Origin of the sequence: Stenotrophomonas sp. YAU14A_MKIMI4_1, assembly GCF_003086855.1 — a bacterium.
In the GTDB taxonomy this organism is placed as follows: Bacteria; Pseudomonadota; Gammaproteobacteria; order Xanthomonadales; family Xanthomonadaceae; genus Stenotrophomonas.
The window spans coordinates 516,997-627,977 of sequence record NZ_CP025998.1 but is presented as its reverse complement, the minus strand read 5'-3'; the positions used below and the strand labels follow the sequence as shown (position 1 = coordinate 627,977).

General features: G+C 67.5%; 107 protein-coding genes and 1 riboswitch (2 of these 108 only partly in view). Of the genes, 42 read left to right on the top strand and 65 right to left on the bottom strand.

All coding sequences use genetic code 11. From position 1 onward, the window contains the following. The 3 genes from C1931_RS02770 to C1931_RS02760 all read left to right on the top strand — a co-directional run. On the top strand, positions 1-611 hold the 3' portion of the coding sequence (locus tag C1931_RS02770; protein WP_108748415.1) for a PilT/PilU family type 4a pilus ATPase. It extends 520 nt beyond the left edge of the window; the window shows 611 of its 1,131 coding nt (coding positions 521-1,131); its start codon lies beyond the left edge, outside the window; it ends in the stop codon at positions 609-611. A 110-nt stretch (positions 612-721) separates the two neighbouring features. Further along, positions 722-2,011 carry a putative DNA modification/repair radical SAM protein gene (locus C1931_RS02765; RefSeq protein ID WP_108755333.1) on the top strand — a complete coding sequence of 430 codons (1,290 nt, stop codon included), beginning with the start codon at positions 722-724 and terminating at the stop codon, positions 2,009-2,011. 1 nt (position 2,012) lies between these two features. Beyond that, positions 2,013-3,458, top strand: a complete 1,446-nt coding sequence (locus tag C1931_RS02760; RefSeq protein WP_234412727.1) for a UdgX family uracil-DNA binding protein — start codon at positions 2,013-2,015, stop codon at positions 3,456-3,458. 348 nt (positions 3,459-3,806) lie between these two features. On the opposite strand, the gene C1931_RS02755 is transcribed toward C1931_RS02760, so the two are convergent. From C1931_RS02755 to C1931_RS02735, 5 genes are all read right to left on the bottom strand, one after another. After that, complete coding sequence (locus C1931_RS02755) at positions 3,807-4,634, bottom strand: Fic family protein (protein ID WP_108755331.1); 828 nt, start codon at positions 4,632-4,634, stop codon at positions 3,807-3,809. A gap of 9 nt (positions 4,635-4,643) precedes the next feature. Continuing rightward, positions 4,644-5,474, bottom strand: a complete 831-nt coding sequence (locus C1931_RS02750; protein WP_159093531.1) for a hypothetical protein — start codon at positions 5,472-5,474, stop codon at positions 4,644-4,646. Further along, the gene (locus C1931_RS20225; RefSeq protein WP_159093529.1) at positions 5,474-5,905 is read right to left on the bottom strand and encodes a hypothetical protein; all 432 of its coding nucleotides are present in this window, start codon (positions 5,903-5,905) and stop codon (positions 5,474-5,476) included. The genes C1931_RS02750 and C1931_RS20225 overlap by 1 nt, the downstream gene beginning before the upstream one ends. Before the next feature lie 563 nt (positions 5,906-6,468). Continuing rightward, positions 6,469-7,155 carry a maleylacetoacetate isomerase gene (gene maiA / locus C1931_RS02740; protein ID WP_108757629.1) on the bottom strand — a complete coding sequence of 229 codons (687 nt, stop codon included), beginning with the start codon at positions 7,153-7,155 and terminating at the stop codon, positions 6,469-6,471. Between the two features lie 14 nt (positions 7,156-7,169). After that, the gene (locus tag C1931_RS02735; RefSeq protein ID WP_108755329.1) at positions 7,170-8,159 is read right to left on the bottom strand and encodes a fumarylacetoacetate hydrolase family protein; all 990 of its coding nucleotides are present in this window, start codon (positions 8,157-8,159) and stop codon (positions 7,170-7,172) included. 919 nt (positions 8,160-9,078) lie between these two features. Between C1931_RS02735 and C1931_RS02725 the strand changes: the two genes are divergently transcribed. After that, positions 9,079-10,500: a DEAD/DEAH box helicase gene (locus C1931_RS02725; protein ID WP_108755328.1), complete on the top strand. Its 1,422-nt coding sequence runs from the start codon at positions 9,079-9,081 to the stop codon at positions 10,498-10,500. A gap of 541 nt (positions 10,501-11,041) precedes the next feature. Here C1931_RS02725 and C1931_RS02720 read toward each other — a convergent pair. Both C1931_RS02720 and C1931_RS02715 read right to left on the bottom strand, forming a co-directional pair. Further along, on the bottom strand, positions 11,042-13,636 hold the full coding sequence (locus C1931_RS02720; protein WP_108755327.1) for a M14 family zinc carboxypeptidase: 2,595 nt from the start codon (positions 13,634-13,636) through the stop codon (positions 11,042-11,044). A 62-nt stretch (positions 13,637-13,698) separates the two neighbouring features. Then, positions 13,699-16,338, bottom strand: coding sequence for a TonB-dependent receptor (locus C1931_RS02715; protein WP_108755326.1), 2,640 nt, complete (start codon positions 16,336-16,338; stop codon positions 13,699-13,701). 188 nt (positions 16,339-16,526) lie between these two features. Between C1931_RS02715 and queD the strand changes: the two genes are divergently transcribed. Both queD and C1931_RS02705 read left to right on the top strand, forming a co-directional pair. Continuing rightward, complete coding sequence (gene queD, locus C1931_RS02710) at positions 16,527-16,889, top strand: 6-carboxytetrahydropterin synthase QueD (protein WP_108748405.1); 363 nt, start codon at positions 16,527-16,529, stop codon at positions 16,887-16,889. 114 nt (positions 16,890-17,003) lie between these two features. Further along, positions 17,004-17,357 (top strand): phasin family protein, encoded by a 354-nt coding sequence (locus C1931_RS02705; protein WP_108751458.1) that lies wholly within the window; start codon positions 17,004-17,006, stop codon positions 17,355-17,357. 193 nt (positions 17,358-17,550) lie between these two features. Here the strand turns inward: C1931_RS02705 and C1931_RS02700 are convergent, their stop codons facing one another. After that, entirely contained in the window at positions 17,551-19,023 is a 1,473-nt protein-coding gene (locus C1931_RS02700; protein ID WP_108755325.1) for a HAMP domain-containing sensor histidine kinase, read from the bottom strand. Then, positions 19,020-19,739 (bottom strand): response regulator transcription factor, encoded by a 720-nt coding sequence (locus C1931_RS02695; RefSeq protein ID WP_108748403.1) that lies wholly within the window; start codon positions 19,737-19,739, stop codon positions 19,020-19,022. The genes C1931_RS02700 and C1931_RS02695 overlap by 4 nt, the downstream gene beginning before the upstream one ends. 144 nt (positions 19,740-19,883) lie before the next feature. Here C1931_RS02695 and msrB (C1931_RS02690) point away from each other — a divergent pair, with 144 nt between their 5' ends. The 4 genes from msrB (C1931_RS02690) (at position 19,884) to C1931_RS02675 (ending at position 24,698) form a co-directional block, all read left to right on the top strand. Beyond that, entirely contained in the window at positions 19,884-20,462 is a 579-nt protein-coding gene (msrB, locus tag C1931_RS02690) for a peptide-methionine (R)-S-oxide reductase MsrB (RefSeq protein WP_108748402.1), read from the top strand. Positions 20,463-20,464: 2 nt separating this feature from the next. Next, the gene (locus tag C1931_RS02685; RefSeq protein WP_108755324.1) at positions 20,465-22,231 is read left to right on the top strand and encodes a redoxin family protein; all 1,767 of its coding nucleotides are present in this window, start codon (positions 20,465-20,467) and stop codon (positions 22,229-22,231) included. Positions 22,232-22,245: 14 nt separating this feature from the next. After that, positions 22,246-22,980, top strand: a complete 735-nt coding sequence (gene msrA / locus C1931_RS02680) for a peptide-methionine (S)-S-oxide reductase MsrA (protein WP_108755323.1) — start codon at positions 22,246-22,248, stop codon at positions 22,978-22,980. Between the two features lie 275 nt (positions 22,981-23,255). Continuing rightward, on the top strand, positions 23,256-24,698 hold the full coding sequence (locus C1931_RS02675) for a PLP-dependent aminotransferase family protein (RefSeq protein ID WP_108757628.1): 1,443 nt from the start codon (positions 23,256-23,258) through the stop codon (positions 24,696-24,698). Between the two features lie 33 nt (positions 24,699-24,731). Here C1931_RS02675 and bioD read toward each other — a convergent pair whose 3' ends face one another. Then, positions 24,732-25,418 carry a dethiobiotin synthase gene (bioD, locus tag C1931_RS02670; RefSeq protein ID WP_108755322.1) on the bottom strand — a complete coding sequence of 229 codons (687 nt, stop codon included), beginning with the start codon at positions 25,416-25,418 and terminating at the stop codon, positions 24,732-24,734. Between the two features lie 69 nt (positions 25,419-25,487). Here bioD and C1931_RS02665 point away from each other — a divergent pair, with 69 nt between their 5' ends. Together C1931_RS02665 and C1931_RS02660 are read left to right on the top strand one after the other, a co-directional pair. Further along, a complete protein-coding gene (locus C1931_RS02665) occupies positions 25,488-25,970 on the top strand; it encodes a GAF domain-containing protein (RefSeq protein ID WP_108755321.1) in 483 nt (160 codons plus the stop codon). After that, positions 25,967-26,323 (top strand): TfoX/Sxy family protein, encoded by a 357-nt coding sequence (locus C1931_RS02660; RefSeq protein WP_108755320.1) that lies wholly within the window; start codon positions 25,967-25,969, stop codon positions 26,321-26,323. The genes C1931_RS02665 and C1931_RS02660 overlap by 4 nt, the downstream gene beginning before the upstream one ends. Positions 26,324-26,430: 107 nt before the next feature. Here the strand turns inward: C1931_RS02660 and C1931_RS02655 are convergent, their stop codons facing one another. Beyond that, positions 26,431-27,009, bottom strand: coding sequence for a histidine phosphatase family protein (locus C1931_RS02655; protein ID WP_108755319.1), 579 nt, complete (start codon positions 27,007-27,009; stop codon positions 26,431-26,433). Between the two features lie 130 nt (positions 27,010-27,139). Then, a riboswitch (cobalamin riboswitch) is annotated at positions 27,140-27,363 on the top strand. Between the two features lie 116 nt (positions 27,364-27,479). Here C1931_RS02655 and btuB point away from each other — a divergent pair. After that, positions 27,480-29,321: a TonB-dependent vitamin B12 receptor gene (gene btuB / locus C1931_RS02650; protein WP_108755318.1), complete on the top strand. Its 1,842-nt coding sequence runs from the start codon at positions 27,480-27,482 to the stop codon at positions 29,319-29,321. 52 nt (positions 29,322-29,373) lie between these two features. On the opposite strand, the gene gph is transcribed toward btuB, so the two are convergent. Genes gph through C1931_RS02635 form a run of 3 tightly spaced genes read right to left on the bottom strand, consistent with a single transcriptional unit; the run spans position 29,374 to position 31,825 of the window. After that, positions 29,374-30,045: a phosphoglycolate phosphatase gene (gph, locus tag C1931_RS02645; protein ID WP_108755317.1), complete on the bottom strand. Its 672-nt coding sequence runs from the start codon at positions 30,043-30,045 to the stop codon at positions 29,374-29,376. A gap of 59 nt (positions 30,046-30,104) precedes the next feature. Beyond that, positions 30,105-30,896: a methyltransferase domain-containing protein gene (locus tag C1931_RS02640; protein WP_108755316.1), complete on the bottom strand. Its 792-nt coding sequence runs from the start codon at positions 30,894-30,896 to the stop codon at positions 30,105-30,107. Then, positions 30,893-31,825, bottom strand: a complete 933-nt coding sequence (locus tag C1931_RS02635; RefSeq protein ID WP_108755315.1) for a LysR family transcriptional regulator — start codon at positions 31,823-31,825, stop codon at positions 30,893-30,895. The genes C1931_RS02640 and C1931_RS02635 overlap by 4 nt, the downstream gene beginning before the upstream one ends. 107 nt (positions 31,826-31,932) lie before the next feature. Here C1931_RS02635 and C1931_RS02630 point away from each other — a divergent pair, with 107 nt between their 5' ends. Then, positions 31,933-32,571, top strand: a complete 639-nt coding sequence (locus C1931_RS02630) for an NAD(P)H-binding protein (protein WP_108755314.1) — start codon at positions 31,933-31,935, stop codon at positions 32,569-32,571. A gap of 151 nt (positions 32,572-32,722) precedes the next feature. Beyond that, complete coding sequence (locus C1931_RS02625; protein ID WP_108755313.1) at positions 32,723-33,622, top strand: MBL fold metallo-hydrolase; 900 nt, start codon at positions 32,723-32,725, stop codon at positions 33,620-33,622. Positions 33,623-33,891: 269 nt separating this feature from the next. Here the strand turns inward: C1931_RS02625 and dinB are convergent, their stop codons facing one another. Beyond that, entirely contained in the window at positions 33,892-34,986 is a 1,095-nt protein-coding gene (dinB, locus tag C1931_RS02620; protein ID WP_108752062.1) for a DNA polymerase IV, read from the bottom strand. Positions 34,987-35,177: 191 nt separating this feature from the next. On the opposite strand from dinB, the gene fabA reads away from it, so the two are divergent. Together fabA and fabB are read left to right on the top strand one after the other, a co-directional pair. Continuing rightward, a complete protein-coding gene (gene fabA, locus C1931_RS02615) occupies positions 35,178-35,693 on the top strand; it encodes a 3-hydroxyacyl-[acyl-carrier-protein] dehydratase FabA (protein WP_079220498.1) in 516 nt (171 codons plus the stop codon). Then, a complete protein-coding gene (gene fabB, locus C1931_RS02610) occupies positions 35,693-36,901 on the top strand; it encodes a beta-ketoacyl-ACP synthase I (RefSeq protein ID WP_108752061.1) in 1,209 nt (402 codons plus the stop codon). The genes fabA and fabB overlap by 1 nt, the downstream gene beginning before the upstream one ends. Positions 36,902-37,084: 183 nt before the next feature. On the opposite strand, the gene C1931_RS02605 is transcribed toward fabB, so the two are convergent. From C1931_RS02605 to C1931_RS02595, 3 genes are read right to left on the bottom strand one after another with little or no spacing between them, the layout of a single operon-like run. Then, positions 37,085-37,765, bottom strand: coding sequence for an HAD family phosphatase (locus C1931_RS02605; RefSeq protein ID WP_108755312.1), 681 nt, complete (start codon positions 37,763-37,765; stop codon positions 37,085-37,087). Beyond that, entirely contained in the window at positions 37,762-38,463 is a 702-nt protein-coding gene (locus C1931_RS02600) for a pseudouridine synthase (RefSeq protein WP_108755311.1), read from the bottom strand. The genes C1931_RS02605 and C1931_RS02600 overlap by 4 nt, the downstream gene beginning before the upstream one ends. Continuing rightward, on the bottom strand, positions 38,460-39,521 hold the full coding sequence (locus tag C1931_RS02595; RefSeq protein ID WP_108752058.1) for a class I SAM-dependent methyltransferase: 1,062 nt from the start codon (positions 39,519-39,521) through the stop codon (positions 38,460-38,462). The genes C1931_RS02600 and C1931_RS02595 overlap by 4 nt, the downstream gene beginning before the upstream one ends. A gap of 157 nt (positions 39,522-39,678) precedes the next feature. Here C1931_RS02595 and C1931_RS02590 point away from each other — a divergent pair, with 157 nt between their 5' ends. After that, complete coding sequence (locus C1931_RS02590; RefSeq protein WP_108748382.1) at positions 39,679-39,942, top strand: hypothetical protein; 264 nt, start codon at positions 39,679-39,681, stop codon at positions 39,940-39,942. A 60-nt stretch (positions 39,943-40,002) separates the two neighbouring features. Here C1931_RS02590 and C1931_RS02585 read toward each other — a convergent pair whose 3' ends face one another. Together C1931_RS02585 and C1931_RS02580 are read right to left on the bottom strand one after the other, a co-directional pair. Next, positions 40,003-40,293, bottom strand: a complete 291-nt coding sequence (locus tag C1931_RS02585; protein WP_108755310.1) for a DUF3247 family protein — start codon at positions 40,291-40,293, stop codon at positions 40,003-40,005. Positions 40,294-40,337: 44 nt separating this feature from the next. Then, positions 40,338-42,398: an ATP-binding protein gene (locus C1931_RS02580; protein ID WP_234412867.1), complete on the bottom strand. Its 2,061-nt coding sequence runs from the start codon at positions 42,396-42,398 to the stop codon at positions 40,338-40,340. Positions 42,399-42,571: 173 nt separating this feature from the next. On the opposite strand from C1931_RS02580, the gene C1931_RS02575 reads away from it, so the two are divergent. After that, positions 42,572-43,144 (top strand): DUF3016 domain-containing protein, encoded by a 573-nt coding sequence (locus C1931_RS02575; protein ID WP_108752056.1) that lies wholly within the window; start codon positions 42,572-42,574, stop codon positions 43,142-43,144. Positions 43,145-43,227: 83 nt separating this feature from the next. On the opposite strand, the gene alr is transcribed toward C1931_RS02575, so the two are convergent. Then, positions 43,228-44,298 carry an alanine racemase gene (alr, locus tag C1931_RS02570; protein WP_108755309.1) on the bottom strand — a complete coding sequence of 357 codons (1,071 nt, stop codon included), beginning with the start codon at positions 44,296-44,298 and terminating at the stop codon, positions 43,228-43,230. After that, on the bottom strand, positions 44,277-45,581 hold the full coding sequence (locus C1931_RS02565) for a D-amino acid dehydrogenase (RefSeq protein ID WP_108755308.1): 1,305 nt from the start codon (positions 45,579-45,581) through the stop codon (positions 44,277-44,279). Before C1931_RS02565 ends, alr begins: the two co-directional genes overlap by 22 nt. Before the next feature lie 149 nt (positions 45,582-45,730). Here C1931_RS02565 and C1931_RS02560 point away from each other — a divergent pair, with 149 nt between their 5' ends. After that, positions 45,731-46,210, top strand: coding sequence for a winged helix-turn-helix transcriptional regulator (locus C1931_RS02560; RefSeq protein ID WP_108748377.1), 480 nt, complete (start codon positions 45,731-45,733; stop codon positions 46,208-46,210). A gap of 144 nt (positions 46,211-46,354) precedes the next feature. Here C1931_RS02560 and C1931_RS02555 read toward each other — a convergent pair whose 3' ends face one another. Next, positions 46,355-46,540 (bottom strand): lana protein, encoded by a 186-nt coding sequence (locus tag C1931_RS02555; protein ID WP_108755307.1) that lies wholly within the window; start codon positions 46,538-46,540, stop codon positions 46,355-46,357. Positions 46,541-46,661: 121 nt separating this feature from the next. Next, positions 46,662-47,036: a classical arabinogalactan protein 4 gene (locus C1931_RS02550; RefSeq protein ID WP_108755306.1), complete on the bottom strand. Its 375-nt coding sequence runs from the start codon at positions 47,034-47,036 to the stop codon at positions 46,662-46,664. 130 nt (positions 47,037-47,166) lie between these two features. Between C1931_RS02550 and msrB (C1931_RS02545) the strand changes: the two genes are divergently transcribed. The 5 genes from msrB (C1931_RS02545) to C1931_RS02525 all read left to right on the top strand — a co-directional run bounded on the left by msrB (C1931_RS02545) (position 47,167) and on the right by C1931_RS02525 (position 50,483). Further along, a complete protein-coding gene (gene msrB, locus C1931_RS02545; protein ID WP_108748374.1) occupies positions 47,167-47,634 on the top strand; it encodes a peptide-methionine (R)-S-oxide reductase MsrB in 468 nt (155 codons plus the stop codon). A 91-nt stretch (positions 47,635-47,725) separates the two neighbouring features. After that, a complete protein-coding gene (gene motA, locus C1931_RS02540; RefSeq protein ID WP_108752051.1) occupies positions 47,726-48,580 on the top strand; it encodes a flagellar motor stator protein MotA in 855 nt (284 codons plus the stop codon). A gap of 3 nt (positions 48,581-48,583) precedes the next feature. Continuing rightward, a complete protein-coding gene (motB, locus tag C1931_RS02535; protein WP_108755305.1) occupies positions 48,584-49,564 on the top strand; it encodes a flagellar motor protein MotB in 981 nt (326 codons plus the stop codon). Positions 49,565-49,696: 132 nt separating this feature from the next. Further along, positions 49,697-50,194, top strand: a complete 498-nt coding sequence (locus tag C1931_RS02530) for a hypothetical protein (protein ID WP_108755304.1) — start codon at positions 49,697-49,699, stop codon at positions 50,192-50,194. 13 nt (positions 50,195-50,207) lie between these two features. After that, positions 50,208-50,483: a DUF4031 domain-containing protein gene (locus C1931_RS02525; protein ID WP_108755303.1), complete on the top strand. Its 276-nt coding sequence runs from the start codon at positions 50,208-50,210 to the stop codon at positions 50,481-50,483. Between the two features lie 81 nt (positions 50,484-50,564). Here the strand turns inward: C1931_RS02525 and C1931_RS02520 are convergent, their stop codons facing one another. Next, positions 50,565-51,107 (bottom strand): hypothetical protein, encoded by a 543-nt coding sequence (locus C1931_RS02520; RefSeq protein WP_108748369.1) that lies wholly within the window; start codon positions 51,105-51,107, stop codon positions 50,565-50,567. 90 nt (positions 51,108-51,197) lie between these two features. Between C1931_RS02520 and C1931_RS02515 the strand changes: the two genes are divergently transcribed. After that, positions 51,198-51,446, top strand: coding sequence for a DUF3297 family protein (locus C1931_RS02515; protein WP_108751456.1), 249 nt, complete (start codon positions 51,198-51,200; stop codon positions 51,444-51,446). Between the two features lie 157 nt (positions 51,447-51,603). Here the strand turns inward: C1931_RS02515 and C1931_RS02510 are convergent, their stop codons facing one another. From C1931_RS02510 to C1931_RS02495, 4 genes are all read right to left on the bottom strand, one after another. Next, entirely contained in the window at positions 51,604-53,253 is a 1,650-nt protein-coding gene (locus C1931_RS02510; RefSeq protein WP_108755302.1) for a Na+/H+ antiporter, read from the bottom strand. Positions 53,254-53,362: 109 nt separating this feature from the next. After that, positions 53,363-54,019, bottom strand: a complete 657-nt coding sequence (locus tag C1931_RS02505; RefSeq protein WP_108755301.1) for an alpha/beta fold hydrolase — start codon at positions 54,017-54,019, stop codon at positions 53,363-53,365. Continuing rightward, positions 54,016-54,825 carry a class III extradiol ring-cleavage dioxygenase gene (locus C1931_RS02500; RefSeq protein ID WP_108755300.1) on the bottom strand — a complete coding sequence of 270 codons (810 nt, stop codon included), beginning with the start codon at positions 54,823-54,825 and terminating at the stop codon, positions 54,016-54,018. The genes C1931_RS02505 and C1931_RS02500 overlap by 4 nt, the downstream gene beginning before the upstream one ends. 31 nt (positions 54,826-54,856) lie before the next feature. After that, the gene (locus C1931_RS02495; RefSeq protein WP_108752044.1) at positions 54,857-55,267 is read right to left on the bottom strand and encodes a DoxX family protein; all 411 of its coding nucleotides are present in this window, start codon (positions 55,265-55,267) and stop codon (positions 54,857-54,859) included. A 96-nt stretch (positions 55,268-55,363) separates the two neighbouring features. Here C1931_RS02495 and C1931_RS02490 point away from each other — a divergent pair, with 96 nt between their 5' ends. Next, complete coding sequence (locus C1931_RS02490; RefSeq protein WP_108755299.1) at positions 55,364-56,245, top strand: LysR family transcriptional regulator; 882 nt, start codon at positions 55,364-55,366, stop codon at positions 56,243-56,245. 83 nt (positions 56,246-56,328) lie between these two features. Here the strand turns inward: C1931_RS02490 and C1931_RS02485 are convergent, their stop codons facing one another. Further along, entirely contained in the window at positions 56,329-59,280 is a 2,952-nt protein-coding gene (locus C1931_RS02485) for an EAL domain-containing protein (protein ID WP_234412866.1), read from the bottom strand. A 279-nt stretch (positions 59,281-59,559) separates the two neighbouring features. Between C1931_RS02485 and C1931_RS02480 the strand changes: the two genes are divergently transcribed. Further along, entirely contained in the window at positions 59,560-61,671 is a 2,112-nt protein-coding gene (locus tag C1931_RS02480; RefSeq protein ID WP_108755297.1) for a M13 family metallopeptidase, read from the top strand. A 291-nt stretch (positions 61,672-61,962) separates the two neighbouring features. Here C1931_RS02480 and C1931_RS02475 read toward each other — a convergent pair whose 3' ends face one another. Continuing rightward, a complete protein-coding gene (locus C1931_RS02475) occupies positions 61,963-62,889 on the bottom strand; it encodes an oxygenase MpaB family protein (RefSeq protein ID WP_108755296.1) in 927 nt (308 codons plus the stop codon). A 309-nt stretch (positions 62,890-63,198) separates the two neighbouring features. Here C1931_RS02475 and C1931_RS02470 point away from each other — a divergent pair, with 309 nt between their 5' ends. Beyond that, the gene (locus tag C1931_RS02470) at positions 63,199-63,813 is read left to right on the top strand and encodes a hypothetical protein (protein ID WP_108748360.1); all 615 of its coding nucleotides are present in this window, start codon (positions 63,199-63,201) and stop codon (positions 63,811-63,813) included. Between the two features lie 72 nt (positions 63,814-63,885). On the opposite strand, the gene C1931_RS02465 is transcribed toward C1931_RS02470, so the two are convergent. From C1931_RS02465 to C1931_RS02415, 11 genes are all read right to left on the bottom strand, one after another. Then, positions 63,886-64,656 (bottom strand): LytTR family DNA-binding domain-containing protein, encoded by a 771-nt coding sequence (locus C1931_RS02465; protein WP_108755295.1) that lies wholly within the window; start codon positions 64,654-64,656, stop codon positions 63,886-63,888. Beyond that, entirely contained in the window at positions 64,646-65,905 is a 1,260-nt protein-coding gene (locus C1931_RS02460) for a histidine kinase (protein WP_108755294.1), read from the bottom strand. Before C1931_RS02460 ends, C1931_RS02465 begins: the two co-directional genes overlap by 11 nt. A gap of 163 nt (positions 65,906-66,068) precedes the next feature. After that, entirely contained in the window at positions 66,069-67,718 is a 1,650-nt protein-coding gene (locus C1931_RS02455) for a M28 family metallopeptidase (protein ID WP_108755293.1), read from the bottom strand. 329 nt (positions 67,719-68,047) lie between these two features. Next, the gene (locus C1931_RS02450) at positions 68,048-69,715 is read right to left on the bottom strand and encodes a CsgG/HfaB family protein (protein WP_108757626.1); all 1,668 of its coding nucleotides are present in this window, start codon (positions 69,713-69,715) and stop codon (positions 68,048-68,050) included. Between the two features lie 16 nt (positions 69,716-69,731). After that, complete coding sequence (locus C1931_RS02445) at positions 69,732-70,406, bottom strand: hypothetical protein (protein WP_108752036.1); 675 nt, start codon at positions 70,404-70,406, stop codon at positions 69,732-69,734. An 89-nt stretch (positions 70,407-70,495) separates the two neighbouring features. Next, entirely contained in the window at positions 70,496-71,596 is a 1,101-nt protein-coding gene (locus C1931_RS02440) for a hypothetical protein (protein WP_108755292.1), read from the bottom strand. Continuing rightward, complete coding sequence (locus C1931_RS02435; RefSeq protein WP_108755291.1) at positions 71,587-72,783, bottom strand: hypothetical protein; 1,197 nt, start codon at positions 72,781-72,783, stop codon at positions 71,587-71,589. The genes C1931_RS02440 and C1931_RS02435 overlap by 10 nt, the downstream gene beginning before the upstream one ends. A 105-nt stretch (positions 72,784-72,888) precedes the next feature. Then, positions 72,889-74,151 carry a sigma-70 family RNA polymerase sigma factor gene (locus C1931_RS02430; protein WP_108755290.1) on the bottom strand — a complete coding sequence of 421 codons (1,263 nt, stop codon included), beginning with the start codon at positions 74,149-74,151 and terminating at the stop codon, positions 72,889-72,891. Positions 74,152-74,195: 44 nt separating this feature from the next. Next, complete coding sequence (locus C1931_RS02425) at positions 74,196-74,606, bottom strand: VOC family protein (protein ID WP_108755289.1); 411 nt, start codon at positions 74,604-74,606, stop codon at positions 74,196-74,198. Between the two features lie 33 nt (positions 74,607-74,639). Further along, complete coding sequence (locus tag C1931_RS02420) at positions 74,640-75,059, bottom strand: VOC family protein (protein ID WP_108748350.1); 420 nt, start codon at positions 75,057-75,059, stop codon at positions 74,640-74,642. Between the two features lie 69 nt (positions 75,060-75,128). Further along, entirely contained in the window at positions 75,129-75,542 is a 414-nt protein-coding gene (locus tag C1931_RS02415) for a YciI family protein (protein WP_108755288.1), read from the bottom strand. Positions 75,543-76,244: 702 nt separating this feature from the next. Here C1931_RS02415 and C1931_RS02410 point away from each other — a divergent pair. Beyond that, complete coding sequence (locus tag C1931_RS02410; RefSeq protein WP_108755287.1) at positions 76,245-76,649, top strand: YciI family protein; 405 nt, start codon at positions 76,245-76,247, stop codon at positions 76,647-76,649. Here the strand turns inward: C1931_RS02410 and C1931_RS02405 are convergent. Then, a complete protein-coding gene (locus tag C1931_RS02405; protein ID WP_108755286.1) occupies positions 76,627-78,708 on the bottom strand; it encodes an NHL repeat-containing protein in 2,082 nt (693 codons plus the stop codon). The genes C1931_RS02410 and C1931_RS02405 overlap by 23 nt on opposite strands. A 151-nt stretch (positions 78,709-78,859) precedes the next feature. Between C1931_RS02405 and C1931_RS02400 the strand changes: the two genes are divergently transcribed. Continuing rightward, positions 78,860-80,353, top strand: coding sequence for a hypothetical protein (locus C1931_RS02400; protein ID WP_108755285.1), 1,494 nt, complete (start codon positions 78,860-78,862; stop codon positions 80,351-80,353). Positions 80,354-80,359: 6 nt separating this feature from the next. Here C1931_RS02400 and C1931_RS02395 read toward each other — a convergent pair whose 3' ends face one another. Continuing rightward, positions 80,360-81,136, bottom strand: a complete 777-nt coding sequence (locus C1931_RS02395) for a lytic transglycosylase domain-containing protein (RefSeq protein ID WP_108755284.1) — start codon at positions 81,134-81,136, stop codon at positions 80,360-80,362. Between the two features lie 87 nt (positions 81,137-81,223). Further along, entirely contained in the window at positions 81,224-82,597 is a 1,374-nt protein-coding gene (cycA, locus tag C1931_RS02390; RefSeq protein WP_108755283.1) for a D-serine/D-alanine/glycine transporter, read from the bottom strand. Between the two features lie 231 nt (positions 82,598-82,828). On the opposite strand from cycA, the gene C1931_RS02385 reads away from it, so the two are divergent. Further along, positions 82,829-84,448: an EAL domain-containing protein gene (locus tag C1931_RS02385; RefSeq protein ID WP_108755282.1), complete on the top strand. Its 1,620-nt coding sequence runs from the start codon at positions 82,829-82,831 to the stop codon at positions 84,446-84,448. A gap of 3 nt (positions 84,449-84,451) precedes the next feature. Here C1931_RS02385 and C1931_RS02380 read toward each other — a convergent pair whose 3' ends face one another. Then, positions 84,452-85,465: an MFS transporter gene (locus tag C1931_RS02380; protein ID WP_108755281.1), complete on the bottom strand. Its 1,014-nt coding sequence runs from the start codon at positions 85,463-85,465 to the stop codon at positions 84,452-84,454. Next, the gene (locus C1931_RS02375) at positions 85,462-86,640 is read right to left on the bottom strand and encodes a serine hydrolase domain-containing protein (RefSeq protein WP_108755280.1); all 1,179 of its coding nucleotides are present in this window, start codon (positions 86,638-86,640) and stop codon (positions 85,462-85,464) included. Before C1931_RS02375 ends, C1931_RS02380 begins: the two co-directional genes overlap by 4 nt. A gap of 151 nt (positions 86,641-86,791) precedes the next feature. Here C1931_RS02375 and C1931_RS02370 point away from each other — a divergent pair, with 151 nt between their 5' ends. Together C1931_RS02370 and C1931_RS02365 are read left to right on the top strand one after the other, a co-directional pair. Further along, a complete protein-coding gene (locus C1931_RS02370; RefSeq protein ID WP_108755279.1) occupies positions 86,792-87,691 on the top strand; it encodes a LysR family transcriptional regulator in 900 nt (299 codons plus the stop codon). A gap of 361 nt (positions 87,692-88,052) precedes the next feature. Next, positions 88,053-89,669, top strand: coding sequence for an ATP-binding cassette domain-containing protein (locus C1931_RS02365; RefSeq protein ID WP_108755278.1), 1,617 nt, complete (start codon positions 88,053-88,055; stop codon positions 89,667-89,669). A 252-nt stretch (positions 89,670-89,921) separates the two neighbouring features. On the opposite strand, the gene C1931_RS02360 is transcribed toward C1931_RS02365, so the two are convergent. Then, positions 89,922-91,247 carry a GTP-binding protein gene (locus C1931_RS02360; protein WP_108755277.1) on the bottom strand — a complete coding sequence of 442 codons (1,326 nt, stop codon included), beginning with the start codon at positions 91,245-91,247 and terminating at the stop codon, positions 89,922-89,924. Positions 91,248-91,332: 85 nt separating this feature from the next. Continuing rightward, positions 91,333-91,617: a metal-sensing transcriptional repressor gene (locus C1931_RS02355; protein ID WP_108748337.1), complete on the bottom strand. Its 285-nt coding sequence runs from the start codon at positions 91,615-91,617 to the stop codon at positions 91,333-91,335. Positions 91,618-91,665: 48 nt separating this feature from the next. Between C1931_RS02355 and dmeF the strand changes: the two genes are divergently transcribed. Continuing rightward, on the top strand, positions 91,666-92,649 hold the full coding sequence (dmeF, locus tag C1931_RS02350; protein ID WP_108757625.1) for a CDF family Co(II)/Ni(II) efflux transporter DmeF: 984 nt from the start codon (positions 91,666-91,668) through the stop codon (positions 92,647-92,649). Between the two features lie 72 nt (positions 92,650-92,721). Here the strand turns inward: dmeF and C1931_RS02345 are convergent, their stop codons facing one another. Further along, a complete protein-coding gene (locus C1931_RS02345) occupies positions 92,722-92,997 on the bottom strand; it encodes a hypothetical protein (protein ID WP_108755276.1) in 276 nt (91 codons plus the stop codon). Between the two features lie 88 nt (positions 92,998-93,085). On the opposite strand from C1931_RS02345, the gene C1931_RS02340 reads away from it, so the two are divergent. The 3 genes from C1931_RS02340 (at position 93,086) to C1931_RS02330 (ending at position 94,842) form a co-directional block, all read left to right on the top strand. Beyond that, positions 93,086-93,499, top strand: coding sequence for a hypothetical protein (locus C1931_RS02340; protein ID WP_108755275.1), 414 nt, complete (start codon positions 93,086-93,088; stop codon positions 93,497-93,499). 67 nt (positions 93,500-93,566) lie between these two features. Beyond that, entirely contained in the window at positions 93,567-93,914 is a 348-nt protein-coding gene (locus tag C1931_RS02335; RefSeq protein WP_108755274.1) for a hypothetical protein, read from the top strand. An 85-nt stretch (positions 93,915-93,999) separates the two neighbouring features. Next, positions 94,000-94,842, top strand: a complete 843-nt coding sequence (locus tag C1931_RS02330; RefSeq protein WP_108755273.1) for an MnmC family methyltransferase — start codon at positions 94,000-94,002, stop codon at positions 94,840-94,842. A gap of 3 nt (positions 94,843-94,845) precedes the next feature. On the opposite strand, the gene C1931_RS02325 is transcribed toward C1931_RS02330, so the two are convergent. Genes C1931_RS02325 through C1931_RS02310 form a run of 4 tightly spaced genes read right to left on the bottom strand, consistent with a single transcriptional unit; the run spans position 94,846 to position 97,698 of the window. Then, complete coding sequence (locus C1931_RS02325) at positions 94,846-95,814, bottom strand: polysaccharide deacetylase family protein (protein ID WP_108755272.1); 969 nt, start codon at positions 95,812-95,814, stop codon at positions 94,846-94,848. A 33-nt stretch (positions 95,815-95,847) separates the two neighbouring features. After that, positions 95,848-96,465 (bottom strand): hypothetical protein, encoded by a 618-nt coding sequence (locus tag C1931_RS02320; RefSeq protein ID WP_108755271.1) that lies wholly within the window; start codon positions 96,463-96,465, stop codon positions 95,848-95,850. Continuing rightward, the gene (locus tag C1931_RS02315) at positions 96,462-97,007 is read right to left on the bottom strand and encodes an RNA 2'-phosphotransferase (RefSeq protein WP_234412865.1); all 546 of its coding nucleotides are present in this window, start codon (positions 97,005-97,007) and stop codon (positions 96,462-96,464) included. The genes C1931_RS02320 and C1931_RS02315 overlap by 4 nt, the downstream gene beginning before the upstream one ends. Before the next feature lie 55 nt (positions 97,008-97,062). Next, a complete protein-coding gene (locus C1931_RS02310) occupies positions 97,063-97,698 on the bottom strand; it encodes a hypothetical protein (protein WP_108755269.1) in 636 nt (211 codons plus the stop codon). Positions 97,699-97,824: 126 nt separating this feature from the next. Between C1931_RS02310 and C1931_RS02305 the strand changes: the two genes are divergently transcribed. Further along, positions 97,825-98,514, top strand: a complete 690-nt coding sequence (locus C1931_RS02305) for a hypothetical protein (RefSeq protein ID WP_159095441.1) — start codon at positions 97,825-97,827, stop codon at positions 98,512-98,514. Positions 98,515-98,563: 49 nt separating this feature from the next. On the opposite strand, the gene C1931_RS20400 is transcribed toward C1931_RS02305, so the two are convergent. The 4 genes from C1931_RS20400 to C1931_RS02290 form a co-directional block, all read right to left on the bottom strand. After that, the gene (locus C1931_RS20400; RefSeq protein WP_199912398.1) at positions 98,564-98,734 is read right to left on the bottom strand and encodes a hypothetical protein; all 171 of its coding nucleotides are present in this window, start codon (positions 98,732-98,734) and stop codon (positions 98,564-98,566) included. 23 nt (positions 98,735-98,757) lie between these two features. Further along, the gene (locus C1931_RS02300; protein ID WP_108755267.1) at positions 98,758-99,570 is read right to left on the bottom strand and encodes an alpha/beta hydrolase; all 813 of its coding nucleotides are present in this window, start codon (positions 99,568-99,570) and stop codon (positions 98,758-98,760) included. A 110-nt stretch (positions 99,571-99,680) separates the two neighbouring features. Then, positions 99,681-100,637, bottom strand: coding sequence for a hypothetical protein (locus C1931_RS02295; protein ID WP_108755266.1), 957 nt, complete (start codon positions 100,635-100,637; stop codon positions 99,681-99,683). Positions 100,638-100,753: 116 nt separating this feature from the next. Beyond that, a complete protein-coding gene (locus C1931_RS02290; RefSeq protein WP_108755265.1) occupies positions 100,754-101,200 on the bottom strand; it encodes a hypothetical protein in 447 nt (148 codons plus the stop codon). Between the two features lie 151 nt (positions 101,201-101,351). Here C1931_RS02290 and C1931_RS02285 point away from each other — a divergent pair, with 151 nt between their 5' ends. Continuing rightward, entirely contained in the window at positions 101,352-101,759 is a 408-nt protein-coding gene (locus C1931_RS02285; protein ID WP_108748322.1) for an XVIPCD domain-containing protein, read from the top strand. Between the two features lie 98 nt (positions 101,760-101,857). On the opposite strand, the gene C1931_RS02280 is transcribed toward C1931_RS02285, so the two are convergent. From C1931_RS02280 to C1931_RS02255, 6 genes are all read right to left on the bottom strand, one after another. Then, the gene (locus C1931_RS02280) at positions 101,858-102,871 is read right to left on the bottom strand and encodes an XVIPCD domain-containing protein (protein ID WP_108755263.1); all 1,014 of its coding nucleotides are present in this window, start codon (positions 102,869-102,871) and stop codon (positions 101,858-101,860) included. Beyond that, complete coding sequence (locus C1931_RS02275; protein WP_159095439.1) at positions 102,871-103,638, bottom strand: hypothetical protein; 768 nt, start codon at positions 103,636-103,638, stop codon at positions 102,871-102,873. Before C1931_RS02275 ends, C1931_RS02280 begins: the two co-directional genes overlap by 1 nt. A 229-nt stretch (positions 103,639-103,867) precedes the next feature. Further along, on the bottom strand, positions 103,868-105,004 hold the full coding sequence (locus C1931_RS02270) for a YncE family protein (RefSeq protein ID WP_108755261.1): 1,137 nt from the start codon (positions 105,002-105,004) through the stop codon (positions 103,868-103,870). 161 nt (positions 105,005-105,165) lie between these two features. Further along, entirely contained in the window at positions 105,166-106,182 is a 1,017-nt protein-coding gene (locus C1931_RS02265; RefSeq protein ID WP_108755260.1) for an XVIPCD domain-containing protein, read from the bottom strand. A 2-nt stretch (positions 106,183-106,184) separates the two neighbouring features. Beyond that, entirely contained in the window at positions 106,185-106,811 is a 627-nt protein-coding gene (locus tag C1931_RS02260) for a hypothetical protein (RefSeq protein WP_108755259.1), read from the bottom strand. Beyond that, positions 106,811-107,737 (bottom strand): XVIPCD domain-containing protein, encoded by a 927-nt coding sequence (locus C1931_RS02255; protein ID WP_108751999.1) that lies wholly within the window; start codon positions 107,735-107,737, stop codon positions 106,811-106,813. The genes C1931_RS02260 and C1931_RS02255 overlap by 1 nt, the downstream gene beginning before the upstream one ends. A 298-nt stretch (positions 107,738-108,035) precedes the next feature. Here C1931_RS02255 and C1931_RS02250 point away from each other — a divergent pair, with 298 nt between their 5' ends. Both C1931_RS02250 and C1931_RS02245 read left to right on the top strand, forming a co-directional pair. Further along, entirely contained in the window at positions 108,036-109,700 is a 1,665-nt protein-coding gene (locus tag C1931_RS02250; RefSeq protein WP_159095438.1) for a hypothetical protein, read from the top strand. Positions 109,701-109,795: 95 nt separating this feature from the next. Continuing rightward, entirely contained in the window at positions 109,796-110,209 is a 414-nt protein-coding gene (locus tag C1931_RS02245) for a TonB family protein (protein ID WP_108755257.1), read from the top strand. A gap of 47 nt (positions 110,210-110,256) precedes the next feature. On the opposite strand, the gene C1931_RS02240 is transcribed toward C1931_RS02245, so the two are convergent. Next, on the bottom strand, positions 110,257-110,981 hold the 3' end of the coding sequence (locus C1931_RS02240; protein WP_108755256.1) for an XVIPCD domain-containing protein. Its footprint extends 2,734 nt past the window's final position; the window shows 725 of its 3,459 coding nt (coding positions 2,735-3,459); the start codon falls outside the window, past its right edge; the stop codon is at positions 110,257-110,259.

Sequence of the window (110,981 nt, the reverse complement as noted above, 5' to 3'; positions counted from 1 at the left end):
ACCAGCGCGAGGTCGGGCTGGACACCCATGCCTTCCACAACGCGCTGAAGAACGCGATGCGTGAAGCGCCGGACGTGATCCTGATCGGCGAAATCCTGGATGCGGAAACGATGGAGGCGGCGATCGCCTTCGCCGAAACCGGCCACCTGTGCCTGGCCACCCTGCATTCCAACAACGCCGACCAGACCATCGAGCGCATCCTGAACTTCTTCCCGGAAAGCGCGCACAAGAACGTGCTGATGAACCTGGCGCTGAACCTGCGTGCGGTAATCAGCCAGCGCCTGGTGAAGAACAAGGCCGGGCGCCGCCTGCCGGCCACCGAGGTGCTGATCAACACGCCGATGATCCGCGACCTGCTGCGCCGCGGCCAGGTGCACGAGATCAAGGCGGCGATGGAATCGTCGCTGGAAGAAGGCATGGAAAGCTTCGACCAGTGCCTGTTCCGGCTGGCCAAGAGCGGCGTGATCGAGCAGGAAGAGGCGCTGCGTGCGGCCGATTCGCGCGATGGTCTGGCGCTGAAGTTCCGCCTGTCCGAAGGCGGCAGTGGCGAACACGATCCCTACGCCGATTTCTCGTCGGCCACCCAGCCCAGCATCACCCACGGGTTCTGAGCCCATCCGCCGGGCATGGTACGGGTAGCGCCGGGCCATGCCCGGCGGCAATCCTGAAGGGTTAAGGGGCTGTCTCACCGAATGAGACAGCCCCTGCGTAGGTTTCCGCCATGGAAACCCTTCGCAAGCTGGCCATCCTGGCCGATGCCGCCAAATACGATGCCTCCTGCGCCTCCAGTGGCGCCGGCAAACGCGATTCGCGCACGTCTGGCGGCATTGGCAGCACCGAGGGCATGGGCATCTGCCACAGCTACACGCCCGATGGCCGCTGCGTGTCCCTGCTGAAGATCCTGCTGACCAACTTCTGCGTGTACGACTGCGCGTACTGCGTGAACCGCGTCTCCAGCAACGTGCCGCGCGCGCGCTTCAGCGTGGAGGAAGTGGTTTCGCTCACCCTGGATTTCTACAAGCGCAACTACATCGAAGGGCTGTTCCTTTCCAGCGGCATCATCCGCAACGCCGACTACACCATGGAACGCATGGTGGAAGTGGCCCGGCAGCTGCGCGAGGAGCATCGCTTCGCCGGTTACATCCACCTGAAGACCATTCCCGAGGCGTCCCCGGAACTGCTGGCCAGTGCAGGCCGCCATGCCGATCGCCTTTCGATCAACGTGGAACTGCCGACCGATGCCGGGCTGGCCGCGCTGGCCCCGGAAAAGACCAGCCATACCATCCGCGGTGCGATGGGTGAACTGCGCTGGCGCATCGACGAGGCCAAGGAAGCCCGCCGCGCGCCGCCTGCCGTGCCGGCCACGGCCACGCCCACGCGCAGCGCGCGCCCGCGGCCGCCTCGCTTCGCCCCGGCCGGGCAGAGCACGCAGATGATCGTCGGTGCCGACGGCGCCAGCGACCAGCAGATCCTGCTCAGCGCCGATCGGCTGTACGGCAACTACCACATGCGGCGGGTGTACTACTCGGCCTTCAGCCCCATTCCCGATGCCAGCCGCGAGTTGCCGGTGCAGCCACCGCCACTGCAGCGCGAACACCGCCTGTACCAGGCCGACTGGCTGCTGCGCTTCTATGGCTACGGCGTGGATGAGATCACCGACAACAGCGGCGACGGCATGCTGGATCTGGATATCGACCCGAAGATGGCCTGGGCGATCCGGCACCCGGAGCGTTTTCCGGTGGACCTGAACCGCGCGCCGAAGGAACTGCTGCTGCGCGTACCGGGCCTGGGCGTGCGCAACGTGAAGCGGGTGCTGATGGCGCGCCGGCACGGACGACTGCGGGTGGCCGACGTGGCGCGCCTGAAGGCGCCCATGAACAAGCTGCTGCCGTTCGTGCAGCTGGCCGACCACCACCCGCGCAGCGCGCTGGACGACCCGGCCGCGCTGCGTGCGCGGCTGGCGCCGCCGCCGCGCCAGGGGTCGCTGTTCGACGCGCCACCGGCGGCCTGACGTGCAACGCTGGTCGCTACGCGTGGACCCGCCGTGGTCGCTGCAGGCCTGGCGCGATGGCGCGCGCGGGGCGCTGCTGGCTGCGGTGCCGCCATCGCAGCTGGACTGGTTGCCGGGCCATGAGGCCTCGCTGCTGGATGCCCCTGCCCTGCCCGACGCGACGGCCAACCCGGCGCAGGGCGCGCAACCCGGCGTGCCGCGTGATTTCCTGGAACTGGCCGCGACCGTGCTGTGCCACCGCGAACCACAACGCATGGCCCTGCTGTACCGGCTGCTGTGGCGGATCACCCATGGCGAACGCGCGGTGCTGTCCAACCCGACCGACGCCGACGTACTGCGGGCGATGGCGATGGCCCAAGCGGTGCGCCGCGACACGCACAAGATGAAGGCCTTCGTACGCTTCCGCGAAGTGCCCGGCGAACAGGACGCGTTCATTGCCTGGTTCGAACCGGAACACCACATCGTGGATCGCGTGGCACCGTTCTTCGCGCGCCGCTTCGCCGGCATGCGCTGGGCGATCCTGACCCCCGGTCGCAGCGTGCAGTGGGACGGCCAGGCCTTGAGCTTCGGGCCGGGTGGCCGGCGCGAAGATGCGCCGGCCGAGGACGCGCGCGAGGCGTTGTGGCAGACCTACTACGCCAGCATCTTCAACCCGGCGCGGCTGAACACCCGGATGATGCAGCAGGAAATGCCGGCCAAGTACTGGCGGCACCTGCCCGAGGCGCAGCTGCTGCCGGGCCTGGTGCGCGAGGCGGCAGGCCGGGTGCAGGACATGCACGACCGTCCCGCCCAGGCACCGCAACGGCGGGTGCCGGCACGGGTGCTGTCGGCCCCTGCCGTGGATGGAAGCCTGGCGGCGCTGCGCGCGCAGGCCAGCACCTGCCAGCAGTGCCCGCTGTGGGAGCCGGCCACCCAGACCGTGTTCGGCCAGGGCCCGGCCGATGCGCGGGTGATGGTGGTGGGCGAGCAGCCCGGTGACGTGGAGGACCTGAGCGGCCGCCCGTTCGCCGGGCCCGCCGGGCAACTGCTGGACCGTGCGCTGGCCGAGCTGGGCATCGACCGCGCCACGCTGTACCTGACCAACGCGGTGAAGCATTTCCACCATGAGCGACGCGGCAAGGTGCGGCTGCACAAGCGGCCGGAAAGCCGCCACGTGCATGCCTGCCGGCCCTGGCTGCTGGGCGAGATCGCGCGGGTGCGGCCGCAGCTGATCGTGTGCCTGGGGGCGACCGCCGCCATGGCCGTGTTCGGGCGGGACTTCAGCCTGGCCCGTGATCGCGGGCGCTGGCACACGCTGGACGATGGCACCCGCGGCTATGCCACGGTGCACCCGGCGTGGGTGCTGCGGCAGGGCGATGAGGCACGCCGCGAGGCCGGCTATCGGCTGTTCCGCGAGGACCTGCGGCAGATGCTGGTGAATGCGCAGGCCGGCCACGCGCGCGGGTAACTCCAGGGTCCCACGCTTGGCCAAGTATCGCGGCTTGCCCTAGTCGTTGCCGCGTGGCAGCGCTGTGCGGTACGCCGGCCTCGTCATGGATTGGACCTGCAATTCCGTAGATCAGTGAGATCGATCCCGATCTGCTACGACCAGAAGTTCTATTCCGGTGCACGGGAAGGGAAGCGACCTCTGGCTGACAGGCCTGCCCCTCATAGCATGGCGACAGACCAGGCGAAAAATCGCGATTTCCTTACGCTCGAGGCGAAAGGGACCAGCGAGGAGCAATAGACTGAAAGCCTCACGCAGGGCAACAGGTCCCAGATTCCGGAAACAGGGACGCAAGGATCCCTGGTTGCGCTACCCTCTTACGCAGACGCTAATTAACCGATGCAGATCCCTCGAAACTGCATCTACCTGCTGCGCATCACCTTCCGTCAATGCCCGCTCAAGCGAGGCAATCGCACTTCCTGCCAGATCAACAGCAAAACTAGCAGCCTCCTTGCCACACGCGGACAACATCGAGAGATCTCCTTCCCGTGCGCAGCGAGCCGCAATATGAAACGCCTGCCCACGGTCCCGGTGCAGGCATACAAGCGTCAGTATCTCTATCGGATCGGCCAAAGCTTGCAGACTATCTGCAGCAAACAACAATCGCGCCAATCGTCCGTTTCCATCACGCAACATGTGAATGGTAAGCAGTACCAAATAGCTCGCCAAGCGAACGTCGCGGGACGCAAGGTTCATGGTCGGCGACGAGCGCAGTTGGAACCAAGACTTCAGGGCCACTTGCGCGCGATCCTTCTGCGGAGGAAGGAATCTCGAACTGAACATATTCTCAGTCCTGACAACCACGTCCCCCGTCCTTACCGATCCGCGGTGTCCAGATATCGGACTGCCACGCTTGCACAGAGCTTCAATCGAAGTTGCGCTACTGATTGAACTCAGCTTGATCGCCAGCGCGCTGTCGTCATACCGTTGCTGAAGCGAATCTACTGATCGGTAGTAGCTGTCATAAGACTGCAGAGAATCATGCAGAATGAGACCCAGGAGCCAATGCGACAGGACCGAAGGACTGCCTAGCTGGACTACTGCCGCAGGCCTCGCAATCGTTGCTGATTGCGAGGCCTGCTCAAAAAACGACGCTACCCAAACCGGACTTGCAGAAAACCGGATGTCAGGGTTCATCTCTTGAAATCACCTGCGACTATAGACGTCGATCTGTTCGTCAGCTGAGTCTGAATTCCCCAGCTTTGTGACATCACTCCACAGATCCGCATTGGGTCGGGGATCTGGACCGGCCGCACTCACGCCCATGAGCTGTGCATTCATACCCAGCTGCCGCAGAAACTCAGTCGTGTACTGCTGCACGGCAGCAGGATTGGCGACCGATCCGGTTGGCAAGTTCCTACCAAGGAGATACTCCGCCCGGTGATCTCCCAGAATTTTGGCGACTTCGACCTTCGCTCGCAGCATGTCCTGCACCGTCTGAGCATCCATTCCCCTCTTAGTAAGCATTGCGTACTCGGCTGCGGCAGCCTCCTCGTATGCATAGAAGGCTCCCTGCGTGGCGGCATTTTTCAAGGCCGGCATCGCTCCTGGCACTTGACCTCGCCGGATGAGAGCAATGCCGTACAGCATCTTCGATTTCGGATCAGCTGATCGCTCAAGTTCCTTCAGGTCAATCCTATCCAAAGCATCCAGTTCCGCCTGAGTGGGATAGTAATGCTTCTCGAGCCAAGCCAGCTCTGCCTTGGACAGTGCAACCAGCCGCGGGTCACTGGCCGCAAGCTGCGACGCGGGTACTTGGACAGAATCAATCCGCCCTTCAGCAAGGGAGCTTGCTCCAATGCTCTCCATTGTCCGCCCCCCTGCTTTGACTAAGCCGGATAACGAATCGGAGCCCGCATCGGCGCCCGAAATTGGCTCAGCCGATCCCGTTCGAAACCACACAGCCGCCCCTATCGCCACCCCGGCAGCGACAACCACAGCACCTATGTCCGCAGATTTTCTATTAAATAAGGACATTACCAGCAAATCTCCTGATACTCCGCAGACCACTTTCGGCACCAAGCCTCATCCTGGGCAGCATTGAATGCCGGACCAGAAGTCCAAGGCTGTATGTACTCCCACTGAAGGAACTTGGAATACGCCCATGCTTGCCCCTGTACATAGGGCATGAAAAATCCCTTGTTGGGCTCAGGGATATTGGCCAAGCCGACGGCGACCATATCCTCGTTCAACTGCGCATCACACGCCGCCTTGTCTTTTCCGACGGTCCCATAGCAGACATCGTGGGCATTACAGGCGTCAGTAAATATACCGCCATAGCCCGCAGCCACCCCAGCAGAAACCGGGCTGACAAGAAAATCAGGCACCGGCATTCCCCCTACGGCCCCACAACCGTTGACCAACAGGACAGGAGGATTATAAACATTACACCCATAGTCCGAATCCATGATGGACGGAAAATCAGTACACCACATGGTGATCCGCTCGCGCTCCGGATCGCCCGAGTTACCGTCATTTCCCCAACCACCTCCGCCCCCCGCCGAAACCGGGAAGGAAGAAAACAGGGGGCCTTACCTCACATCCATTGGTAGTACAGAAACTACCGGAGGCGAGGGCTGCGTCTACGACTAGGCCACCTCCTGTAGCAATCAGGCACGAAATCAATCCCTTAAGAGCCTTGGAACCTTCCATAACTACTCCTTGTCAAAAATTCCCATACTCCCGGCATGGACACCCTTGCTTCACCGAAGCATTGGTCCACTCCACCTCTAGGAGACACGCAGACGACAGCCTTCCTCGACCACCAACGAACTGCACCTGGCGGACACAACAATATTCTCGGGTAACGCAGAATCGAGAAATCCAACTCCGATCACACTTTTTCATTTAGCGCAGGTTGGAGACTTCCACTCTAGCCGAATGGACACGACAGACTGATTGTTCCCGACAACGAACACTATTAGCGACAAAGCGCAGACTGTCCAACTCCTGATCAATGCCAGGGAATAACTCACCTCACCGCATCAACCTGGTTTTCCGGGCGGGCGCGATCGAAGGCGTCCACGGCCTGGCAGGCGGCCTCCATGCGGCGCAGCGTCGGGAACGGCGCCAGGTCCAGTCCAAACCGGTGCGCGTTGTACAGCTGCGGCATCAGGCACAGATCGGCCAAGGTGGGACGATCGCCGTGGCAGAAGCGACCAGTGTCGCCGCTGCTGGCCAGCATCGTTTCCATGGCCGCCAGCCCTTCGGCCATCCAGTGCAGGGTCCACTGCGTGCGCGCGTCGGCCGGCACCTGCAGATCGCGCTCCAGGTACTGCATCACCCTCAGGTTGTTGATCGGGTGGATATCGCAGGCCACCAGCTGTGCCAGGCCACGCACGCGTGCACGGCCGGCGGCGTCGGCCGGCAGCAGCGGCACCTGCGGGAAGCGCTCGTCCAGGTATTCCAGGATCGCCAGCGACTGGTTCAGCGTGTGGCCGTCATGCAGCAGGGTTGGCACCAGCTGCTGCGGGTTGAGCGCGGCATAGGCACCGGCATGCTGCTCGCCACCGTCGCGCACCAGGTGCACCGGCCGGCCTTCCCAGGCCAGGCCTTTCAGTTCCAGGCCGATGCGCACGCGGTAGGCGGCGCTGGATCGCCAGTAGGTGTACAGCACGATGCCGTCGTCGACCGGGCCGTCATCAACCAGGATGTCCATCGCCGCCTCCATGCTCAGGGCTTGGCCGCCTGTTCGATGCGCTGCTCGATGGCACCGAAGATGCTGTTGCCGGCGGCATCAAGCATTTCAATGCGCACCACATCGCCGAAGGACATGAACGGCGTGCTCGGCTTGCCGTCGCGCAGGGTTTCCACGGTGCGCTGTTCGGCGAAGCAGGAGGCACCCTTGCTGGTGTCTTCATTGGCGATGGTGCCCGAGCCGACGATGGCGCCGGCGCCCAGCGGGCGGGTCTTGGCGGCATGCGCGACCAGCTGGGCGAAATTGAACTGCATGTCCACGCCGGCTTCCGGAGCACCGAACCAGGCGCCGTTGATGTGGGTCAGCAGCGGCAGGTGCACCTTGCTGTCCTGCCAGGCATCACCCAGCTCATCGGGGGTGACGAACACCGGCGACAGCGCCGAGCGCGGCTTGGACTGCAGGAAGCCGAAGCCCTTGGCCAGTTCGCCGGGAATCAGGTTGCGCAGCGAGACATCGTTGACCAGGCCGATCAGCTGGATATGGCCGGCGGCCTGTTCGGCGCTGACCGCCATCGGCACGTCGTCGGTGATCACCACCAGTTCGGCTTCCAGATCGATGCCGTAGTCCTCGCTGACCACCTTTACGGCATCGCGCGGGCCGTAGAAGGCGGCGCTGGTGGCCTGGTACATCAGCGGGTCGGTGTAGAAGCTTTCCGGCACTTCGGCGCCACGGGCGCGGCGCACGCGCTCGACGTGCGGCAGGTAGGCGCTGCCATCGACGAATTCATAGGCACGCGGCAGCGGCGCGGCCAGGGCCTGCGGGTCCAGGTCGAACACGCCATCGGCATCGCCGGCGTTCAGCGATTCGTACAGGGCGTTCAAGCGCGGTGCGATGTGGCTCCAGTCTTCCAGCGCCTGCTGCAGGGTGGCGGCGATGCCGGTGGCGCGTACGCCGTGGCGCAGGTCACGCGAGACGACGATGAGGGTGCCGTCGCGGCCGCCTTCCTTCAAAGAACCAAGCTTCATGGGTGGGTGTCCGGAGTCGTGGGCAAACAAGTTTCAAGTGTAATCAAATGCACGGCGTAGCCAAGCTGCAGCGCGGCATCGGCCCACCCTACCGTAGGAGGGGGTTCGGCAGGGCTTGCAGCCCTGCACCTGCTTGGAGCAACGGCAACGGCCGGAGCAACGTCAAAAGCGGGCATTCCGTGGGATGGCGGGGCGGTGTCGGATTGCGGGGACGCCGCAAGTACGTCCCTGTAGGCTTGGCCGCGGCATCCATGCCGCGGACACCCCGCAATCCGACACCGCCCCGCCTTCGACAGGTTCACGCGGCTGTTGGTAGGTGTCGACCTTGGTCGACACATCTGTCGGATATCGAATGAATTCATCCACGCATGGCGTGGATCTACTGTGTCGACCAAGGTCGACACCTCCCGAGGCAGAGCGCCGTTCTGGCAGATCGCGGCCAACTGTCGAAGGCGGGGTGGGTCCGGTCGAGGGGGCGTGAGCCGCATGGATGCGGCGACCGAGCTTACATGGACGTACTTGCAGCGTCCCCCTCGACCGGACCCACCCCGCCATCCCACGGATAGCCCGCTTTTGACGTTGACGTTGACGTTGACGGTAGCGGGTGCAGGGCGCAGCCCTGCCAGCCCCCTCCCCTTCCCTGAACAGGGGTTTTTGCGTGAGGTCTCAGGCTTCGGTTAGACTATGCGGGTCTGCAGCGGCCGTCCGTTTCCCTTCGGGATCGCCGGCGACCGGGGTCCGCCCCTTCGCCCGCCCCCACTCCGACACCGTTCGTCACGCATTCCAGCCTGTGCTCCGCGCCGGCTGCACCCAACTTCTCGCAGCGCGGTTCACGGGAACGCTCCGAGTCAGCCGATCAGTTTGATCTGCCCCCGCCTGTCCGATCGGTCAGGCGTTTCTTGTACTTGGAGCAAACTCAATGTCTTTTGAATCGCTGGGCCTGGCGCCCTTCCTGCTGCGTGCGCTTGCCGAGCAGGGCTACGAAAACCCGACCCCGATCCAGCAGCAGGCAATTCCGCTGGCGCTGGCCGGTCGCGACCTGCTGGCCGGCGCACAGACCGGTACCGGCAAGACCGCCGCCTTCGGCCTGCCGCTGCTGCAGCACCTGGGCACCGCATCGCAGGAAGTGCGCAGCGGCCCGCGCAAGCCGCGCGCGCTGATCCTGGCCCCGACCCGCGAACTGGCCACCCAGGTGCACGACAGCCTGCGCGGCTACAGCAAGTACCTGCGCATTCCCAGCGCCTGCATCTACGGTGGCGTGGGCATGGGCAACCAGCTGGACATCCTGCGCCGTGGCGTGGATCTGCTGGTGGCCTGCCCGGGCCGTCTGATCGACCACCTGGAGCGCCGCAGCATCGACCTGTCGGGCATTGAACTGCTGGTGCTGGACGAAGCCGACCGCATGCTGGACATGGGCTTCCTGCCGTCCATCAAGCGCATCCTGGCCAAGCTGCCGAAGCAGAACCGGCAGACCCTGCTGTTCTCGGCCACCTTCGAGGACAACATCCGCCAGCTGGCGCTGGAGTTCATGCGCAACCCGGAACAGATCCAGGTGACGCCGAAGAACACCGTGGCCGAAACCATCACCCACCGCGTGCACCCGGTCGACGGCGGCCGCAAACGCGACCTGCTGCTGCACCTGCTGGCGCAGGACAGCCGCGAGCAGACCCTGGTGTTCGCCCGTACCAAGCACGGCAGCGACAAGCTGGCTGCGTTCCTGGAAAAGTCCGGCATCAAGACTGCGGCGATCCACGGCAACAAGAGCCAGGGCCAGCGACTGCGTGCACTGGGTGATTTCAAGGCCGGCCGGGTGACCGTGCTGGTGGCCACCGATATCGCCGCGCGCGGCATCGACATCAACGAACTGCCGAAGGTGATCAACTTCGATCTGCCGATGGTGGCCGAAGACTACGTGCACCGCATCGGCCGTACCGGCCGCAACGGTGCCACCGGCCAGGCGATTTCGCTGGTCGCACAGGATGAAGTGAAGCTGCTGCGCGCGATCACGCGTCTGCTGGGCCGCGACATGGATATCCGCGATGTGCCGGGCTTCGAGCTGCAGGTGCCGATCCGCTGGGGCAACAGTGCGCCGGGCAAGGCCGAGCACCAAACCGGCGAACGCGCCCCGCGCAAGAGCCACGCCCGTCGTCCGCACGGCGATACGCCGCGCCACGCGCATGCCGGCCCGAAGAAGTCGGGCGGCGGCCGTCGCGAAGGCGGTGGTAATGGCCAGCAGCGTGCAGGTGCTGGCGCCGGCCAGGGCCAGCGTCGTGGCGGCGGCGGCAATGGCGGCGGCCGCGGTCGTGGCCAGGGCGGCAACGGCGGCGGTCGCGCTGGCTGATCCTGGCTGACGGTTGATGCGCTTCCCGCTGCGCGGGGGGCTATCGAGGGACGGCGCTGACGCGCCGTCCTTTTTTTTGGCTGGCTACCGGGATGGCTTGAGAGCCTGCGGTTGGTTCTGCTTGGGGCGGATCGGGGCGGGGGGAGCGCGAAACACGCCGTAAACCCATCCATGGGGGCTCGTAGGCGCCATCCATGGCGCCTGCGGTTTCGCGCTCCCCCCGCCCCGATCCACTTCAGACATTTCCAGCGCCTTCTTGTCCCGCCGGGTAGCCGGGAGAAGAAAGATCAAGTTCAAATTCAAGTTCAAAAACAAAAGCCGAAGCAGGAGCTTCGGCTTTTGCTTTTGCTTTTGCCCTTGCTCCCGCCTTGGGGTTTGATGCGTCCGCGCCCGCAGGAAACTGTCTGGGGAGGACGGAGGGGTTGCGCAGGACCGCAGGCGCCAGGGATGGCGCCTACGAGCCTACAGGGACGTACTTGCGGCGTGTCCTGCGCAGCCCCTCCGTCCTCCCCATCCCAGCATCAACAAGGCGCCCAACACCTCAACCCCGCGCTTTACTAGGATTCACCAGATTCCCGAAGAAGATCGCGTTGATCAGCAGGCGATCGGTGCCGTGCCAGTACTTGCGGTGCGCCGGATCATCGGCAAACAACACCACGTTGCCCTGCCCCTGCGCCGATACCAGCAGCCAGGCACTGCCCGCCACGCGGCTGCGGTTGCGCTCGGACAGATAACCGTTCACCCGCGGCGGGCTGTCGATGCGCACCACCGTGGAGAACGGATTGGCACTGGGCTGCAGCACCACGGCATTTTCCTTGTTCACCGCCAGCGGCCGGCGCGGTACGCCGAAGGCCAACGGGTGCGAGGTATCGGCGTCGGCACTGAGGATGTTGCCGCTGACCCGTTCGATCGCAGCGATATCGCGCTGGTCACCGAACGCGCGACGGCTCTCGTCGGCGGCGTCCTCATCCTTGCCCAGCGTTTCGCCCTCGGCCAGTTTCTGTTCGATCGCCCACTTCGAGGCGCTGCCGTAGGTCACCAGCGAACCGCCGGCCTGCACCCAGCGCTTCAGTGCGGCCACCGCTGTGGCATCCACGCCGGCGTAGTTGCCGCCAGAGAGGACCAGGGTGGTGTAGCGATCCAGCGACACCTTGCCCAGCTGCTGCGGGTCCAGCTTGCTGGCCGGCAGATGCAGTTGCTGATCCAGCAGGAACCACGCCGAGCCGATCTCGGTGGCGGTCACGCCCTCGCCCATCACCAGCGCGACCGCCGGCTTGCGCAGTGCCTTGACGCTGTCGCTGCCCAGATCGATGCCATCGCGGCTGCGGCCGCTGGCCAGGGCGTGGGCCTGTACGCCGGCACTGCGCGTGGCCGCGTTCACTGCATCCAGCAGTGCCGCGCCCTGCAGCGACTGCCCTGCCACGGGAATCACGATGCTGCCTGCAGCGAAGGCCACATCACCCTGCGCCGTGCCCGCGGTGAACGGCTTGAACGCGGCACGCGCCAGCACGCCCTTGCCCTGCAGTTCGGCCAGGGCACGGCCGGCGTTGTAGTCGCGCCAGTCGATGACATAGGCGAACGTCGCCTGGCCACCGACCACGCCACCGCCGGCCGCCGGCAGTTCGGTCACCGCGGCACCACCGTCGATGCGGCTGCGGCTGCCGGCGAAGGCCACGCCATAGGCCGGCGCGATCGCATAGCTGGTGCTGCCGTAGAACACATCGCCCTTGATCGGCGGGGTTTCGGCGAAGATCGAATGGACCAGGCGGAACTGCGCCTGCTGCACCGGCACCACGTAGGCGCTGCCAGCGCTGAAGGTCTGGCCATCGACGGTGACATCGCGCGGCAGCGCATGCACATCGATCCGGTGCAGCAGCAACAGCTCAAGCAAACGACGGGTCAGCGCCGGATCATGTGCATCGCCGAACACGAAGCTCTTCACCGGCTGCTGGCCGGCCTGCTTCAGTGCGCTCTGGAAGAAGCTCTTCTGCAGGTCGAACAGGCCACTGCGTTCGGTGACCGCGCCGCGCACGGTGCCCAGCCCGGTGGCCACCTGGTTGCGGATGGTGAACGGGAAGGTCAGCAGACCGTTCACCGATTCCTGCACGCGCCCACGCGAGCTGGCCTGTTCCACCGTCACCCCCACCGCACCGTGGAAGTCGGGATAGGTGGAGCCGTAGACCGGCGAGAAGTTGTCGTAGTTTTCGCCGGTGTAGTACAGCGATCCCAACGCATCCAGCGACTGCGCGTGGTACTTGGCCAGGGTCTTGTTGAATTCATACGAGGCCGCCGGAATCAGCGGGCTGTGCATGCTCTTCGGCGACGGCTCGAAATAGTAGGTGTTGTCCTTGCCCATCTCGTGGAAGTCGATCTGCACGTTCGGGTACCACTGGTGGAACACCTCCACCTTGGGCCGCGAATCGCGCTGGGTCAGGGCCAGCCAGTCGCGGTTGAGATCGGTGAAGTAGTGGTTGGTGCGGCCCTGCGGGAAGGGCTCGACATGTTCCTTGTCGGCCGGGTCGGCCGAGGCCGGGTCCGAGGCCCAGGCGTTGTGCCAGTTGGCGGCGCGATCGCGGCCATCGGGGTTCTGCGCCGGGTCGAACAGCACCACCGCCTGCTGCAGCCACTGCTGGGTTTCGGCGCTGCGGTTGGCCACCAGGTAGTAGGCGGTCAGCATGGCCGCTTCACCGCTGGAGGTTTCGTTGCCGTGCACGCTGTAGCCCAGCCACACCACCACCGGGCTGTCACCGGCGGCGCTGCGCGGCTGCGCCGGATCGACCAGGGTCGCGTGCTGCTGGCGAATCTGCTCCAGCCGGCCCTGGTTGCTGGCGGCGGTGACGGTGGCGATCAGCAGCGGGCGGCCTTCGTAGCTGCGACCGATCTCGCGCACGCTGATCTTGTCCGAATGGCGTGCCAGTTCCTGGAAATAGGCCACCAGCTGGTCATGCCGGGTGAAGCGGCTGCCGATCGGATAGCCCAGGAACTGTTCCGGGGTGGGAATGCTGGCGTCGAAGGCCGAGGCCTCGCTGGCCTCCGGGAAGAAGTAGGCGCTCTGCGCATGGGCCACGCTGGGCGCGGCGAAGACGGTGGCGGCGGCGATCAGCAGCGGCAGTACGGTACGGCGATGCAAGGACACGGTGTTTTCCCGGAATGCAGGGCAGCGCGACCGGCCAGTGCTGGCCGGTCGCGGCCGGTGGTTCAGAAGCGGTAATCGAAACCGACGGTGAAGTAGCGCCCACGCAGGTCGTACTGGCTGAAGTCGTACGGCGCGCGGATACCGGGGAACGAGGCGTCGTACGGCGGCTCCTTGTCGGCCAGGTTCTGCACCTTGGCGTACAGGGTCAGCTGTTCGAAGCCGGTGTAGGCCAGGTACAGGTCCAGCTGGTTGTAGGCATCCACGCGATCCTGCACGGCCGCGGCCGCAGTACTGGCCTTCTGGTCGTACCCGCTGGTGTAGTACCAGGTCAGCGCGGCCTTTACGTCGGCATAGCGCCAATCCAGCGTGGTGGTGGCCTTGTTCTTGGGCAGGGTGGCGCCCAGGTTGCTGCCGGCGTAGTCCACCAGCGGGCCGCCGACCACGGTCGGGCGACGGTAGTCACGCACGTGGGTGAAGGCAGAGGACACGGTGAAGTCGCCGAACGATTCGGTGGGAATGCGCTGGCGCAGTTCCACATCGATGCCCGAGGTCTTCAGGCTGCTCAGGTTCTGGTAGCGGTTGTAGACCGCCAGCAGCTTGCCGCGGTCGTCGCGCAGCACCGCACCGGGCACGTTGTCGGTCACCAGGGTCTGGCTGTTGTTGGTGCCGACCAGGTTGTCCAGCTCGATCTTGTAGTAGTCCACGCTCAGGTTGGTGTTCGACCACGGCGACAGCACGAAGCCCAGGTTGTAGCTGCGGGTACGCTCGGGCTTCAGATCGTTGTTGCCGACAGTGAAGAACGTGGGGTTCTGCCGCGAGCCCGGCACGTCCGGATCACGCGGATCGATCACGCTGCCGTAGGAAATGCTGGTGCTGTTCGAGTTTTCCGACAGCGACGGCGCGCGGAAGCCCTTCGAGGCCGAGGCGCGCACCAGCAGGATGTCCAGCGGCTGCCAGCGCAGGCCCAGCTTCGGCGAGAACGCATCGCCGAAATCGCTGTAGTGGTCGGCGCGCGCGGCGGCGGAAAGTTCGAGCGTGGAGGCCAGCGGTACGTTCACTTCGGCGTAGGCTGCGGTCACCTTGCGCTCGCCATGCACTTCGGCGATGGCCGGGCGGATCTGCAGGCCGGCGTCGATCTGCCAGGGGTTCTCCGAATCCAGCTTCTCGCGGCGCCATTCGGCACCGGCGGCGAAGCCGATATCACCGGCCCAGGTGCGGCCCAGCGTGCCCGACACCTTGGCATCGATGCCCTGCAGCACCGATTCGGCCGGGCGCAGCGTGCTGATGTTGATCGCGTTGATGACCTCGGCCGGGGTGGCCGACGGGTTCAACAGGTTGTAGCTGCCCGTGGCCAGCGCGTCGGCCAGCGCCCAGCGGTTGGCGAAGCCGCCGGACACGGTCTCGCGCTCGCTGCTGCGTGCACCGAAGGCGCCCACTTCCCAATCCCAATTGTCGGTGCTGCCGCGCAGGCCGACCAGGCCGCGGTAGGCCTGCGAACGGTTGGTCTTGATGGTGCCGCCCAGGTCGAAGAAGGTGTATTCGATGGGAATGGCGCGGCCATACGGGTTGTACGGGCTGCTGGCCGGCAGGTTGGAGGACACCGGTTCGGCCAGCCCGGTATCGGCGTTCAGCGCGAAGCGGCCACTTTCCAGGGTGAAGTAAGGGCTGCTGCCAAACCAGGACACGCCCTTGATATCGCTGTACAGCACTTCGCCGAAGGCTTCTACGTTGTCGCTGACGCGGAAGGTGCCGTTGACGTAGGCCTGCCAGCGCTTGGTGGACGGAATGAGGGTGGTGTACGGCGCCTGGTTGAAGCCGCAGGTGTTGCCGGCCAGGCCGTCGATCGGCGCGCTGGCCACCAGGGTGGTGCCGGTGGGGCAGTTGCCGTTGGCGTCCAGCATCGGCACCGAAGTGCCATTCACCAGATAGCGGGCGCCTTTGGCCGACCAGCCGTTCCAGCGGCCGCCGGGCTGGTCGCTGTAGATGCCGCTCTTGGTCAGGTCGCGCTGGTCCTGGTCCAGGCGATCGCGGTTGTAGCCTTCCAGGCTGACCAGGATGTTGTAGCCGTCCTTGTCCAGATCGCCGATTCCGCCGACGAAATGCAGCTTCTGTTCGTCCAGCCCGCCCTGGTCGGCGGTGCCGGTGCTGCCGCCGACTTCGGCGCCCTGGAAGTTCTGCCGGGTGATGATGTTGACCACGCCGGCCACCGCGTCGGAGCCATACACGGCCGAGGCGCCGTCCTTGAGCACTTCGATGCGTTCAACGGCCACCAGCGGCAGCGCGTTGAGGTTGACGAAGGTGTCCGAGAGGCCGCCGGCCGGGAAGCCGTAGTTGGCCAGGCGACGGCCGTTCAGCAGCACCAGCGTGTTCTTCTGCGAAAGGCCGCGCAGGCCGATGCCGGCCGAACCCGATGCCCAGCCGTTGTTGGTGGTTTCGTTGGCGGCGTTGCCAGTGTTGGCCGAGATCGAGCGCAGCACGTCGGCCACGGTGGCCTTGCCGCTGGCCTGCAGCTGCTCGTGGCCGATCACCTGCACGGGGTTGGAGGCTTCGGTGTCCGAGCGCTTGATGTTGGAACCGGTAACGCGCACGGCGGCCAGGGTGCTGGCCTCGCCGCTGGCGTCGGTGGATGTGTCGGCCGCCGCGGACAACGGCGTGGCCAGGGCAGCCGCAAGGGCCGCTGCAAGGAGGGTGTTCTGGGGCATGACGTTCGTGGGGTGGTGGTGACGACAAGTTCCGCAGTAGTCCATGCCTGGCCCGGTCCGGACCAATAACATCTCTTCATACGGATATAAGAGAAGCTAACATCTCTTTATCAAGATGGAAATGAAATGTTTACATCAGCAACCGATGCAGGCGGGTAAGCGACCGGCCGGCGGCGTACAATCGCGGCATGGAAATCTTCAAAGTCTTCATGCTCGAGGCGGCGCATCGCCTCCCCAACGTGCCGCCGGGGCACAAGTGCGCGCGCCTGCACGGCCACTCCTTCCGGGTGGAACTGAAGGTGGAAGGCGAGCCCGGCGCGCAGACCGGCTGGATCATGGATTTCGGCGACGTGAAAGCGGCCTTCCAGCCGATCTACGAGCGCCTGGACCACCACTATCTGAACGACATTCCCGGTCTGGAAAACCCCACCAGCGAGAACCTGGCCGTGTGGATCTGGAACGAGCTGAAGCCGGTACTGCCCGCGCTGAGCGAGATCACCGTGCACGAAACCTGCACCTCCGGCTGCCGTTACCGGGGCCCGGGCGGCTGATCAAGCCATTGATCCTGAAAGAATTTTGAAGGCGCCTCGGGCGCCTTCGTTATTTTTGTTGCAATGCCGCATGATCGGCGTATGCTGCATTGCATCAACTTCTTCGACGCAGCCATGGCCAACGCCTTCGCCGATCGTTTCAGTGATGCCACCCGCCAGCTGGCGGCGGCCGCCACCCGTGCAAACCGGATGGCGCTGGAGAACGCGGAAAGCATGTTCGGCGTGCAGTTGAAGGTGATGGAACGCAACCTGACCGCGACCGGCGGCTGGCTGGGCGAACTGGCCCGCAGCGAGGACCCGGCGGGTTTGCTGCCCAAGGGCGCGCAGCTGTGGCAGGACAACCTGCAGCGGCTGGGCCAGGCCCAGCAGGACATGGTCGATCTGGGCCTGCAGGCCGGAAAGGCCTGGTCTGAACTGGTTCAGGGCCACAACGAATCCCCGGCGGACGCCACGGCCAACAGCCACTGACGTTACGCCCACGCTCATTGCATGGGTCCCTCCCCCCATGCAATCCGGACCCGGCAGATCCCTCCCTCTGCCGGGTCTTTTTTTGCCTGCGATTCGGCCAAACGCATCCACGCATGGCGTGGATCTACCGACGATGGGTCCGGTCGCGTGCATCACGGTAGCGCCGGGCCATGCCCGGCGGGGTGGCGGCGCGTCAGGCCGCCGCGCTGTCCGCGCGCGGCAGGCTGAACACGAACAGCGCACCCTGCGCGCTGTCGCGCAGTTCGATGCGGCGGCCATGCAGCTGCACGATGCGCTGCACGATCAGCAAGCCCAGCCCGCCGTTGTCGCCACGCCGCGCGCCCAGCGCTGCCGGTGCCTGGAACAGGCCCTCGCGCAGCGCCGGTGCCACGCCGGGACCATCGTCGGCCACGCTCACCTGCACGCTGTCTTCTGTGGCGCGCAGGGTCAGCGTGACCTGCCCACCTTCCGGGGCGTGGCGCAGCGCATTGTCCAGCAGGTTGGTCAGCACACGCTCCACCAGGCCCAGATCGGCACGCACCAGCGGCAGGCCCTGCGGCACGTCGGCGTGCAGCCGCTGCCCACGTGCCTGTGCCGCCAGTTCGAACTTCTGCAGCACGTCCTGCACCAGCTCGGGCAGCGCGAACACCTCCCATTCCAGGCGCACTTCGCCGTGTTCCAGCCGCGCCAGTTCGAACAGCGCGCGTGCCAGCCGGCCCACCTTCGCGCTCTGCGCCAGGGCGATGCCCAGATAGCGGCGGCGTTCGTCCCGCGCCAACGTGGCCTCCTTCAGCGCCATGGTTTCCAGATAGCCATGCAGCGACGACAGCGGCGTGCGCAGATCATGCGAGATGTTGGCCACCAGTTCGCGCCGCTGCAGATCCTGCTGGCGCAGCTGCTGCCACTGCTCGCCCAGGCGCTGCGCCATCTGCGCATGGGCATGTTCGAGGATCTTCAGTTCATCGCGCTCGCCGGGGCGCAGCGGTGCCAACGGCGGCAACACCGAGGGCGCGTCGATGTCGAACGCCTGGATGCGCCGGGTCAGCCGCCGCAGCGGCCGGGTGACCCAGTAGAACGCCAGAAGGCCGGCCAGCACGCCCAGGCTGCCGACCAGCACGATCGACCACAGCGTGGTGTTCCACTGGCTGCTGGCGGCCAGATCGTCGGCCAGCATCTGCCGGTGCTCGCCCACCAGTACCACGTACACATAGCCGGCCGGGCGCCCCTGCACCACCAGCGGCGCCACGCTGAACACCTTGCGGCCGCGCTCGCTGCGCGGATCGTCGCCCAGGATCGGCAGCGGCGCGCCTGCAAGCAGCCGGCGCAGCGGCGCCACGTCCACGCGGTCGCGCCGCAGGTGGCCGCTGGGCGCATCGTGGCCGAGGATGCGGCCCTGTTCGTCCAGCAGGTACACCTCCACGCTGGGGTTGACCGCCATCAGCTGGCCGAACAGCGCGCGCACGGCGGCATCGCGCATGCCGCTGGTGTCCATCAGTTCGCTGCGCTGGGCGATGTGCTCGGCCAGGCCCAGTGACAGCCGCTGCACCACTTCCTGTTCGTGCCGGGTATTGGCGCGCATCTGCAGCGCCAGCAAGGCCATGCAGCACACCAGCATCAGCGCAGCGATCACCGCGGCCAGCTTCTGCCAGAGATTGGGCGTGATCATGCGCCCGCCCCGGCCGGGTCCACCAGCTTGTAGCCGCGCCCCCACACCGTCAGCAGCCGGCGCGGGTTGGCCGGGTCGGTTTCAATCTTGCTGCGCAGGCGGTTGATATGGGTGTTCACCGTGTGCTCGTAGCCATCGTGCTGGTAGCCCCACACCTGGTTCAGCAGTTCCATGCGGGCGAACACCTGGTCGGGGTGGCGGGCGAAGAACAGCAGCAGGTCGAACTCACGCGGGGTCAGTTCCAGCGCGTTGCCTTCCACCGAGGCGGTGCGTGCCACCGGGTCCAGCCGCAGCCCACCCAGATCGATCGCGCCGGCATCGATGCGTGCGCTCTGTGCCATGGCTTCGGCACGGCGCAGCAGCGCGCGCACCCGCGCCACCAGCTCGGGCATGGAAAAGGGTTTGGCCAGGTAGTCATCGGCGCCCAGCTCCAGGCCGACGATGCGCTGGGTCTCGCTGCCGCGCGCACTGATGATGATGATCGGCACGTAGCGCGCCATCGAGCGCGCACGCTGGCAGACCTGCAGCCCATCCACGCCCGGCAGCATCACATCCAGCACCAGCGCGTCCCACGGGCCATCCTGTTCCAGCAGGTGCAGGCCGGCATCGCCGGTGGCCGCGTGCATCACCTCATAGCCTTCGTCGGCCAGGTGCATGCGCAGCAGATCAGCGATATGGGCATCGTCTTCGACGATCAGGACGCGTTTTGCGGACATCGGCAGCTCGGGGCCAGTGGGGAGGCTGCCCGCATTGTGGCGCGGGAAGGCGGCCGATACCTCACGAAAAATTGAATCCTGCGTGAGGATTCGTTGACCCGGGCGGGCGCAGCATGGCCCCGTCGCCCCTTCCCGGAGTCCGCCATGCCCCTCACCCGACGCCACCTGCTGGGTCTGGGCGGTGCCGCCACCGCCGCTGGCCTGCTGGGCCTGGCCGCCTGCAGCCGGGCCACGCCGGCAGCCGCTGAAGCGCGCCCGCAACGCCAGTTCGAAGTGATGCGCAGCGATGCCGAATGGCGCCGCCTGCTGACCCCGGCGCAGTACGCGGTGCTGCGCCAGCAGGCCACCGAACGTGCCGGCAGCAGTCCGCTGGACCGCGAGCACCGCAGCGGCACCTTCGTCTGCGCTGGCTGCGGCCTGCCGTTGTTCTCCTCGTCCACCAAGTTCGACAGCGGCACCGGCTGGCCCAGCTTCTGGGCGCCGCTGCACAACGCCGTGGGCGAGGACCGCGATACCACCTTCGGTATGTTGCGGGTGGAAGCACATTGCCGGCGCTGCGGCGGCCACCTGGGCCACGTCTTCAACGACGGCCCGCGCCCCACCGGGCTGCGTTATTGCATGAACGGGGTGGCGCTGCTGTTCCAGCCCGGCCCGGCACGGCAGGACGCCGCCGGCGGCTGGCGCGTGCCCGTGGGTGCCTCTTCTTCTGCTGCAGGAGCCTGACCATGCTGTTGCTGTTGCTGTCTTACCTGGGCGGTGCCCTGACCCTGCTCAGCCCGTGCATCCTGCCGGTGCTGCCGTTCGTGTTCGCGCGCGCCGACCGGCCGTTCCTGCGCAGCACCCTGCCGCTGCTGCTGGGCATGGCGCTGACCTTCACCGTGGTGGCCAGCCTGGCCGCCGTCGGCAGCCAATGGGTGGCGCAGGCCAACCAGATCGGGCGCTGGGTGGCGCTGGTGCTGATGGCGCAGTTCGCGTTGGCGCTGCTGTGGCCGCGACTGGCCGACCACCTGCTGGCGCCGTTCCAGCGCGTGGGTGCGCGCTTGAGCGCGCGTGCTGACGCCGCCGATGCTGCCGGCCGCGGTGGTGCCGGTACCTCGCTGCTGATCGGCATTGCCACCGGCCTGCTGTGGGCGCCCTGCGCCGGCCCGATCCTGGGGTTGGTGCTGACCGGCGCCGCCCTGCATGGCGCCAGCGTGGGCACCAGTGCCCTGCTGCTGGCCTATGCACTGGGTGCGATCACCGCGCTGGCGCTGGCCGTATGGGTGGGCGGGCGCGTGTTCCGTGCGTTGCAGGCGCGCCTGGGCCTGGGCGACGCCGTGCGCAAGGTGCTGGGCGTTGCCGCGCTGCTGGCCGTGGTGGCCATCGGCCTGGGCTGGGATACCGGCCTGCTGACCCGCCTGTCCACGGTCAGCACCGCGCGCATCGAACAGGGTCTGCTCGATGCCGTGCCCGGCGCGCAACCTTCGCCGCCGTCGATGATGATGTCGGCCAGCGCTGCTGCGGCCGATGCACCGTTGCCCATGGAAGGCACCCTGCCCGCACTGACCGGCGCCACCGGCTGGTTGAACAGCCCGCCGCTGGACCGCGAGCAGCTGCGCGGCAAAGTCGTGCTGATCGATTTCTGGACCTACTCGTGCATCAACTGCCTGCGCGCCATGCCCTACGTGCACGAGTGGGAACGCCGCTACCGCGACCACGGCCTGGTGGTGATCGGCGTGCACACGCCGGAATTCGCCTTCGAACGCGACCCGCGCAACGTGATGAAGGCCGTGCAGCAGCTGAAGGTTGACTACCCGGTGGCGCTGGACAACCAGTACGCCATCTGGCGCGCGTTCAACAACAATTACTGGCCAGCGCACTACTTCGTGGATGCGCAGGGCAACATCCGTGCGCACCAGTTCGGCGAGGGCAACTATGCGCATTCCGAACAGGTGATCCGTCGCCTGCTGACCGAGGCCGGGCAGATCGATCTGCCGGCACCGGCCGACCCTGCCGCCGCTGACCTGCAGGGCGTGGCCGCGCAGGCCGACATGGGCAACCTGCGTTCACCGGAAACCTACCTGGGCCATGCGCGTGCCGAACAGTTCGCCTCGCCCGGCGGCCAGCGCGACGACACCTCGTTCGACTACACCCTGCCTGCTGCGCTGCAGTTGAACCAGTGGGGCCTGGCCGGGCGCTGGACGGTAATCGATGAGGCCGCGCAACTGCAGCAGAGCGGCGGTCGCATCGGCTTCCAGTTCCATGCACGCGACCTGCATCTGGTGCTGGCCCCCGGCGCGGATGGTCGCCCGGTGCGCTTCCGCGTGCTGCTGGATGGCAAACCGTTGCCTGCCGCGGACGCCGGCGCGGATGTGCGCGCCGATGGCAGCGGCGTGGTCGACGAACACCGGCTGTACCAATTGGTGCGCCAGCGCGGTGCGGTAGCGCCGCACCGTTTCGAGATCGAGTTCCTTGATGCGGGCGTGCAGGCCTACGCCTTTACCTTCGGTTGAACCGGGAGGATGCGATGAAGCTGTCCTTTGAACAGGGAATTGCCGCCGGCGTGGCCGGCCTGGTCGCCAGCGCACTGGTGGCAGGCGTGCTGTTGCTGGACCGGGGTGCCGTGGCCGCCCCGGTTGACGCGCCTGCGCCCATGGCCTTGCCGGCGCCGACCGGTGCGGCCGCCTTCGCCGACGATGCCACACACGCCAGCGTGGTGTTCGCCGGTGGCTGCTTCTGGGGCGTGCAGGGCGTGTTCCAGCACGTGAAGGGCGTGAGCAATGCCGTGTCCGGCTATGCCGGTGGCAGCGCCGCCAACGCGCGCTACGAACGGGTCAGCCGCGGTGATACCGGCCATGCCGAAGCGGTGAAGGTGGACTACGATCCGCGCCAGGTCAGCTACGGCCAGCTGCTACAGGTGTTCTTCGCCGTGGCACACGACCCGACCCAGTTGAACCGCCAGGGCCCGGACCATGGCAGCCAGTACCGCTCGGCGATCTTCAGCGACGATGCCCGCCAGCTGGCAGCCAGCCGCGCCTACGTCGGCCAGCTGCAGCAGGCCGGTGTCTACCGCGCGCCGATCGTCACCCAGATCGCCAGCGGCCAGCGCTTCTACCCGGCCGAGGCCTACCACCAGAACTACATGGCCAACTATCCGCAGGCGGCCTACATCCGTTACTACGACGCACCGAAGCTGGCCGCGCTGGGCCGGCAGTTCCCGGCGCTGTACCGCCGCCAGCCCGCGCTGGTACCGATGCGCTGATGGCACCCCGCTTTTGTAGAGTCGAGCTTGCTCGACTTGGCCCCTCGTAGAGTCGAGCTTGCTCGACTGCTTTGCCGATCAGTCGAGCAAGCTCGACTCTACCTGGGCCAATCGGTCCAGCAAGCTCGACGCCACGAACCCGCCGCAAAAAAAAGCGCACGGCCACCAGGGCCGTGCGCTGTGAAAGTTCGGCCCTGCCCCGATCAGGCCGGGCCGACAGCAACATGCTAGGCTCGCGGGCATGACGGGTACAGAGCCAGACCATGGCCAGAATGATGGATACAGATGAGCAGGCCAGCGTGGCCGCGCCCCGCTACCAGCGCCTGTCCGACGAGCTGGCCGAAGCCATCCATGGCGGGCGGCTACCGGTCGGCAGCCGCCTGCCCTCGCTGCGGCAGATGGCCTCGCAGCGCCAGCTGAGCCTGAACACCGTGATCGCCGCCTACCGGCAACTGGAAGATGCCGGCCTGGTGATCCCGCGCCCCAAGGCCGGCTTCGAAGTAGCACCACGACTGTCTGCGCCGCAGCGCTCGCTGCGTGACGCGCCGTCGGCCCCCACCGCGCCGCAGCAACACGCGTTGATGGCGCGGGTGCTGGCCGCGCAGCAGCGCCCCGGCGTGGTCGATCTGGCCTTCGCCGGCCCGCGCGGCCGCCAGTTCTACCCCGGCGCGCAGCTGGCCCGGCACACGGCGCAGGTGCTGCGCCACGGCCAGCACACGCTGGAAACCTACGCACGCACCAACGGCTCACCGCGGCTGCTGGCGCAGATCGTGCGCCGCGGCCCGCGCATGGGCCTGCACACCCATGCCGACCGGCTGCTGCTGACCCACGGTGCGATGGAGGCACTGCAGCTGGCGCTGCGCGCGGTGGCCGAGCCCGGCGATGCGGTAGGCATCGAGGCGCCGTCCTACTTCAATCTGTACCCGCTGCTGGCCAACCTGGGCCTGCGTGCCATCGAAATTCCCACCCACCCGCAACACGGGCTGGACGTGGACGCACTGGATGCCCTGCTGGACCACACCGCGCTGGCGGCCGTGGTGGTGATGCCCACCGTGCACAACCCGCTGGGCTGCAGCATGCCGGTGGCCGAAAAGCAGCGCCTGGCCGAGCTGGTCAACGCCCGCCAGCTGCCCCTGATCGAAGATGCGGTGTACGCCGAACTGCAGTTCAGCGAGCCACCGGCGCCGCTGCTGAAGGCCTTTGATCGCGACGGCTGGGTGATGGTGGTGGGCGGCTTTTCCAAGACGCTGGCGCCGGACTACCGCATCGGCTGGCTCGATGGCGGGCGCTTCGCCGAACGCATCGCACTGCTGAAATTCCAGAGCACCGGCGGCGAGCCGCAGTTCCTGGCCGATGCCGTGGCCGCGTACCTGGAAGGCGGTGGCTACGAGCACCACCTGCATCGCATGCGCCGGCTGTACCGCGAACAGGTGGGCCGCCTGCGGCAACTGGTGGCCGAGCACTTCCCGGCCGGCACGCGCGCCACCGAGCCGTCAGGCGGCTTCCTGCTGTGGCTGGAAGTGCCCGGCGTGGACACCGGAGACCTGTTCGAACGCGCGTTGCAGCAGGACATCGTGTTCATGCCTGGGCACGTCTACTCGCGCGGCGCCCGCTACCGCCACTGCCTGCGGCTGTCGTGCTGCCAGAGCCTGGATGCACGGTTCGTCGGCGCAGTGGAACGGTTGGGCGCGATCGCGCGGGCGTTGGCAGCGCGTTGATGCGCGATCGCCGGGCATGGCCCGGCGCTACCGTCATGCGTCGCGCAAATGGGTGCCCAGCTGTGCGCCATCGGCACCGGGCAGATGGGGCAGCCGGCCCCAGCAGGGCATCGGCAGGCGCTGCACCAGCGTGGCCATGTTTTCGTCCTGGCGCTGCATGGCCGGGTCGATGTGGTTGCCGATCCAGCCCAGGCACTCCACCCCGGCCGCCTGCAGCGATTGCGCAGTCAGCCGCGCATGGTTCACGCAGCCCAGGCGCAGGCCGACCACCAGCAGCACCGGCAGCCGCAGTGCGCGCACCAGGTCCAGCTGGTCCAGCCCTGCCGACAGCGGCGCCATCCAGCCGCCCACGCCTTCCACCACCACGGTATCGGCGGTGGCGCGCAGGCGCTCGAAGGCCGCCACGATCGGCGCCAGCTGTAACTGCACGCCGTCTTCGGCGGCGGCCAGCTCCGGCGCCAGCGGCTGCCGCAGCGCATACGGGTTCAGATCGGCATAGGCCGGCACCGGGTCACTGGCCGCCTGCAGCGCCAGCGCATCGTCGTTGCGCAGCCCTTCGCCCAGATCGTGGCTGCCACTGGCCACCGGCTTCATGCCCACCGCGCGCAGGCCGCGGCGGCGCAGCGCGTGCAACAGCGCGGTACTGGCCGCGGTCTTGCCGATCTCGGTATCGGTGCCGGTGACGAACAGCGCCGGTGGCAACACGGTGGGCAACGGCATGGCAAGGGCTCCAGCAGGGCAACAGAGCGTTCATTATCGCTGGCGGGGCGCGCTTGCTAGACTGCGACCATGTTCGCCAACGCCTCGCTTACCGGCAGCAAGCCGGAACAATACGCCCAGCTGCTGGAACAGGCCCGTGGCCTGGTCTACGGCGAGACCGACCGCATCGCCAATGCGGCCAACCTCTCTGCGCTGGTCTACCACGCCCTGCCCGACCTGAACTGGGTGGGCTTCTACCTGTACGACGGCAAGGAGCTGGTCGTCGGCCCGTTCCAGGGCCTGCCCGCCTGCGTGCGCATTCCGCTGGACAAGGGCGTGTGCGGTGCCGCCGCCAGCCAGCGCGTGACCCAGCGCGTGGAGGACGTGGATGCCTTCCCCGGCCACATTGCGTGCGATTCGGCCTCGCGCTCGGAACTGGTGATGCCGCTGCTGCGCGGCGATGAACTGATCGGCGTGTTCGACATCGACAGCCCGAAGGTCGCCCGCTTCGATGGTGACGACCAGGCCGGCCTGGAAGCCATCGCCCGCGTGTTCGTGGAGGCGTTGGGATGAGCGCGGCCAAGCTGCGCAACATCGGCCCGAAGAGTGCGGCCTGGCTGCGCCAGGTCGGTCTGCGCAGCCGCGAAGACCTGGCCGCGCTGGGCGCGGTCGGGGCTTTCGTGAAGGTCAAGCGGGCCGGCTTCAAGCCCAGCCTGAACCTGCTTTATTCGCTGGAAGGCGCACTGCTGGACTGCCACTGGCAGGAGCTGAGCGAGCCGCAGCGCGAAGCGCTGGTACAGGACTACGAAGCGCGCATTGCCGCACACCCGTTGAAGGCCGCCGGCCCGGCCTCGGGCCCGGTGCACGAGCAGCGCTTCGATGACGGCGACAACGACAACGAAACAGACAGCGCCGACGAAGATTGAGGGCGCCGCGTCGCCGGGCATGGCCCGGCGCTACCGGTGTACGCGCGTCTCCGCCGGGCATGGCCCGGTATTCGTCGGGTAGCGCCGGGCCATGCCCGGCGACGCACTCAGGGCTGCTGCAGCTCCAGCAGTTCGCCCACCAACCCCACTTCACCACGCTCCACCCACACCCGCAGGCGCGTGCCGTGGTCGATGCGCAGCGCCCAGCACAGCGACAGCGGCAGGCCACAGACCAGCGACAGCACCATGCGCAGCGGTCCGCCATGGCTGACCACCACGGTCGGCGCGGCGTCCTCCTCGTCCAGCAGACGGTCCAGTGCGCGCGCGATGCGGCGCTCGAAATGCCCCCAGCTTTCGCCGTGCGGCGGCGGGAACGCATGCGGATCGGCATGGAACGCGGCCAGCGCATCTTCCGGCAGATCGAACAGGCTCTGCCCGTCCCAGTCACCGAAATCCAGTTCCTCCCATTCCTCGTCGGCTTCCACGTCCAGCCCGCGCGGGGTGGCCAGCGCCATGGCGGTGTGCAGCGAACGCAGGCGCGGTGAGCTGATCACCCGCTGCCATTCCTGCGCGGCGTAGGCATCGACCAGTTCCTGCGGCAGGCGGGCCAGCTGCGGTGGGTCGGTGCGGCCGTCCAGGAATTCATCACGACCATTGGCGGCGTGGCGGACCAGATCGAGGATCATGCGCAGGTCCTGTGCGGGCAGCGCGGAAACAGCGGGAAACAGCGGGACATCGGCAACGGCACCACGGGAGCGAGGCCGTATTCTACGGGCAGTCGAGCAAGCTCGACTCTACTTCGGGGCGTGATGGCGTAGACTGCGCGCACTTCCAGGTGACCTGCGGCCTTGGCTGGCAGGTTGAAACGGGAAGCCGGTGACGCGTAGCAACACGCCAGGCCGGCGCTGCCCCCGCAACGGTAAGCACGTCAGTTCCAGGCAATACGCCACTGTGCCGCGCGCACGGGAAGGCGCCTGGACGATGGCCCAGGTGCCATCAGGCGGCAAGCCCGGAGACCGGCCCGGAAGCCACAGGTCGCGATGCGGTGGGCATGGCGCTGGATGACCGCGGCGCCTGCTGCGGCATCGGCGCGTGCCTGCCCTCGTGGCTCCTCCCCTTCGCCGCGCGGGCGTGCGCGGCACCCGGAGTTCCCCCGATGAAGCCGCAGTCCCGATTGCTGTCCCTGGCCGTGCTGGCCACCCTGCCCGCGTTGGCGATGGCCGATGAAGCCGCCGAGGCGCTCGACCCCATCCTGGTCACCGCCACCCGCACCCCGATCGCCCTGCAGGACAGCATCGCGCCGGCGCAGGTGATCGACCGCGAACAGATCGACGCCAGCCAGGCCACCTCGCTGCAGGAACTGCTGGCCGGCCGCGCTGGCATCAACCTGACCAATGCCGGCGGCCTGGGCAAGCAGACCTCGCTGTTCCTGCGCGGTACCAATTCCTCGCACACGGTGGTGCTGGTCGATGGCGTGCGCATCAACAGCGCCGACCTGAACCTGGCCATGTTCCAGGACCTGCCGCTGGCGCAGATCGAGCGCATCGAGATCGTGCGCGGCCCGCAGTCCAGCCTGTACGGTGCCGATGCGATCGGTGGCGTCATCCAGATCTTCACCCGCCGCAATGCCGGCAACTTCGCGCCGCACTTCCAGCTGGGCGGTGGCAGCAATGGCCTGCGCCAGGCCAGCGGCGGCATCGGCGGCAGCGGCAGCAATGGCTGGTTCGGCGCCGACATCGCCTACCAGCACAGCGATGGCATCGATGCCTGCCGGGGTTCGGCCACCTTGTTCACCGGCTGCTTCGCCGATGAGCCCGATCGCGATGGCTACCGCAATCTGTCCAAGAGTCTGCGCGGTGGCTACAGCTTCAACGAACAGTGGACGGTGGAAGGCAGCGCACTGCGCGCCGATGGTGAAAACCACTACGACGGCTACTACAACTACTCGGAAACCCGCCAGCAGGTACTGGCCGGCAAGGTGCGTTACACGCCCTCCGAGCGTCTGGCGCTGACCGCCAACGTCGGCCGCAGCGACAACGAGTCGGACAACTTCGGCGACTTCGGTGTGCGTGGCAGCGCGCAGACCCACCGCGACAGCGCGTCGCTGCAGGCCGACATCGGCGTGGCCGACGGCCAGCTGTTGAGCACCGGCGTGGACTGGAGCCAGGACAACCTGGATGGCAGCAGCGCCGGCTACCTGGTCGACAGCCGCCGCAACACCGGCGTGTTCGTGCAGTACCAGGCGCGATTCGGCCGCCACCAGCTGCAGGCCAGCGCACGCAACGACGACAACCAGCAGTTCGGCAACCATGCCACCGGCAGCCTGGGCTGGGCGATGGAGCTGGGCCACGGCCTGCGCGTGAACGCCAGCTACGGCAACGCGTTCAAGGCACCGACCTTCAGCGATCTGTACGACCCGTGGAGCGGCGTGCCGACGCTGGATCCGGAGAAATCCAAGAGCGCCAACATCGGCGTTTCCCAGCACGGCCAGGGCTGGCACTGGGGCCTGGATGTGTATGAAACCCGCATCGACGATCTGATCACCTACGACGCGGCCACCTTCATGATGCAGCAGGTGGAAAAGGCGCGTATCCGCGGCGCGGAACTGACCGCTGGCGCAGTGCTGGCCGGCTTCGACATCAACGCGCAGCTCAGCTTCACCGACCCGCGCAATCGCACCGCCGGCAGCGACCAGTTCGACAACTGGCTGGCGCGCCGCGCACAGCAGACCGCGCGCCTGGACGTGGACCGCCGCTTCGGCGACTTCCGTGCCGGCCTGACCGTGCAGGGCGCCGGCAAGCGCTTCGACGATGCCGACAACGCGGTGAAGCTGGGCGGCTATGGCCTGCTGGACCTGCGTGCCGAGTACGCGCTTACCCCGGCGTGGTCGGTGCTGGCGCGCGTGGCCAATGTGTTCGATCGCCAGTACGAGACCATTGCCTGGTACAACCAGCCGGGCCGCGAGTACCAGCTGAGCGTGCGCTACCAGCCGAAGTGATCGGTTGACGCGCACACGGTAACGCCGGGCCACGCCCGGCGTTATCGATGCATCACGCCGTCGGCAGGTCGGCGGCCAGGCCCGGCAGTTCGCGCAGATCGTCGATGACCGCCACGGCCTGCGCGGTGTGCAGGTCCAGGCCGCGCGGGTAGCCGTAACGCACCAGGGCGATCGGCATGCCGGCGTCCTGCGCGGCGCGGTAGTCGGTGAGCGAATCGCCCACCATCAGGCACTGCGCGACCGGCAGGCCGAAGTGCGCGGCGATATGCCGCAGCGGTTCACCGCTGGGCTTGCGCTGCGGCAGTGAATCACCGCCCAGCACCAGTGCAAACGCATCGCCGATGCCCAGGTGCTGCAGCAGCGGCGGCACCAGTGCGGCCGGCTTGTTGGTGCAGATCGCCAGCGGCACCTGCCGCGCACGCAGCTGCTCCAGCGCTTCGGGCACACCGTCGAACAGACGCGGGCTGCGCAGCAGGCAGTCGCGGTAGTGCACCATGAACACCGGCATCACCTGTGCCAGGTCCACTTCGCGACCGGCCGCCTGCACCGCCTGTTCGACCAGCCGCCGCACGCCATCACCGATCCAGCCCAGCACGGTCGCCTCGGCCACGCGTGCCAGCCCGATGTCTTCCAGCGTGCGGTTCAGCGCCTCGGCGATATCGGCGGCGCTGTCCACCAGCGTGCCGTCCAGGTCGAACACCACCAACGGATAGGGATAGGACAAGAGACGGTACCTGCACGACGTGGGCCGCCCAGTGTACTCCTGCGGGTCTGCCGATCCGCTCAGCCGATCCGCCGCGCGCGGGTGGCCAGGAATGCGGGCAGGTAGCGTTCGATCAACACCCGCGGGCGTGGCTGCCAATCTTCCATGAAGCGCTCGATCACGAACCCTGCGTCCAGCTGGCCACCGATCAGATCGCCCAGGCTGTGGCCGAACGTCATCGCCTCGCCACGCGCCTGCTTGGCCTGCCGCTCGTCCGCGGGCAGGTCTTCCAGGTCGGAATAGGGAATGGCGAAGCGTGGACGCATCAGGCCCTGTTCGGCCAACGGCGCATCGTCGCTGCCCACGAACAGCACCGGGTTGTAGAAGCTGGCCAGCAGCAGGCCATCACGCGCCAGCACACGGTGGCACTCGGCCCAGACCGGCCGCACATCGGGCACGAACAGGTTGGACACCGGATGGAACACCACATCGAAGCTGCCATGGCCGAAGGCCTGCAGGTCACGCATGTCGCCCTGCACCGCCTGCAGGCGCAGGCCATCGCGTGCAGCCACCGCGCGGTCCAGCGCCAGTTGCTGCTCGCACAGGTCGAACACGGTCACATCGGCACCGGCAGCGGCCAGCACCGGCGCCTGCTGGCCACCGCCTGAAGCCAGGCACAGGATACGGCGACCACGCACATCGCCCAGCCAGTCCAAGGGCAGCGCCCGCGGGGTCAGGTGTACCTGCCAGCGCCCAGTGCGGGCGGCGGCGATGGTCTCCGCATCCACCGGCTGGGCCTGCGGCGGCGCCTGCTGCGCTTGCAGTTCCCAGCTCGTACGACGGTGATCTCTCACTACCGTTCCATGGTTCATGCGCTCTCCTTGCCCGTCGGTTGCCAGTCGAGGTCCTGGAAGGCCGGATCGTGCTCGAAGCAGCCGGCCAGGAAATCCAGGAATCGGCGCATGATAACGGGCTGCTGTCGACGCGATGCGTAGACGGCATGAACGCCCAGCTCGTCCAGCTGGTAGTCCGGCAGTACGGCCACCAGCGCGCCACTGCGCAGCAGCGGTGCCACCTGGTAGCTGGGCAGCATGGCGATGCCCGCATTGGCGCGTACCGCTTCCACCAGCAGCGATGCCTCGTTCGCACTGATATTCCCGCCCACCGCCACCGACAGCGCGCGGCCGTCGCGGTGCAGGTGCCAGAGGCTGCGACCCACGTAGTGGTGGGTCAGGCAGTTGTGCGCGGCCAGGTGCTCCGGCGCGGTGGGCGTGCCATGTGCCTGCAGGTACGCCGGGCTGGCGCACAGCACCGACCGGCAGGTGGCCAGGCGCCGTGCGATCAGGCCCAAATCGATCTGCCGCGCGATACGCACCGCCAGATCCACCCGCTCTTCCACCAGGTTCACCATGCGGTCCACCAGCAGCAGTTCGATGCGTGCGGCCGGGTGGCGCTGCACGAACGCCGCCACCGCGCGGGCCAGGTGGCTCTGCCCGAACGACACGCTGGCGGTGATCCGCAACGTGCCGTGCGGTTCGGGGTCGTCGCTGGCCAGCTCGCCCTGCAGTTCCTCGCCGATGGCCAGCATCTGCCGGAAGCGCGCCAGTGCCGCCTCACCGGCCGCGGTCAGGCTGATGCGGCGGGTGGTCCGGTGCAGCAGGCGCGCGCCCAGCCAGCCTTCCGCTTCGGCCAAGTAACGGCTGACCATCGCCCGCGACATGTCCAGCACCTCGGCGGCGGCGGTCAGGCTGCCGCGCTCGGCCACTTCCACGAACACGGTCATGGCGGTCAATCGGTCCATATGCTCGATCCATGCAACAAACAAGCGCGTTATACGCTGTTTTTCGAGCAACTGCAGCGGCCTACAGTGGGCCCTTACCCCAACCTACTGCCCCACGGAGTCCTGCCATGAAGATTGCCCTCGTCGGCGCCACCGGCAACATCGGTCGCCAGATTGCCCGCCACGCCCTGGCCCACGGCCACCAGTTGACCGTGATCGTGCGCAGCGCACAGAACCTGCCCAGCGAACTGGCCGGCGCCCACCCGGTCATCGCAGCACTGGATGACCGCGACGCGCTGGCCGCCGCCATTGCCGGCCACGATGTGCTGGCCAGTGCCTATGGCCCGCGCCCGGGCGATGACATCGGCCAGATCGCCACCGTGGCCGGCCAGCTGGTGGCCGCTGCCCGCCAGGCCCAGGTGCCGCGCGTGGTGGTGGTCGGCGGCGCCGGCAGCCTGGAAGTGGCGCCGGGCGTGCAGCTGGTCGACACCCCCGGGTTCCCGGAGGCTTACAAGCCGTACGCACTGGCCGCGCGTGAAGCGCTGAAGCAGCTGCAGGCCGTGGAGGACATCGACTGGACGTTCTTCTCGCCGGCGGCGGAAATCGGCCCCGGCGACGAACGCGGCCAGTACCGCGTGCAGGCCAAAACCTTCCTGGCCGATGCCGAAGGCCACAGCCGCATCAGCTATGCCGACTACGGCGCCGCCTTCGTGGCGGAACTGGAAGCGGGCAAGTACCCGAAGCAGATCATCACCGCCGCGTACTGATGCCGAAACCGTAGAGTCGAGCTTGCTCTACTGACCCCAAAAACCCGTCGAGCAAGCTCGACGCTACCTCGACTGCTATCCCGTCGAGCAAGCTCGACGCTACCTCGACTGCTATCCCGTCGAGCAAGCTCGACGCTACGAGGAATCGCGCATGCGCAACGCTCTGCTGTTCTTCATGGCGCTGGCACTTGGCACGGCCAGCGTACCGCTGCTGGCCGCGCCCGCTACCACCACCGCTGCAAAGTCACAGCTGCACCTGCAGACCTTCCACCCCGGGCCGCAGGCGATGTTCGCGGTGTCCTCGGTGCTGATCGAAGGGCGTCGTGATGCAATCCTGGTCGATGCGCAGTTCGCTGCCAGCGACGCACGTGCGCTGGTCGAAAAGATCCGCGCCAGTGGCAAGCAGCTGACCACGATCTACATCAGCCATGGCGATCCGGATTACTACTTCGGCCTGGCCACGCTGCAGGATGCGTTCCCGCAGGCACGCATCGTCGCCACCGCGCAGACGGTAGCTCACATCCAGCAGACCCAGGCTGGCAAGCTGGCCTACTGGGGGCCGAAGATGGGTGCCGACGTACCCGCGCGCATCGTCGTACCGCAGGTGCTGGACGGTGATGCACTGGTCCTGGAAGGCCAGCGCCTGCCGCTGATCGGCCTGGACGGGCCGACGCCGGACCGCAGCGTGCTGTGGGTGCCCTCGCTGCGTGCGATCGTTGGCGGCATTCCGGTGGTGGCGGGCGAACACGTGTGGATGGCCGACACGCAGACAGCGCAATCGCACGCGGACTGGCTGCAGACCTTGCAGCAGTTGCAGGCGCTGAAGCCGACGGTGGTGGTGCCGGGGCACTACGCGCCGGGCGCGGCGCTAGATGCCAGTGCGTTGCGCTTCACTGCCGACTACATCCGTGCGTTCGATGTTGAAGCGGCCAAGGCCAAGGACAGTGCGGCGCTGGTGCAGGCCATGCGGGCGCGCTACCCGACGCTGGCCGGCGTTGAATCGCTGGAGCTGAGTGCGAAGGTGGCCAAGGGCGAGATGCAGTGGCCGTAAGGCAGGGGGAGTTTTTTGCAGGGCTGCGCCCTGCACCTGCTCAACGTCAACTTCAAAGGCAACGTCAAAAGCGGGCTATCCGTGATATGGCGGGGTGGGTCCGGTTGCGGGGGACGCCGTGAATACGTCCCTGTAGGCTTGGCCGCGGCATCCATGCCGCGGACACCCCCGCAACCGGACCCACCCCGCCTTCGACAGTTGGCCGGCGCTCATGGACTTGGGGTCGGATCCCGTTGCTGCGCAACGGGCTCTGACCCCATGTTTGACGACTAGATTTCTGTGGGATGGGTTGGGTCGTGCCCGAACAGTTCGCCCTGCACCACCGGTTCCTTTTCGCGGAAACCGCCCAGGCCCACGCCCACCAGGCGATAACGGGTATCGGCCGGCAGGTCCACGCGTGCGCGCAGTGCCAGGGCGATGTCACGCAGCTCCTGTTCCGATTCGGGTGGGCGCTCGGGGGTAAAGCTGCGGGTCAGGATGCGGAACTGGGCGGTCTTCAGCTTCAGCACCACGGTATGCCCAATGCGTTCGGTTTTGCGCGTGGCCTTCCAGGTCTTCTCTGCCAACTGCACGATGGCCTCGGCCAGGTCTTCCAGCAGCAGGTCTTCGGCGAAGGTGTCTTCGGAGGAAATGGACTGCACCTGCTGGTCCGGTTCCACCGGCCGCTCATCGATGCCACGGGCGCGGTTGTACAGGCTGCGGCCGAAACTGCCGAACGCTTCTTCCAGGTCCGGCAACGCCCATTGCCGCAGGTCGCCACAGGTGACGATGCCGCGCGCGGCCAGCTTGCCTTCCATCACCTTGCCCACGCCGGGAACCCGGTTCACCGGCAACGGCAGCAGGAAGGCATCCACCCGCTGCGGCGGGATGACGAACTGGCCGTCGGGCTTGCGCCAGTCCGAGGCGATCTTGGCCAGGAACTTGTTCGGTGCGATGCCGGCTGAAGCAGTCAGCTGGGTCTCTTCGCGGATCTGCGCGCGGATGGTGCGGGCGATATCGGTCGCCAGTGCCATGCCGCTCTTCGGCTCGGTCACATCCAGGTAAGCCTCGTCCAGCGACAGCGGTTCGACCAGGTCGGTATGGCGCAGGAAGATCTCGCGCACCTGCCGCGACACGGCCTTGTAACGGGCGAAATCGGGCGGCACGAAGATCGCATCGGGGCACAGGCGCTCGGCACGCAGCGCCGGCATGGCCGAGCGCACGCCGAATACCCGCGCCTCGTAGGACGCGGCGCACACCACGGAACGCGCGCCGCGCCAGGCCACCACCACCGGCTTGCCGCGCAGCGAAGGCGCGTCGCGCTGCTCCACCGACGCATAGAAGGCGTCCATGTCTACGTGGATGATCTTGCGCAGTGCGTTCATGGTCGGCCGCCATCATACCTGCACCGTACCCGTCCAGACGCCAAAGTATGGTCGTTGTGCATCAACGGGATGCGCGATTCCGGCGCAGAACACTACGCACGCGTACGGTGTGGCGGTTTGATTCCCGTTGCAACCGTCGTGCATCCTCGGGGGCTTGTTGCCTTGTTTTCGCTTCCAGGAATGCGCTTTCCATGACTCGTCTCCACGCGTTCAACCGCGACCAGCTGCTGGCCAGCGCCCGCGGTGAACTGTTCGGCGCCGCCGCCGGCCGGCTGCCCAACGACCCGATGCTGATGTTCGACCGCATCACCGAAATCCGCGAGGACGGCGGACCGCATGGCAAAGGCATGGTGCGTGCCGAACTGGATATCCGCCCGGACCTGTGGTTCTTCGGCTGCCACTTCATCGGCGACCCGGTGATGCCCGGCTGCCTGGGCCTGGATGCCATGTGGCAGCTGACCGGCTTCTACCTGACCTGGCTGGGTGCCCCCGGCAAGGGCCGCGCCCTGGGCTGCGGCGAGGTGAAGTTCACCGGTCAGGTGCTGCCGGAAGCAAAGCTGGTGCGCTATGAAATCGACATCACCCGCGTGATCAACCGCAAGCTGGTGATGGCCCAGGCCGACGCCCGCATGTACGTGGACGACCGCGAAATCTACAACGCCCGCGACCTGCGCGTGGGCCTGTTCACCGAAACCGGGAGCTTCTGATGCGTCGCGTCGTCATTACCGGCATGGGCATCACCTCCTGCCTGGGCAACGATCTGGATACCGTGTCGTCGGCACTGCGCGACGGCCGCGCCGGCATCACCGCGCTGCCCGACCACGCTGAAGCCGGCCTGCGCAGCCAGATTGGCGGCCGCGTGGACATGGATCTGGATGCACAGATCGACCGCAAGCAGAAGCGCTTCATGAGCGATGCGGCGGCCTTCGCCTACGTGGCCATGCGCGATGCGATCGCCGATGCCGGCCTTTCCCAGGAACAGGTCAGCGCGCTGCGTACCGGCCTGATCGCCGGTTCCGGTGGTGGTTCCAGCGAATGGCAGGTGGGTGCAGTGGACCTGCTGCGCGCCCGTGGCGTGCGCAAGGTCGGCCCGTACATGGTGCCGCGCACGATGTGCTCGACCGTGTCGGCCTGCCTGGCCACCGCGTTCCAGATCAAGGGCGTCAGCTATTCGCTGTCGGCCGCCTGCGCCACCTCGGCGCACTGCATCGGCGCCGCTGCGGACATGATCCGCCACGGTGCGCAGGACATCATGTTCGCCGGTGGCGGCGAAGACCTGCACTGGTCGATGAGCGTGATGTTCGACGCGATGGGCGCCCTGTCCACCAGCTTCAACGACACCCCGGCCACCGCGTCGCGCCCGTATGACAAGGACCGCGATGGCTTCGTCATTGCCGGTGGCGGCGGCATGCTGGTGCTGGAAGATTACGACCACGCCGTGGCCCGTGGTGCGCGCATCTACGCCGAACTGATCGGCTACGGCGTGACCTCCGACGGTGCCGACATGGTGGCTCCGTCCGGCGAAGGCGCGGTGCGCTGCATGAAGATGGCGCTGCAGAACGTCGACCGTCCGCTGGATTACCTGAACACCCACGGCACCTCCACCCCGCTGGGCGATGTGACCGAACTGGGTGCGATCCGCGAAGTGTTCGGCGATGCGGTGCCGCCGCTGTCGTCGACCAAGGCGCTGTCGGGCCACTCGCTGGGTGCGGCCAGCGTGCACGAGGCGATCTACTGCCTGCTGATGATGCGCGATGGCTTCGTGGCCGGTTCGGCCAACATCACCGAGCTGGACCCGGCGGTGGAAGGCTTCCCGATCCTGCGCGAAAGCCGCGAGCAGAAGCTGGATACGGTGATGTCCAACAGCTTCGGGTTCGGTGGCACCAACGCCGCGCTGGTGTTCGGCCGGGTGTGATGGAGGGCGTGCCGACCAACGGTCGGCACCCACCGGAACGACCATGTGTGCCAACCAAGGTTGGCACCTACCGGAGCGGCCCTGTGTGCCAACCAAGGTTGGCACCTACCGGAGCGGTAGCGCCGGGCCATGCCCGGCGAGAGCGGTGAAGCGTGCCGACCAACGGTCGGCACCCGCCGCTACCTACCGCAGCAGCGGCAGCAGCAACGCGTGCGCATCCAGCAGCGAGGTCACGATGCGGTGGCCCAGGGCGCGCTGCGCGTCATCCGGGTCCACCAGGTCCGGCACTTGGATCACGGTCATGCCGGCCGCCAGTGCGGCGCGCGTGCCTGCCGGTGAATCCTCCAGTGCCAGGCAGCGCTGCGGGTCCTGCCCGAGCGTGCGGGCGGCCAGCAGATAGATATCCGGCGCCGGCTTCGGCCGCTCCACATCGTTGCCCGCCACCACGGCATCGAAATACGGCAGCAGCCCGGCCGCGGCCAGCTTGCGGTTGGCCCGCGGCTGCCGGGTCGAGGTAGCGACCGCGCGCGGCACGGCGTGCGCCTTCAGCAGCTCCAGCAACTCCATGATGCCCGGCCGCAGCGGCAGGCCATGCTGGGTGCGAGCGTCATACAGATCATGGCAGCTGCCCACCAGCGCCTCGATCGTGCTCTCGCTCAGCCCCTGCTGCTGCAGCAGCGCGCGGCAGTCACGGTCACCCAGGCCCACCATGCGCAGGAAGAAGCGCTCATCCAGCGGCAGCCCGCTGGCCTGCGCCGCCTCGTTCCAGCACGCCAGCGAGACGCGCTCGCTGTCGATCATCAGGCCGTCCATGTCGAAGATGACGGCGTCGGGCAGGAACGGCAGCGCAGCGATCACGGTCATACGGCGAACAGCGTGTCCAGATCGGCGGCATCCAGCATGCGCCACTGGCCTTCGTCCAGGCCCTGCAGGTCCATGCCACCCACCCGGCTGCGGTGCAGTGCCTGCACGTGGTTGCCGGTGGCGGCAAACATGCGGCGTACCTGGTGGTAGCGGCCTTCGTGCAGCACCAGCCGCACCTGGCGCGGGCCCAGCACCTCCAGCTCGGCCGGCAGAAGCGGGGTCTTTTCCGATTCCAGCATCAGCGTGCCGCTGGCGAACAGCGCCACTTCATCGCCGCGCAGGTCTTCGCTCAGCGCCACGTCGTAGACCTTGGGCAGCTTCGACTTGGGCGAGATGATCCGGTGCAGCAGGCCGCCATCGTCGGTCAGCAGCAGCAGGCCGCTGGTTTCGCGGTCCAGGCGGCCGACGGTGGACAGCACCGGGTCGCGGTCGCGGAAACGCGGCGGCAGCAGATCGTAGATCAGGCGGCCGGTGTCCTTGGTCGAACAGGTGTAGCCAGCCGGCTTGTGCAGGGCCAGGGTCAGGCCCGGCGGCGGGTCCAGCGGCTCGCCATCAACCCGCACCGCCTCGTGCGGCACCTGGTCATCGGCGTACAGCACCTCACCGTCGGCATCGGTGATGCGCCCTTCGCGGAACATCCACTGCACCTGCTTGCGGCTGCCGTAGCCCAGGTTGGCGATGTGCTTGACCAGCTTCATCGGCCCTTCCCCTTCACGGCTTCCACCAGCTTGAAGCCATCGCGCTCGGCCACTACGCGCACCGCGCCGAAGCTGTCGTTCAAGGTGTGCTCGTACGGCAGGTGGCGGTTGGCCACTACGTACAGCCGGCCACCGGGGCGCAGCGCCTGCGCGGCCACGGCAATGAAGCGCTGGCCGATGTCCGGGCGGTCGGCACGCGAGGGTGTGTGGAACGGCGGGTTGCTGATGATGACGTCGTAGCCCGGCTCGATGCCGGCGGTCACGTCGCGCCACAGGAAACGCAGCGGCAGCGCGCGCGGCGGCGGCGCCAGATTCAGCTCGGCCAGGGCCAGCGCACGCTGCTCGGCTTCGTACAGGTCCAGCGCGGTGATCTTCGGGCAGCGCTCCAGCAGTTCGCGCGACAGGTAGCCATAGCCGGCGCCCAGATCGGCGGCACGGCCGGCCAGGTCGGCCGGCAGGTGCTCGGCCAGCAGCGCCGAAGCCGGGTCGATGCGGTCCCAGGCAAACACGCCCGGGCGGCTGAGGAAGCGCCCCCCCATGATCGGCCGCACCGCATCCAGTGCGGCCCAGCGCTTGGCCAGGTCGGCATCGTGCTGGCCCTGCAGCGGCGCGGTCCAGTACACCCGGCAATGGTTCTTGGTCAGGCAGCCGCCCAGGCCGGTCAGCTGCTTCAGATCGCCTTCGCCGGAGCGCGCGCCCTCATTATTGGACTGGCAGGCCACGATGCGGCCGCCGTCGGCCACCAGGGCCAGGGCGCGGGCGAACAGCGCGCGGGCTTCTTCGCGCTGGCGCGGCGGCAGCACCAGCACCAGCGGGTAGCGGCCCTTGCCGGCGGCATCGTCCAGCTGCCCGCTGACGGTCCAGCCGCTGGCCTGCAGCGGCTGGGCGAACGGGGCAAAGCTCTGTTCGAAGTGGACCTCGCGGGTGCCGGCCGCTTCGCGCAGCGGCCAGCCATCGCGGGCGCGCAGGAAGGCCACCGGACCCTCCGGCCAGCGCAGGGCGCCGCTGGAAAACGGCAGGAACAGGGTCTGCAGGGGGGCGTCGTCGCTGGCGGCCATCGGCGCGGGTACTGGAAGCGTGAGGGCCGTCCATTGTACCGGCTCGGCCCGCCCCGCCCCGGGCGCGCTTTGCGAAAGTTCAACGGGGCGTTGATGCGCCGCCAACATTGAAGGGTTCAGGGTAAGGGCTCCCCCCGCAACCTATTGGAGCTCCTGCATGCGCGCCTTGTTCGTCGGTGGTGTGGTCGACAACAGTGAAATGGACCTGGAGGGCAGCCATCCGCCCGTGCATTACCCCGAGGACACCGGCGGCGGGCATTCGCGCTACCGCCTGCACCAGATCGGCCATGGTGCCGACGGTGCCGTGGCCTATGCGGTGTATGGGGCCCCGGACCTGGCCGATGACGAAGTCGCCCGCGTGGCCGAAGAACGCGCCTATGCGCGGCGCTTCGAGGCGACGCCTACCGTGTTTGAACATTAGGCAGACCAGCCACGCATGGCGTGGCTCTACTGGGTAGAGCCACCCCGTGGGTGGCTGTGCTCATGGTCTCGGCGGCAACCTGCGCACGCTGGCGATCTCGTCCAGCCACACATAGTGCTGCTGTACGGGCGCATCGTAGTCATCCAGGCGCAGCTGGCCGTTGGTGCCTTCATCACCGGCGTCATTACGGAACTGCTGCACCGTTGGCCTGACTGCCACGATGCCCAGCAGGCGACGACCATCCTGCAGGGTCAGTTCCACCTGCGTTTCGCCTTCCAGCTGTGGCAGCAGGGATTCCAGGCGCGCGATCTGCGCCGGGTCGGTGTGGATACGGGGAGCGATACGGGACATTCGGCGACCTCCTGCACGCAGGGTCGCCGATCAGCCGTGAATGCTCAGTGCAATGCGTCGCCGTTGCGCGCCGCCTGCACGTGGCGCACCGCCGCCACCAGCTGGGCCACCGAATACGGCTTGGCCACATGCTCCTGGAAGCCCGATGCCAGCGCCCGACGGCGATCATCGGCGCGCGCCAGCGCGGTTACCGCCACGGCCGGCAGGGTGGTGGCATCCACCCCCATGTCATCGCGCAGGGTGCGCACCAGCCCATAGCCATCCATGCCCGGCATGCCGATGTCGGTCAGCAGCACGTTGTAGTGCAGATGGCCGTTGTCGGCCAGCAGGGCCAGCGCTTCCACGGCCGAGGTGGCCGCCGATACCGATGCGCCCTGCTCTTCCAGCATGCGCCGCAGGTATTCCAGCACTTCCGGCTGGTCTTCCACCGCCAGCACGTGCAGGCCACGCAGCGGGTACGGCTCCACCACCATCGGTTCGACGATGGGGCCGCTGATCACTTCGCGCAGCGGCCGCTTGTCCGCGTCGGGGTAATGCTGCGGCAGGCGCACGGTGAAGGTGGCACCGTGGCCATGGCCCTCGCTGGCCGCACTGACCGTACCGCCATGCAGTTCCACCAGCTGCTGCACGATGGCCAGGCCCAGCCCCAGGCCGCCATGGCGGCGGGTGGTGGTGCCATCGGCCTGGCGGAACCGGCTGAACAGATGGTTGAGGAATTCAGGCGCAATGCCGTCGCCGGTATCGCGCAGGGTGACCACCCAGTACGCGCCGTCGGCCTGCAGCTGCACGTCGATGCGGCCCTCGGCCGGGGTGAACTTGATGGCGTTGGACAGCAGGTTCCAGAACACCTGCTGCAGGCGCGTGGCATCGCCCAGCACCAGGCAGCGTTCCTCGGGCATCTGCAGGGTGACGTCCAGCGCCTTGCCTTCGGCCACCAGTTCCTGCGCACCCATCGCTTCCACCAGCTGCCCGCGCAGGTCCAGCGATTCCACTTCCAGCTGCACCTTGCCCAGCAGCATGCTGCTCAGGTCCAGCATGTCCGAGATCAGCCGCTTCTGTGCCGTGGCACTGCTGGCGATCACGTTCAGGCCCTTGAACAGCGGGCTGGTGTTGTCCACGCGCTGCAGCAGCAGTTCGCTCCAGCCCAGGATGGTGGTCAGCGGGGTGCGCAGTTCATGCGACAGCGTGGCCAGGAATTCGTCCTTCAGCCGCGCCATGTTTTCCGCCGCGCTGCGTGCTGCGCGTTCGGACTGCAGCAGTTCTTCGCGGGCCAGCTCGATCTCGCGGCGGTCGGTCACGTCCGGGCTGCTGCCGGCCAGGCCAATGAAGCGGCCCATGCGCGAAAAGCGCGGGCGGGCATTCATTTCCAGCCAGCGCCACTGGCCATCGGCACGCCGGGCGCGCACCAGCGCATGCATCGACCGCTGCGCCTTCAGCGCTTCCTGCAGCTCGTACTCGAACACCGAAGCGTCGTCCGGGTGCACCAGTCCGCGCCAGACATCTTCCGGTACGCGGGTTTCGTCGCCACCGAAGAATTCACTGAAGGCGCTGTTGACGAAGCGTGCATGGCCTTTCTCGTCCAGCACCCAGACCGGCATGGGCAGGCCGTCGGCCAGCGCGCTGAAGCGCGCCTCGCTTTCGCCCAGCTCCACTTCAATCTGTTTGCGGGCGGTCACATCGAAGAACAGGATGCCGACCATGTCTTCGCCGGCCTGGCCCACGCGCACGGCGTCGACCGAGAACGAGCGCCCCAGCGCGCGTGCTTCCATTTCGAACTGCGCCGGCCGGCCACTGCGTGCCACATCGCCGTAGATGCGGAACCAGTCGCTTTCGTGGTTCGGCTCCAGCTCGGTCATGCGCTTGCCGCGCGCGTCCTTCAGGCCGGTGTGGCGCTCGAACGCGTCGTTGACCTCTACGAAGCGGTAATCAACGGCACGGCTGCCCTCGAAGATCACGTGAATCACGCAGAAACCGGCGTTGATGCGCTCGAGCACGCCTCGGTGCAGATCGGTTTCCGGCGTGGGGGCCAGCGGGGCTGGGCGCTCGGCGAGGGGCGGCAGTGTGGACAAAGGGGGTCGAGGCAAGCCGGTATGGACGCACAGCATCTTCCAAAGGACGTATTCACAGCGTCAAGCGCCGTCGGTCATGCTTGACGAGCATGAATTCGCGGCAACCACGGCCATTTGTGACGCATTTGGCCATTGCTGCGCCTCCGGGGCAGGCTCACACTCGCCCTGAAACCCCGACCGTCGGCCATCCCGGCCGCAGGAGTCCTGCCATGAACCGTTCGCGTTTCACTACCGCCACGTTGCTGCTGGCCTGTGCCCTGGCCGCCGGCAGCGCCACCGCTGCGCCACGCACGGTCACCGCGCCCGACGCGCCCCGTGCACTGCAGGCCGACGGCCCGGTCAGCGTGAAGTGGACCGATCCGGCGCAGTTCACCGAGCTGCGCCAGACCACCAACCGCTTTGAAGCCGAGCGGGGTGACTGGGTGCAGCAGATCGCCCGCTACATCCAGACCACGGCGGCCAAGCCGCTGCAGCCCGGGCAGACGCTGGATGTGACCGTGACCGACATCAAGCGTGCAGGCGACTATGAGCCGTGGCACGGCCCGCGCGGCAGCGACATCCGGGTCATGCGTGACATCTACCCGCCGCGCATCAGCCTGCAGTACACACTGAAGGATGCCAGCGGCCGCATCGTCAACGAGGGCGAGGCCAAGCTGAGTGACAGCGGCTATCTGCACAACATCGGCGTGCGCAGCGATACCGATCCGCTGCGCTACGAAAAGCGCCTGATCGATGACTGGGTGAAGAAGCAGCTGGCCCCGCAGGTCACCGCCGCGCGGTAAGCCCGCACAGCGCGCGCCTACCGGTGCAGCACGCACCGGTAGGTGTCGACCTTGGTCGACACGCAGAGCGCTACGGGCGTCCCTTAATCCTGGTACACCCGCGCCACGCGCTTCACCGCGCACGGCAACTGGTAGGCACTCACGCCGCAGCGCGGGGCCAGTTCGGCCAGGGTCGGTGCGCTGCCCCAGAGTTCAACCACGCTGCCCACACCGGCCTGCGGGTGGGCGGTCAGGTCCACCGTCAGCATGTCCATCGACACACGGCCAATCAGGCCACCGGGCTGGCCGTCGATCAGCACCGGCGTGCCATTCGGGGCGAACTGCGGGTAACCATCGGCGTACCCCAGCGCCACCACGCCCACGCGGGTACGCGCCTTGGCCACGAAGCGGGCGCCATAGCCCACCGGCTCGCCCGGTTCAATCCAGCGCTCGGCAATCACCTGCGACTGCATGGTCATCACCGGGCGCAGGCGCGCGGTCAGCGCGCTGTCGTCCGGCAGCGGGTTGGCCCCGTACAGCATCAGGCCCGGGCGCACCCAGTCACTGCGCACATCGGGCCAGCCCAGCAGCGCCGGCGAATTGCACACGCTGGTCTCGCCGGACAGGCCGTCGATGGCCGCCTTGAACGTTGCGGCCTGCTCATGCGTGCGCTCGCTGTCCAGCTCATCGGCGCGCGCCAGGTGGGTCATCATCACGATGCGCCCGACCTGCGGCAGCGCCGACAGGCGCGCGTGCGCAGCACGGAAGCCGGCCACGTCCAGGCCCAGCCGGTGCATGCCACTGTCCAGCTTCAGCCAGACCGTCAGCGGGCGCGGGCTGTCGAAGGTGGCCAGCGCCTCCACCTGCCACGGCGAACCCACCGAGAACCACAGGTCATGTTCGGCCACCAGCGGTAGTTCGCTGGCTTCGAAGATGCCTTCCAGCAGCAGGATCGGCGCGCGGATGCCGGCCTGGCGCAGCTCCAAAGCTTCTTCGATGGTGGCCACCGCAAAGCCGTCGGCCTCGCCTTCCAGCGCCTGCGCGCAGCGCACCGCGCCGTGCCCGTAGGCATCGGCCTTGACCACCGCCAGCGCCTTGCCGCCGCCCAGTTCACGGGCCAGGCGGTAGTTGCTGCGCAGCGCGCCCAGATCGATCAGCGCGCGGGCAGGACGCATGCGCGGCTCTCCTGCTGGGGGGCGTGGCCGTACTGGCCGTAACGGAAGATATCCAGGCCCTCGGTGCTGATCTGCGGCTGGCGCGCGCTCATCAGGTCGGCCAGGTAGCGGCCCGAACCACAAGCCATGGTCCAGCCCAGGGTGCCGTGGCCGGTGTTCAGGTACAGGTTGCGCAGCGGGGTGGCGCCGATCACCGGCGTGCCATCCGGGGTAGCCGGGCGCAGGCCGGTCCAGAACTGCGCCTTGGCCAGGTCGCCGCCCTTCGGGTACAGATCGCGCACCACCAGTTCCAGGGTTTCGCGGCGGCGCTGCGACAGCGACAGGTCGAACCCGGCCACTTCGGCCATGCCGCCCACGCGGATGCGGTTGTCGAAACGGGTGACGGCCACCTTGTAGCTCTCGTCCAGGATGGTCGAGGTCGGCGCCATCGCCGGGTCGGTGATCGGCAGGGTCAGCGAATAGCCCTTCAGCGGGTACACCGGCAGGCGCATGCCCAGCGGCGCCACCATGGCCGGCGAATAGCTGCCCAGCGCCACCACCACCCGGTCGGCGGTTTCCACGCGATTGCCGATGCGCACGCCGGTCACCCGGTCGCCTTCGACCTGCAGGCCGGTGATGTCCTGGTCGTAGCGGAATTCCACGCCGGCGTCGGCCGCAAGCTGGGCCAGGCGACGGGTAAACAGCTGGCAGTCACCGGTCTGGTCGCGCGGCAGGCGCAACGCACCCACCAGGCCGTCCACATGGGCCAGCGCAGGCTCGGCCCGGATGATGCCGGCGCGGTCCAGCACTTCGTAGGGCACGCCGTACTGGGCCAGGATCTCGATGTCCTGCGCCGAGGCGTCCAGCTGCTGCTGGGTGCGGAACAACTGGGTGGTGCCCAGGTCGCGGCCTTCGAATTCGATGCCGATCTGCGCGCGCAGCTCGTTCAGGCAGTCGCGGCTGTATTCGGACATGCGCACCATGCGCGCCTTGTTGATCGCATAGCGTTCCTGGGTGCAGTTGCGCAGCATCTGCCACAGCCAGCGGTACTGGGCCAGGTCCATGCCGGGCTTGATCGCCAGCGGCGCATGCTTTTCGAACAGCCAACCGATCGCCTTCTTCGGCACGCCCGGGGCGGCCCACGGCGAGGTGTAGCCGAACGAGAGCTGGCCCGCGTTGGCGAAACTGGTTTCCAGCGCGGGGCCCGGCTGGCGGTCGATGACCGTGACTTCAAAGCCGGCCTGCCGCAGGTACCAGGCACTGGTGGTGCCGATCACGCCGCTGCCAAGAACGAGGACTCGCATGGGGACTCTCCAACCCGATCATTCCCTGCGTTTGAGCACGCCGGGACCACAATTGGGGAAGTATAGGCGCGCATTCCTAGAGCATTTGCCTGTTTTTAGGACTACAGTCAGGCAGTTTCCCTGCGATTCATTCCCCGAGGTTGACGGCCATGGCCACCCGCTCCCGCGAACTGGACAAGATCGACCGCAAGATCCTGCGCATCCTGCAGGCCGAAGGCCGTATTTCCTTCACCGAACTGGGTGAGCGGGTGGGCCTGTCCACCACGCCCTGCACCGAGCGCGTACGCCGGCTGGAACGCGAGGGCGTGATCACCGGGTACCACGCCCACCTGGACCCCACCGCGCTGAAGGCCAGCCTGCTGGTGTTCGTGGAAATCAGCCTGGCCTACAAATCGGGCGACATCTTCGAAGAATTCCGCCGCGCCGCGCTGAAGCTGCCCAACGTACTGGAATGCCATCTGGTGTCGGGCGATTTCGACTATCTGCTGAAGGCGCGCATCAGCGAAATGGCCAGCTACCGCAAGCTGCTGGGCAGCACCCTGCTGACCCTGCCGCATGTGCGCGAGTCCAAGAGCTACATCGTGATGGAAGAAGTGAAAGAGACCTGGGCGCTGCCGATTGCCGACTGAGCGGTGCCGGGGGTGGGGTCAGAGCCCGCTGCGCGGGATCCGACCCCTGGTGGGAATGTGGGGTCAGATCCCGCTGCGCGGGATCCGACCCCTGCCGAGAATGTGGGGTCAGATCCCGCATGGCGGGCTCTGACCCCTGATCGTTCACCGCTGCTGCGGGTGCTTCATGCCGCTCTGCTGGCGGTGGTCCTGCTGCTTGCCGCCCTTGTGCGCCTGCTGCGGGTCCATCTGCTGCTGTTGCTGCTGCTGCGGGTTGCGGCCATGCGGTTCCTTGCCGGACGGACGGTTCTGCTGGTTCTTCATGATCGCGATCCATAGGACGAAGGACATGCGCCGACACCATGCCGGCGCAGCGCCACGGTGGTCCCGCAGCGGTTAATCGCAGGCGAAAAAACGGTGATCGGCACGCACGCGTTTTGCTGGGTTCAGGCCGCTACCCCGGCACGCCCTGTCACGGCTTGATCTGCTGCCCGGTGCCCTGCGGCACGCTGTCGTAGTAGCGCCCGGTGCGTGAGTCGAACACGCGGTTGGGGCCGACCGGCTTCACCCCCGGCACGATGCGGCCGTTGCGGTCGTAGACCTTGTCCGGCAGTGCCGGTGCAGGGGTGGTGGTGATGGGCGCCGGGCCGGTAGCCTTGATTGGCTGCCGGGGCTGCGGTGAAGGCAGCGGTTGCGGCTGCGGGCGTGCCGGCTGCACCGGCGGTGCCACCGGCGGCGGCGCCACCGTGGTGCTGCTGCGGGTGCCGGTCGGGTTGCCGGTGGGCACCTGTGCCTGTGCCACCAGAGGCAGCAGCGCCGACAACAGCAGGACAAGGGGGCGTTTCATGGCACGCTCCAGCGTGGGTTGCCTCCACCATGCGCCCGGCCCCGTGTGCCGCCCATGAATGGCCATCACACTTGCAACGCCGCCCCGCCATCCCCACTTCAGCCAGCATCCCACCGCCCCGGAGAGCCGCATGAGCGCGTTCGACCTCACGCCCCCCACCGCCGCCCAGACCGATGCGCTGGTTGCCGGCCTGAGCGCCGAAGAGCGCCGCGTGCTGCTGCAGCACGGTACCGAGGCGCCGTTCTGCGGCGTGTTCCTGGACAACAAGCGCGACGGCGTCTACTGCTGCCGCCTCTGCGCGCTGCCGCTGTTCCGTTCCAGCACCAAGTTCGATTCGGGCACCGGCTGGCCCAGCTTCTTCGCGCCCTACGACCCGGCGCACGTGCGCGAAATCCGCGACACCAGCCACGGCATGGTGCGTACCGAGATCACCTGCGCCCGCTGTGGCAGCCACCTGGGCCACGTCTTCCCGGACGGCCCGCCGCCCACCTTCGAGCGCCACTGCCTGAATTCGGTCTCACTTTCCTTCACCGGCCAGGGCGAGCCGTGGCCCAATCCGCTGCAGCGCGGCGGCGCAGAGACCGGCACGGCGGACTGAACACCCCCGCCGACCGACTTCACACAATTCGCTCTTCAGAAATCCCGGTGGCGCGCCGACAAGGAGATATCCCCCCTCCTTGCGTCACGCCATGCTCATCATCGTTGGATTCCTGGTCGTCATCATCAGCGTGCTCGGCGGCTACCTCGGTGCCCACGGCCGCCTGGGTGCCCTCTGGCAGCCCTACGAACTGGTCATCATCGGCGGCGCCGCCCTGGGCGCCTTCCTGGTCGGCACGCCGGCCAAGACGGTCAAGCAGACCCTGCAGGCCATGGTCGGCGTGTTCAAGGGCCCGCGCTACAAGCAGCAGGACTACATCGATGTCCTCAGCCTGCTCTATGAACTGCTGAACAAGGCCCGCCGCGAAGGCTTCATGGCGCTGGAAGACCACGTCGAACGCCCCGCCGAAAGTGCCCTGTTCGCCAACTACCCCAAGGTGCAGGCCGACCACCACCTGGTCGATTTCATCACCGACTGCCTGCGCCTGATGATCGGCAGCAACATCGAGCCGCACGAACTGGAACCGCTGCTGGAGCTGGAGCTGGAAAAGCACCACGCCGAAGCCATGGCGCCGTCGCAGGTACTGACCAAGGTGGCCGACGGCCTGCCCGGCTTCGGCATCGTGGCGGCCGTGCTGGGCATCGTCATCACCATGGGCTCGATCGGTGGCGACATCGTTGAAGTGGGCGGCCACGTGGCCGGCGCGCTGGTCGGCACCTTCCTGGGCATCCTGCTGGGCTATGGCTTCGTCGGCCCGATGGCCTCGGCCATGGAAGCCCGCGCCGAACAGGACAGCCGCATCTACGAATCGGTGAAGACCGCGCTGCTGGCCTGCCTGCGTGGCTACAACCCGAAGATCGCGCTGGAATTCGCCCGCAAGACGCTGCCGTCGAACGTGCGCCCGGCGTTCTCCGATTTCGAGCAGCACCTGAAGACGGTCAAGTAAGCCATGGCCGAGACCAAGCCCACCGTCATCGTCCGCAAGGTCAAGAAGGCCGGCCACGGCGGCCACCATGGCGGCTCGTGGAAGGTGGCCTACGCGGACTTCGTGACCGCGATGATGGCCTTCTTCCTGGTGCTGTGGCTGATGGCCAGCACCAGCAAGCCCGAACGCGCGGCCATTTCCGAATACTTCCGCAACCCCAGCCCGCTGGCCGGGCAGAGCCCCACGCCGGCACCGGGCATGGCCGGCCCGGGCGGCGCCAGCACCTCGATGATCAAGCTGGGCGGTGCCACCGATCTGTCCCGCGGCAACAGCAACGACCCCTTCCAGAACCAGAAGCAGGCCATGCAGCAGCCGGTGGACCAGCAGCAGCGCGACAAGCAGCAGCTGGAAGCGCTGATGAAGGAGCTGCAGGAAGCGATCAGCCGCAGCCAGGCGCTGGAACCGTTCAAGGACCAGCTGCTGCTGGACCTGACCCCGGAAGGCCTGCGCATCCAGATCGTGGACAAGCAGAACCGGCCGATGTTCGACCTGGGCAGCGCGTCGCTGAAGCCGTACACGCAGCAGATCCTGCACGAGCTGGCCGAGTACCTGAACCACGTGCCGAACCGGATCAGCCTGACCGGCCACACCGATATCACCGCCTATTCGGCTGCGCGCGGCTACGGCAACTGGGAACTGAGCGCCGACCGCGCCAACGCCGCGCGTCGTGCGCTGGTCGATGGTGGCCTGGAAGACAGCAAGATCACCCGCGTGGTGGGCCTGTCCTCGTCGGTGCTGTTCGACAAGGTGGACCCGCAGAACCCGATCAACCGCCGCATCAGCATCGTGGTGATGACCCACGCTGCCGAAGAGGCCGCGCTGGCCGGTGCCGGCCCGCAGGTGGGGCTGTCGGCCACCACGGTCGACCCGGACGTGAAGGCCGCACAGGGTGAGGCCGCGAGCGGGGTCGGATCCCTTTCCCCCGGTAAGGGCTCTGACCCCTGACCGGTCTCCGCCGGGCATGGCCCGGCGCTACCGCGGGGCGCTGCGATCCGGTAGCGCCGGGCCACGCCCGGCGAGCGCGCAGCGCGGCACCCAGTACAATGGCGGTCTTTCCTTTTCCAGGTGACCCCACCCATGTCCCAGAACTCCAAGGCCAAGCGCGACAAGCGCAAGAAGCAGCAGGCCAAGCGTCCGTTCCTGCGCCTGAACGCCCAGCAGCAGGTGCAGAACCACGCCGTGCTGACCAACGAAGACGGCCAGCCGGTCGCCGCCATCGGCCTGCAGGGCCGCGAGTGGCTGCTGGCCATCGGCGGCCAGACCATGGGCAACGCCGACAACCCGGTGCCGATGCTGGCCATGCTCAAGCACCTGTCCAACGTGCAGGAAAAGGAAGGCCGCAAGGTCAACCTGGAATATTCCGAGCTGCTGCAGAAGCTGCTGGACACCCTGGCCGCCGAAGCCGGCCAGACCGCCGATGAGTACCTGGACAAGCTGGTGTCCGAGTTCGAAGGCGTGGAAGCCGAAGAAGGCGCAGATGCCGGCGCTGAACCGGTGGTGGCCGAAGAAGTCGCTGCCGACGCCGAGGCCCCGGTGGCCGCTGACGCCGACACCGACGGCAAGCCGCAGGCCTGAGCCGGCCACGGCGGTGGCGGTCTACGTCGATGACGCGGTGCATGCCTGGCGCGGACAGCGCTGGGCGCACCTGATGGCCGACACCCTGGCCGAGCTGCACGCCATGGCGGCGCAGCTCGGCATTCCACCGCGGGCCTTCCAGAACAAGGCCAGCGGCGCGCACTACGACGTCAACGCCGAACTGCGCGCGCAGGCGATCGCCCTCGGCGCCCGCGCCATTTCCCGGCACAGCGACCGCGCTCTCGTCAAAGCTGTGATCGCCAACGCCCGCGCCCAGTACCGGCCGTAGGCCGGTACGGGTAGCGCCGGGCCATGCCCGGCGAGCGCGCAGCGCGGTGAGAAGCCGCCGGGCATGGCCCGGCGCTACCGATCAGAACGGGTCGCTGCCCAGCCGCACTTCCACGTTCAGCAACGAACACAGCGCAAGCAGCGCATCGTCGTCGCGGGTCAGCGCCATCCAGCCAGTGAAGCCGCCGCTGCCAGCATCCACGCTCCACAGCGTGTAGTTGTGCTCGCGCAGGCGGTCGAAGGCGGTGGACATCAGCTGCACCCCGTCCAGGTCTTCGGCGAAATCCTCGTCGTCCAGGTCGCCACCCCAGTCCAGCTGCAGGTTGAAGCGCGCCGACAGCTCGTTCACCGCCGACTGCAGCGATTCCAGATCATCGCGCTCCACCTCGAACCCGGACTGCCAGGCGATGGCGGTGAACAGCGCGGGCAGCCAGTCCGCGTCGGCCTCCAGCGGCTCGCCGGCCTCGGCCAGCATCTCGCGCCAGCGGTTGAACTGCTGCAGGGCCAGCTCATCATCGCCGGGGTTGATCAGTACCAGCAGGTTCCAGATGCGGGCCTCGAAGTCGTCCTCGTCGAAATCGTGGGCGTCTTCCTCGAAGTCGAAATAGTCGCTGTTGTCGGGCATGACGGGCATTCCTGTGGGGCAGGCCGGCATTCTACGGTTTATCCTGTGCCGCTGAAGCCGGCCGTGGTGGCCGTCACTGTGAATGATGCGATGAGCGATACCCCTCCCGACCACCTGGCCATCAACCCGGCCAGCCCCTTCCACGATGCGCAGGCGCTGGAGCGCGGCGTGGGCGTGCGCTTCAACGATGTCGAGCGTGACAACGTCGAGGAATACTCGGTCAGCGAAGGCTGGATCCGCGTGCAGGCCGGCAAGGCGCGCGACCGCCGCGGCAACCCGATGACCATCAAGGTCAAGGGCAAGGTCGAGGTGTACTTCCTGGAACAGAAGCCGGAATAACCCGGCTCTCGTAGAGTCGAGCTTGCTCGACTGTTTTGAGCTTGCTCGACTGCGTTGAGAAAGAGCAGTCGAGCAAGCTCGACTCTACGTTCCAGGGTCAGCCGCGCAGCGGCATGGGCCGGGTCGGTCAGCCGCGCAGCGGCATGGGCCGGGTCGGTCAGCCGCGCTGGCGCGATTCCAGCAGGTCCAGGTTGCGGATCAGGCGCCGCGAGATCTCATCGGAAATCACCCCGCGCCGGGTCAGCCGGAACAGCTCCTCGCGTTCGGCATTCAGGCCCGCGCTGCGCAGCTGGCGGTAGCCCTGCTCCATCCGCTTCACCTTGTCCGGGTCCACGTCGGGGCCTTCGTTGTCCTTTTCCAGGTGCCGCTGGTACAGCAGGCTGACCCGCGATGCAGCGTCATTGAACAGCTGCACGTTGTCGGTGTTCTGGTTCATCACCAGCTGCTGGCGCATGCGCTCCACCCCGGCCAGTGCGGCCTTGGAAGACAGCTTGCGGGCCAGGTCCTCTTCCTTGCGCTCGCCCGAATCAGCCGGCAGCTGCAGGCCCTTCAGCAGCTGCGGCAAGGCCACGCTGGCGCCCACCAGTGAGAACAGGATGACCGCTGCGGCCAGGAAGATGACCAGGTCACGCGCGGGGAACGGGCTGCCATCGGGCAGGAACAGCGGCAGGGTCAGCACGCCGGCCAGGGTGATGGCACCGCGCACGCCGGCCACCGAGGTGGCCACCACGATGCGCCAGCTCGGTGCCTCGCCATGCTGCAGGCCACGGCGGCGCGCGCGCAGCAGGTTCCAGCGCAGCGACAGCCACACCCACAGCAGGCGCAGCGCGATCAGCATCGCGTTGATCACCACCACGTACACCAGCAGCCACCAGGCGCTCTGATGGCCGGTCTCGTTCATGGTGGTGGTCGCGCGCTCGACGATGCCCGGCAACTGCTCGCCCAGCAGCACGAACATGATGCCGTTGAAGCTGAACTGCAGCATGTTCCAGACCCCGGCGCGCTGCACGCGCATGCTGCCGGACACGCGACCGGTCAGCTCCACGTAGCTCATCGCAATGCCGGCGGCCACGGCCGCAAGGATGCCCGAGGCATGGATCTCTTCGGCCAGCAGATAGGCCGCGAACGGAATCAGCAGGTTCACCAGCATGGCCGCGCCGGGCTCTTCGCCGAAGCGGCGCCACAGCCAGCGCTGGAAGGTGGACACGCCCAGGGTGACCGCCACGCCCACCGCCAGGCCCGCCACAGCCACCCACAGGAAGGTGAGCGAGGCGGTGGCCAGCGAGAACGATCCGGTCATCACTGCGGCCACCGCGAAGCGGAAGCAGACCAGGCCGGAGGCATCGTTCAACAGCGATTCGCCTTCCAGGATGTGCATCAACCGCTTGGGAATGGGCGCCTTCGAAGCGATTGCCCCCACCGCCACCGGATCGGTGGGCGAGACGATGGCCGCCAGCGCGAAGCACACTGCCAGCGGCATCACCGGAATCATCCAGTGGATCAGCAGGCCGGCGCCGATGACGGTGAACACCACCAGGCCGAAAGCCAGTTCCAGGATCGCGCCCTTGTCGCGGAACAGGCCTTGTTTGGGAATACGCCAGCCATCGAGGAACAGCAGCGGCGGCAGGAACAGCAGGAAGAACACTTCCGGTTCCAGCGCATGGCCGCGGTTGAACACCCCGGCGATGACCGCGCCCAGGCCGATCTGCACCAGCGGCAGCGGCAGTGAAAAGGGCAGGACGCGAACCAGGTAACCGCTGGCGACAACGGCCACCAGCATCGCCAGGACGACTTCGATGGTGTGCATGCTTCTTCCGGGAAGCGGCGCGTGGGGCCGGAAAAACCGGTGTGCGCCGGAGACAGGAAAAAAACTTAGCACAGCTGGCGGCCGCTGCGGCCGCCCGTATGAATGCGCGTCAGGGCGGCGACAGCAAACGCGCCGCGATCCAGTCCCGGGTGTCCTGTTGCATGTCCGCGGACAAGGTATGCCCCACCGGGTAATCGCGCAGCCGGTGAGCCACGCCCAGCCCCTGCAGGCGCTGCGAGGCAGATTCGGCCAGCGCAAACGGCAGCTTGTCATCCTGCCGCCCGTGCACCACCAGGCCGTCCAGCCCGGCGCCGGCCACATCGGCCGGAATCAGCGGCGCGATCTCCGGCAGGATGCGCCCGCACAGGATCGCGAAGGACTTCACCCGCTCCGGCGCGGTCAGCGCCACGCTGGCACTCATGATGCCGCCCTGGCTGAAGCCGGCCAGCACGGTCTGCCGCGCATCCAGCCCCAGCCGCTGCTGCTGCACGGCCAACCAGTCGCGCAGCAGCACCCGCGACGCTTCGGCCTGGGCCGGATCGATCACCGGCCCCTGCGCGCCGAAGCGCACGGTGAACCAGCCGAACGCCTGCGGCCCGAACGCCAGCGGTGCGCGCGGCAGCAGCACGTGCAGGCGCGGATCGAGCGTGCTGGCCAGCGCGGCCAGCGACTGCTCGTTGCTGCCCACGCCGTGCAGCAGTACCACCAGGCCCTGCGCCCTGCCCTGCGCCGGCCGCTCCAGCACCGGCGTCAGCACGGGGTTCATGCGGCCTCCTGCACGGGCGCGGCGCCATCGAAGCGGTACAGGTCCATCGCCAGCATGCCCGCATCGATACCCGCATCGATGCGGGTGGCACCGAAATCATCGCCGCCGGCCGCGCCCATGGCGAAGTACAACGGCAGCAGATGCTCGTCGGTGGGATGCGCGCGCTCGGCAAACGGCGCCTGGCGGCGGTAGTCGAACAGCGCATCGCGATCGTTGGCCGCCAGTCGCTGTTCCACCCATTCAATAAAGGGGCGCACGTAGGGCGCTTCCTTGCCGTCCTGGTAGTCGCGCCAGTCATGCAGGTTGTGGGTGATGCTGCCTGAGCCGACCAGCAGCACGCCCTGTTCGCGCAGCGGCGCCAGCGCACGGCCCAGCGCGAACTGGTGCTGCGGCCCCAGCATCGGCTGGATCGACAGCGGCACCACCGGAATATCGGCCTGCGGGCGCAGCAGCCGCAGCGGCACCCAGGCGCCATGGTCCAGCCCGCGCTGCGCATCCAGCGCCACCGGCAGGCCGGCCGCAGCGATGCGCCCGGCCACTTCTTCGGCCAGCGCGGGGTCGCCAGGCGCCGGGTACTGCAGCTCGAACAGCGCGCGCGGGAAGCCGCCGAAATCGTGGATGGTGGGCGGCTGCGGATGCGCGCCGACCAGCGGCTGGCGCGCCAGCCAGTGCGCCGATGCCATCACGATGGCACGCGGAGTGGGCAGGTCGCGGGCCAGTTCGGCCAGCCGCACGCCCACCTGCCCCGGGTGCAGGGCGGTCATCGGCGAGCCGTGGGAGATGTACAGCGAAGGCAGGCGGGACATGAGGTTCTCCAGATACGGGGGGAAGCGGCGATCAGCGCGAACGCAGGGTCCAGCGGCCATCGCCCAGCAGGAACAGCACCACCAGCGCCAGCGCCCAGAACGCCGGGTATTCCCAGCCACCGCCGGCGTTGGCGAAGCCGAAACCGTTGGCGCCGTGCACAGTCACGATCGTGCCCAGCAGCAGCGGCACGCCCAGCAGGCCCACCCAGCGCGCGTACACGCCCAGCAGCAGGGCCGCCGCGATCGCCAGCTCGACCACGATGGTCAGGTAGCCCAGCGCGCCCGGCAGGCCCAGCGATGCAAAGAACGCGGCGGTACCGGCGGGGGTGAACACCAGCAGCTTGGTCAGCGCGTGCACCAGGAACAGGCCGCCCAGGGCCAGGCGCAGCACGGTGGCGGCATACGGGGCCAGCGGCGAAACGGCAGCAGCGGAGGTTTTCATGGAGGCGTACCTCAGGGAGAGTGCGTACAGGTTATTGCGCAGCCGTCAGCCGATAAATACGATGAAACGACCGTATTTATTTCAGAAGGCGCAACAATGGACACTCTGGACGCCATGCGCGTGTTCGTGGCCGTGGTCGAGCGCAACGGGTTCAGTGCCGCCGCCGAGGCACTGGGCGTATCCACGGCCGGGGTCACCCGGCAGGTGGCCGCGCTGGAAAAGCGCCTGTCCACCCGCCTGCTGCACCGCACTACCCGCCGGGTCAGCCCCACCAGCGCAGGCGCCGCCTACTACGCGCAGTGCGTGCGCCTGCTGGCCGAATTCGACGCGCTGGAAGCCAGCGTCGGAGCGCAGGCGCTGGAACCGTCGGGCACGCTGCGCATCAACGCACCGGTCAGCTGGGGCATCGCCCGGCTGGGGCCGCTGTTGGCCGGCTACCGGCAACGCTACCCGCAGGTGGAACTGGACCTGGCGCTGTCCGACCGTCTGGTGGACATGGTGGAAGAAGGCTACGACGTGGCCCTGCGCATTACCCGCGAACCCAGCCCGGCGCTGATCGCCCGGCGCCTGGGCCAGGCCCGCATCACCCTGTGCGCGGCACCGGCATACCTGGCCGCGCGTGGCACGCCGGCCACGCCGCAGGATCTGGCGACGCACGACTGCCTGGGCTACAGCTACTGGGCCTCGGGCAACCAGTGGCCGCTGCAGGGGCCCGGCGGCGAAGTTCGCGTGGCGGTGAACAGCATCCTGCAGGCCAACAACGGCGACGTGCTGCGCGAAGCCGCCATCGCCGGCCTGGGCGTGATCCTGCAGCCCGATTTCCTGCTGGAACAGGCGCTGGCCGATGGCCGCCTGGTGCGCGTGCTGCCCGAGTGGGAAGTGCCGCCGATCGGCATCTTCGCCGTATACACCAGCCGCAGCCATCTGGCACCGAAGGTGCGCAGTTTCATTGATTACCTGGTGGACGCCGGGGTGTGAATGCATCCGCCGGGCATGGCCCGGCGCTACCCCCTGCGCCGATGACACGGTAGCGCCGGGCCATGCCCGGCGGGTTTGCACGATCAGGCAACCACTTCGTCCAGCGCCTGGATGATCTTTTCCAGCGGCGCCGGCCGCCCCAGCAGGTAGCCCTGCACCTGGTCACAGCCGTGCGCGGCCAGCCAGTCCAGCTGGCCCGGGGTTTCCACGCCTTCGGCAATGATGGTCAGGCCCATGCTGTGGCCCAGCGACAGCAGCGCGCGGCAGATCGAGGCGTTGCGCGGGTTGGTTTCCACGTCGGCCACGAAGCTGCGGTCGATCTTCAGGATGTCCAGCGGCAGGTGCTGCAGGTAGGACATGCTGGAATAGCCGGTGCCGAAATCATCCAGCGACACGCAGATGCCCTGCTCGTGCAGGCGGCGCATGGTCTGCATGGCCTGCGCCGGCTTGCGCATCAGGCTGCTCTCGGTCAGTTCCACGTGCAGCGCGCCGCGGGCCAGGCCGAAATCTTCCTGGGCACGGGCGAACTCGGCCACCAGGTCGCTGTTGAAGAACTGCACCGCCGACACATTCACCGCGATCGGCAGCTCGCCCCAGCCGGCATCCATCAGTTGGCGCTGGGCCTGTGCGGCGGCGCGGATCACCCAGCGGCCCAGCGCCAGGATCAGCCCGGTGTCTTCGCACAGCTGGATGAACTCGCTGGGCGGAATGAAGCTGCCGTCCGGTTGCGGCCAGCGCAGCAGCGCTTCCAGCGCCGCCGGGCTGCCATCGCTGGCGTGGCGGATGGGCTGGAAATACAGCTGGAACTCGTTGTCGATGGCCGCATGGATGCGCCCGGCCAGGCGCAGGCGGTCGGCCAGGCGGGTCGACACGGCCGCATCGAACCAGGCCACCACGTTGCCTTCCACGCGGCCGGCATGTGCTGCCTGCGCGGCCATGCCCACCACCTGTTCGGCGCGCAGCGCATCGCCTTCCTCGCGCACGGCCACGCCGATGCGCGGCTCGAACTGGTGCAGCGAATCCTTGCCGCGCATCGGCGCCGACACGATCTGCAGCAGATCGTCCAGCACCGACTGGGTGTTGTGCTGCGGGGCAATGGCCAGCACGAAGTCTTCGGCCGGCTGGAAGGCCAGCGTGCCGAAGCGCGCGCCCAGCCCGCCCAGGCGTGCGGCCATCGACTGCAGGATGGCATCGCCGATGTCACGGCCCAGCGTATCGGCCACCAGCTGCAGGCCGCGCAGCTGCACGTAGGCGATGGTGTAGCCGCGGTCCTGGCTGTCCAGCTGTTCGCTCAGCGCGCGCACGTTCAACAGGCCGGTGGCCGGGTTGTGCCGCGCGCGGTAGGCCAGGTCACGCTCGTAGGCCAGGCGCTCGCTCACGTCTTCGGCCAGCACCAGGCAGGCGGGCTGGCCATCGAAATCCAGCCTGGACAGGTGCGCGCGCACTTCGAACACGGTGCCATCCTTGCGCCGGTGCATGCGCACGGCCGCATCCTGCAGTTCGCCCACGCGGGCGCGGGCAATGGCGCCCTTCACTTCCTCCCAGCCTTCGCGCGGGCGGATGTCCAGGATGCTCATGCCGAGGAATTCCTCGCGCGTGTAGCCGTACTGCAGCACCGCCGCTTCGTTCACTTCCAGGAAGCGCAGCGTATCGGGATCGAACACCCAGAACGGCGCCGGGTTGCGGTCGAACAGCAGGCGGAAGCGGCGCTCGACCTGGTTCATCTGCTCCTGCGCCAGGTGGCGCTCGCTCACGTCGGTCAGCGCACCGATCATGCGCCGCTGGCTGTCGGCCAGTTCCACCCGCTGCCCGCGCGCGGACACCCAGCGCACATCGCCGCCGGGCAGCACCAGGCGGAACATTTCATCCAGCACCGCGCCGCGCGCGAACGCTTCATGGAAGGCGTGCTGCAGCCGTTCGGCATCTTCGCGGTGCACGCGCCCGAAGAACTCCGCCACCGGCAAGGCATCGGTCTGCACGCCGAAGATCTCGCGCGCCAGCGGCGACCAGTGCAGCAGCGCGGCGTCTTCGTCCACGTACCAGGTGCAGACCCGGCCCACCTGGTGGGCCATGCGCAGTTCGGTATGGCCGGTGCGCAGTTCGGCCGCCATCCACTGCTGGCTGCGGGTGCTGCGGCGCATTGCGAACAGCAGGCCCAGCAACACCAGCACGTAGGTCAGCAGGATCGCCACTGCCGCATGCAGGTAGGGCCACCACGCGGCCAGCACATCGGCATCGGCCAGCCCCACCTGCACCGCCAGCGGGCTGTGTTCCAGCGTGCTGATGGTGGACATGCGCGGAATCTGGTCGACCACGCCGGGGAAGCTGCCCAGCTCCACCACCGCCGGTCCGCCCACCAGGTTGCGGTACGGCAGGGTGTAGCGGCGGCCCACCGTGCCATACGGATCGGGCACGCGCGCCAGCATGAAGCCGTCGGCATCGGTGATCGACACCATGCCATTGGGGCCCACGTCCAGCCCGCCGATGATGCGCTGCAGCTCGCCACAGCGCAGCCGCGCCAGCAGCCAGCGGTCGTCGGCCATGGGCAGGGCCAGCGGCACCACCCAGGTGCCATCGTCGGCGCGTTGCGGCGGCCCCAGGTACAGCGCGCTGCCCTGCCCGCGCCGCTGCGGGTCGGCCCACAGCGGCAGTTTCAGTTCGTCGGCACCGCCGGTCAGCGCGCGCCCATAGGCATCGACCACCACGATGCTGTGCAGTTCGGCATGCCGCTGCAGCACCCCAGCAATGGCCGCATCCAGCAGCTTCGGCGCCTGCGCCGGCACGTTGCTGAACAGCTCGGCGGCATCGCCGGCAATCCCGGCCAGTGCCCGTTCCAGGTTGCGCAGCTCCAGCGCCAGCAGGCGTTCACTGCCCACCGCCAGCGCCCGGCTCTGCCGCTGCGCAGCCTCCAGCCGGCGCTGGTGGTCGTTGGCCAGCATGGCCGCCATGCCCACGGCCAGCAGCACGCCAAGCGCCACGCCGCCCCAGGTGATGGCACGCAACGGCCGGGCCAACGCCCGTTTCAGCGCGGGCATCGGTCGGTATTCCCTGTGCAGACAGCTGGCTTCATGCGCGAACGATTCCTCCACATCCCCGACCAGAGCGGCCGCAGCGCGGCATTCTTGACGCCTGCACCTGCTCCGCGGGCCATTCCCTGTGTGGGTCCCTACCCCGCAGCATGCACCAGCGCGATGACTGCGTGAAGCGCGGCGGCGCGTGTTCAGCCAGATCGCGCACACCCGAACCCGTGCTGGCGCGCGTCCAGCGCTGCCGCAGAGGATTAGACTTGGGGTTTTCCGTCGCAAGAGAAGTCCATGTCCAAGCTGCGCCGTCCCACCCTGGCGCTGGCCATTCTCGCCAGCCTGTCCCTGGCCGCCTGCGATCGCCCGGCCGAGCCGGCGGCAGGTACGGCCGCCCCCGCCGAATCCGCGCCGGCTGCCGCCAAGCCGATGCTGGGCAGCTTCGGCTTCGATGCCAGCGGCATGGACCGCAGCATCGCCGCCGGCGATGACTTCTTCGGTTTCGCCAACGGCAGCTGGGTGAAGAACACCGAGATTCCGGCCGACCGTTCGCGCTTCGGCAGCTTCAACGTGATTGCCGAAAAGACCCAGGCCGATACCCGCGCCATCCTGGAAGGTGCGGCCGGCAACGCGCAGGCCAGCGGCGATGACAAGCTGATCGGCGATTACTACGCCGCCTACATGGATGAAGCCGGCATCGAGAAGCGCGGCCTGGCCCCGGTACAGCCGCAGCTGCAGGCCATCGGTGCGATCACCGACAAGGCCGGTCTGGCCCGTGCACTGGGCGATGACATGCGCGCCGACGTGGACCTGCTGAACGCCACCAATTTCTACACCGACCGCCTGTTCGGCCTGTGGGTGTCGGTGGATCTGCTGCAGCCCGACCGCACCGCGCCGTACCTGGTGCAGGGCGGCCTGGGCATGCCCGACCGTGACTTCTACCTGGGTGATGGCCGCATGGCCGAGCTGCGCAAGCAGTACCAGGCCTACATCGCCAAGGTGCTGCAGCTGGCCGGCGTGGCCGACCCGGCCGGCAAGGCGCAGCGCATCCTGGCGCTGGAAACCAAGATCGCCCAGGCGCATGCCACCCAGGAAGAAACCAACGACGTGACAAAGGGCGCCAACCCCTGGACCCAGGCCGATTTCAGCGCCAAGGCGCCGGGCATGGACTGGGCCGCGTTCCTGGAAGCGGCCAAGCTGGGCCAGCAGCAGGACTTCATCGTCTGGCAGCCCAAGGCCGTGGCCGGCCTGTCCAAGCTGGTGGCCACCGAGCCGCTGGATGCCTGGAAGGACTACATGACCTTCCACGCGCTGGACCGCGCCGCCAGCTACCTGCCCAAGACCTTCGCCGACGCCCGCTTCGCCTTCCACGGCACCGCGCTCAGCGGCACCCCGCAGCAGAGCGATCGCTGGAAGCGCGCGGTGGACGATGCCAACCACGCCGTCGGCGAAGCCATCGGCAAGCGCTACGTGGAAAAGCACTTCGACGCGAAGACCAAGGAACGCGCCGACGAGATGGCAAAGAACATCATTGCCGCCTTCGCCAAGCGCATCGATGCCCTGGCCTGGATGTCACCGCAGACCAAGGCCAGCGCCAAGGCCAAGGTGGCCGGCCTGACCGTAGGCATGGGCTACCCGGACAAGTGGCGTGACTACACCGGCCTGGAGATCCGCCGCGACGATCCGCTGGGCAATGCGCAGCGTGCCGAACGCTTCGAATACGAGCGCAACATCGCCAAGCTGGGCAAGCCGGTGGACCACAGCGAGTGGGCCATGCTGCCGCAGACCATCAACGCGATGAACGTGCCGCTGGAAAACCGCCTGGTGTTCCCGGCCGCGATCCTGCAGCCGCCGTTCTTCGACGGTGCCGCCGACGATGCGGTGAACTACGGTGCGATCGGCGCGGTGATCGGCCACGAGATCAGCCATGGCTTCGACAACGCCGGCGCGCTGTTCGATGCCACCGGCAAGCTGCACAACTGGTGGACCGCCGAAGACCTGAAGCAGTTCAACGCCGCCGGTGATGCGCTGGCCGCGCAGTTCAGCAGCTACGAACCGTTCCCGGGCGTGCACGTGAACGGCAAGCTGACCCTGGGCGAGAACATCGCCGACGTGGCCGGCCTGGGCACCGCCTACGATGCCTACCAGCTGTCGCTGCAGGGCAAGCCGGGCCAGACCCTGGAAGGCTTCACCCCGGACCAGCGCTTCTTCCTGGGCTTCGCCCAGGCCTGGCGCAGCAAGAGCCGCGAGCAGGCGCTGCGCAATTCGCTGCTGACCGACGTGCACGCACCGGGCCAGTTCCGTGCGCTGACCGTGCGCAACATCGACGCCTGGTACCCGGCGTTTGAAGTGAAGGATGGCCAGAAGCTGTACCTGGCCCCGGAAAAGCGGGTCAAGGTGTGGTGATGTAATGCGAACGGGCGCCGAAAGGCGCCCGTTTCGTTTGCGGGGGGGCGGGATGCTCTGGTGGATGCCACCCCCATGCTCTGGTGGGTGCCAACCTTGGTTGGCAACGCAGGGCATCTCATCCACGCATGGCGTGGATCTACTCTGTGCCAACCTTGGTTGGCACGATCCTTCCGGCACCCATCCACGCATGGCGTGGATCTACGCTGTGCCAACCAAGGTTGGCACCTACCCAAGGCGGGGCGCCGGGTGCCATCCACGCGTAGCGTGGATCACCGCGCGTAGCGTGGATCACCGCGCGGCCGGCCACTCGCGCAACACCTCCACCGGCACGCCCATGCGTGCGCACGCCCGGGTGGCCAGGCCATCGGGCAATGCGCGACGGAACAGCGGCGCCATGCCCTGCATCAGCTTCGCCGAAGCCGCCGCCTGCGCACGCTGTGCAGTCGTGCGTTCCAGCATCGCCTCGGCCCAGTCCGGCAACAGCGCCGCGCCCGCGCCCAGGAACACCGCGCGTGACAGCCCCGGGATCGGCACCGGCAGGTTCACCGCAGACAGCACGTCCAGTACTTCGCGCGAACGCGCATCGGCCATCAACTCGGGCTGGCGCGCACAGAAATACGCCGCCACTTCGGCCTCGCTGCGCGGCACGTCCACCGCGCCCAGCGCCTCGGCCACGCAGCGGTACTCGTCGTAGTAGCGGTCAGCAATCGCCTCGGGAACCTCGCGCCCATAGCGGCGGTAGCCCTGCAGGAAGCCGTAGGCCTCGGTCACGTGCACCCACGTCAGCAGGTGCGGATCGTCAGCCGCATACGCCTGGCCCTGTGCGGTGCGGCCGCGGATCTGCGCATGGATGTGGCGCACCTTGGCCACCAGCGTTTCCACTTCGCCACTGGGCGCGTAACTGGTGCCGGCCACGAAGGCCGTGGTGCGGCGCAGCCGCCCCACCAGGTCCTGGCGGAAATTGGAGTGGTCATACACGCCGGCCAGCGCGCGCGGGTGCAGGGTCTGCAGCATGAGCGCGCACAGCCCGCCGGCCAGCATGGACGGCAGTTCCGCATGCACGCGCCAGGTGATGCTGTCCGGCCCGAACCAGCCGGGATCGCCCTGCGGGTGGTCGTAATCGATGCCGCTCTGGCCACGCGGGAAGGCGTCGAGCACCCAGCGGCGGATGGGCGCGGTAACCGGGCGGGTCAAGCGGTGCAGCAACGGCGGCATACGGGGTCCAGTGGGTGGCGGAATCGACCGGGTTCTGCGCGGTCCGGCTTGATTCTGGGCGATCCGGCGCCCTGCGGCGAGCCCGACGGCCACGCCGCAGCAGCATGTGCGCACGCAGCACGATTCACCCTGCGACATCTTGTCGCAGCCTGTGAATGCGATGGTGCGCCGCACCAATCTTCACGCATTCAGGCAAAACCCTTGCGCCCCTTCGCTTTGCGCCCATTGCACCGGCCGCTGGAAGTGCTAGAACTGAATCCGCCACATCGTCCAATGCTGATCGACGCACGTTCCAGAAAGGAGCCAGCCATGATTGCTTTGTTCAAGGGTTTGGGAATGCTGCTGCGGGACAACGAGCTGTACAGCAGCCCGTTCGAAAAACAGGTCGCGCACTGGCGCAACCTGAGCGAGCAGCAGATCCGCGACGAGGTGGCCGTGCTGGCCAAGGCCAAGTGCCAGTGGCTGATGGCCTCGATCGTGGGTTGGCAGGCAGCGTCGCTGCTGATCCTGGGCCTGATCGCCAACTACCTGTGGCGCGACGACTTCCATATCACCTTCACCCGCGTGGTGATCGTGTTCGGTTCGTGGGTGTCGATCCTGTTCGTCATCTGGTTCATGGCCAACATGTTCGACCACACCGCCGGCTTCGAACGCTGGATGAAGGCCTTCAACAGCCGCGCGCGCATCAGCTCCAGTGCCGACAGCGTGGAATGCGTGGCCGAGGCGCTGGACCTGGCCGAGCATTACCCGGAAGTGCTGGACTACAAGCAGGCGGTCACCGCCCGGCGCGAACTGCGCCATGAAGACATCCGCATCATGACCGAGATCGGGCGCATGAAGCAGCACTCGGAACTGGTGGGCCGCCTGAACCATGTGGGCGAGACCGAACACCACCACGACATGACGCTGCAGCCGGCGTTCTGATCACCCGGAAAGCGGGGGGAGCCACAATGCCACCGTGCACTGCCACGGTGGCATTGTTCTTTCTGGCGCCTGCTACATGCCGCGGAACAGGCTCATGAACGGCTGGCTGACCACCAGCGTTTCCGGGCGCTGGCGCAGGCGCAGCACGCCCCTGCCGGTATCGTCGCGGCTGACCGCCGCCACCGCCTTCATGTGCACGATGGTGGAACGGTGGATCTGCCGGAACTGCTGCGGGTCCAGCGCCTCCAGCAGTTCGCGCAGCGGCGTGCGCAGCAGGCTCTCGCCCTCGGCGGTGACCACCGTGGTGTACTTGTTGTCGGCGCGGAAATAGACCACGTCATCCAGCATGATCAGCTGCGTTTCGCGGCCATTGCTGGCGGTGATCCAGGCCAGCGGCGGACGCTCGGGCTGTGCCTGCGACGGGCCCAGACGCTGCAACAACCGCTCCAGCACGGCATCGTCCTGGCGCGTGGATGGCAGGCGCGACAGGATGCGTTCGCGGGTGGCCAGCAGGCGCTCATCGCTGACCGGCTTCAGCAGGTAGTCCATCGCGCCCTGTTCGAACGCATCGATGGCGTACTGGTCGTAGGCGGTCACGAACACCACCTGCGTACGCGGGCTCAGTTCGGACAGCGAACGGGCCACTTCGATGCCGCTGATGCCCGGCATGCGGATATCCAGGAAGGCGATGTCCGGCTGTTTCTCAGCCAGTTGCTCCAGCGCGCTGGCGCCGTCCTCGCACGCGGCCACCAGCTTCAGTTCCGGCCACAGCCGCGCCAGTTGGTCCACCAGTGCCTGGCGCAGCAGTTCTTCGTCTTCGGCAATCAGGGCTTCAAGCGGCATGGGTGCGCTCCTTGGCCGGCTGCGGCAGGGTCATGGTAGCGGCCACGCCCGAGGGGAAGTTGGCCACGATCGCCACGCCGGCCTGCTCGCCGCAGGTCAGGCGCAGGCGCTCGCGCAGGTTCTTCAGGCCGATGCCGGTGCCGCTGGTGCCCTGGCCGAAGCCCAGTCCATCGTCGGCCACCGTTACGGTCACGTGGTCATCGAAGCCACGCGCCAGGATCCAGATCGTGCCGCCACCCGGCTTGGGCTCCAAGCCGTGCTTGATCGCGTTTTCCACCAGCGTCTGCAGGGCCATGGCCGGCAGGTGCACACCCTGCAGTTCGTTGGGCACCTGCACTTCCACCGCCAACCGCGCGCCCATGCGGATGCGCAGGATTTCCAGGTAGGCGCGTGTGCGTTCCAGCTCCACGCCCAGCGTGGACACCGATTCATCCACCTGCGGCAGCGAACTGCGCAGGTACTGGATCAGGTGCCCCAGCATCTGATCGGCGCGGCCCGGATCGGTGCGGGTCAGCACCTGCGCATTGGCCAGCGTGTTGTACAGGAAGTGCGGTTCCACCTGTGCGTGCAGCAGGTTCAGCCGCGCCACCGACAGTTCCTTTTCCACCTGGGTCTGCTCGGCGGCGGCCTGTTCGTCGCGGCGCTGGTCGGCCACCCGGCGGCTGATCGCGCGGGTCACCGCTTCGGCGTTCTCGTAGTTGCTGCCTTCATCCAGCGCCAGGAGATCGGCCCACCAGCCGGCATCGGGCTCGAACAGCAGGGTGACCGTACTGGTGCCCTGCCCCGGAGTGACCGTGGCCTGCACGCTGTTGCGCTTGATCGCCAGCCGCGCCGGCAGGTTCCAGCGCGAGGGCTGGCGGCCGTTCCAGGGGTCCACGCGACGCACGTAGGCGCGCACCTGCAGGCTGCCGGCCGAACTTTCCACGTCTTCCACGCGCGGCAGTTCGGCCACCGCCGCCTCGACCACCGCGTAGGCCTGGCCGGCGTCCATGGGCAGTTCCACTTGGCGCCGCTGGCGGCCAGACAGGGTGCTGCCGTCCAGCTTGCCGGCCACCATCCACACCCGGCGCACATGGGTAATGGCGCTGCCCAGCGCGGTAATCATCAGGAACATCGCCAGCAGGCCGAAGATCCAGCCCGGGCCATCGTTCATGCCGCTGAAGATGCCACTCCAGACCATGCCCGCCACCAGCAGCGCCACGGCCCAGGCCAACAAATGACGAACAATGAGAGTAAGGCTGGCGAACACGGCAGTGCCTTGGTGGGAAGGGGTGAGCCGAGCATAGGCCGGCGCACCGGGCAGACAAGCGGCCTGCGACGAAGCCCCGGAAAGCGGGGATGGAAGCTGTTACAGCAACGCCGGGCATGGCCCGGCGCTACCGGTAGGTGGCGGGGCAGCGCCCCGCCTTGCCTTACTTGCGCTGGTCGGCGCTGGCGTCACGCACGGCGCGGAACGACTCGTCGGTGCTCCAGTTCGGCCAGCTGCGCGAGTTGGCCAGCTGGCTGCCCAGCGTGTAGAGCACTTCCAGGTCGCGTGCCGCACCGGCGAACACCCAATCCGGCTGCCACTCGTCGCCCTGCTGGTGGTAGCGCTTGGCGGTGTAATCGTCGGACGCCTTCTTGCCCGCCGCCACGCCACCGTCCACCCAGTCCTGGCCGGCCGACCAGGACAGCGCCGGCACGCCGCGCTTGGCGAACGAGAAGTGGTCGGAACGGAAGAACAGGCCCGCTTCCGGCTTCGGGTCGGGGGTGTAGCGGATGTCCCAGCCCTTGGCCACGTCCTTCAACTGGTCCAGCAGCTCGAAGCGCGCGGTGCCGTAGATGCCGAAATCACGCGACGGACCGAACGGCGCCATGCCGTCCATGTTGATCATCGCCACGGTCTTTTCCAGCGGGTACAGCGGATGGGTGGCGTAGTACTCCGAACCCAGCAGGCCCTTTTCCTCGGCGGTGACCGCCAGGAACAGCACCGAACGTTCCGGGCGCTTGCCCTTGGCGAAGCCACGGGCCAGTTCCAGCAGCGAAGCGGTGCCGCTGGCGTTGTCCAGCGCACCGTTGAAGATGCGGTCGCCACGGGCATCGGGCTCACCCACGCCAATATGGTCCCAGTGCGCGCTGTAGACGATGGTCTCGTCCGGGTAGCGGCTGCCTTCCAGGCGCGCGGCCACGTTGTGCGAGGTGATCACCTCGGTCTTCACCGCGTACTTCGCATCCAGGCTGGCGCCGGTCAGCGGCACCGGGGTGAAGTCGCGCTGCTGCGCCTGCTTCTTCAGCGCCTCGAAATCCAGGCCGGCCGAGCGGAACAGGTCCACCGCCAGATCGCGCTGGATCCAGCCTTCCAGCGTCGGATGGGTGTCGGCGGGATTGTCACGCACCACGTCGAACATGGTGTTGGTGTTGGAGCCGGCCACGGTGGCCCAGCCGTAGGATGCCGGCGCGGTCTCATGCACGATCAGCACGCCCAGCGCACCCTGGCGGGCACCCTCTTCGTACTTGTACGGCCAGCGCCCGTACCAGGTCATGCCCTTGCCGTCGAAGTCGCCCTTGCCGGTCTCGAAGTCGGGGTCGTTGATCAGCACCACGGCGATCTTGCCCTTCAGGTCCACGCCCTTGAAGTCGTCCCAGTTGCGTTCCGGCGCCTTCACGCCATAGCCCAGGAACACCAGCGGTGCCTTGCTGATATCCACCGCGCTGGCACCGTTCATGGCCGCGCGCACGGCAATCTGCTTGCCCTGCTGCAGCGCCACGGTCTTTCCGCCCTGGTGCAGCGCCAGCTGCGGCGCGCCGACGATATCGCCCTTGAGCAGCGGCACGGCCTGGGTCCACAGGCGCTTGCCATCCTTCAGGTCGCCGCCCGGCTGCAGGCCGGCGTCGGCGAACTGCTTGCTGAGGTAGGCGATGGTCTTCTCTTCGCCGGCGGTGGCCGGCGAACGGCCTTCATACGCGTCGGAGGCCAGCTCCTTCACATCGGCGGAAATACGCGCGCCGTCGAACTTCGGCGTGGCCGCCATCAATGCGCTGCTTACCGAAAGGGCCAGCAGGCCCAGTGCCACTCGTTTCATTGCTCTCTCCAGCAGGACAAACCTACCGGAGTGTAAGGGGTTCGGCAGGGCTGCGCCCTGCACCCGCCGAAGCCAGGGCAACAACAGAAGCTACAGCTGGCTTCCTGAGGATCGGCGGGGTGGGTCCGGTCGCGGGGGACGCTGCAAGTACGTCCATGTAAGCTCGGTCGCCGCATCCATGCGGCTCACGCCCCCGCAACCGGACCCACCCCGCCTTCGACAGATTCTCGGTCCTGATGGTAGGTGTCGACCTTGGTCGACACGGACACAGACACGAAGGGGTCAGAGCCCTTTCCCGACGGGAAAGGGCTCTGACCCCGCGCGATGTCCTACCAGTTCGGGTCTTCTGCCGGTGCGGCAGCGGCCTTGGGCTTGGGCTTGGCGGCCGGGCGTGCGCTGGCGGCCGGTGCCGCCGATGCGCTTGCCGTGGCAGCCGCAGCCGGCTTGCTGCCCAGCTTCTGCCGCAGCTCGATCTGGCCCGGGCGGAAGCCACCACGGGTGGCGTCCACGCCGTCTTCGATGGTGCCGTACGAGGTCTGCGCGGCCACGCGATCCACGCGGATGGTGCAGCACGGGTGCTCGCTGCGGCCCAGCGAACGACCGGTCTGCGGGTCCTTCAGTTCTTCGCCCAGGCGCACGGCCTGCCAGCGCTGGCCGGCCTGCAGCGTTTCACCGCCCTGGCTCAGTACCACCTGGTCGCCGTCCACCGACACCACCGACACAGGGAACAACGTGGTGACGATGGTCGTACCGATCTGCCCGGACAACGATTCCATCATCGAGGCGGCCATGTTGCGGCCGTTGACCACGCGCGGCAGCGTGCTGGGGCCGGTGGAGGCCAGCTGGTGGTCGAAGCTGTCGGACATCACCACCTGGCCGGTGGTGGCGTTGACCAGGCGCAGGGTGATGCGGCCGCCACCGGAATACGAGGTGACCTGGCGATCGGACATGCGCAGGTTGCGCACGCTGCGCGGGTACTCGAAGCGTTCGATGGTGGGAATCAGGATCAGATCGGTCGCCAACTGCTGGCCGATGCGTGCAGTGTCCTGCAGGCGCACGTTGCCGCTGTTGATGTGGTCGATCTCGGCCTGCAGTTCATCACCGAATTCGCGGTCCAGCACGATGAAGCGCTGGGTCTGGGTCAGCGTATCGGACAGCCGTGCGCGAATGGCATCGGCCACTTCGCCGGCATCCACGCGACCATCGCCCACGGCATAGCTGCCGGACTTGGTGCGCGGCAGGGCCACCACGATCTTCGGCTTGCCCTGCTCGTCCGGCGCGCGGTACTGGGCAATCTGCGCACGCACGCGCACCTTCCAGTAGCTGCGCATGCTGCGGTGGGTCACGTCCGAATCGAACGAACTGGCGCCGCGCTTGGCGTCCACCTGTACGTTCTCTTCGTAGTTTTCCTTGTAGCTGGCTTCGGCCGAACCACCGCCGCCGGAGGCCTTCGCCGAGGCCTGGCCCGACGCGCTGGCCGAGGCCGAGCCCTTGAAGCTCCAGCCTTCATCGCTGGCGCGCACGCGGGCAATGGTCTCTTCATCCAGCTGCCGCACTTCGTCCTGCGACAGGATTTCATAGCCCAGCACCGCACCCTGCGAGCCGGCAATCATCTGCTGGGTGAACGCGTCGGCGCGGATGTCGCCGACGTGTTCCCCATCCACGTCCACATGCAGGCCTGCGCGCAGGCCCTGCATCTGGCTGGCCACGCGCACGCCATTGACCTGCGCCACCGCCGATTGCAGGGCGGCCAGCACCGCCAGTTCCGGCGTGCTGCCGATACCATCGGCCTCGCGCGCGACCTGGGTGGTGCCGCCGAAATCCGGCGTGCCGCGCAACGGCGCGTCGTCGGCCGGTGCGTTGCTGGCCAGCGCGCTGGCTGCCTTTTCCTTGGCGGGGACCGGCGCGGTGTCTGCCGCCGGGGCTTCCTTGTCGCCACAGGCCGCCAGCAAGGCAGCGGCCAGGCCCAGGCCGATCAGTCGGGTGGTGGTGCGCATGGACATGGACCTGCGATCAGAGGCTGTCGAGCAGCGAATCGGCGTTGGACGGCACCTTCACCTTGCTCTTCTTGGCGAAGGTCACGGCCGACTTGGACGAGCTGTACAGGCCCTTGATGAAGCCCGGCGATTCCTTGGCCACCCACGCACCGGCAGCCAGCTTGCGGCCCACGGTGGCCAGCTGGGTGGCGCCCAGGTTCTTCATGCCCGCGGTGAAGTTGCCGGCTTCGCCGCCCAGCTTCTGTGCTTCGGCGGCCGAGGCCAGCATCGACACCAGGCCTTCGGCGTAGTGCTGCTTCGATTCGGCGCTCAGTTCCGGCTGCGCGGCCACGCGCTCATCGATGGCGGCCTGGGCCGACTCGCTCACCGAGACCGACTTCTTCATGGCATCCACGCTCACCGAACCGGACGACAGCGCCTGGCGCTCGGCTTCCAGCAGCTGCACCTGCTCGGCCAGGCCGAAGGCACGGGCGAACGAGGTCTGTGCCTGCAGCGAATGCGACTGCGAGCTGACGAAACGGCGCACCAGCGCTTCCTGCGCGGCTTCGTCCGGTGCAGCGGCGCTGGAGGCGCTGGCGGAGGTGCCGGTGGCGGCACCGGCCAGATCCTTCAGCTTGCCCAGGCCAGCGTGGGCCGGCATCGACAGGGTGGCGGCGGCAATGGCCACGGCAAGAGCGGTAGTGCGGATCATGGAATTTCCTTTATGACAGAGACGGCCGCGGTGCGGCACACAGGCAACGGGGTAGCGCCGGGCCGTGCCCGGCGTTGGAACGCGGCGGATCAGCGAACGGCCTTGACGTTCAGTTCGTTGATCATCTGCTGCGCGGCCTTTTCAGCGGCCAGCTGCAGCGCGTTGGTACGGGCCACGGTCTCGTTCGGGCCGGTACCGGAGTACTGCACCGGGCCGACCGACGACACGGTGCGCGGGAAGCGACCGGTCACGTCCAGCACCTTGCCGGTCACGGTGACAAACACGCGGGTGTTGCCGCTGGCCGGATCACGATCGCGCATGCCCACGTCCAGCGTGCCCACCGCGATGTACGGAATGTTGGCCGCGCGGATGCCGTTGGCGGTATCGCGCAGGGTGGCCGGGGCCAGATCGTTGCCAGTGCTGAAATCCTTGCGGATGCGTTCGATGTTCAGCAGGCCGCGCGACTCACCTTCCACGTACTCCGCTTCCACCACTTCATAGCCGGCGGCACTGAAGGCACCGGTCATGGCGGTGTTCACTTCCGCCGCATTGGCCACCTTCCAGCTGATGTTGTCGCTGCGCGCGGTGGTGCTGCCGCCGGTGGTGACCGACATCGAGCCGTTCTGGTTGATGCTGCCGTTGGTGCTGACCGAGTTGCCACGGAACGAATCACCTTCGCGGGTGTTCTCGCTGTAGCTGGTGCTCACGTCGGCGCGGCGGTATTCCTTGTCCTGGAACGACTGCACGGTGTCCTGCGAGCGCGCCATGAACAGGAAGGTCAGCAGCGAACGCTGTGCCGCGGTGGCGCCGGCCACGGCCGAGCCGGCATCCAGCTTGGTCTGCAGCAGCGTGGTGTTGATTTCCGCACGCACGGTCACGCTGTAGGTCTTGGCCTTCTTGTCTTCGTTGTCCGACAGCTGTACGGCGCTGAGCACGTAGCGGTCGATTTCACCGATGAACTCGGCGCGGCGCGCTTCGAACAGGCGCAGCTTGGCTGCACCGGTTTCGGCGATGTACGCCTCCAGTGCATTCACCTTGGCCTTTTCCAGGGCTTCGGCACGGGTGCCGGCGCTCAGGCGCAGGCTGTAGCTGGCCGATCCGGTGCCGCGGGAGCTGGCGGACTGCGCCGCCACCGGTGAAGCCACCGCCAGGGCGATGAGGACGAGCAGGATGGTACGCATCAACGACATGACTTGATCAACTCCTGGAGGGCTTGGGTCTGCTGCTGCAACGGGCGGCCGCCCGGCTTCTGTTCGTCCAGCCAGGTGCGCGAATCGGCACGCTTGGCGGCGGCGCCGGCGAAGGCATCAAAGCCCGCCAGCAGGGTTTCGTAGCTGGCCGACCACTGGTCAACCTGCCATTGCGTGACCGGCACCACCTTGGTGGCGCCCTTGCGCAGCGGCTGTTCGAAATAGACCTTGCCCGAGAACGGCTCGGTCACCTTCGCGGTGAAGAACGCGCCGAACAGCATCGTCTTCATCGCCGGGGTTTCTTCGATCACGCCGTTCTTCAGCGCATCCACCTGCACGCTGATCAGGTAATCGGCCTCGGGAATCTTCAGCTGGTAGACCTTGCCGTCGGCAAAGCGCGCGGCCATGGCACCGCCGATCGCCTGACCCGAGGCCGGCGGCAGCAGGCCGACGCCGGTGTTGGACGACAGCGTCTTGGACAGCTCGTGGGCCAGGGTGGCGCGCAGCGTGTCGGCCCACTTCGGGTCCGGCAGCTTGGCCAGCGTGGCATCGGACAGGGTGACCGCGCCCACCTGCAGGCGGCGCGTGGCCGCTTCCGGCAACCTGGCCTGAGCCAGGGCCTGGGCCAGCACCTGCGACAGACTGGTATCGGCGCTGCCATACAGCAGATCGGCCACGATCGCGTCGATATCGTCGCGGTCCGGGCGGTAATCGTGCACGTCAATGCGCTGCAGGGTAAGCGGATAGGACGCAATCACCTGGCGCTCGCGGAAGTCGAAGAACAACGCCTGCAGGGCCACTTCCACAAGCACTTTGTACTGGTTGCCGATCGGCTCGACCGACACCAGTTCGCGGTCCAGTGCGGCAGCCAGCACGGTAGCGCTGGTGGTGCCGTCCAGCATGGCCACCGGCTGGTCGATCAGCTCCAGCTGCGCCGGCTTGCGGCGTTGCAGTGCCTGCCACAGGGTCTGGTTCAACGGCAGCAGGCCGCGCGATTCCAGCACTGCCTGCGCGTGCGGCGTGGTCGCCTTTACGGCGGCGGCATCGGCGGTATAGGCGAAACCGGCCCAGTAGGCCTGCTGTGATTTCTCTGCGGCCTGGGTTGCCAGCGGCCAGACGGCCAGGCACAACGCATAGGCAAGCAGGCGCGCAAAAGCGCGCGGCGCGCTCTTCGTCCTTGAAAACATCCAACCGCTCCTGGGTCTACACACGGAATGCGAACGCATTCACGTTCGCTGGGCGCGAAACATAGCCGCTCAGGCGTCCGCCCACAAGTGCTGCCTTGGTCGGCTTCAGTTTTCCGGGGCGTGGCCGGCCCTCTCCCGCAACACGGCGCGCTCGGCGGCATTGGGGCTCTGTGCCGCCGCCATGGCAAACGCCTCCCGCGCATCCGCCTCCCGCCCCAACTGCAGCAACAGCTCGCCGCGCACCACCTGCAACGGTGCATAGCCCTGCAGCCGTGCATCGTCCAGCAGCGGCTGCAGCAGCGCCCATGCGGCGAACGCGCCGTCGCTGCGCGATACCGCCACCACGCGGTTCAGTGCCACCACCGGCGAAGGCAGCACCTGCAACAGCTGTGCGTACAGCGCCGCGATGCGTGCCCAGTCGGTATCCACCGCCTGCCGCGCGGCGGCATGGCAGGCGGCAATCTGCGCCTGCAGCACGTAGACATCGTGCTGGCCACCGGCGGCCAAGGCCTGCGCCAGCGCCTGCTGCCCACGCGCGATCTGCAGCCAGTCCCAGCGCGCGCGGTTCTGCTGGTCCAACAGCACCGGCATGCCCTGCGCGTCCACCCGCGCTGCCGCGCGCGAGGCCTGCAGTTCCATCAGCGCCAACAGGCCCAGCACCGGCGGTGCTGGCATGCGATGGGCCAGGATGCGCGCCAGTCGCAGGGCTTCCTCGCACAGCGCCGGGCGCATCCAGTCATCACCGGCGCTGGCCGCGTAGCCTTCGTTGAAGATCAGGTAGATCGCTTCCAGTACCGAGCCAAGCCGCTCCGGCAGCGCGTCGGCGCGCGGTACCTCATACGGCACCTGCTTCTGCGCCAGCGTGCGCTTGGCGCGCACGATGCGCTGGGCGATGGTGGGCTCCGGCTGCAGGAACGCGCGGGCGATCTCCACCGTGGTCAGGCCACCCAGCAGGCGCAGGGTCAGCGCCACCCGGGCATCGGCCGGCAGCAGCGGGTGGCAGGCCACGAACATCAACCGCAGCAGATCGTCGCCCAGGTCGTCTTCCAGCATCTGGTTGTCATCGGGCGCGGGCAGCGCGGCCGGGTGCAGCAGCTCGCCCCACTGCGCGTGCTGCTGGGCCACGCGCTGGTGCTGGCGCAGCACATCGATGGCACGGTTGCGTGCGGTGGTCATCAACCAGGCCCCCGGGTTGTCCGGCATGCCCTGCGCCGGCCAGCGCTCCAGCGCGGCCAGCCAGGTGTCCTGGGCCAGCTCTTCGGCACGGCCCACGTCACCGCCCAGCAGCCGTGCCAGGCGCGCGATCAGCACGGGCGATTCCATTCGCCACAGGGTATCCATGCGCTGGGTCAGGGTGGGCTCGGCCATGTGCCGATCACAGCATCAACGGCCGGGCCCCACAAGCGTGCCGCTCACCCCGGTTCACCGTCCATGTGCGCGATCTCCCACAGATGGCCATCCAGGTCCTGGAAGCCACGCTGGTACATGAAGCCGTAATCGCGCGCCGGCTGCGGTTCGCGGGCACCGGCCGCCAGCGCCTTGTCCACCAGCGTATCCACCGCCTTGCGGCTGTCCGCCGACAGGCAGGTGATCACCTCGGTGCTGGCCTGTGCATCGGCAATGGCCTTGGTGGTGAACTGCTGGAAGAACGGCTTCACCAGCAGCATCACGAAGATGCTCTCGCTGATGACCATGCAGGCCGCGTTCTCGTCGGTGAACGCGGGATTGAACTGGTAGCCCAGGGCGCTGAAGAACGCCTTGGACGCCTCCAGATCCTGCACGGGCAGGTTGACGAAGATCATCTGCGGTTGCGCTGCACTCATGGTCTGCTTTCCTTGGGTTGAAGAGAGGGCCGGTTACGGCTGCTTCATGCAGTTGACCATCCACGGCTTGCCGAAGCGGTCGATCAACATGCCCCAGCGGTGCGCCCAGAAGGTTTCGGCAATCGGCATCTGCACCTGGCCACCTTCGGCCAGCGCGGCGAACACGCGTTCGGCCTCCTCGATGCTGTCCACGTCCACGTTGATGGTGGTGGCGCTGCCACCCTCGCCGCCGGGACCATCGGCGGCCATCAGGATCGCCGCACCGATTTCCAGCTGGCTGTGCGCCACGTGGTCCAGCGTTTCCGGCGGCATTTCGCTGCAACCGGGCTCATCGGACGGCGGCATGTCGCGGTACTTCATTTCCGACGTGACCTGGCCGCCCAGCGCCTTGGCGTAGAACGCCATGGCATCGTGGGTCTGGCCGCTGAAGCCAAGGAAGGGAATCAGTTTCATGGCATTGCTCCATTGGGAAGGCGGGGGCGTGGGTGCCGGGGCGTACCCGGCGATGGCACTACGGCGGGCTCAAGCGTCGATCTGGTTCCGCAGACGCTGTTCCTGTTGCTGTAATTCGGGGGTGAAAGCCTCGCCGAAGTCCTCGGCGGTGATCAGCGGGCGCAGTTCCAGCGCATCACCGGGCTTGAACGGTGCGCGCCGCGCCCACTCGATGGCTTCGTCCAGCGACCGCACTTCCCACAGCCAGAAGCCGGCGATCTGGTGCTCGGCCGGGCCGAACGGGCCGGACTGCACGGTGGGTGCGTCCTCACCGAACTGAATGCGATGGCCGCGGGCGGTGGCGTGCAGGCCTTCGCCGGCGAGCATGATGCCGGCGGCGACCAGTTGTTCGTTGTAGGCGCCCATGGCGGTAAGTTCCGCTTCGCTGGGCATGCGCCCGGTTTCGGAATCGGCGCTGGCTTTGACGATCACCATCACTTTCATGTCGGTCTCCCGTGGGCGGCAGTGGCGCGCCCTTCACTCTTACAACGAACGAGGAGGACGGGGATCGACAGGTTCCTGGAAATTATTTTTCCCGCGGAGCGCGCGCCTTCGGCGGGGGTCGGCGAACGGCGGAGCCCCTCCGTGGTGGGGTGCTTGGTCGCGGAAAGCTGGGCTTTCTGCGAGAGGGCCGGGCGGGTGGGGCTGGCGGGGACGCCGTGAATCCGTCCGTGGAGGCTTAGCCGCGCCATCCATGGCGCGGATACCCCGCCAACCCCACCCGCCCGGCCCCAGACAGGTTCACGCGACTGACCCACTACGGTAGATCAAGAGAAAAAGGCAGAAGCAAAAGCAAAGGCGGTCTGCGCGCGGTGCCGGCCCTGGAGCGAAGCGACCCGCTTTTCGCTTTTGCTTGTGATTTCCCGTGGTGGGTCAGCCGCGTGAACCTGTCCGAGGTCGGTGGGGGTGGGGACGCGGGACCGCAGGCGCCATGGATGGCGCCTACGAGCCTCCATGGATGGATTCACGGCGTGTCCCGCGGCCCCACCCCCACCGGCCCAGCCAGCGCTCCCCCAAAAATGCCCACCACGGAGGGGCTCCGCCGTTCGCCGCTCCCCGCCGAAGGCGCGCCTCTCGCGCTGCAGCATGATTCCGCGCAGACCTGCGCCATCATGGTCACCCCGCCCGCCACGCCAGGACCACCCCATGCAGCAGTACCTGCTCCTGATCTACATCGAGCCCGCCCTGCTGCAGGCCCTGCCCAGCGAAGAGTTCAACGCGCTGATGCGCGACTGCCTGGCCCACGCCGACCAGCTGCAGGCCGAAGGCACCCTGCTGGCCGCACAGAAACTGCAGCCGGTGGACACCGCACAGACCCTGCGCGTGCGCGACGGCCACAGCCGCGTGCTTGATGGCCCCTTCGCCGAAACCCGCGAACTGCTGGCCGGGTTCAACCTGATCGTGGCGCGCAACCGCGACGAGGCCATGGCCATCGCCCGCGACTTCCCCTGGGCACGCTTCGGCAGCATCGAAGTGCGGCCGCTGGAAGACATGGACGCCGAACGCGAACGCTGCGGCGCGCCTGCCGCTACGGCAGCAGCCGCACCCTGACCTCGCGCCGGCCAACGCCTTCGTTGCCACTGTAGTCACGCGCACTGGCACGCACGATGTACTCGCCCGGCGGCAGCGCCGCCGGCTGCCAGCGCCCGGTTTCCATCAGGCCATCGCGCACGGTGTTGGTCACCAGGTAGCGGAAGCGGGTAACCGCGCTGCCGTGCACGGTAATGCCGCTGTCCGGCGCATAGGCCACCTTCGCCGCCAGGTTCTGCGGCGGCATGCGGTTGAACACGATGTTCCAGCGCGGCTGCTCGTAGCCCTGCAACGCCTGGCCGTTGCCATCCAGGATCTGGTAACCCACCTGGTACGGCCCCAGCCGGCGGCGTGGCAGGTTGTTGTCCACCTGGTCCCACGCCTCCACCACGATCTGCACGCCACGCCCCTGCCGCGCCACCATCACCACGCCATCGCTGCCCGGCGCCATGGGTTGGTCGTTGTCGTCCAGCAGGGCCACGTCGGTGATGCGCGGGGCGAAGTGGTCGGCGTAGTTGTGGAAGCCCAGTGCCACCGCATTGGTCTCGAAACCACCGGTGCCCAGCGCCAGGTGCACGTGCGCCTGGCTGTTGATGCTGCCCAGTCGATCCCCCACGTGGATGCGCGTGCCACGACGCACGCGGATGCGCTCCAGCGTTCCATCGTCGGCGTACAGCGGCTGCCAGCGTGCATCGAAGGGTTCACCGCGCGGTGTGCGGCCCACACGCATGTGGATGTACTTCAGGCGATCCACCGCCAGGCCTTCGCCCTGCCCGCCCAGGCTCCAGGCGGCGATCGGGCTGCTGATCTTGCCCTCGGCAATGGCCAGCACGGTCTGCCCCACATCGCCACGCACATCGAAACCGCCGTGCAGGTGGTGGCGGCTCTCACCCTTGAAGTTGCCACGTACCTCGCCCAGCGTGCCCACCACTTCGTGCCAGCCGTCCTGCGGTGCCAGCGGCCAGCGTCCGCCCGTATCGGGCAACCCGGCATCGGCGGCCGGACCCACCAGGGCCGGTGCAGGAAGCTCGCCCACCGGCAGCGGGCGCAGGCGATGCAGGCGGTAGGCAGTCGAATCAGCCACCAGCACGCTGCCATCGGCATCTACGGCCAGACCACTGGGGCGCGCCAGGCGGGGCAGGCGGTCGTTACCCAGCAGCGCGATCTGGTGGCCCTGCGGGGTGATCTGCAGCACGCGCCCATCGAGGTCGCCTACGTACAGCACGCCATCGTGGGTCGTGGCCAACGACAGCGGGGCGTTCATCACCCCGCCGCTCCTCACCACCGTACTGACCGTGCCGTCGGCGCCCACGCGGCGCACTGCGTTGTTGAACAGATCGGCCACCAGCAGCGCGCCATGCGCATCGAAGGCCAGCGCCACCGGGGTATCGAACCGCGCCTCGCCGCCGATCGCATCGGTGAACCCCGGGCGGTCGCCACCGGCCAGGGTCCGCACCTGGCCATCGGTGCCGATCACGCGGATGCGGTCGTTCCAGGTATCGGCCACGAACACCTGGCCCTGCGCATCCACGGCGATGCCCATCGGCCCATCGAAGCGCGCCTGTGCGGCGGGTCCATCGGCATACCCCTGCTCGCCGCCGGCCAGCGTGGTCACCTGCCCGTCGGCAGAAATGCGCCGGATCGCGTGGTTGCCGGTGTCGGCCACGTACAGGTTGCCCTGCGCATCGGCGGCAATGCCCGAAGGCGTGTGGAAGCTGGCCTGCAGCGCCGGGCCGTCCACGCGCCCCTCGCCCTGCCCGGCCACGGTCTGCACGCGGCCATCGGGCCACCAGCGGCGGATACGGTTGTTGTCGCCGGCGTCGGTGAAGTACACCGCGCCCTGCGCCGTGCGCACCACTGCGTAGGGATCAGCGAAGCGCGCCTGCGCGGCCGCGCCATCACGATTGCCGGGATGGCCATCGCCGGCCAGCGTTTCGATCTGCGCCGTCCAGGCCAGGGGCGTGGGTTGCGGCCCAGCGGGTGCGGATACCTCGGTGGCCCGATCAGGCCACCAGGTGGCGGCCAACGCCGCTGCGGTCACCACCACCACGCCCACCACCCACCACTGCCGCTGTGCCATCGCTACGCGTCATCCCTGCCGATTTCAGCCCACGACGATAGTCGCTGCACTGTCGTTGTGCCACCACCTGCAGCGCCGGCTACCCGGCCCTTGCTTGCCGCCAGCCGCGCGGCGGGTTTCAATCAGCGCTCACGCCAAGGATGGAACCGCCATGTCCCCTGCCCGCCTGCTGCCGCTTGCGCTGTCCGCCGTCCTGCTGGCTGCGCCTTTTGCTGCGGGGGCTGCCGACAGCACCGCCGCCACCACGTTCCAGCAGCGCTGGGAGAACGCGCAGACCACCGCCACCAGCGGCAATACGCTCGGCGCGATGGTCGAATTCGAAAAACTGATCGACGATCCGCAGTTGGCCACGCTCTCACCCGAAGCGCGTGCCGAGGGCGCGCGGGTTGGCGGCGTGACCGCGTACCTGCAGCATGACAACCCTCTGGCCCGCCGCTACCTGCAGATGGCGCTGGCGATCGACCCGGGCGACGTAGAGGCCTTGATGCCGCTGGTGTCGGTCGACCTGAGCGAAGACCAGAACGAGCTGGCCGTCACCCATCTGCTGCAGGCCACGGCGCATGCGCGCGAGCCGCTCGAATTCGATACCCAGGTGGTCAGCTTCCTGCAGTACACGCTGCGCGACCAGCCTGCGCGCCGGCGCGAGGTGCTCAAGGCCCTGTTCGACAACGGCTGGAAAAGTGATGGACTGGAGCCAGGCGCCTTCTGGGTGCTGCTGGCCAGCCTGCAGATCGACACCGATTCGGGCCGGAATGTAGCGGCCACGCTTGAACGCGTGCGGACACCGCTGGAACTGATCACCCTGCGCAGCGACAAACGCTTCGACCGCTACGTGGATCGCAATGACCCTCGTTATGACCCGGAGCGCGCAGCGCGCCAGTACCTGGACGAGCTGCGTGTTTCCAGCCTGCTCGATCGCAGCCTGGACGCCGCGCTGGTCGATTTCAGTTCCACCCAGTTGATGCTGGGCGAGAACGAGCAGGTCGTGCAGTTCAGCGACGGCATCGCCGGATTCGTGGCCGAAGGCAACCTGCCCAATGGCCCCGAGGCGCAATGGCTGGCCTGGCTGCTGAGCAACCGGATGATCGCGCTGCGTCGGCTGGATCGCCTGGACGATTCCGTGGCCACGGCTCGGCTGGCCGAGAAGGTGGGTTCACGCGGGCCGGACCATGTCGACCACATCATCAACCTGGCCTTCATGCTGGCTGCCACCGACCAGCTGGACGAGGCCGTGTCGGTGCTGGCGCGGCTGGAGGACCTGAGTCCCTATGGCGAATCGGCGCAGGCGCTGGTGGGCTTCCTTGCCGCACGCAAGCGTGGCGACGCCGCCGCCGAAGCCAGCGCGCGGGCCACCCTGGTACGCAACCGCGACACGGCACGCACCTTCCACCGGGAAATGCTGCTGGAAGAAGGCGACCTGGACGGTGCAGCCGCTGCGCTGATCGGCCAGCTGCAATCACCCGATGACCGCAACGAAGCCCTGCTGGACCTGCAGGACATGCGCGTCTACCCGTCGCTGCCCACCGAAGTGCAGATCGATGCACGCTGGCGGCAGCTGAAGCAGCGTGCCGATGTGCGCGCGGCCATTGCCAAGGTAGGCCGGGTGGAGCGCTACGCGCTGTATGGAAACGCGTCTTCGCGCTGAACCACTCTACTTCGCCGGCACTTCGCTACGGATGCCCATCGCCTGGCGGTAGCGCGCGTACAGCGCCATCACCTTCTCCACGTAGGCCAGGGTTTCGGCATACGGCGGCACGCCGTTGTAGCGGGCCACCGCACCGATGCCGGCGTTGTAGGCTGCCGCCGCCAATGGGCGGTCGCCGTTGTAGCGGCGCAGCAGGCTGCGCATGTAGCGCGCGCCGCCGTCGATCGATTGCTGCGCCGAAAAGGGATCGCGCACGCCGTACTCCACCGCGGTTTCAGGCATCAGCTGCATCACGCCCTGCGCGCCCTTGCGCGAGACGGCAAGCGCATCGAAGTTGCTTTCGGCATGGGCGATCGCACGCAGCCAAGCGTCGTCCACGCCGGTGGCCTTGGCTGCTGCCTTGAACTGTGTTGCATGTGGGGCCAGCTGCGGCGCGCCAACCTTGCCCAGGCCTTCATGGGCCGGCTCGCCCGGCGGCGTGGCCACGGTGAATTTCAGGTACACCCGCGATCCGGGCAGGTTGCGGGTGGAATAGACCAGGGTGCCGTCCTGCTCGCGCTCGTACAGCACGCCGCTGAACACCCCCATGTTGCCCCACAGGTTGGGCGCCTGCACCGCGTTGTCGTCAATCTGTTTTGCCGTACAGCGCGAGCCCGGCTCGGGCGCGGTGGCCAGGCTGACCGTGTTGCCCTGCACGCAGCGGTACACCGTGCGCGCGCCAGCGTGGCCAGGCCACAGGCCCAGCAGGAGCGACAGCGCAACGGCGGCACGGCAGGGCAACATGGCGGCCGGATGATCCGGCCGCGCCCGCTAAATCCGGGTGAATGGGGTCAGAGCCCGTTGCCACGCAACGGGATCCGACCCCGCAAATCACGTCACCGCTCTGCGGCGCAGCCAATACCCTGCGCCCAGCAGCACGAACCACGCCGGGCTGGCCAGCAGCGCCTGGCGGGTGTCGGCCTGCAGGCTCAACAGCACCAGCACGGCCGCGAAGAACAGCAGACAGGCCCAGCACATGGCCACGCCGCCGGGCATCTTGAAGATCGATGCCGCATGCCGTTCCGGGTAGCGGCGGCGGTAGACCATGTAGGCCACCAGGATCAGCGACCAGACGAAGATGAACAGCACGGTGGCCAGCGTGGTCACCAGGGTAAAGGCGGTCACCAGGTTGGGAATCAGGTAGATCAGCAGCGTGCCGCCCAGCAGGCACAGGCACGAGAACAGCAACCCACGGGCCGGCACCGCCGCGCGCGACAGCTTGGAAAGCCCGCGCGGCGCGTGCCCTTCTTCAGCCAGGCCGTACAGCATGCGGCTGGTAGAGAAAATGCCGCTGTTGGCCGACGAGGTGGCCGAGGTCAGCACCACGAAGTTGATCAGGCTGGCGGCGGCGGGAATGCCGGCCAGCACGAACAGCTGCACGAACGGGCTCTTGTCCGGCACCACCTGGCGCCACGGCGTCACCGCCATGATCGCGATCAGCGCCAGCACATAGAAGATGATGATGCGCACCGGGATGGAATTGATCGCCTTGGGCAGGTTGCGCTCCGGGTTGGCGGTTTCCGCGGCGGTGGTGCCCACCAGTTCGATGCCAACGAAGGCGAACACCGCGATCTGGAAGCCGGCGAAGAAGCCGACCAGCCCCATCGGGAACATGCCGCCGTCATTGCACAGGTTCGACAGCGAGGCGGTGTGGCCGCTGGGCGAGGTGAAGCCCCAGGCCACCAGTCCGGCGCCAGTGATGATCAGCGCGCAGATGGCCACGATCTTGATCAGCGCGAACCAGAATTCCATTTCGCCGAACAGCTTCACCGTCACCAGGTTCAGCCCCAGCAACAGCAGCACGCACAGCAGCGCTGGTATCCATGCGGCCAGTTCCGGGAACCAGAACTGCGCATAGGCGGCGATCGCGATCACATCGGCAATGGCGGTCACGATCCAGCAGAACCAGTACGTCCAGCCGCAGAAGAAGCCGGCCCATGGGCCCAGCAGATCGGTGGAAAAATCGATGAAGGACTTGTAGTTCAGATTGGACAGCAGCAGCTCGCCCATCGCCCGCATCACGAAGAACAGCATCGCGCCGATGATCAGGTAGACGAAGATGATGGACGGGCCCGCCAGGCTGATGGTCTTGCCCGACCCCATGAACAGGCCGGTGCCGATGGCACCGCCGATGGCGATCAGTTGCAGGTGGCGGTTGGACAGGCTGCGGCGCAGGTGCTCCGGGGGTGCGGCGGGTTCGGTCATGGAAGGGGGCGCTGGAAGGGGCGGGTGAAGCCCCCGAAGGTAGACCTGTGCGGCCCGGAGCGCCAGTCTCAGCCGGATCGCTGCCGTCATCGGTTGTCGCAATTGCCACAATGTGACGGATTATCGGTCCTGCCCCATTCCGCACAGGCGGCCAACATGCTCAGATAGGGCATCCGCCCAAGGATCGGTCGCCATGCCCGCAGCCCTGCCCGCCCGCCCGGAGTACCGGCCATGAACCGCCTGCGGGTCATCATCCTCGGCGTCTTCGCGGCCCTGCTGGCCGCCATCGTGCCCATTGCCGCCATGGTCTATGCCACCTGGCACAGCGCCGTGGACGTGGAGCAGAAGCGGCTGCATGGCATTGCCGAACGCACCCTGCGGCGGGCCGACCTGTCCTACCAGGAAGCACTGGCTGCACTCAAATCCGCCGAAGCCAGTGCGATGGCCCCGTGCAGCAGCGAGCACGTCCGGCGCATGCAGACCCTGGTGATGACCACGCCATCCATCGACCAGATGGGCTACTTCGAAGGCGGCCGGCTGCGCTGCACCTCGTGGGGCGCCTTCGAAGGCAACGTGGCACAGCCCGCTGCCGACCATGTCACCAGTGATGGCGCCGGCATCGCCGTGGATATCCGCCCGGCCGCCACCGGCGGGCGCAAGGTGCTGGCCGTGCTGTACGGTTCCTACGATGTACTGGTGGACCCACGCCACTTCGTCGGCATCATCGCCGACCCCGATGTGCGCCTGGCCCTGGCCAGTCCGGATGGGCGCCTGCTGACCCGCCAGAGCGGCATTGACCAGACCCTGCTGCTGAAGCTGCTGCGCGACCCGGGCGAAGGCCTGGACGACGAAACGCTGTATGCCAGCGCGCGCAGTGAACAATGGCTGGCCATCGCCACCGCGCCGCGCACCGCCCTGGCGGCCACCTTCCGCCAGCAGGCCTGGCTGTTCGTGCCGGTGGGCCTGCTGCTGGCCGCCCTGGGCGTGGGCCTGGTGGTATGGCTGTCGCAGCGCCGCCTGTCCATGCGCGGTGAACTGGCCACCGCCATCCGCCGCCGCGAACTGTACCTGCACTACCAGCCCATCATCGAGCTGGATACCGGCATCTGCGTGGGTGCCGAAGCACTGGTGCGCTGGCAGCATCCCGACGGCACCCAGGTGCGCCCGGATATCTTCATCCCGCTGGCCGAGGAACACGGCCTGATCCAGGCACTGACCGATGTGGTGATCGAAAACGTAGTGAAGGACATGCGCGAGCTGCTGGTGTCCGACCGCAGCGCACACATCGCCATCAACCTTGCACCGGATGACATCAGCAGTGGCCGTGCACTGAAGGTAGTGTCTGCACGCATGGCCGGCAGCGGCATCCTGCCGCAGCAGATCTGGCTGGAAGCCACCGAACGCGGCTTCCTGGATATCGACCGTGCCCGCACCATGATGGCCGCCGCACGCCGGGCCGGCCACAGCATCGCCATCGATGATTTCGGCGTCGGCTATTCCAGCCTGCAGTACCTGGAACAGTTGCCCCTGGATGCGCTGAAGATCGACAAGTCCTTCATCGATGCGATCGGCACCGAAAGCGCCACCACGCCGGTCACCCCGCACATCATCGAAATGGCCCGCGAACTGGGCCTGTGGGTGGTCGCCGAAGGCGTGGAAACCGAGGCACAGCTGGCCTACCTGCACAGCCAGCATGTGCAGTTCGGCCAGGGTTGGCTGTTCTCGCGGCCGTTGCCACGCGATGAATTCGTGGCCTTCCACCACCGGCGCCAGCAGCAGTACGGTGCCGCGCGCGAGCACATGCAGAATCCGCGCAGCGTGCCGATCGAGCGCGAATTCTCCGATACCTGACCGTCAGCCCCAGGCCCGCGGCCGGGCCAGCAGCCAGGCCCCGCACACCAGCAGCAGGCCCAGCGGCAGCCACGCCAGCTGCTGCGCACCGCCGGTCTGCAGCAGCAGTCCACCGGCCACGCCACCGGCGGCAATGGCCAGGTTCCAGCCGGTCACCAGCATCGACTGGGCAAGATCGGCGGCGGCACCGGCGCGGCGCGCCAGCGCGGTCTGGAACAACGCCGGTACCGCGCCGAACGCCAGCCCCCACAGCGCCGTTGCCAGCAGCAGCACCTGCGGCCTGCCCGGCCACAGCAGCAGGGCCAGCGCGGCGGCGGCAAAGCCCAGCACCGCCGCCCAGACCAGGGCCCGCAGATGCTGGTCCACACCCCACGCGGCCACCGCAATGCCGGCGATGGCCGATACGCCGAACACCAGCAGCAGGCGGTCCAGCCAGGCGCCGGCGTGGGCCAGCAGGGCCACGGCCAGCACACTCATCAGCGCGAACACCCAGCGCCAGCCGATCTGTTGCCCCAGCAACGTGCCCGCGGGCACGCCCAGCGACAGCGCCAGCGGTGACCCCACCATGGCCACGGCGATGGCCCGGCCCTGCAGCGACGGCACCACCATGCGCGCGGCATAGCCGGCCACCAGCGACCACAGCAGGCCCGCGCACACACCGGCCAGGAAGCGCGCAACCAGAATCAGCGGGTAGCTGCTGCTGAGCGCGGTCAGTGTGTTCACCAGAACGAAGCCGGCAATGGCCGCCAGCAGCAGCGGGCGGCGCGGCAGTCGCTGGGTCAGCGCGGTCATCGGCAGGGCCGCCAGCAGCGACCCCAGCGCGTACACGCTCACCAACTGGCCGGCCGCCGCATCGCTCACGCCCAGGCTGGTTCCAATCGGGCGCAGCACACCGGCCGGCAGGGTTTCGGTCAACAGGGTGATGAAGCCGCCGCCGGCCAGTGCCAGCAGCGCCGGCCACGGCAGGCGCGTTGCCGAGCCTGCGGGCAAGGCGTCTGCCGCTGCATGGCCGCTCATCGCGCACCGTCCAGGTCGGCATAGATCGCATCGCGCAGCGCATCCACGAACGGCCCGTGCATGCCGGCATACAGCGTGTTGGTCAGCGCCACCGCGCTCAGGCCCCGCTGCGGATCGACAAACCAACTGTGGCCGTAAGCACCGCCCCAGCGCCAGGTGCCCATGGCCTGCGGCGTAACGGCGGCAGCGGGGTCAAACAACACCGCCGCGCCCAGACCGAAGCCCCAACCTGCCGGATCGGGAGGCCCGGCACGGCCGACCTGCAGGCTGACCATCTGCGCGGCCAACGCCGGCGCCAGCAGCTGCGAATGATCGACATCGCGCAGCGCCTCCAGCACCGCCATCAGATCGTCGGCGCTGCCCACCAGGCCCGCGCCGGCCGAAGGAAAACGCGTGGCATCGGTGGCGCGCGCCGGGCTGTAGGCAATGCCCACCGTATCGGCGTAGACCGGCACTGTCTCGCCTTCGCCCAGCCGGTGCGGCTGCGGCAGATCATCCACATAGGGCACGGCCAGGCGTTGCCCTTCGGCGGTGGAAAAACCGGTATCACGCAGCCCCAATGGCCGCGCCAGATGCTGCTCGAACAATGCCTGCAGGCGCTGCCCGGTGGCGGCCTCGGCCACGGCACCGGCCACGTCCACGCCCAGCGAATACAGCCATTGCGTACCGGGGGCGAACTGCAGCGGCACCTGGCCAATACGCCGCACGTTCTCGGCCAGGGTGATCGGGCTGGCATCCATGCCATCGCTCACCCCCGCCCGCGCATAAGGCCCCTGCGCGTCGGCTTCCAGGAAGCGGTAGCCCAGTCCGCTGCTGTGGCTCAGCAGCTGGCGCAGGCTGATGTCCGGCGTTTCACCGCTTGGCAGGGCCGGGCGGAACTGCGGCAGCCAGCGCTGCACCGGCACATCCAGATCCAGCAGGCCCTGCTGCACCAGGCGCAGCACCACCACGGTCAGCAGCAGCTTGCTGACCGACGCCAAGCGGAACAGCTGGTCGCGCTGCATGGGCAGCCCCTGTTCCCAGTCGGCCAACCCGCTGGCGCTGGCGTGGCGCCACGCACCGTGCTGGCGCACCAGCACCACCGCCCCCACGATCTGGCCGGGGTGGGCCTGCTGCAGCACCCGCTGCACGGAAGGAAGCACCGGGTCCGGCGCCAGCGTGGGTCGTGCATTCATCACGGCAATCCTTGGGTGGGAGGGCCGCCACGTTAGAGCCCGCCACCCGCGGGAAAAACCCACGTCACGCTCCCTACATCGTGGACTGCCCGGTCCGCAATCGGCACCATGGGCGGACCCACACTACCGCCATGCCCCCGGAACGCCCGCCATGTCCGTGCTCGACAACCTGGCCAACCTGCAGACCTTCATCCATGCCGCTGAAACCCGCAGCTTCGTGGAAACCGGTCGCCTGCAGGGCATTTCCGCATCGGCGGCGGGCAAATGCGTGGCCCGGCTGGAACACGCGCTGGGCGTGCGCCTGTTCCATCGCAGCACGCGCAGCATCACCCTCACCGCCGAAGGCCAGTTGTTCCTGGCGCGCTGCCGGCGGATCCTGCACGAACGCGATGCCGCCCGTACCGAACTGGCCCAGCAGAGCGCCTCGCCCAGCGGCACCCTGCGCATCAGCCTGCCGCTGGTCGGCGACCTGACCCTGCCGCTGCTGGCCGACTTCATGGCCGCCTACCCGGATATCCGCCTGGAACTGGATTTCAGCGACCGCCTGGTGGATGTGATCGAAGAAGGCTTCGATGCGGTGCTGCGCGTGGGCGAGCCCAGCGATTCACGCATGAACGCACGGCGCCTGGGCATATTCCCGCGCCGCGTGGTGGCCTCGCCAGCGTACCTGCAACGCCACGGTGTACCGCGCACGCCCGCGGACATGCTGCAGCACCGCCTGCTGCACTATCGCTTTCCCAGCACCGGCAAGCTGGAAGCGTGGCCAGTGCAGTGGCCCGACGGCGAATTGGCGCAGGAACTTCCGGTGGCCATGGTGGCCAACACCATTGAAGCGCGCGTGGCCATCGCGCTGCGCGATGGCGGGCTGGCCTTCGTGCCCGTGCACTCCGTGCGCCATGCGCTGGCCGACGGTCGCCTGGTCACCGTGCTCGACGAGCACGTGCATTCCTGCGGCATCTTCCACCTGCTGTGGCCGTCCGGCCGCCACGTATTGCCCAAGCTGCGCGCCTTCATCGACTTCGTCAGCGCCCGCCTGGAAACCGTACCGTAACCGCTCTTTGTAGAGTCGAGCTTGCTCGACTGCTCTTCGCTTCCCCGTAGAGTCGAGCTTGCTCGACTGCGCTTTGCTTCCCCGTAGAGTCGAGCTTGCTCGACTGCGCTTTGCTTCCCCGTAGAGTCGAGCTTGCTCGACTGCGCTTTGCTTCCCCGTAGAGTCGAGCTTGCTCGACTGCTCTGCGCAAAGCAGTCGAGCAAGCTCGACTCTACCGTTCAGGCAGTACCGCTATACTCCGGTTTCATTCCCCCCAGAGGCTCGCGACCAATGCGCCAGTAATGCCGCCGTCTGCAAACCGGACGGCCTGACTCTTCCCGCCCCTGCGCGCAGGGGAGACATGGCATTGCTTGGAGGTCGCATGACTTCGCATTCCCTCACGCTTGATCGCGTGTCGTATCGGTTGGCCGATGGCCGTCCGTTGTTTTCCAATCTGTCCTTTTCCTTCGAACCGCTGGCCACCGGGCTGGTGGGCGGCAATGGCGTGGGCAAGAGCGTGCTGGCGCGCCTGCTCGCCGGCCAGTTAGCGCCCGACAGCGGCCAGATCCGCAGCAGCGGGCGTGTGTTCCTGCTGCCCACGCCCGGCTACCCGCCACGCGGCACCGTGGGCGAACTGGCAGGCGTCGGAGAAGTGCTGGCCGCCCTGGCCTGTATCGAAGCCGGCAGCATTGATGAGCAGGATTTCGCCTGCGTGGGCGACCGCTGGGACCTGCGCGAACGCCTGCAGCAGCAATGGCAATCGATGGGCCTGCCCGATGATCTGCACGTCGGCCAGCCGGCCGCGCGGCTCAGTGGCGGCCAGGCCATGCGCGTCGCACTGTCCGGTGCGTGGGCCAGCGACGCCGACTGGCTGATCCTGGACGAGCCCAGCAACCATCTGGACGCCCAGCATCGCCGCCAGCTGCAGGCGCAGCTGCAGCAGTGGCGTGGCGGCCTGCTGGTCATCAGCCATGACCGCGATCTGCTGGGCCACATGCAGCAGATCGTGGAACTGGATGCGCAGGGTCTGCACCGCTACAGCGGACCGTGGCAGCACTATGCCCAGGCGCGTGTCGCCGAGCGCGAAGCGGCGGCCGCGGCGCTGGACCATGCCCGCGCGCAGCATCGCCAGCAACAGCGCAGCGCACGCGAACAGCACGAACGCCAACAGCAGCGTCAGGCCCGTGGCGCACGCGATGCCAGGCAGGCCAACCAGGCCCCCATCCTGCTGGGCGGGCAGAAGCAGCGTGCCGAAGCCAGCCTGGGCCGCGCGCGGCAGGTCCAGGAGGCGCGCCTGCAGGCCAGCGCCGACCAGCTGCGCACGGCAGCGGCAGGCGTGCAGGCGGCTCCCGAACTGGCCCTGTTTGCTGGCGCAAGCGAACGTGGCAGCGCGCGCCTGCTGCAGGCACAGGATCTCGTGCTGCCGCATGGATGCACCGCGCCGCTGCAGCTGTCGCTGCGCCGCGGCGAGCGCATCGCCGTGGTAGGCGACAACGGCACCGGTAAATCCACCTTGCTGCGTGTGCTGGCGGGACAGCTGGCGACGCGCGCCGGTCAGGTGCAGCGGCACGCACCGGTCGCGCTGCTGGACCAGCAGCTGCTGGGGCTGGCCGGTGATCGCAGCATCCTGCAGACCGTGCAGGCCGCCAACGCCGGTGCGGACCCGGCAGAGCTACGCACGCGCCTGGCCCTGCTGGGCCTGGATGCCCAGCGTATCCAGCGTCCGGCCAGCAGCCTGAGCGATGGCGAGCGGGTGAAGGGCGCCCTGGCCAGCGTGCTGTACGCCGATCCCGCGCCGCAGGTCCTGCTGCTGGACGAACCCGGCAACGCACTGGACCTGGCCGCGCTGGACGCGCTGGAATCGCTGCTGGCTGCATGGCCAGGCGCATTGATGATGGTCAGCCACGACGCACATCTGCTGCAGGCACTGCAGCCCACGCAGATACTGCAGGTAAGCGCCGATGGCTGGCAGTGGCGCGACCCACAGACGGGGTCGTAGATGGGGTCAGATCCCTTTTGCAACGCAAAAGGGCTCTGACCCCACCGACGCCAACGTCATCCACGCATGGCGTGGATCTACTCCCGCACGGCCATCATCCACGCATGGCGTGGATCTACTCCCGCACGGCCGTCATCCACGCATGGCGTGGATCTACTCCCGCGCGGCCATCATCCACGCATGGCGTGGATCTACCCGTCCGAATGGGCACGGGATTCCAGTAGATCCACGCCACGCGTGGATGCTGTTGCTTCAACGCTTCCACACCGGAAAGGCCTGCGGCAACTGCTGCCACAGCAGCGGCCCGGCCCGCAGTTCCTGATCGTTCAACAGGCAGGCATCCAAGGTGGCGCGCACCGCGCGTTCGTCCATGTGCACGCCAATCACCACCAGCTCCTGCCGGCGGTCACCCCATAGCGGGTGCCACAGCCGCGCCATGGCCGCATGCTCTGCGTCATCCGCAAACGCCTCTACGCCAGGCAGCGGTGCGCTCCAGCAATCGGCCTGCTGCCGCGCCCAGCCCAGGTCGCTGTACGGCAGCGGCGTGGGCGGCAGCAGCGGCGTGGTGTCTTCGTCGCCTGCACGCACACGCTCGCGCGCCGCATACCAGAACCCGGCCGCCTGGGTACGGGTAGCCGCCCCTACGCTGCTCAGTTCGCCCACCCAGTCCATGCGGTTGGCCAGCCAGAACCAGCCCTTGCTGCGGATCACCCCCGGCATGCCCTGCTGCAGCGCGCGTGCGAAGCGGCCCGGATGGAATGGCCGGCGCGAGCGGTAGACGAAGCTGCCGATGCCGTATTCCTCGGTTTCCGGCGTGTGCTCGCCACGCAGCTCCTTCACCCAGCCGGGTGCCTGCTGCGCACGCTCGAAATCGAAGCGGCCGGTATCCAGCAGTTCGGTCAACGGCACATCGCCGAAGCGCGACAGCAGCAGCGTCGCCTCGCGGTTCAAGCCGCGCAGCACGGCCAGCGTGTCCTGCAGCACGTCATCGTCGGTCTGGTCCACCTTGCTGACCACGATCACATCGGCAAATTCCACCTGCTCGCACAGCAGGTCCACCACGCCGCGGTCATCGTCCGGCCCGGCCTGCTGGCCGCGCTCGGCCAGGCGCAGGGTGGAACCGAAGTCGGCCAGGAAGGCGCTGCCATCCACCACGGTCACCATCGTATCCAGGCGCGCGATGTCGCCCAGGCTGAAGCCGTGTTCATCGCGCACGGCGAAGGTGGCCGCCACCGGCATGGGTTCGCCGATGCCGGTCGATTCGATCAGCAGGTAATCATAGCGACCGCTGTCGGCCAGGCGCCGCACTTCCTGCAGCAGATCGTCGCGCAGGGTGCAGCAGATGCAGCCGTTGCTGAATTCCACCAGCGTTTCTTCAGTACGGCGCAGCGCGGCCCCACCGTCGCGCACCAGCTGCGCATCGATGTTGACCTCGCTCATGTCGTTCACGATCACCGCCACCCGCAGGCCCTCGCGGTTGCGCAGGATCTGGTTGAGCAGAGTGGTCTTGCCAGCGCCCAGGAAGCCGGACAGGACGGTGACCGGCAGGCGGCGGTCGGCGCGGGAAACAGGGTTCATGCGGGGCGGGAGGTTGCGGATGGAAATGTTACTGTATAACATTTCCGGGTCCACCCACAGTGCCGCCTCCGCGCATGGCCCGGCGCTACTTGCCGTAGCGGCGCAGCAGTTCCACCAGCACCTCGGCCTCGGCGGCGCGCTGCTGCGGGTCTTCAGCGGCCACCACGTGTTCCTGCAGGTGCTCGTGCAGCAGTTCCATCAGCAGGCCGTGGGCGGCGCCGCGCACGGCCGCCACCTGCACCAGCACGCCGGCGCAATCGCCGGGCTCTCCCTCGGGTCGATCCAGGGCCTGCTCCAACGCCGCCACCTGGCCGCCGATACGGCGCACCCGGGCCAGCAACTGTTTCCGCTGTGTGTGTACATGTGCCATGCGCGAATCATATACCCTATGGGGGTATCCATGAAGACCCCCACCGCCATGCAACTGGACGCCCTCGCCGCCGCACGCCGCCACGACCATCGCTTCGACGACGGCAACCCGCTGGCCGAACGCAACACCCGCCGCGCCCTGTGGCTGACCGTCGGCATGATGCTGGTGGAAATCGTCGGCGGCTGGTGGTTCAACTCCATGGCGGTACTGGCCGATGGATGGCATATGAGTTCACATGCGCTGGCGTTGGGCCTGTCGGTGTTCGCGTACCGCTGTGCGCGCCGCTATGCCCACGACCCGCGCTTCGCCTTCGGCACCTGGAAGATCGAGATCCTGGCCGGCTACACCAGTGCCATCGCCCTGCTGGGCGTGGCCGCCCTGATGGCGGTGCAATCGCTGCAGCGGCTGTGGGTACCGGCGCCCATCCACTACGACGAAGCCATTGCCATCGCTGCCGTGGGCCTGGGCGTGAACCTGCTGTGCGCGTGGTGGCTGCATGACAGCCCGGGCCATGCCCACCATCACCATGGTCACGGCCACGAACATGCGCATCACCACGATCACGATCACGATCACGATCACGGTCATGACCACGCGCACGGGCACGACCTGAACCTGCGCTCGGCCTACATCCACGTGCTGGCCGACGCGGCCACCTCGGTGCTGGCCATCGTCGCCCTGCTGGGCGGCAAGCTGTGGGGCGTAGCGTGGCTGGACCCGGTGATGGGCCTGGTGGGCGCAGTGCTGGTGACCGTGTGGGCCATCGGCCTGCTGCGGGATAGTGGACGCATCCTGCTGGATGCGCAGATGGATGCACCGGTGGTGGCGGAAGTGCGCGAGGTCATCGAACAGGGGCCGTGGCAGGCGCGGCTGGCCGACCTGCATGTCTGGCAGGTGGGGCGTGGCAAGTACGCGGTGGCCGCCAGCGTGGTCACCCACGATGCCGCCCTGGACGCCGACACCCTGCGCGCAGCCTTGGGCGTGCACGAGGAGCTGGTACACATCACCCTGGAAATCCACCGCACCGCGTAGCGCACCGTAGAGTCGAGCTTGCTCGACTGTTTCCGTGCAGGGCAGTCGAGCAAGCTCGACTCTACGAAAAGCCTAGAGTTTCAGCATCATCCGCAACAGATACGCCGCCAGCGGCAACGCGCTCAGCGCTGCGCCGCCAATTCCCAGCCACGCATGGCGCTCACCGCGCACGCGCGCGGCCACGGCAAACCCGCCGCCCACCAGCACCGATGCCAGCACGGCCACCGCCAGCCCCGCCACGGGCGCGCTCACGCCGAACGCCCATGCCGCCAGCCAACCCGCGCCCCAGCCGGCCACCAGCCCCAGCCAGCTCGCCAGACCACACCACGGTGCCCTGCCCTGTGCCATCGCTGCTCCCTCGTTCTTGCCGATTATCTGCACGGGCCGCGCCCGGCTGCTGCCTACACTAGCCGCACCTGCCCTGTGGGGACATCCCATGCGCACGCTCCACCTGCTGCTGCCCGGTGCCCTGATGCTCGCCGCCTGCAGCGGCGACACCCACCTGCCGTTCTCCAGCGATCCCTTGCTGGGCTGCTTCGCGACCAGCACGCGCCGCGCCGCCGAGTTCCGCATCGACAAGGAGGGCGGCCAGTACTTCGTCTCCTTCGAGCGCAATGGCAGCTGGCAGCGTGAACCGAACGCGCTGCACAAGGCCAGCCGCAGCGACATCGGCAAGTACTTCCCCGACGATGTCCAGCAGATCGACAGTGCCCTGATCCGCAATGCCGGCGGTTTTGGCCTGTTCCACGCAAAGGACGGCGCCACGCTGAAAGCCAAGGCCCGCGACAGCGACTACATGGCCCTGCTGCTGATCGGCGCCGGGCCCGTGTATCCGGTGAAGTGTGAGTAATCTGCAAGGTTTCTGATGGCGCGGCCGCGCAACCCGCCCCAGGCTGAAGCTTTGCCGGGGCACCCCCATGCTGCTCAGTCTTCTGCTCGCCGCCGCAACGCCCGCCACGCAGGGCGCCTTCGATCAGATACTCACCACTGCCGAAGGTGAAACGCTGGTACTGCGCACGATCGATTGGCCGATCGACGGGGACGCGAGCGAGCGCGTGACCGTGCACTGGGTGCTGGAGGAGGATGGCCGAATGCGCTACGAACTTGATCGCCAGCCAGACGCCACCCGTGCAGCGCACCAGCGCGCCTGTGCGAGAAACGGCATGGTGGCCGGCGACGGAACGTCCTGGTTGGGCGGTGAGGCGACCACCCACGGCTTCTCCTGCACGTCGGTCCGTACGCGGCCCGCCACGCAACCACCCTAGCGCCAGCGTAGGCGGGTGCCCGGCCGCCGCGCACTCACGGCCGGTCAGGTACCATGCCCTCCCCCACCTGCCCCCGGTACCGCCCGTGCCCCATTACTCCGGCCCCCTGCTCACCCGCGACAGCGCGCAGGCGCTGCAGCGCGCGCACGACAAGGGCGCGGGCGACTGGCAGGGCTCGCTGGACCTGGGCCGCAGCGAGGAAACCGTCACTCTGGATGCAGAGGGCTTCCAGTGCCGCGGCCAGCACTACCCCTGGCCGGGCAAGCTGAAGGACCGCACCCTGTACTACTGGGATGGCGAGGAGTTCGCGCCCATTTCCCGCTACAGCGGTTCGCTCATCAAGCTGGTGCCCACCGAATGGGGCGCGCCGACCTTCGAGATCGACGGCATCAAGATGCTGCCGACCTCCAAGCTATCGCCCTTCGAAGATGCGCGGCGCAAGGTGGAACTGGTGGCGCCGGCCGGCAAGGTCATCCTGGATACCTGCGGCGGGTTGGGCTACTTCGCCGCCTGTGCGCTGGAAGCCGGTGTCGGCCAGATCCGTTCGTTCGAAAAGAATGCCGACGTGATGTGGCTGCGCACGCTGAACCCGTGGTCGCCCGACCCGGAATCGGCCGCCGCAGGCGGGCGCCTGCAATTCAGCCACGGCGACGTCTCGCAGCAGATCGAACAGGTGGCCAGCAACAGCGTCGATGCCATCCTGCACGATCCGCCGCGTTTCGGTATTGCCGGCGAACTGTATTCGCAGGTGTTCTACGACCACCTGGCCCGCGTCATCCGCAAGGGCGGCCGGCTGTTCCATTACACCGGCGCGCCGAACAAGCTCACCAGCGGCCGCGATGTGCCGCGTGAAGTGGCCAAACGCCTGGAAAAGGCCGGCTTCAAGGCCGAGCTGGCGCTGGATGGCGTGCTGGCCGTGCGCCGCTGACGCTCACTCGTAATTCACCTTCGCCAACTGTTTCACCCACTGCGGCACTACCGGTTCACCGGCGAAGAAGTCCTTGGGCTTGTTCTCGGCCATGGCCCAGCGGTGCAGCCAACTGGGGCCGTAGCGGCCGTTGTAGCCTTCGGCCCCGCGCGCGTAGGCCGGGTCCTGCAGCGCCTCCTGCAGCGACACGAAGCGATAGCCCCGCCGCTGGGTGGCGGACACCAGCTCGGCGAAGGTGGCTGCATTGAGCTCGTTGGCATGCATCAGCCACACCTGCGGCAACGCGTAGCCCAGCAGCGCCTGCGATTGCCGTTCGTAATAATCCACCTTGTTCAACATGTACGGCACGTAGCCGCGCCGCAGGCGCTGCAGCAGGGCCTCGCGCGCCGCTGAATCGGCCTGCTCGTTCATCACGTTGGCATAGGCAAACGCCCACACCCATTCGCCGTTGTCCACGGTCACCGGCGCAACGCGGTAGCCATGCTGCTGGAAGAACACATCCATCTGCGCCCGCTCTTCGGCGGTGCGCCCTGCGCGCAGGTAGGGATGGCGCATCCACTGCGGCACCTGGCCGCGCTCGGCCAGCAGCGGCCGCAGCGTCTGCTCGCCGCGCAGGAAATCCTGCTGGAAGGCCGCCACGCCCTTGGCATTCAAATCCATGTGCGAATAGGTGTGGTTGCCCAGTTCGTAACCGGCATCGCGCCAGTCGCGCAGCATCTGCACGCGCTGCGGCTGAACCTGGCCATCCACTTCCAGCTTGTTCTCATTCACGAAGCCGACCACCGGCACGTTGGCCTGGTGAAGCTGCGCCATCAGTGCAGCATGGCGCTGCTGCAGATCGGCCGGCACGATCTCATCCACCCGCGCCCACGGCAGGTCGTCGATGGTGACCGCAATGCGGCGGTCCACCTCGGCAGCGTGGGCCACCAGCGAAAGCAGCAACAACGGTACGGCACGCAGCAACGAACGCATCCATCCATCCTTGTTCGGGCAGGAACCGCCACTCTACCTGCGCGCGCCCCGCCACAACCACAGCCCCAGCACCACGCCCACCAGCAGCACGGCGGCCAACACCATCGCCAACTGCCCTGGGTTGTGCAGCAGCGCGGCACTGCGCCCCAGGAACAGATCGAAGGCCAGCTGCGGGTTCTGTGCCACCGGTACCGACGGATCACTGGAATCCAGCGCGCACACCACCGGCGCAAGCTGCTTCACGCTGGCCCACGCACGCTCCTGCCGGAACAGGGTCCACGCGGCCAGGCCCAGCGCGCCGGCCTGCAGCAGCACATAGGTGGTGGCGATTCGCCACACGTGGCCCGTGGCGCCGCGCAGTGCCGACAGCCCCGCCCACAGCGCAGACAGCAGGGCCAGCAGCACCCCGGCAATCGGCAACCAGCGCAACGCCTGCCAGATCTGCAGCGCCTGCGCGCGTTCCAGCATCGCCATCATCACTGCCGTACGCGCGGCCAGATCGGGATGGGCACAAGCCCCGGCGGCAGGCGCCAGCACGTACTGCACGCGCAGGTGCAGGCCGGCCTCGGCCAAGGCCAGCGCCAGCAGCGCCAGCACCGGCAGCACGAACAGCCCGGCGCCTCGCCCGGTCGTCAGTGCCGAAGGCTTCATCCGGCGATGTACTTGGGTGGCACGTGGTCGGTCAGCCATACGCCATTGGCCGAGCGGTAGAAGCGATGGCCCTCTGCATGCATGCGGCCGGCATCCACGCTCAGGATGACCGGCGCGCCACGGCGCGAACCCACCTGCTGCGCGGTCTGTCGGTCCAGCGACAGGTGTACGTGCTGGCGCTCGCCCGGCCGCAGCCCCTGCGTGGCGATGGCTTCCAGGAAGCGCGGCACGGTGCCGTGGTACAGCCACGGCGGTGGTTCCAGCGGCTGCAGCCCCAGGTCCACCGCAATCGAATGCCCCTGGCTGGCGCGGATGCGCAGGCCGTCTTCACTGAGCGCGAAGCGCTGTTTGTCGTTGGTCTGCACCAGCCGCTGCAGGTCCGCGCGATCGAGCGCGTGCCCGTGTTCGGCCAGCCGTTGCAGTAGGTCGGCAATGTCGGCCCACCCCTGCGCATCGAGCTGCAGGCCAATCTTCTGCGGCTCATGCCGCAATACCAGGCTCAGGAACTTGCTGGCCCGGATCAGAGAAACGTCCTTGTCCATGTGCATAGCGTGCCGCAGCCGACCATGCGATGCAAACCCCGACCTTGGCAGGATGTCATGCCACAAGCGACGCCGCGGGCTGCCGCCACAGCCAGATGCCCACGGCCAACGACGCCAGCAGCTGACCGATCAGCACGATGGCCATGACATCCGGCGCGTGCGGCGGCATCACCCGCGCGGCGTCGAACACCTGGAAGGTCCAGCCCATCGATGCCGCAAGCGAGGTGTCCTCGCGCACCAGCGCGTCGGTCATGCAGGCCGCGGGCAGCAGCGTGATATAGGCCTGCCAGACCCGGTCGAAGGCGTGCAGCATCGTACCGCCCAGGGCAAGCGCGCCAACCTGCAGCGCTACCAGGCGGCCGGCGCTGACGCGGCACGCTGGACTGCTGCGCCGCCACTGTTCCACCGAAGCCGCCAGTGCGCCGGCCAATGCCAGCAGCAGCGTGGTGGCCGGCACCCAGGCCAGCGGGTCCCAGTCATCCAGCGCGTTGGCGCGGGCCAGAAGATGTTCGGCTACGCGCATGCGCTCGGTGGCATCCTCGCCCCCGCAGGCTGGTGACAACGGCTCCAGCAGCAATGCAACGCGGTGATGGAAGTAGCCCACCTCCAGCCCCACCGCCAGCAGCGACACGCACTGCAACAGCAACAGCATCAAGCCGGGCCCGAAAACACGGCCGAAGAAAGCGGTCATCGGCCACCTGCGTGGTTGCTTCGAAGAAGGCGCATCCTAGCCAAGCGCACCAATGCTGTCGGCTGGCAGATGCGACATCGGCGCGGATCTCCGCCATCATGTGCGTCCTGCACAGGAGGGATGCCGATGCTGGGGCTGTATCTGTTCGTTCGCTTGGTGGGCCCGCTGCTGCTGGGTGGCCTGGTCGCGCTGTTTGCGTCGCGCTGGATAAACGCGCGCCTGGCCAAGCGCCCGGCGCAGCAGATTGCGCTGCCTGCCGAGAGTCTGCTGGACAGCCCAGCCGCAAAGCGCCGCTACCGCCGCCTGCGTCGACGCAGGCCGAACCTGACACACTTCCAGGTGCCGCCGCAGGCACCGCGACACTGGCTCTGGATCACCGTGGCCGTGGTCATTCTTGCGGCGTTTGGCGCGGCTGCGCTGACACCGGAGGGCGCACGCTTCCAGGTCATGGTGGAAAGTGCCGTGGGTTACCCGTCCACGATCATCGACGTTGCCATCGACGAAGGGCAACAGGATGCGCTGCTGCAGGCCTGGACCCCCGTGCTGATGCAGGCGGTGCGACCGGTCAGCATGCGCTACCAGCGCGGCCGCTACGGACCACCGTTTGATTCCCACGCGGTGATTGCCGTGCAGGTACGCCGCCACGGCAACCGCCTGCAGATTGCCACGGGCCAGCCGGTACAGGCCGAGCGCCTGCGTGCAGCACTGGCCACCCTCACCCCGACTGACGCGCCGGCCGTGCAGATTTCAGAGCGCACGGTGGCGCCGTGGCGGGAAATCGGCTGGCATGCCTGGGGACCGCGCGTAGCGCAGTAAGTCGGCTACTGCGTGGCTTCGCTGTGCAAGGTGCAGTGGGCACGCCACCTCAACCGCGCGGAAGCTTCGCCGCCCACATGTTGTCCACCAGGTTCGGATAGCGGCGGCCGTTCTCCTCGGCCCGCTGCCGCGCGGCGTCTTTCTGCGCCTGCGACAGCGGCTGCTTCTTCTGGCCCTTCGGGTTGGGCTTCTTCCAGGGCGGGGTGCGGGGGCTGGCCATGGCGGCAGTATGCCTGTGGCGCCCTACTTCTTCAGGAAATTCAGCAGGGCCAGGTTGAAGTCATCGGCATGGCTGGTATTGCAGCCGTGCGGTGCATTCTTCAGCACCACCAGCTCGCTGCCATCGATCGCCTTGTGCGTGCGCGCTCCCGAGCCTTCCAGTGGCACCGTCGCATCGCTGTCACCGTGCAGCACCAGGGTGGGCACGCTCACCTTGTCCAGGTCTGCGCGGAAGTCGGTGGTGGCGAAGGCCTGCATGCAGCCCAGCGCCGCGCGTGGGCCGGACTGGTGGCACAGAGCGATGGCGGCCTGGCGGGTCTCTTCGGTCACCATCAGCTGGCCGTTGGCGCTGAAGAAATCGCGGGTGAAGCCCTCGAAGAACGTCTCCCGGTTGGCCTGCAGCCCTTCGCGCATCGCATCGGCGTTTTCCTGGCTGAGCGGACCGTTCGGGTTGTCGTCGGTCTTCAGCAGATAAGGCGGCACCGCCGCGGCGAATACCACGCTGTGCAGGCGATCCTGGCCATGGTTGGCGATGTAGCGCGCCACCTCGCCGCCGCCCATGGAAAACCCGACCAGGGTGACGTCCCGCAGATCACGCGCGTCGATGATCGACGCAAGGTCGGCGGCCAGCGTGTCGTAGTCGAAGCCTTCGGCGGGCTTCTCCGAGCGGCCGAAGCCACGCCGGTCGTAACTGATCACCCGGTAGCCGGCATCACGCAGCACCGGCACCTGGGCCTTCCAGGCTTCGGCTGACAGCGGCCAGCCATGGATCAGGATGACCGGGCGGCCGGTACCGCCGGTGTCTTCAACGTGCAGGCGAATGGAAGGGGCAGTCATGGCAGCTCCCGTGGGGAAAGGAGGCACCTACCCTAGGCAGGCCCACCGATAGCCGCCGTGAGGGAATCGGCCGCGGCCGTGACACCGCGTGCACGGCGCAGGCCGGGCCGTCAGCCCTGCGGGCGCTTCATGCGGTCATAGACATCATCGGCCTGCACGTCCACGTGGTCGACCCGGGTCACCTTGAAGTTCAGGTAAGTGCGCTGGTCCTTACGCGAGATATCCAGCGTGGGCGTACCGAAGATGAATACCACGCAGGCTTCACCGCTGGCGGCAAAGCGCTGCAGGCGCTTGATGTGCAGCGCGCCCATCTTCGAAGCAGTCAGCGCGCTGTTCCAGACCATCGCCGTGGGCGCCTGCGGCGGGTCCAGCACCTGCTCACCCAGCGCATCGACGCGCGTCATGAAGCGGATGCGGTAACCGTCGGGCGTCTGCGCGATCTTCGCCTTGCCCCAGTACACGCGTGGCTGACCGGACAGGCGGGCCCGGCGCGGCGAAAAATTCTCGAACATGTCGCGGTAGCTCAGCGCCGAGGTCGCGCCCGCAGTCAGTGTCTGGGTATCGTCCGTACCGTCCCGGCGTGCCTTCAACCAGCGCGATACCAGTGAGGCCACCGAGTAGAAATCGGTACGACGGCTGCGCAGGCCCGCCGCATCACCGCCACCGCCGCGCGTGCTGCCACTGCCGCCCCCTGCGGCGGGCGCCGCATCACGCACAGTGAAGTAATCGGCCGGTCGCTCGAACAGGAACCGGTCCGGCGGCGGCGCTCCCGCTGCATGGGTCTGGCCCTCGCCTGCAGCGCTTGCCTGCTGCGCTTCGCGCTCGGACGTATACGGACAGCCTTCGGCATGCGCCGGCCCTTTGTGGAGCACACGGTAATGCGGCTGCACCTGCAGGTTCAGCGCGTCGGTTTCCAGGTTGACGCAGGTATAGCGCGCCGGGCAGCCATCCTGCGGGCAGGCGAAGGCCCGCCGGTCGTTGATCACCCCCGCCCAGTACAGCTCATAGGCGCGCTCGGCATTGATCACATCGTTGAATTGTTCGCTGTACGCCAGTTCCGTTGCCATCGCCTTCCTGTCCGCTCCGTCAGCGCTGGTGATAGCACTGCACCGCCACGCGCCCAGCGTACCGGGTTTGCATGAACTGGTCCGACAAGCCGGGCACCACTTCCACCGCATCCGGCTCAGCCCTGCGGGCGGGCCACCCGGGTCAGCATCCAGCAGCCATAGCGGCGCGCGAAGGTGTACTGCTCGGCCTGCGCATCGTCGCCCAGGCGTACCTGCTGCCCACCGTCTGCCAGCGGGGTGATGGCCGGGGTAGCACGCAGCGTGGCGCCCCGCAGACGACGCAGCCGCGCCGGCCCCGCTTCCCGGTGCACTTCGGTAGCCACAGGGCCGCCCTCGCTGGTCACGCCGTAGGCGGGGGTCTCGTATTCCAGCGGATCGGTGGTGTAGCGCATGCGTACCCGGTCATCGGCCGGATCGGTGAAATGGCGCAGGAACAGCGCGAAGTCCTGTGCCGGACAACTGGGGTCATCGCCCTCGGCCGGCATCGACTGCGCATGCCCCGAACCGGCCAGTGCCAGCATCCCCATGCCCAGCAGCCAGCGCCTGAATGTGTGCACGTCCATCGTGCCGTTCTCCCCGAAGCATCCTGATCAACCTGCGCGCGCCATCCCCTGCGCCGCAGGCATACAGGCTAGCAACAAACCGGTTACCCACGCAGCCATGGGCGTTCTACACTTCCAACCCAGATCCAGATGCGGCCGCACGGAGGCCACCATGACCCCCGACCACCCCGATTACACCCTTCACCAGCAGATCCGCCAGGGCGTGGCCGCGCTGGACGAAAAGCATGGCCGCAGCTTCGACACCACCAGTGAAAACCTGACCGCCAGCCTGACCGTGAAGGCCCGCGAACAGGGCCTGGAGCGCGCCGACCACGTTGTGGTGAGCAATGCCACGGCCCAGCACCCGGCCGGACACAACATCTTCGTGGTGCAGGGCGACCCGGCCAACCCGGCCCATCTGCGCGCCATGCTGCCCACCGCCGAAGCGGCGCAGGTGCCGGCCGAGCAATCGCTGCAGAAGCTGGGCATTGCCCCGCAGCAGCCGGCCGTGGGGCTGCAGCCGGAACAGCAGGCGCGCGAGCAGGAGCAGCAGCAGAACCCGGGGCAGCGTTTGGGCTGAGGCGTTGTTTACCCGATGGCTGGAAGGTGTTGCGGACTTCCAGACACCATCCGGCCTTCTGGCATGGGCGAACCTGGGGTAGTGGTATCGGGGCTGCGCTACACCATGCGCGGCCCGGACTGTTCCTGCACCTGGCGCTGCTGCAGCTCGTCCTGCGAGCGTGCCTGCGCGGCTTGCGACAGCTCTTGGGCTCGCTCGAACGACGTTTCCGCGGGCGTCTGTGCGGCTACCGCGGTTGCCATGCTCGCACGCAGATGCGCGGGGTCACTCGGTTCACCTTGCACGATGAAGATGTTCTGTGCGGCTTCGGCTTGCGCCGTGCGGTTGCTCAACAGCACATGATCGACGTGGGTCAGGCCATTGGCCTTGGCCAGGGCGTACAAGCTGGCGCTGATGTTCTCGCTGGTGGCGTCGAACGTGCGGCCGTTCTGTGCGTCCAGCGCGGCTACGCCTTGATTGATCTGCGCCAGCATCGGATCGTTGCGATGGCTGACATCCGCACCTGCAGCTGCCAGCGCGCGATCAGGTGACAGCGTCGGCGCGTCGTTCTCAGAAAAGATCTTCTCGCGCCAGTTCTGCGTGGGCATCTCGTTGAAATGCTCCTTGTTCAGATCGCTGTCCGGGAACGGCGGTTTGATCATCTGGATGGGCTTGACGTTGTAAATCGGCTTGATGTCACCTTCGAAATCAATAACGCCAAGAACCTTGGAATCATGGATTCCCGCGTGCTTCAGAGAGGCCCAGACGAAGTCGGTGCAGCTGTTTGTGAACGTCTCGTAGTTCTTGGAGAATCCGTACTTCTCCGGATCTTTGGCGAACTCACGGATCCGATCAAACTGATCTTTGCTGATTTCGATGGTGCGGGAATAATAGGGATCTTGGTACTGTCTCGTGTCAGTCTCAACGATGGCCCCTGGGACCGCGACGTCGTGCCACTGGCGCTGATACCCGACAGGCGCCCCTCCCGGCTGGAAGCCATGGCTTATCCGATCATTCCCCGCTGCGGTCTCCATGTACACGTGACCTGAAAGCGACCGCTGCGTGCTGCCGGTCAGCGGCGTTCCTGGTGCAGCAACATAGAGGGTCAGCGTATGCCGTACGTCCTTGTCCATTACTTTGACCTCGCCATGTAGCCAATGAGCAGTTCAACGTTCAAGTTCTTCAGGTCGGATCGGTCTTCAAGCAGCTCGATAGATAGTCTGTATCTGCCAGGCTTTGCATTTGACAGGAAGGCCAGGCTAAGTGGCCTGTAGCGCGACGTCGGGGAGATAAGCCCGGCAGATTCCAGCGGCCACGTTGCGGGGCTCATCGCGACTGCCTGTGGCACAAAGCCCTCCGAGTCCAACAGTACATCCCGACGAATGACGGTGTCATAGCGCGTCAGTGGCAGCAATTCCTCTACGTCTTCATGCTTACCGAACAGGCGCACTTTCGCCAACAGCTTTTTACCGTTGAGCAAACTCTCCGCGCTTGAAACGGCTTCCGCGTCTCCAACAACACGCACGCCAATCCAGACTTCGGCAGTCAGATCTGCTCCAGCAGGCGGCAGCTCAAACTCCAGATCCACGATCTGCCCCGCCTTGTCCAACGCAATCGGGCGGATCAGCGGAACCACCGTGCGCGCAGCGGCTTCCTCTGCGGTCAGAACCTTCGGCGGGGGCGGTGGTGGCTGGGCAGCGCAGCCAAGCAGCATGAGCAGGGCTATGGCCAGTGCGACAGTGCGCAGGGGCGGCACGGGGGCGATGTGCATCACGGCGTCCATGGGTCGGGTCGGCATTCCATCGGGGCCCTGCCAGCGTGTGGCCAGGCCGATGGCCGAATCTTCGCACAGGCTCGTGAACACACCTGTAGGGCAAATCTGAAAGGTGACCTGGGCCACGGTTTACCGGTGGCCCGGAAAGGAAAAAGGCAGGGTCTGCACCCTGCCTTTCCTGCGGAGAGCCGCCAGGCATGGCCTGGCGCTACCCCATTTGCTCTCGCCGGGCATGGCCTGGCGCTACCCCATCTTCTCTCGCCAGGCATGGCCTGGCGCTACCCATTTTCTCTCGCCAGGCATGGCCTGGCGCTACCCCATCTCCGCTCGCCAGGCATGGCCTGGCGCTACTGTGTTACAGCTGGATGCGGGCGACGCTTTCTTCGCTGCCCTTGGCATCCTTTTCGCCATTCTTGATGCTGACGTACAGCACGTTGTTCTTCGCATCCAGGGCCAGGCTGTTCGGGTGCGTGGGCACTTCGTACGTTGCGACCTTCTGGTAGCTGTTGCTGTCGAAGGCGGTGACCGTGCCGCCATCGCGGTTGGTCACGTACAGGCGCTTGCGCGGTGCATCCAGCAGGATGCCCAGCGGGCCGGCATCGGTGGGGATGCTGGCCAGTTCCTTGCCGGTGCTGCGGTCGAGCACCAGCACGCGCTGGCCCGGGTGCTTGCTGGTGAAGCCCTCGCTGCTCTTGGTCATGTAGTTGCGGATCATCTCCGAACCCTGGTCGGTCACGAACAGGCGCTTGCCGTCCGGGTCCACCGCGATGTTCATCGGCTGCTCGGCGGCGATCTTGTGCTCGGCCACCACCTTCTTCGAATCGGTGCCCACCACCACCAGATCGGCCAGCAGGTTGCTGGTGTACACGCGCTTGTTGGCTGCATCCAGCGCCAGGCCCGGGGCCTTGGCCTTGCCCAGGCCCGGAATGGTGTCGATCAGCTTCAGCGTGGTGGTGTCTACCACGAACAGCACGCTGCCTTCGCCGGAATGACCGGTGACGTACAGGCGGTTGGCCGCGCTGTCGACCACCAGCTCACGCAGGTCGTGGGTGTAGCCGGCCTTGCCGTCCTTGCCCACCTTCTTTTCCATCAGCTGCACGGTGCCGATGGCCTTGTTCTGCGCGGTGTCGACCACGGTCACCGAGGTGTCCACGGTGTTGCCGACGTACAGGCGGTTGTGGGCGTCATCCAGCACCACACCGAAGGCCTTGCGCTCCAGCGGAATGCGGGTCTGCACGGCCAGCGTGGTCGGGTCCAGGCGCAGCACCTGCGACGGGCCGGCGTTGTCGCCGAAGCCACCGGACGAGGCAACGAACACGGCCTTCTGGCTCGGGCTGTAGGCCAGCTCGTACAGGCCCTGGGCAACGGCCTGGCGCTGCACGGCGGTGGTGGTGCGGGCGGCGGCGTTATCGGCGAAGGCCGGCGGCGCGCCCACGCTGAGCGAGATGGCCACGGCCAGTGCGGCCGAGCGGAAAAGCGACAAACGGTTCATGCGAGCATCCTTGAAAGGGCACGGGAGGGTGTCCTGGCTCGCTGGGCCGTACTGCGACGGCCCGCCCCGCATCTGTCTGCGCAGGGTGGGCTGGCTGGGTTAGCAGGCCAATGGTAGCAGGTGGGGCTGGTGCGTGGGCCGCGCGCGGCGGGGCGGTGGCCTCAGGCCATGCGCGGGCCTTGCGACTGTTGCAGCTGCTGGTCCTCCTGCAGGCGCTGTGCGTCGCGCTGCGGCTGGGCCTGGGCAAGCTGTTCGACGCGCTCGAACGAAGCCGCCACCGGGGTCTGCGCCGCCACATCCGCGGGCAGGCTGGCGCGCAGGTGCGCCGGATCGGCGCGATCGCCCTGCACGATGAACAGGTTGGGCGCTGCATCGCCGCGGCGCTCGCCGAGCAGCACAGCATCCACGCGGGCGAACTGCTGCTCCTTGGACAGTGCGAGAAGGCTGGCGCTGACGTTGGCGCTGTCGGCGCCAAAGGCATTCATCGCAACGACGCGCTCGTGGATCTGATTCAGGCGAGGGTTGTCGGCGTGGCTGGGATCTGCGGGCGTACCGGTCCACGCCAAGGCACCCGCACGGGCGGGATCATTGGCATCGGTGGACCACCGCTGTATCGCGTTGGTCTGCTCGGGCATCGGCTTCCATTCTTCCCGGTCCAGCTCACTGCCTTTCACCTGCGGCCGGATGCTCTGCAGCGGCCCGATGTTGTCCAGTACCTTCAAGGTGCCTTCGTACGTCTTGAATTCCCCGAAGATGGTGTTGCCGTGGATACCGGCGTGGTTCAAGGCACCCCAGGCGAAATCCACGCAGGAGTTGGATGCAAGGTTGTAGTTCTTTACGTCGAAGCCATGCTTGGCGGGATCCTTCGCGAACTCCACGATCTTGTCGTACTGCTCCTGCGTAATCTCGATCGTGCGTTGATAGCGAGGGTTCTCATACCTACGAAGGTCGTAGTCGACAACCTTCCCGAGATCACTGTTACCGGGAATCGGCATTCGGGTATAACCGAAGCTCTGCGGCGGCTCGCCGGAGCCAACGCGATCAATTGACAGGAACATGTGCCCGACATCGGAGGCGCCAACCTGTTTCCGCTCGCTGTTCTCCAATGCCACCAAGGGCGTACCCGGTGCGGCCAGGTGAACGGTCAGGGTGATTCGTTCAGCAGAGTCGTTCTGCATGTTTACTTCCCACGTTGTTCGTAGCCAACCATCACATCAATCTGGAGTCCTTCCAGATCAGGACGATCCTCAAGCAGATCAATCCGCAGGCGATATCGGCCTCGCTCTCCAAGGCCCGCGCTGGCCCACTGCAGTTCCCTGTAGCTCAGCTGCTGGGAGTAAAGCCCCGCTTCGGCCAAGGTACTCACTGCAACATCCGCGCCCCATAGCCGTTCACCCACAATGTCCGTTGCCAACTTCACCTGGCTGCGACCGTCGTCGGAAACTTTCCACAACGGAATGGGCTCGGGCGATGGGGTATCCAGCCGTTCCAGTACAACGCGCGCCCTGAGCCCGTCACGCTCGATGGCCGCGGTCACTGCGTGGGCCTCTGCCGGCTCCTTACCCTCACTTCTGAGTCCGATGATCAACGTTGGGGTGGCGGACCGATCGGGCTCCGCTGCATCAAAGGTCACATCCACGATCCGCCCTGCTTCATCCAACCGCACACCACGAGTGAACGGCACCACGGTGCGGGCGTCGGCCTCGGCACGGGTGAGCAGCTTCGGCGCTTCCGCTGACGAACCACCGCCGCAGCCCACCAGCAAGGCAAGCGCCGCAGACGCAACAACGGCACGCACCGCGCGCATCACTGCTCCTTCAACCGCAGCGAATCGGCCACGTCGGTCTGCGCCGCCACTTCGGTGGCAATGCTGGCGCGGCGGTGCCCGGGGTCGTTGCGGTCGCCCTGCACGATGAAGATGCTGCCGGCCGCGGGACTGTCCTGGGTGGGGCGACTGAGCAGCACGTGGTCCACGCGTGACAGGTTGTTCTGCTTGGCCAGCACCAGCAGGCTGGCGCTGATGCGCTGGCTGGTGTCATCGAAGGTGCGCCCGTGTGCGGCATCCAGTTCGGCCACTTTCTGGATCAGCTGCGCGAACAACCGATGGTCCGGGTGCGAGGGGTCCAGCAGCGTGCCGGCCACTTCAATGGGCGTGGGCGGCGGTTGATCGTCGGGGCGTACCCCCTGGCGGTGCAGTTCGGCCTCGCGCTCGGGCATCGGGTGGTGATGCTCGGCGTTCAGATCGCTGTCCGGGAACGGTGCGGCAATGCACTGGATTTCCGGCAGGTTGAACAGCACGGCGAATTCGCCCAGGTCGCTGCCACCATCCAGCGGCGCGGGCAGCGGGTGCAGGCGCGCGTAGTTCAGCGCGGCCCAGACGAAATCGCTGCAACGGTTGATGGTGGCCGGGCGGTCCACGTCGAATTCGAACTCGGCGGGTTCCTCGGCAAAATCGCGCAGGCAGCCGTAATGCTCCTCGGTGATTTCCAGCGTGCGGCTGTAGTAAGGGTCCACGTGCTCGTCGGCATCGTCGTGGCGCACCTGTGCGTACTGCACGCCGCTGGCGGTCTCGCCCGGCGGCAGGCGCGGTGGCGCGAAGCCGTAGCTGTGGGCCTCGTCACCGGCGGCTACCTGCAGGAACATCTGCCCGCGCGGCGAACTGCCGCCGCTCTTCAGCGGGGTGCCCGGCGCGGCCAGGAATACGGTGACGGTATAGCGTGTTGCCTGCTCCATGCCTGCTTTGCCTTGTTGGGTACTGCGGTCCTGGCCGGATGATCGCACAGGTGGGTGGAGCGGCAGGTGGAGGTGGGGGTGGTGACGCGATTGGCTTGCTGAATGTGTGAACCAGAGAGCATTCCGGTGATTCCGGCAAGGTGTTGCAGCATGCGGCGCCGGAATGGCGCGGCGCTGCCAAAACACATGCACCGATCTGCATACTCGGTGCGCTGCATCTTCTCGATAATCAGGATGCAGGACACGCAGCGTGTATGTGCGTAGCGCGCCTCTCAAGAATCTCCCGAACCCGCCGCTAATGCCGTTCAAGCGACCGTTCGAGAACCCGATGAGCACCGAATACAGCACGCCGCCGTCCCAGGCCGCCACCGTCAACCCGATGCGTCTGCCCAACACACTGCACCTCACCCTGGGCGCATTCGCCATGGTGATGGGTTTGGTGTTGCTGCTGGGCGTCAGTAACGCCGAACAGGTACGCGCCATGGGCCTGGGCTCGGTCGGCCGTGCCATGACCGGCCTGACCCTGCTGCTGTTGGGCGGCGTGCATATGGGCGTGGCCATGCGCTACTTCCGCTTCACCGTGCTGCCGGGCGAGGCCGGGCAGATTGCGGTGCCGTCGGGCACCGGCTCGGTCAGCAACCACTTGGTGGGGCTCATCAACGACGGCATCACCGTGCGCCAGCGCCCGGATGATCCGCTGCTGTCCATGCTGTATGGCCTGGTGCCGCACCTGATCAACGCGCCGTCGGCCATCCGCTGGCATGCCGAAACCCAGCTGCGCCGCGCCGTGTATCTGGCCGGTGTGCTGGTCAGCTTCGCGCTGGCGTGGGTGTTCGCCCAGCCTGCGGCCTTTGCCTGGATGGCCGGCCTGTACTTCGCGCTGGCCGTGCTGCTGCTGAAGCCCTTCGCCACGCTGGCGGCCATCCGACGCGGCGCCATGGAAGCGGCCCCCGACACCGTGCCCGCACCGCGCTGGGGTGCGATGGTGGCGCTGCTGCTGGTGTCCATTGCCGGCCCGCTGGCCATCACCTTGTCGCCGGTGCAAGTGCCGACGCCGCCCTTCGCCGTGGCCACCGTCGTGCTGCCCACCATCGCGGTGCTGGGCAGTGCGCTGATCGCCAGCGCGTTGTTCACCGTTTCGCTGATCGCCCAGACCGGCGGCTACAGCGCCTCGGCCGCGCGCCATCTGGTGCGAGAGGATCTGCAGATGCCCGATCTGACCAGCGGCCTGCTGGAGCGCCTGAAGACGCGCATGCCCTACCCCAGCCAGTACTACGCGCAGGACCACGATGTCAGCAGCGATGCCTTCGACGGTCACCTGCTGCTGGAAACCGAACCGCGCGTGCGCGCCGACCAGAGCGCCCCCCGCTTGGCCGAAGCGTTCACTGCCGCCTGGAATTCGGACACGCAGCGACCGCTGCTGGCGCTGGGCCTGTTCGGCCTGGTGCTGGGCCTGGTGGGCGTGGTGTTCGCCTTCCTGTACGCGCGCAGCAGCGGCGCGGCCATGATGGGCCTGATCGCGCTGGGCTTCATTTCCTCGGCGCAGTTCGCGCTGGCATCGGCGCACAAGCTGTGGAACCGCGTGGACTTCCAGTCCACCGTGTACCGGGTCAGCTACCGCGGCACCTACCACCGCGCCAAGCGCGTGGCCGGCAATGCCTACGCCGGCAACGGAACGCTGGCCGAGGGCGCCGTGCGCTTCGGGCCGCTGCGGGTGGCGGTGTGTGTGGCCGAAGTGACCTCGGTGGCCTTCGCACGTGGCGGCAAGCGCCACATCACCGCACTGGACCTGCTGCCGGACGAATCGCGCGCCCTGTTCGGCGTCTTTGAGGACTACAGCCGCGACGCACAGGATCGGGCCGGCCAGTTCTACCAGCAGGAACACCAGGTGCGTGAGGTGATGAGCCAGGGCGCACGCCCGCCGGAGCTGCCGCAACGCCAGCAGACGGTGGAACAGGTGTAATGCACGGCCCCCGAGGTTCGCTTCGGGGGCCTTTCTTTGAGTGAAACCGTGTCGCCAGGCGTTACGCTGGCTGGCACTGGAAACGGAGATTCCCGATGTCTCGATTCACTGTGATGCTGGCGCTGGCGCTGGCACTGGCGGCGCTCGCCTGTGGCGCAGCTTCCGCTGCAGCCAGCGCCGAAACGCCCGCTGTTACCACTGAGGTGTTCGTAGAACCCGATGACAACGCCGGCCTCGTACTGGAACACGCCCCCGCCACGCTGTATGCGCCGCTGCCGCGCCTGTCCGAGGGTGTCCAGGCGCCGCCGTTGCCGATCGTCGTGGCGGCCGATGTGGATGCCACCGGTGTGGTGACCGATGTGTTGGTGGAGCTGTCCAGCCGCTTGCGTGACGTGGATCGTGCGGCGTTCAGCACGATCAACAACTGGCGGTTCGAGCCGGTGGTGATCGATGGCGTGGCCGTTCCGGTGAAGTTGCGTGTGAAGGTGCAGTTCCTGGCGGAAGACTGACACGCGACTGCCAGGCGGGCGCTGAGCGCACGCGCCGCGCAAGCGGTCTAGCCCGCGCTGGCCGCACGCACCTGTATGTCCTGCTGCACGCGCTCGTCCTCCAGCTGCTGCTGTGCAAGATTGGCCGCTGCACGCTGCGCCGCCTCGTAGCTGACCGCATCGAACGCCTGCAGCGATTCCTCCACCGGTGTCTGCACTGCCTGCTCGGTAGGCATGTCGGCGCGCCGGTGGGCGGGGTCGGCCGGATCGCCCTGCACCACGAACAGCCGGTGGCCAGCGGGATGCTCCGCGGTGGCGTTGCTGACCAGCACGTGGTCCACCCGCTCCAGGTCGTTGTCCTTGGCCAGCACCAGCAGGCTGGCGGCCACTCGCTCGCTGGTTGCATCGAAGCTACGGCCGTATCGGGCGTCCAGGTCCTGCACGCGCTCGCAGATCTGCTGGTAAAGCGGGTAGTCGGCATGGCCCGGGCGCGTGGGGTTGGTTGTTTCCTCAGGCGCGCCCTGCAGCGGCTCAGCAGCGCTGGGCTGGGGCGCAGATGCGGGTGCCGCAGGTTCGGGCACAGCCTCCTCAAGCACCACCTCGGGCGCTGGCGCAGGTTTGACCTCGGCCTGCTCACCCTCAGGCGCCACGGCGCGATCGACGGCGGGCTGTTCTGCAGTTCCCTCTGGCACAACCTGTGTCGCCTCCGGTTCGTTCTGCAGCGGCGCTGCAGGTTCCATCTGCACGTCCGGCGCAGGGGGCGGGGGCGGCGGGTCTGCGACCACCGTGCTCG

What these genes read in the sequence shown, in the direction of transcription:
- C1931_RS02305 (WP_159095441.1), top strand. Translation starts at nt 97,825, where the DNA reads ATGCTGGGGCTGTATCTGTTCGTTCGCTTGGTGGGCCCGCTGCTGCTG.
- C1931_RS02705 (WP_108751458.1), top strand. Translation starts at nt 17,004, where the DNA reads ATGGCCAACGCCTTCGCCGATCGTTTCAGTGATGCCACCCGCCAGCTG.
- C1931_RS02280 (WP_108755263.1), bottom strand. Translation starts at nt 102,871, where the DNA reads ATGGACAAGGACGTACGGCATACGCTGACCCTCTATGTTGCTGCACCA.
- C1931_RS02585 (WP_108755310.1), bottom strand. Translation starts at nt 40,293, where the DNA reads ATGTCCCGTATCGCTCCCCGTATCCACACCGACCCGGCGCAGATCGCG.
- C1931_RS20400 (WP_199912398.1), bottom strand. Translation starts at nt 98,734, where the DNA reads ATGGCCAGCCCCCGCACCCCGCCCTGGAAGAAGCCCAACCCGAAGGGC.
- C1931_RS02625 (WP_108755313.1), top strand. Translation starts at nt 32,723, where the DNA reads ATGCGCAACGCTCTGCTGTTCTTCATGGCGCTGGCACTTGGCACGGCC.
- C1931_RS02365 (WP_108755278.1), top strand. Translation starts at nt 88,053, where the DNA reads ATGACTTCGCATTCCCTCACGCTTGATCGCGTGTCGTATCGGTTGGCC.
- C1931_RS02490 (WP_108755299.1), top strand. Translation starts at nt 55,364, where the DNA reads ATGGACACTCTGGACGCCATGCGCGTGTTCGTGGCCGTGGTCGAGCGC.
- alr (WP_108755309.1), bottom strand. Translation starts at nt 44,298, where the DNA reads ATGCGTCCTGCCCGCGCGCTGATCGATCTGGGCGCGCTGCGCAGCAAC.
- C1931_RS02325 (WP_108755272.1), bottom strand. Translation starts at nt 95,814, where the DNA reads ATGCGTTCGTTGCTGCGTGCCGTACCGTTGTTGCTGCTTTCGCTGGTG.
- C1931_RS02675 (WP_108757628.1), top strand. Translation starts at nt 23,256, where the DNA reads ATGGATACAGATGAGCAGGCCAGCGTGGCCGCGCCCCGCTACCAGCGC.
- C1931_RS02260 (WP_108755259.1), bottom strand. Translation starts at nt 106,811, where the DNA reads ATGCGCGCGGTGCGTGCCGTTGTTGCGTCTGCGGCGCTTGCCTTGCTG.
- motA (WP_108752051.1), top strand. Translation starts at nt 47,726, where the DNA reads ATGCTCATCATCGTTGGATTCCTGGTCGTCATCATCAGCGTGCTCGGC.
- C1931_RS02485 (WP_234412866.1), bottom strand. Translation starts at nt 59,280, where the DNA reads ATGCCCGCGCTGAAACGGGCGTTGGCCCGGCCGTTGCGTGCCATCACC.
- C1931_RS02635 (WP_108755315.1), bottom strand. Translation starts at nt 31,825, where the DNA reads ATGGACCGATTGACCGCCATGACCGTGTTCGTGGAAGTGGCCGAGCGC.
- C1931_RS02505 (WP_108755301.1), bottom strand. Translation starts at nt 54,019, where the DNA reads ATGAACCCCGTGCTGACGCCGGTGCTGGAGCGGCCGGCGCAGGGCAGG.
- C1931_RS02500 (WP_108755300.1), bottom strand. Translation starts at nt 54,825, where the DNA reads ATGTCCCGCCTGCCTTCGCTGTACATCTCCCACGGCTCGCCGATGACC.
- C1931_RS02425 (WP_108755289.1), bottom strand. Translation starts at nt 74,606, where the DNA reads ATGAGTGCAGCGCAACCGCAGATGATCTTCGTCAACCTGCCCGTGCAG.
- maiA (WP_108757629.1), bottom strand. Translation starts at nt 7,155, where the DNA reads ATGGACATCCTGGTTGATGACGGCCCGGTCGACGACGGCATCGTGCTG.
- C1931_RS02605 (WP_108755312.1), bottom strand. Translation starts at nt 37,765, where the DNA reads ATGACCGTGATCGCTGCGCTGCCGTTCCTGCCCGACGCCGTCATCTTC.
- C1931_RS02295 (WP_108755266.1), bottom strand. Translation starts at nt 100,637, where the DNA reads ATGGCAACGGAACTGGCGTACAGCGAACAATTCAACGATGTGATCAAT.
- C1931_RS02715 (WP_108755326.1), bottom strand. Translation starts at nt 16,338, where the DNA reads ATGCCCCAGAACACCCTCCTTGCAGCGGCCCTTGCGGCTGCCCTGGCC.
- C1931_RS02750 (WP_159093531.1), bottom strand. Translation starts at nt 5,474, where the DNA reads ATGTCCTTATTTAATAGAAAATCTGCGGACATAGGTGCTGTGGTTGTC.
- C1931_RS02270 (WP_108755261.1), bottom strand. Translation starts at nt 105,004, where the DNA reads ATGAACCGTTTGTCGCTTTTCCGCTCGGCCGCACTGGCCGTGGCCATC.
- C1931_RS02465 (WP_108755295.1), bottom strand. Translation starts at nt 64,656, where the DNA reads ATGCCGCTTGAAGCCCTGATTGCCGAAGACGAAGAACTGCTGCGCCAG.
- C1931_RS02450 (WP_108757626.1), bottom strand. Translation starts at nt 69,715, where the DNA reads ATGCGCACCACCACCCGACTGATCGGCCTGGGCCTGGCCGCTGCCTTG.
- C1931_RS02395 (WP_108755284.1), bottom strand. Translation starts at nt 81,136, where the DNA reads ATGTTGCCCTGCCGTGCCGCCGTTGCGCTGTCGCTCCTGCTGGGCCTG.
- C1931_RS02285 (WP_108748322.1), top strand. Translation starts at nt 101,352, where the DNA reads ATGACCCCCGACCACCCCGATTACACCCTTCACCAGCAGATCCGCCAG.
- C1931_RS02640 (WP_108755316.1), bottom strand. Translation starts at nt 30,896, where the DNA reads ATGAACCATGGAACGGTAGTGAGAGATCACCGTCGTACGAGCTGGGAA.
- C1931_RS02310 (WP_108755269.1), bottom strand. Translation starts at nt 97,698, where the DNA reads ATGACCGCTTTCTTCGGCCGTGTTTTCGGGCCCGGCTTGATGCTGTTG.
- C1931_RS02550 (WP_108755306.1), bottom strand. Translation starts at nt 47,036, where the DNA reads ATGAAACGCCCCCTTGTCCTGCTGTTGTCGGCGCTGCTGCCTCTGGTG.
- C1931_RS02520 (WP_108748369.1), bottom strand. Translation starts at nt 51,107, where the DNA reads ATGCCCGACAACAGCGACTATTTCGACTTCGAGGAAGACGCCCACGAT.
- dinB (WP_108752062.1), bottom strand. Translation starts at nt 34,986, where the DNA reads ATGAACGCACTGCGCAAGATCATCCACGTAGACATGGACGCCTTCTAT.
- C1931_RS02370 (WP_108755279.1), top strand. Translation starts at nt 86,792, where the DNA reads ATGTCCGTGCTCGACAACCTGGCCAACCTGCAGACCTTCATCCATGCC.
- queD (WP_108748405.1), top strand. Translation starts at nt 16,527, where the DNA reads ATGGAAATCTTCAAAGTCTTCATGCTCGAGGCGGCGCATCGCCTCCCC.
- C1931_RS02510 (WP_108755302.1), bottom strand. Translation starts at nt 53,253, where the DNA reads ATGCACACCATCGAAGTCGTCCTGGCGATGCTGGTGGCCGTTGTCGCC.
- C1931_RS02695 (WP_108748403.1), bottom strand. Translation starts at nt 19,739, where the DNA reads ATGTCCGCAAAACGCGTCCTGATCGTCGAAGACGATGCCCATATCGCT.
- C1931_RS02735 (WP_108755329.1), bottom strand. Translation starts at nt 8,159, where the DNA reads ATGAAGCTTGGTTCTTTGAAGGAAGGCGGCCGCGACGGCACCCTCATC.
- C1931_RS02335 (WP_108755274.1), top strand. Translation starts at nt 93,567, where the DNA reads ATGCTGCTCAGTCTTCTGCTCGCCGCCGCAACGCCCGCCACGCAGGGC.
- C1931_RS02440 (WP_108755292.1), bottom strand. Translation starts at nt 71,596, where the DNA reads ATGTCGTTGATGCGTACCATCCTGCTCGTCCTCATCGCCCTGGCGGTG.
- C1931_RS02530 (WP_108755304.1), top strand. Translation starts at nt 49,697, where the DNA reads ATGTCCCAGAACTCCAAGGCCAAGCGCGACAAGCGCAAGAAGCAGCAG.
- C1931_RS02700 (WP_108755325.1), bottom strand. Translation starts at nt 19,023, where the DNA reads ATGATCACGCCCAATCTCTGGCAGAAGCTGGCCGCGGTGATCGCTGCG.
- C1931_RS02245 (WP_108755257.1), top strand. Translation starts at nt 109,796, where the DNA reads ATGTCTCGATTCACTGTGATGCTGGCGCTGGCGCTGGCACTGGCGGCG.
- C1931_RS02250 (WP_159095438.1), top strand. Translation starts at nt 108,036, where the DNA reads ATGCCGTTCAAGCGACCGTTCGAGAACCCGATGAGCACCGAATACAGC.
- C1931_RS02495 (WP_108752044.1), bottom strand. Translation starts at nt 55,267, where the DNA reads ATGAAAACCTCCGCTGCTGCCGTTTCGCCGCTGGCCCCGTATGCCGCC.
- C1931_RS02340 (WP_108755275.1), top strand. Translation starts at nt 93,086, where the DNA reads ATGCGCACGCTCCACCTGCTGCTGCCCGGTGCCCTGATGCTCGCCGCC.
- C1931_RS02345 (WP_108755276.1), bottom strand. Translation starts at nt 92,997, where the DNA reads ATGGCACAGGGCAGGGCACCGTGGTGTGGTCTGGCGAGCTGGCTGGGG.
- btuB (WP_108755318.1), top strand. Translation starts at nt 27,480, where the DNA reads ATGAAGCCGCAGTCCCGATTGCTGTCCCTGGCCGTGCTGGCCACCCTG.
- C1931_RS02360 (WP_108755277.1), bottom strand. Translation starts at nt 91,247, where the DNA reads ATGAACCCTGTTTCCCGCGCCGACCGCCGCCTGCCGGTCACCGTCCTG.
- C1931_RS02575 (WP_108752056.1), top strand. Translation starts at nt 42,572, where the DNA reads ATGAACCGTTCGCGTTTCACTACCGCCACGTTGCTGCTGGCCTGTGCC.
- C1931_RS02435 (WP_108755291.1), bottom strand. Translation starts at nt 72,783, where the DNA reads ATGTTTTCAAGGACGAAGAGCGCGCCGCGCGCTTTTGCGCGCCTGCTT.
- C1931_RS02475 (WP_108755296.1), bottom strand. Translation starts at nt 62,889, where the DNA reads ATGCCGCCGTTGCTGCACCGCTTGACCCGCCCGGTTACCGCGCCCATC.
- C1931_RS02430 (WP_108755290.1), bottom strand. Translation starts at nt 74,151, where the DNA reads ATGGCCGAGCCCACCCTGACCCAGCGCATGGATACCCTGTGGCGAATG.
- C1931_RS02600 (WP_108755311.1), bottom strand. Translation starts at nt 38,463, where the DNA reads ATGAAGCTGGTCAAGCACATCGCCAACCTGGGCTACGGCAGCCGCAAG.
- C1931_RS02385 (WP_108755282.1), top strand. Translation starts at nt 82,829, where the DNA reads ATGAACCGCCTGCGGGTCATCATCCTCGGCGTCTTCGCGGCCCTGCTG.
- msrB (WP_108748402.1), top strand. Translation starts at nt 19,884, where the DNA reads ATGCCCCTCACCCGACGCCACCTGCTGGGTCTGGGCGGTGCCGCCACC.
- bioD (WP_108755322.1), bottom strand. Translation starts at nt 25,418, where the DNA reads ATGCCGTTGCCCACCGTGTTGCCACCGGCGCTGTTCGTCACCGGCACC.
- C1931_RS02420 (WP_108748350.1), bottom strand. Translation starts at nt 75,059, where the DNA reads ATGAAACTGATTCCCTTCCTTGGCTTCAGCGGCCAGACCCACGATGCC.
- C1931_RS02290 (WP_108755265.1), bottom strand. Translation starts at nt 101,200, where the DNA reads ATGGACGTGCACACATTCAGGCGCTGGCTGCTGGGCATGGGGATGCTG.
- C1931_RS02565 (WP_108755308.1), bottom strand. Translation starts at nt 45,581, where the DNA reads ATGCGAGTCCTCGTTCTTGGCAGCGGCGTGATCGGCACCACCAGTGCC.
- motB (WP_108755305.1), top strand. Translation starts at nt 48,584, where the DNA reads ATGGCCGAGACCAAGCCCACCGTCATCGTCCGCAAGGTCAAGAAGGCC.
- msrB (WP_108748374.1), top strand. Translation starts at nt 47,167, where the DNA reads ATGAGCGCGTTCGACCTCACGCCCCCCACCGCCGCCCAGACCGATGCG.
- C1931_RS02315 (WP_234412865.1), bottom strand. Translation starts at nt 97,007, where the DNA reads ATGGACAAGGACGTTTCTCTGATCCGGGCCAGCAAGTTCCTGAGCCTG.
- C1931_RS02375 (WP_108755280.1), bottom strand. Translation starts at nt 86,640, where the DNA reads ATGAATGCACGACCCACGCTGGCGCCGGACCCGGTGCTTCCTTCCGTG.
- C1931_RS02410 (WP_108755287.1), top strand. Translation starts at nt 76,245, where the DNA reads ATGCAGCAGTACCTGCTCCTGATCTACATCGAGCCCGCCCTGCTGCAG.
- C1931_RS02665 (WP_108755321.1), top strand. Translation starts at nt 25,488, where the DNA reads ATGTTCGCCAACGCCTCGCTTACCGGCAGCAAGCCGGAACAATACGCC.
- C1931_RS02470 (WP_108748360.1), top strand. Translation starts at nt 63,199, where the DNA reads ATGATTGCTTTGTTCAAGGGTTTGGGAATGCTGCTGCGGGACAACGAG.
- msrA (WP_108755323.1), top strand. Translation starts at nt 22,246, where the DNA reads ATGAAGCTGTCCTTTGAACAGGGAATTGCCGCCGGCGTGGCCGGCCTG.
- C1931_RS02405 (WP_108755286.1), bottom strand. Translation starts at nt 78,708, where the DNA reads ATGGCACAGCGGCAGTGGTGGGTGGTGGGCGTGGTGGTGGTGACCGCA.
- C1931_RS02400 (WP_108755285.1), top strand. Translation starts at nt 78,860, where the DNA reads ATGTCCCCTGCCCGCCTGCTGCCGCTTGCGCTGTCCGCCGTCCTGCTG.
- C1931_RS02580 (WP_234412867.1), bottom strand. Translation starts at nt 42,398, where the DNA reads ATGCTGTGCGTCCATACCGGCTTGCCTCGACCCCCTTTGTCCACACTG.
- C1931_RS02660 (WP_108755320.1), top strand. Translation starts at nt 25,967, where the DNA reads ATGAGCGCGGCCAAGCTGCGCAACATCGGCCCGAAGAGTGCGGCCTGG.
- C1931_RS02320 (WP_108755271.1), bottom strand. Translation starts at nt 96,465, where the DNA reads ATGAAGCCTTCGGCACTGACGACCGGGCGAGGCGCCGGGCTGTTCGTG.
- dmeF (WP_108757625.1), top strand. Translation starts at nt 91,666, where the DNA reads ATGCAACTGGACGCCCTCGCCGCCGCACGCCGCCACGACCATCGCTTC.
- C1931_RS02415 (WP_108755288.1), bottom strand. Translation starts at nt 75,542, where the DNA reads ATGAAAGTGATGGTGATCGTCAAAGCCAGCGCCGATTCCGAAACCGGG.
- C1931_RS02355 (WP_108748337.1), bottom strand. Translation starts at nt 91,617, where the DNA reads ATGGCACATGTACACACACAGCGGAAACAGTTGCTGGCCCGGGTGCGC.
- fabB (WP_108752061.1), top strand. Translation starts at nt 35,693, where the DNA reads ATGCGTCGCGTCGTCATTACCGGCATGGGCATCACCTCCTGCCTGGGC.
- C1931_RS02480 (WP_108755297.1), top strand. Translation starts at nt 59,560, where the DNA reads ATGTCCAAGCTGCGCCGTCCCACCCTGGCGCTGGCCATTCTCGCCAGC.
- C1931_RS02445 (WP_108752036.1), bottom strand. Translation starts at nt 70,406, where the DNA reads ATGATCCGCACTACCGCTCTTGCCGTGGCCATTGCCGCCGCCACCCTG.
- C1931_RS02515 (WP_108751456.1), top strand. Translation starts at nt 51,198, where the DNA reads ATGAGCGATACCCCTCCCGACCACCTGGCCATCAACCCGGCCAGCCCC.
- C1931_RS02300 (WP_108755267.1), bottom strand. Translation starts at nt 99,570, where the DNA reads ATGACTGCCCCTTCCATTCGCCTGCACGTTGAAGACACCGGCGGTACC.
- C1931_RS20225 (WP_159093529.1), bottom strand. Translation starts at nt 5,905, where the DNA reads ATGGATTCGGACTATGGGTGTAATGTTTATAATCCTCCTGTCCTGTTG.
- C1931_RS02560 (WP_108748377.1), top strand. Translation starts at nt 45,731, where the DNA reads ATGGCCACCCGCTCCCGCGAACTGGACAAGATCGACCGCAAGATCCTG.
- C1931_RS02590 (WP_108748382.1), top strand. Translation starts at nt 39,679, where the DNA reads ATGCGCGCCTTGTTCGTCGGTGGTGTGGTCGACAACAGTGAAATGGAC.
- C1931_RS02725 (WP_108755328.1), top strand. Translation starts at nt 9,079, where the DNA reads ATGTCTTTTGAATCGCTGGGCCTGGCGCCCTTCCTGCTGCGTGCGCTT.
- C1931_RS02380 (WP_108755281.1), bottom strand. Translation starts at nt 85,465, where the DNA reads ATGAGCGGCCATGCAGCGGCAGACGCCTTGCCCGCAGGCTCGGCAACG.
- C1931_RS02685 (WP_108755324.1), top strand. Translation starts at nt 20,465, where the DNA reads ATGCTGTTGCTGTTGCTGTCTTACCTGGGCGGTGCCCTGACCCTGCTC.
- cycA (WP_108755283.1), bottom strand. Translation starts at nt 82,597, where the DNA reads ATGACCGAACCCGCCGCACCCCCGGAGCACCTGCGCCGCAGCCTGTCC.
- C1931_RS02655 (WP_108755319.1), bottom strand. Translation starts at nt 27,009, where the DNA reads ATGATCCTCGATCTGGTCCGCCACGCCGCCAATGGTCGTGATGAATTC.
- C1931_RS02595 (WP_108752058.1), bottom strand. Translation starts at nt 39,521, where the DNA reads ATGGCCGCCAGCGACGACGCCCCCCTGCAGACCCTGTTCCTGCCGTTT.
- C1931_RS02555 (WP_108755307.1), bottom strand. Translation starts at nt 46,540, where the DNA reads ATGTCCTTCGTCCTATGGATCGCGATCATGAAGAACCAGCAGAACCGT.
- C1931_RS02255 (WP_108751999.1), bottom strand. Translation starts at nt 107,737, where the DNA reads ATGGAGCAGGCAACACGCTATACCGTCACCGTATTCCTGGCCGCGCCG.
- C1931_RS02630 (WP_108755314.1), top strand. Translation starts at nt 31,933, where the DNA reads ATGAAGATTGCCCTCGTCGGCGCCACCGGCAACATCGGTCGCCAGATT.
- fabA (WP_079220498.1), top strand. Translation starts at nt 35,178, where the DNA reads ATGACTCGTCTCCACGCGTTCAACCGCGACCAGCTGCTGGCCAGCGCC.
- C1931_RS02765 (WP_108755333.1), top strand. Translation starts at nt 722, where the DNA reads ATGGAAACCCTTCGCAAGCTGGCCATCCTGGCCGATGCCGCCAAATAC.
- C1931_RS02265 (WP_108755260.1), bottom strand. Translation starts at nt 106,182, where the DNA reads ATGCAGAACGACTCTGCTGAACGAATCACCCTGACCGTTCACCTGGCC.
- C1931_RS02755 (WP_108755331.1), bottom strand. Translation starts at nt 4,634, where the DNA reads ATGAACCCTGACATCCGGTTTTCTGCAAGTCCGGTTTGGGTAGCGTCG.
- C1931_RS02455 (WP_108755293.1), bottom strand. Translation starts at nt 67,718, where the DNA reads ATGAAACGAGTGGCACTGGGCCTGCTGGCCCTTTCGGTAAGCAGCGCA.